The sequence below is a fragment of the Rhodospirillaceae bacterium genome, from assembly GCA_028819475.1.
In the GTDB taxonomy this organism is placed as follows: domain Bacteria; phylum Pseudomonadota; class Alphaproteobacteria; order Bin65; family Bin65; genus Bin65.
The window spans coordinates 1-115,343 of record JAPPLJ010000030.1 but is presented as its reverse complement, the minus strand read 5'-3'; the positions used below and the strand labels follow the sequence as shown (position 1 = coordinate 115,343).

The window sequence follows — 115,343 nt, the reverse complement described above, 5'->3', positions numbered from 1 at the left end:
TCTACGCCTTCTGCCGGGAGGTCGACGACATCGCCGACGCGGCCGCGCCGGCGGCGGAGAAGATCGGCCGGCTGCAAATCTGGCGCCGGGAGATCGACCGGGTCTATCGCGGCGATCCGCAGATCATGACCCTGCGCGCGCTGGTGCGGCCGGTGCGCCAGTTCGGCCTCGAGAAGGAGGATTTTCTCGCCGTCATCGACGGCATGGAGATGGACGCGATAGAGGACATTCGCGGGCCGAGCCTTTCGACGCTCGACACCTATTGCGACCGGGTGGCGTCGGCGGTCGGCCGGCTCTCGATCCGGGCGTTCGGCGCCGAGGGGGAGCGGGGCCGCCGGGTCGCCCATCATCTCGGCCGCGCCCTGCAGCTGACAAACATCCTGCGCGATCTGGACGAAGACGCAAGGCGCGGCCGGCTTTACCTGCCCGCCGAACTGATCGCCGCGCAGGGACTGGAGTCGCGCGATCCCTATACGGTGCTCGGCCATTCGGCCCTGCCGGCGATCTGCGCCGAGGTCGCGCGCATGGCCAAGCAGCACTACCGGATGGCGCTGCAACACATGCGCCGAAGCCGGCGCGGTCCGATGCGGCCGGCGCGGATGATGATGATGGGCTACCGCGCAATTCTCGCCGCGCTGGAGCGGCGCGGCTGGCAGCGCTATGCCGAGCCGGTATCGCTGTCCCGGCCGCGCAAACTCTGGATCGCCGTGCGCTACGGGCTGATCTGAGCCGGATGACGTCCGATACCGCCTCCCGGGCCTGGGTGATCGGCGCCGGCCTCGCCGGCCTGTCCGCCGCGGTGCGGCTCGCCGGGCTGGGCTGGTCCGTCACCGTGTTCGAAGCGGCCGGCCAGCCGGGCGGGCGCTGCCGCTCGTTCCACGATTCCGCGCTCGACCGCACGATCGACAACGGCAACCACCTGCTGCTGTCCGGCAACCGGTCGGCCATGGGGCTGCTGCGCGATACCGGGGCGCCGGACCCCCTGATCGAGGTTGCGCCCGCGCGCATTCCCTTTGTCGATCTCGGATCGGGGGCGCGCTGGACCCTGCGGCCGAACCGCGGGCCGCTGCCTTGGTGGGTCTGCGCGCCCGGCCGTCGCGTGCCGGACACCGGACTTGCGGACTATGCCGCCGCCCTGAAGCTGCGGCGGGCCAGGGACCGCACGGTCGCCGAGCTGTTCGACGGGCCGCCGGGCTCGGCGCGCCGCCGCCTCTACGAACGGTTCTGGGAGCCGATGGCGGTCGCCGTGCTCAACACCGAGGCTGCCGCCGGCGCGGCCCGGCTGCTCTGGCCGGTGATGGCGGAGATCCTGTTTCGCGGCGAGGCTGCGTTCCGCCCCTGCATCGCGCGCACCGGCCTGTCCGAAAGCTTCGCCGATCCGGCCGTGACATGGCTGGAAGCCCGCGGCGGCCGGTTCCGGCCCGGCGTCCGCATCCGTTCGGTCTCCTTCGGCGATGCCACGGTGTCCGCGCTGAACGCCGGCGGGGAGACGGTCGCGGTCGCGTCGGGCGAACCCGTCGTGAGCGCCGTGCCGCCCGCCGCCTGCGCCGCCCTGTTCCCGGAGGTCGCGACGCCGGCGGAATACCGGCCGATCGTGAACCTGCATTACGTCGTCGGGGAGGGGGTTGCGTTGCCCGGCGGGCTGCCGCTGCTGGGGCTGATCGGCGGAACGGCGCAATGGCTGTTCCTGCGCGGCGACGTGCTCTCCGTCACCATCAGCGCCGGGGTCGCCGAGGCCGCCCTGCCCCACGACCGTCTCGCCGCCACGGTGTGGGACGAAATCCGCCGGGCGACCGGCGCGGCAGGCCCCATGCCGTCCGGTCCCGTGCCGCCCTGCCGGGTCATTACCGAAAAGCGCGCCACCATCGCCCAGACGCCGGCCCAGGACCGGCTGCGGCCGGGCGCAACGACCCGCTGGCGCAACCTGTATCTCGCCGGCGACTGGACCGACACCGGCCTGCCGGCCACCATCGAAGGCGCGATCCGGTCGGGCGAGACTGCCGCAAATGCCATCGGCCGCCCGCGGGCAGCGGGATAGGCGGTTCGGCCAATTCCGGTATCTCCCGGGAGGATTTCTCTGTGAAAAGTCGCAAGCCGGATCCGACAGGCAGAACGACGCGTCCCCCCTCCCCTTGGGCGAGGGGGTCAGGGGGAGGGGTATGCGGCCTCTGTCGCGGTGCGGGGTTCCGACATCGGCGCGGCGGCAGGCGACCCCTCCCCTAGCCCCTCCCCCAAGGGGAGGGGGATTCGTTCGGTGCCTCTTCACAGAGGAATCCGGCCGCCCCTCAGGGACGGAGCCCGCTGACCAGGGCGACATAGTCCGGGTCGTCGGGCGGGATCAGGCCGTGGCGGATCAGGAAGTCGATGATGACCAGGTTGCAGTTGTCCTTGAATTCCCGGGTTTCGGCGACGATCCCGGCGACCCGTTCGATCGGCCAGAGGGCGAAACTCTCGATCTCGCCGTCGGTGTTGCGGGGCACGAAGTCCGGCGGCAACTCCAGGTCGAAACAGAATTGCACGTCGGGCTTGAGGCCTTCCGGCGCCTGCTGGACATAGGTTATCGCGCCAACCGGCCGGGCCCGCCGCGCCAGGGCTTCGGGAATGTCCGCTTCCTCGGCGCATTCCTTGACCAGGTTTTCCATGAGGCCGAGCCCGGCGGGCTGGCCGCCGGCCACCATATTGTCGAGCCGGCCCGGATAGGTCGGCTTGTCCCGGGCGCGCCGCCCGATCCACATGTGCAGCGCGCCGTCGCGCCGGGTGTAGCCGTTGAGGTGAACGCCCCAGGCGCGCAGCCCGAGAAAGGGCACGGCGGCCCGGTCGACGACGAATGCGGGCGTTTCGCCGAACCGGCGCGCCGCCGGATAAAGCTCGCCGCGCAGCCGCGCGATGGCTCCGGCCTCCGACAGGCGCGCCGCGGCCCCGGCCATGGCCTCGTTTCGCGCCGCGACCGCCCCCGGCCCGCCTGCAGCCAGACCGTCCGCAAAGGTCAGGCTGCCGTCGCCGGCCCGGACGATGGCGGCGGTGGCGGCGAGCAATGCCTCGATCCGGTCGTTGCGCACCGCGCCGAGGCGCCGGCCATCGACGGCAAACGGCGCAAAGGCCGCCGGATCGTGCCGGTTGATTTCGCGAACCCGGTCCAGGAAGCTCATGCGCGGCGCGCAGGGCTGCCGGCCTGTCGCCCGCTCATGCGGGCGCGGTCACGGTCAGGCCGATCACCAGTCCGCCGATCAGGCCGCAAACGCCGAGAACGAGGGCCGCCAGCGCGATCCGGACCGGCCATTTCCGGCCGCGCCCGGCGACCAGCGCGATCCCGGCCATGAGCACGGCAGCCAGCCCGGCCGGCAGCGGAACCATCAGGCCGGCGACGGCCATGGGAAGGGCGAACAGCGACAGGGCGATGGAGAAGGCGGCGCGCACTCCGGTCAGGCGCGTCCGGGGCTCGCGCGCCCGGGATTTGCGTGCCCGCGGGCGGGCGGCCTTCGGCGGGGGCCGCTTCTTCCCGGCGGGGCGGGCGGATCGCTTCTTTCCCGATTTTGCAGCGGCACTCATGACGCTGTCGCAGGCAGCGCATCAGTGGCGGTATTCCGGGCACTCCCGTTCCAGAATCCGATGCACCGAACGGAAGTGGTTCTCCGCCATGTCGGCCTCGTCTTCCGCGATCTGTTGCGCGGTCAGTTCGGCAACGTCCTCCGGCACCGGCCGCAGCGGTTTGCCGGTCGACAGCGCCATGACCTGGTGCATCGCCGCGCGTTCCAGGTAGTAGAGCCGGTTCCAGGCAAGCGGCACGGTCCCGCCGGTCACGATGACGCCGTGGTTGGCGAGAAACAGGGTGGAGCGGTTGCCCAGCGCCGCCGCAATGCGGTCGCCCTCCTCACGGTACCCGGCGAGACCGTTATAGGCGTCGTCGTAGCTGACATCGTTGTGGAACATGAGCGAAGTCTGGCTGAGTGGCAGCAGCGTGGGATCTTCCAGCATGGTCAATGCCGTCGCATGGGGCATGTGGGTGTGCAGAACGCATTTCGCCTGCGGCGCCGCCTTGTGCAGGCGCCAGTGGATATAGAAGGCGCTGGCTTCCGGCGGCTCGTCGCCTTCGACCAGGGCGCCGTCGTCGTCCACGAGCAGCAGGCTGGACGCGGTGACTTCCGACCAGTGCAGGCGCCGGGGATTGATCAGGAACAGGCCGTCGGAGCCGGGAACGGCGAAACTGAAATGGTTGCAGACGCCTTCGCCGAAGCCGAGCCGGTCCGCCATGCGCAAGGCGGCGGAAAGGTCCCGGCGCGCCTGCCGGATCGTTTCGCTCCGGGGATTTGTCGAAAGGTTCGCCACAGCCGGCGCCTCCCTGAATAATCTGTGAACAGTCTGTCGGGCCGATGGCGCAGGAATGTGACCGCGGCCCCCCGGCCGGTCAAGACCGTGCCGCGGCGCTCCGTTCAACGCCGCTGCAGCTAACGGATTTTGCACGCCTTCGTGAACGAAAGCGATTGGATTCGCCGGGGCCCATGCGTAGGTTTGTATGGCTTTTTCGCCACTCACCGAGAACCGACATTCCGGAGGATTCCATCATGAAAACAGTCAACGCATTGACCGTTGCCGCGGCCGTTGCCGGCGCCCTTTCCCTGGCCGCCGTGACCGCCGCGACCCCGGCCATGGCCGCCAAGACGAAGTGCTACGGCATCGCCAAGGCCGGCCAGAACGATTGCGGCAACGCCGCGGGCACGCACAGCTGCGCCGGCCAGTCCAAGGTCGACTACAGCGGTGACGACTGGAAAGGCGTCGCCTCGGCAACGGCCTGCACCGAGATGGGCGGCCAGACGAAGCCCTTCAAGGGTATGAACCCGAAGAAGAAGTCCAGCTGACGCCGGAAAGTTCGAAGGGGCGGCGCGGCCCGGCCGCGCCGCCTTTATTTTCGCCTGCGCATCATGCGCCTCTATCGTCTCCGGACGAAGGAAAACGCCTTGCCAGTTGTGCGCGGGCGTCCAGATATAAAGGGCCGACGGCGGCAGCGAATGGCGGTAGCGAATGGCGGCAGGGGACGGCATGGCCATCGAACACGGGGCCATCGAACACGGGACCGGGCTGGCTGACGCTTTCGCGCGCGATCCGGTCCCCGCCGCCGCCGGCATCGGCCTGCGCCATACCCATTACGGCGACTTCCTGAACGGCCGGCCGGCGACCGCATGGATCGAGGTTCATTCGGAAAACTATCTGTGCCCGGGCGGTCCGCGGCTGGCGACGCTCGAGGCGATCCGCCGGGACTATCCCCTGAGCTGCCACGGCGTCGGCCTGTCGCTCGGCAGTGCCGAAGGGCTTGATACCGCCCATCTTGCGCTTTTGCGGTCCCTGTTCGACCGGTTCGAGCCCGGCCTGGTTTCCGAGCATGTCTCCTGGAGCACGACCGGCGGCGACTATCTGAACGACCTGCTGCCGCTGCCCTATACCGAAGAGGCGCTGGACACCCTGGTGCGCAACATCGGCCAGGCGCAGGACGCACTCGGCCGGACCATCCTGATCGAAAATCCGTCCTCCTACGTCACCTTCGCCGAATCGGCGATCCCGGAATGGGAATTCTGCGTCGAAGCGGCGAAGCGCAGCGGCTGCGGCCTGCTGCTGGACGTCAACAACATCCATGTCAGCGCCTTCAACCACGGCTACGACGCGCTGAACTTTATCGATGCGATTCCCGGCGAGCTGGTCGGCTAAATCCATATCGCCGGCCACGCCGATACGGAGTGGGACGGCCGGCCGGTGCTGATCGACGATCACGGATCGACCGTGAAAGAGGCGGTCTGGGACCTGCTGGATACCGCGCTCGCGCGGGTCGGGCCGAAACCGGTTCTCATGGAATGGGATCTGGACCTGCCGCCGCTCGACACCCTGCTCGGCGAAGCGGCGCGGGCGCAGGCGGCGCTGGACAGGCTTGGGCCCGAGCCCCGGATTCTGGACGATGTTGCCTGACCTGCAAGCCGCCTTCCGCGCCGCAACGATCGGCCGCGACGGCGAGGCGGTGGCGGCCCTTTCCGCCGGCGGCATGCAGAACGGCCATCGCTTCGGCATTTACCGGAACAATATCTACCGGTCGCTGGCCGGCGTGCTCGAGGCCGCGTTCCCGACCGTCCGCAATCTGGTCGGCGATGAGAAATTCACCGTGCTGGCCCGGCGGTTTATCGCGGAATACCCGCCGCAACGGCCCCAGCTGTTCGCCTATGGCGGCGACTTCGCGGCCTTCCTGGCCGGCTTTGCGCCGGCGGTCGAGGAACTGCCCTTCCTGCCCGATCTCGCGCGGGTCGAGTGGGCGGTGAACGAGGCCTATTTCGAGGCCGATGCCAAAATGCTGAACGCCGGACAGCTCGCCGGACTGGCGCCGGAACGCTATGCCGGATTGCGCCTCGGGCTGCATCCGACGGTACGCCTGATCGAATCGGACTGGCCGGTCTGGGACCTGTGGGGCGCCGAGGCGCTACCGGATTCGGGGCCGGATCCCGGGCCGCCCGGAAAGCAGGAGGGCGGGCAGCGCGTGCTGGTGCGCCGGCCGGAAAGCAAGGTCGACGTGGTCATGGCGACGCACGGCGACTTCGCCTTCCTCAGCGCGCTTGCCGCCCGCGATACGCTCGGTGAAGCTGCCGCTGCCGGCGTCGCCGCCGACCCGGACTTCGATCTTTCGGCCTGCCTCGCCGGACATCTGGCGGGCGGCACATTCCATTCCCACGTCACCAGCGATGCCGGCTGATTCCGGCAGGGCATCCCGGAACACCAGTCACGCAAGGAGCCGAACCCCATGAGAATGACCGAAACCAGGGCGACGGAAGAGGGGCTGGACGGCCTGATCCAGCAGACGTTCCGCCTCTTCGAGCTGATCCCCTATTCGCTGCTCGCGCTGGGCGCGCGGTTTGCCGTCGGCCTGTTTTTCTTCCGCTCGGCGCTGACCCGGGTCGGCGAGAAGATCGACCTCGGCTTCATGAGCATCCCGCTGCCCTGGGCGATTGCGGACAATCAGGATTTCGTGTTCGCCGAGTACAAGTATTTCGGTTTCGAGATGCCGGAATGGTTCCACGCCATTTCCATGCATCCGATCGTCTGGGCCGAGAGCATCGCGCCGCTGTTCCTGATGGTCGGCCTGGCGTCGCGCTACGCGGCCTTCGTCCTGTGCGTCATGGCGCTCGTCATCGGCCTGGTCGTCTATCCGAACTTCTTTTCCAAGGAGACGCTGGCGATCGCCGTGCTCGCCGCCATTGTCTTCAAGGGCGGGCCGGGGATCATTTCGCTGGATGCGCCGCTCCGGCGGATGCGCTGGCCGAACAACTGATCCTGCGTCCCCTTCGACAGGCTCAGGGCAGGCTCTCGATACGGCGCGACGCCTAGAACACCCAGTAGCCGCCGTCGATCAGGTGGCTGTCGCCGGTGTGGAAGGCCGAGGCGTCGCTCATCAGGTAGACGGCGATGCCGCCGAAATCCTCCGGCCGGCCCCAGCGCCCGGCGGGCGTGCGGGGCAGGGCGGCCTCCGCGAACCGGTCCCAGGCGAACAGCGTCATTGCACTTCGAATACGAAAAATGGGATCTGAAAATCAGGTCCCATTTTTCGGCCTTGACAATTGCCCTCATATGTGTTTCGTTGCAGCGCCTTCGTCGGTTCGATCCGTCGAAACGACGAAGGCCCCGGCGTCGCACCGCCGGGGCCCTCCAATCTGCGGAGCATAAGGAATGCCCGCTCATCAACACGAGTAGTATACATGACTGACCTAGACCTGGCGAGGCAAAACGCACCCGTCGAGGACGAAATCTCCATTTCTCTCAGCGACATCCCAAGACGCTTGGAGGCATCCGTGACTATACCTGTCGTAATGGGCCCAACGGTCAGCAGCGGGATTCCTACCGTCGTTGGATGCATACCGGCTGGCGTCTTGGCGTGCCGCTTCAAGGTTCCGTATCGCGATTCGCTCCGCAAGACCGGGTACCAGCGCAAGCCGCAACCGGGTCGGGTGAGCAAACTGGCAAAAGACCTAAGGGCTGAAACCGTCGACATACCAACGGCGGTCTTGCTGAATGTTCGGGAACGGCACGCTGAGCATCTCATCGAAATGGCGAAAGGCGGATCAATCGAGATAGATTCTGCCGACGAATCGTTTTCGCTCTACGTCGTTGATGGTCAGCACCGCGTTCTGGCAATACGGCAGCTTTGCGAAGAAGATCTCGAAGTCTGGAAAAACTTTTCTGTACCGTTCGTCTTGATGCTCGGTGCAGACGAACATCAGGAATTGCGGCAATTCTACGTCGTAAACAGCAACGCCAAATCGGTGAAAACAGACCTAGCGTTCGACCTGTTGAAACAGCAGACCGACCACGATGGGAAGGTGATGGATCAGGCAATCCGGGATAACAAGGCTTGGCAGATCAGTGGTCAATGCCTTGTGGATGTCTTGAACAAAACTTCGCCCATCTGGAAAGACCGGATCCGCCTCGCAAACGAAGACAAGGGTGACAAGATCATACCGGCCGCGAGCTTCATCAGTTCGCTGAAACCGTTGGTGAGCAGTCACTACTTCGGGCAGCTCGGTACTGAAAATCAGGTCCGGGTACTGAATGCGTTTTGGAAAGCGGTCAAAGAAGTGTGCCCCCAGCCGTTCGAAGGGCAGTACGGCAGCGACGGCGATCTCGAATTCCGGCCGTCGGACTTCACCTTACAGAAGGGTATCGGCGTTACTGCGATGCACGAACTCTTACTCGTTGTTCTCGAACATGTACGTTCTCGGGGTGCAAGTGTGTTCGACAGTGCAGCATATGTGGACCTGCTGGCTCCGGTCTTCGAAAATGTTCATGGCGACAACACCGATGGCGAAACCGTTCAAAGCCCGGAGTTTTGGCTTGTTGCACCGAAGGGCGGCGCCGCTGGCGGTTTTTCCTCAAGCGCCGGCAAACGGGTTCTTCGGGCAATGCTCCTGCGCCATCTTCCCGATATGGAAGTCGAGTAACCGAGGTCTCGTATAGGCCTGCAATGTGCTGGTAGTCAGCATTGGCACCAAATTTGCTCCAGTTGCCCGTCGAGGCGATTGCCAACACACGCCAAGGTGATCCTCCTAGCCCGCTTCGTAGAGGCGGGTTAGGAGGCCTAGTCTGGGCGGCCTAGAACACCCAGTAGCCACCGTCGATCAGGTGGCTGTCGCCGGTGTGGAAGGCCGAGGCGTCGCTCATCAGGTAGACGGCGATGCCGCCGAAATCCTCCGGCCGGCCCCAGCGCCCGGCGGGCGTGCGGGGCAGGGCGGCCTCCGCGAACCGGTCCCAGGCGAACAGCGTCTCGGTCATGTCGGTCTCGATCCAGCCGGGCAGGATGGCGTTGGCGGTGATGCCGTAGCGCGCGAAATCGACCGCCATCGCCCGGATCATCGAGACGACGGCGCCCTTGGTTGCGCCGTAATGCTCGTTGCGCGCCGCGCCGGAGAGGGCGGCGAGGCTCGCCGTGGCGACCAGCCGGCCGCCGGGATCGCCCTCTTCCGCCCGCTCGACCATGTGCCGGGCCGCCGCGCGCAGGGTGTAGAACGCGCCGTCCAGGTTGACCCGCATCACGCGCTGCCATTCGGCGTCGTCGATCTCGAAAAAGCTGCGTTTCCGGCCGGTGACCCCGGCGTTGGCGAACGCGCCGTCGACCCGGCCGAATTCGGCGAGGGTCTCGGCGAAGGCGGCCTCGACCGCGGCGCTGTCCGAAACGTCGACCTGCTGCGAACGGACCTTGCGGCCGGGCTCCGCCAGCGTTTCGGCCGCGGCGGCGTTTTTTTCCGCGTTGGTGCCCCAGATGCAGATGTCGGCGCCCGCCTGCGCCATCGCTTCGCAGAAGCCGAGGCCGATGCCGCCGTTGCCGCCGGTGACGAGCGCAACCTTTCCGGTCAGGTCGAACGGCTTGTACATGGCGGGCGCTCCCGGCGATGAAGACCCGCCTATAAAGCCGAACCGCCCGCGCCGTTCAAGTGCCGCCCCGACCTGGCGGCATCCCGGCCTTGAGTTCCGCAAGGCGGCGGCGCGCGCCCAAGCGGCCCGCCCGGAGGTTCTGAGACGGCAATCGCCTGTCGAATTGGCCGGCGGCACGGTTTTGCCCCTGCCGGCCCGGTCGTTTATTCGGTTGACAAGCCCATCGCCGGATCGCTATATCTTCGTGCGAAACGCAAGCTGGCTTGCCTTCATTCCGAGGCCCGCGCTCCGGCGCGGGCTTTCGCGTTTCCGGGACCCATGGATTTCCAGTGACCTATATTGCGTATCTGGACGAATTCGGCCATGTCGGTCCGTACATCGATCGGACGCACCCGAAGCACAATGACAGTCCCGTTTTCGGCCTCGCCGGCTTCGTCCTGCCCCTGGACGAGGTCAGGGGCTTTGCGACATGGTTCTTCAAGCGAAAGTGCGAATTGCTCGCTTTCGAAATCGCCCGGTCCGAGGAACATCCCGCAATGTGGGAGAAGAAGGGATCGAGCCTCTACACGGTCAGGAACGTTGCAACCTACCCCGAACTCCGCAAGTTCACGAATCGCCTGCTCAACAAAATTGCAAGGCTCGGCGGGTTCGTGTTCTACGTCGGAATCGGGAAAACGGCGCCTGTCGGTATTCACAATCCGAATCTGCTCTACCGGAGGATCCTCAGCGAGGCCATAAATCGCCTCGATGACTTTTGCATCGAAGATTGCATTCCATCGAGCAATTTTGTGATGGCGCTTGACGAGCACGACCAACGCGCCGCCCTGATTACCGAAGCGTCGCGCAAAATGTTCGGAGGGGCGCAGCCGAGGCGTCACCTTATCGAACCCCCGTTTCAACTGGAAAGTCACCGATACCAGACGTTGCAGGCTGCGGACTGGATTGCCGGGCTGGTTGGCCGATTTGGCGCAGTTTGGGTCGACCCGGACGGCTTTCACGAAAATGCGGTCTTCCGGAAATTCTTCGAGGACCGGCTTCGCCGCGCCAGCCGGAGAAGCGGAATACGCACCTGAAGTCCGGCTTCCGGGAGCCTTATTTGAAACTCCCCTACGGTCTCTCCGCCCGGCCCGGTGCTCGCGACAAACGTCCACCGCAGCAAACCGGTTTCCGTGCCCGGAAAATTCAGACTGAATAGATGCCGACGAATAGCGAACCGGGCCACCGCCGGCCCTTTACAGGCGCGGCGGGCGCGGGCATGGATGGCGGACGACGAACGGGAGCGGGAAACGGTAACCATGGCGCGCGAAACCTTCACCTGGCAGGCCGAATGGGCGCACATTTCCTATGCGGAGACCAGCCAGTTCACCGAGACCTACGGTTTCGCCGGCAGCCACGGCGCGGTGAACCTGGAAGGCGTCCGCTTTCTTCCGGAAGGCCGGCCCTCGGACACGCTGCTCGTCTACATGCACCCGGCCTCGACGCTCCAACTCCTGCCCATGCCGCGGGCGATGGCGCGCCACGGCGTCCATGTCCTGTGCGCCGCCAGCCGCTATCCGAAGAACGATACGGCGCTGATCATGGAAAAGGTCGCGGCCGATCTCGGCGCCTGGGTCCGCCACGCGAAGGAGGACTGGGGCTACGACAAGGTCGTGCTGGTCGGCTGGTCCGGCGGCGGCTCGCTCTCCCTGTTCTACCAGTCCCAGGCCGAGAACCCGACGATCGTCCACACGCCGGCCGGCGACCCCTACGACCTGACCGCCGCGGGACTGATTCCCGCCGACGCGCTCATCTTCCAGGCCGCGCACCTGTCCCGCGCCGTGGTGCTGACCGACTGGATCGACCCGTCCGTGCGCGACGAAAACGATCCCGACAACCGCGACCCGGAACTGGACCTCTACGATCCCGATAACCCGAACCGGCCGCCCTACAGCGCCGACTATATCGCCCGCTTCCGCGCCGCACAGCTCGGCCGGATGCGCCGCAAGACGGCGTATGTCCGCCAGATGCTCGAAGACCTGAAGAAGCGCGGCGGCAACGAGGTCGAGCGCAGCCTGATCACCCACCGGACCATGGCGGAGCCGCGCTTCCTCGATCCAGCGCTGGACCCGAACGACCGCAAGCCGGGCGCGTGCTATCTCGGCGTGCCGGAAACGGTGAACAGCGGCCCGGTCGGCATCGGGCGCTTCTCGACCCTGCGCGCCTGGCTCAGCCAATGGTCGCCGGACGATACCAACGCCCATGGCGAGAAATGCGCGCGCACGGTCGGCGTGCCGTTGCTGGCGATCGAGAATTCGGCCGACGATGCGGTGCCGCAACCCCACACCGGCATGATCCATGCCGCCGCCGGCAGCGCGGACAAGACGATGAAGGTGATAAAGGGCGCCACCCACTACTATCTCGGCCAGAAGGACAAATTGCAGGAAGCGGCCGACACCTGCATCGACTGGCTGAACGCGAGAGGCTTCTGTGCCTGACCCGGACGGCCCGGCGGGCGGCGGCCCGCAAATCGGAGGACTGGAGGGCCGGGTCGCCATCGTCACCGGCGGCGGCCAGGGCATCGGCCGGGCGGCGGCCCATGCCTTCGCGGCCTGCGGCGCGCTGCCAGTCGTCGCCGACATAGACGGCGAAAAAGCGGCCTCGGTGGCCGGCGAGATCGGCGAAGCTGCCCTGGCTGTGCCGACCGACGTCGCCGACCCGGCCTCGGTCGAAGCGCTGGCCGAAACCGTGCTGCGCGCGCGGGGCCGGATCGACATCCTGTTCAACTGCGCCGCGATCTTCTCGACCCTGAAGATGCGCCCGTTCTGGGAGATCCCGCTCGACGAGTGGCGGCGGGTGATCGACGTCAACGTCACCGGCACGATGCTGGCGACCAGGGCGGTCGTGCCGGCGATGCGCGAAGCCGGCTGGGGGCGGGTGATTAACGTCTCCTCGGCCGCGGTCAACCGCGGGCGCGACCGATACCTGCATTATATTGCATCAAAGTCCGCTGTGATCGGCATGACACGCTCGATGGCGCGGGAATTGGGCGACTTCGGCATTGCAGTAAATTGCATACTGCCCGGCGCAACCATGACGGAAATTCCGCGCGAGACGACCACGGCCGAGGGTTTCAGGGCCTTCGCCCAGAGCCAGTGCTTCAAGCGCACGGAAACGCCGGACGACCTGATCGGCGCCATCCTGTTCCTCGCCTCGCCGCAGACCGGCTTCCTGACCGGCCAGTCGCTGACCGTCGACGGCGGCGGCTCGCACCTGTAGTCCGGCCGGATGAACATTCTGTTCGTTTGCACCGGCAACATCTGCCGCTCGCCGACCGGCGAGGCCGTGCTGCGCCGCATGGCCGAGGCTGCCGGGCTGGGCGACGCGGTGACGGTCGAGTCCTGCGGCACCCATGCCTACCATATCGGTCAGCCGCCGGATGCCCGGGCGCAAGCGGCCGGCGAGCGGCGCGGCTATGATTTCTCCGGCCAGCGCGCCCGGCAGATCGCTAGCGCCGATTTCGACCGGTTCGACCTGATCCTGGCGATGGACGGCGGCCATCTCGACCGGCTGAGGCGGGCGGCGCCGGCAGGGCGCGGCGACCGGATTCGCCGGTTTCTCGATTTCGCCCCGGGCGCCGGGCGGCGGGACGTGCCCGATCCCTACTACGGCGGCGCGGAGGATTACGAACTGGCGCTCGACCTGATCGAAGCCGGTTGCCGCGGCATCGTCGCGATGCTGCCGGAAGAAAGGCCATCGGCATGACCGGCTTCGGCGACCTCTGGAAACTGGATGCCACGGACCAGGCGGCGCTCGTCCGGCGGGGCGAGGCGAGCGCCGCCGAACTCGTCGATGCCGCCATCGCCCGGATCGAACGGCTCAATCCGGCCCTGAACGCCGTCGTCCATCCGATGTTCGAGCGGGCCCGGAAGGCCGCGGCGGCCGATCTGCCCGAGGGGCCGTTCCGCGGCGTTCCGTTTCTCCTCAAGGACCTTGCCGCGGAGTTCGCTGGCGAGCCGATGACCGAAGGATCGCGGTTCCTCGAAGGCTACGTTTCGGACGGGGACAGCGAACTGGTCGCGCGCTACCGCGCCGCCGGTCTGGTGACGCTGGGCAAGACCAACACGTCCGAGTTCGGCCTGCTGCCGACCGCGGAGCCCGAACTGTTCGGCCCGGCGCGCAACCCGTGGGACACCGGCCGCATGACCGGCGGCTCCAGCGGCGGTTCGGCGGCAGCGGTCGCGGCCGGCCTCGTGCCGGTGGCCCACGCCAACGACGGCGGCGGCTCGATCCGCATTCCGGCGTCCTGCTGCGGGCTGTTCGGCCTGAAGGCGACGCGCGGGCGCAATTCGCTGGCGCCGCATTACGGCGATATCGGCGGCGGCATTGTCCACGAACACGTCGTCAGCCGCTCGGTGCGCGACAGCGCGGCGCTGCTCGACGCCACGGCCGGCTCCGTGCCCGGCGATCCCTATGCCCCTGCGCCGCCGGCCCGGCCGTTCGCGCAGGAGGTCGGGGCCGATCCGGGCGCGCTCAGGATTGCTGTGATGACCGGCTCGATGAACGGCTGCGACGTCCATGCAGATTGCGTCGCCGCGGTCGAGGATGCGGCCCGGCTGTGCGAATCCCTCGGCCATCGCGTCGATTATGCCGAACCGGATATCGAGTGGGAGACGATCGCCCGGCTGTTCTCGAACCTGTGGACCGGCACGTTCGGCGGGGCGGTCGCCGACTGGTCGCGCCGCCTGGGCCGGGAGCCGTCGCAGGAATATTTCGAGCCCTGGACCTGGCGCATGTACGAAGTCTCGCAGAAGGTCGGCGCGGCCGACTATCTGCTCGCGGTCCAGGACGCCCAGCGCATCGCCCGCATCGTCGGCCGCTTCTTCGAGGACCGGGACATCCTGCTCACGCCGACGGTCGCTGCGCCGCCCCTGCCGGTCGGCAGCTTCGTCTGGACGGAGGAAACCCGCCGCTCCGCCCGGCAGGCCGTCGCCCGGTTCAGTTCCCACACGCCGCTGTACAACGTGACCGGCCAGCCGGCGATGAATGTCCCCCTGGTCTGGAACGACGCCGGATTGCCCGTCGGGGTGCAATTCGCCGGCCGCTACGGCGACGAGGCGACGCTGTTCCGCCTGGCGGGGCAGCTGGAAAAAGCCCGGCCCTGGAAGGATCGCTGGCCGGCAATCGCCGCCTGACCCCGGCCCTGCACCTGGAGCGCGACGAGTCGCGAAGCGGCCGAGGCGGATGCGGGGCCCGCCCGCGCCGCATGGTATAAGCGATGACCGCCGAAAAAATCCGGGCATCGAGAAGCAGGCACACATGACCGTTACGCATGAACCGCAAAGTTGCGTTCGCTGCGCGATCACCGATCTGGTGAGCCGCTACGCCCACATCATCGATCGTCGCGGGGCCGACGCGGTCGAGGAATTCGCCGCGCTCTTTGTCGAGGACGCGAGCTTCGACGTCCTGCCACGACCCGGGGGTGCGTCCTTCCCGGCGCGCGGGTCGATGGTCATTGCACGGCTCATGTTCGGCCGGCGCGATGCGGGCGATGCGGTCGCGAAACGGCGGCACCTGATGTCCAGCGTTCTCGTCGACGACCTTACGGAGTCCCGCGCGCGGGTGAGCTCGGTGCTGACGCATATGAGGCTCGATCAGCCGGTTCCGACAATCATCAATACCGGCTTCTACGACGACATCGTCGTCCGCGACGGCGACGGGCAATGGCGGTTCGAAAGCCGCTTACTCACCATGGAGTATGGTTTGGCCAAGCGCCCGCGGATCGATTCGCCCACGCCGTAAGCCGGCAGCTGTCAGACAAAGGGGCGCTGCGCTGAACCGGGGTAACAGGATCTATTCAATTTCGAAAAGAGGGGGACACCCGTGAACGATGATGCACCTTCGGCTGCCACGGTCAGCGCGGACGCATTCGTCGCCATCAGCGCCCTCGTAGCCGACTACGGCCTCGCCATAGATGCCGGCGACTTCGAGCGCTTTCGCCGAATCTGGGCCCGGGATGCCCATTTCGATGCGGAGCCCGATCTCGGAGTCGTGGAGGTCCCGCTGGTCGGGTGCGATGCCATTGTCGCGGCGTTCGAAACGATGCGCGCCAGGCCCAGGGATCGCCGCACCCGCCACTACACGATGAACCTGCGTCTCACGCCCGGCGCGCGCGGCACGGTGCACGGCCTGTCGGCGCTGCTCGCCGTTGCGATGCTCAATAGCGACGGGTCGCAGGTGGTGCACCGCACCGGGTGGTACCGGGACGTGTTCGTGCGCGAAGACGGCGCGTGGCGGCTGCAACGCCGGCTCCTGCAATACGACGTGGCCGATCCGGGAGCCCGATCGGCTGCGAGCGAGGTCCGGCCATGAACGCGATCCACTTTCGCCTGCGTAATGAGACGGCGGCCCCGGCGGCACACTGGCTCTTGAAATAACGCCCCTGCGAGGCTGTTTCCCGCACGCGCCCGATCCCCGGCTCTTCGGGCTGAAATCTACCGCCGGCCGAACAGCCGCTCCAGATCGTCCAGCTTCAGTTCGACATAGGTCGGCCGGCCGTGATTGCACTGGCCGCTGTGGGGCGTGGCCTCCATCTGGCGCAACAGGGCGTTCATCTCGTCGCCGTTCATCGGCCGGCCGGCGCGGATCGAGCTGTGGCAGGCGATCGTGCCGCACACCTCGTCAAGCTTTTCCTTCAGCGAAAAATCGCCGCCCAGATCGACGACCTCGTCGGCCAGGTCGCGCACCAGGCCCTGGATGTCGCCGTCGCCGAGCAGCGCCGGATATTCGCGCACGACGATGGCGCCGCCGCCGAATTTCTCGATCGCCAGCCCGAGTTCCGCCAGGTCGCCGCGGCGGGCGATCAGGGCGTTGGCCGCGTCGTCGTCCAGCTCGACGACTTCCGGGATCAACAGGCCCTGGCGCTGGACGCCGCCGTTGGCGAGCGCCTTCTTCATCTCCTCGTAGACCAGCCGTTCGTGCGCCGCGTGCTGGTCCACGATCACGATTCCGTCGGCGGTCTGGGATACGATGTAGGTCCGGTGAACCTGGGCCCGGGCCGCTCCCAGGGGATTGTCGAAACCCGTGTCGTCGACGTCCGGCGCCTCGACCGGCTGCGCCGATGGCGCCGAGACGCCGTCAAACGCGTCCGTTGCGGGCCGTTGCGCGGCGTCGGGGCCCTGCCACTCGGTCGTCGCTTCGGCCATGCCGTCGTAGGCCGGCCGATGGCCGTTGAACGAATGCCCGGAAGCATGGGACGGCGCCGCGCCGCTCGACGGCCGGAACGAGCCGAGCGCGGCGTCCGAAACCGTCGACGACGCACGATGCCCGGCCTCGGCCAGCGCATGGCGCAGGGCGCTGACGATCAGCCCGCGGACCGTTCCGGCATCCCGGAACCGGACTTCGGTCTTGGCCGGATGGACGTTCACGTCCACTTCGGCCGGCGGAATATCGAGAAACAGGGCAACAAGCGGATGGCGGTCGCGGGCCAGGAAATCGCGATAGGCGCCGCGCACGGCCCCGGTCATCAGGCGGTCCTTTACCGGCCGGCCGTTGACGAAGAGATACTGGTGCCGCGCGGTTCCGCGATGCAGCGTCGGCACGCCGATATGGCCGGTCAGCCGCAAACCGTCGCGCATGGCGTCGACGCGCACCGCATTGTCGGCAAAATCCTTGCCCAGGATCGCCGAGAGCCGCGCCAGCCGGACATCGAACATGTCCCCGGTGTTGACCGGTAGCGCAAGCAGGGGGCGTTCGCCGTCGCCGCGCAGGCTGAAACCGATTTCCGGATGGGCCATCGCCAGGCGGTTGATGGTGTCGCAAACCGCCTGCTGCTCGCTGCGCTCGCTCTTGAGGAACTTGAGCCGAGCCGGCGTGGCGTAGAACAGGTCGAACACCTCGACCTTGGTGCCGCCCGGCATCGGCGCCGGTCCGGGAATGCCGCGCAGGCCGCCGTGAACGTGGATCGACCAGCCCGAATCGGTGTCCGCCTCCCGGGTCGCGATCTTGAGCCGGCTGACCGCGCCGATCGAAGGCAGCGCCTCGCCGCGGAAGCCGAGGGTCGAAATGTTGACGAGGTCGTCGCCCGGCAGCTTGCTGGTGGCGTGCCGCTCCACGGCAAGCGACAGGGCCTTGCGCCCCATGCCGCAGCCGTCGTCGGTCACGGCGATATAGCTCCGGCCGCCGTTGCGCACGACCGCATCGATCCTGCGCGCACCGGCGTCGATCGCGTTCTCGACCAGTTCCTTGACGACGGCCGCAGGGCGCTCGATCACCTCGCCCGCAGCGATCCGGTTAACAACATCTGGTGGAAGGAGACGAATCATTCACCAAATAATGTAGATCAATTCTCTCCGGAATTCGAGAGAAAATCGCGCACCATCGCCTTTGCCGCGTCCACGGCAGGTTGGGTATAGGGGTCCACCCCCAGCATGTATCCGGCGAGCGCCGTCTCCAGCATGAAATGCATCGCCAGGGCGCCGACGCTCTGCGCATCGACGCGTGTCCTCGCCAGCCGGATCCGCCGCACCGGGCGGCCGTTCTTGGCCAGAGTCCGGGATGTTGCGCGCGCTGCGGCCTGCATGAGTTCGCCGAGGGTCCGGCCGTCCATCCAGTCGAGGCCGGGGTCGTTGGGGCGCAGCGGCGGCGTATCGGCGGGCGGCAGGTCGATGAGCGTGTAGACGCCGGTCGGCGGGCCGTCGAGCCAGAACTGGAGCTGGCTGTGCTGGTCGACCATGCCGAGCGCCGGATAGGGCATGCTGCCGCAGCCCTGCTTGCCCAGGCTCTCCGCCCAGAGCTGTGCGTACCAGAGGGAAAAGTCCGCCAGCCGGTCGGCGTAGGGCATCAGGATGCTGGCGGTCGCGCCCCGCCCGCGCATCAGCGCAACCTGCATCGCCGCGCCCAGGGCCGGCGGGCAGGCCGCCGCCGCGTCCGCCGTCAACGCCTGTTCCGCAACCGCGCGCGCACCGGCACGGACCGCCCGGCCGTCGACGCCGTTGATGGCGGCCGGCAGCAGCCCGACATTGGCGAGAATGGACATGCGGCCGACCACGTCCGCTTCGTGGTCCACAATCCCGATGCCGTGCCGCAGGGCGAGCCGGCGCAGCGGCGACTCATCCGGTCCGGTAACGACAAGAAACCGCTTCGCGGCCTCGGCCGGGCCCAGCGCCTCCGCTGCCTCGGCCCAGAACAACGCGAAGACCGCCAGGGTCTCGGCGGTGGCGCCCGATTTCGAGACGGCGAGGAAGGCGCTGTCGGCAATTTCGGCTCTGCCTACCCGGCCCACGGTGTCCGGATCGGCATTTTCGATGAACGTCGACCGGCCGGCCCATGCGGTCGCGCACAAGGTCCTTGCGCCGAGCGACGATCCGCCCGCGCCGATCATGAAAATCCGGGATGTCCCGCCAGCCAGCGTCTGCGCCGCCGTTTCGATCCCGGGCAGGTCGTCGTCGCGAAATGCGTGGCGCATCAGCGGCGCGCCGGCCGCGTGCTCGTCGCGCAGCCGTAGCAAGGCGCGCCAGGCCTCGTTGCACGCGGCGTCGAAGGCGGCTTGCGACAGGCCGCCGGCGCCGGACGGCGCCGCAAGGATTCCGGAAATATCCTGCGAATAGAGGGGCGTCATCGGGATCGGCCGGCCCAGGTCGGCGCCGGCGGAAAACGGCCGGCCCCGCAGCGTTCAATGGTCGATTGTCACCTGCCAATGCTTACAGGCCGGCGGGCTTGCCGACAATGAAGAAGGTCAGCCGGTCGGGTTTCAGCAGGCTTTTCGCCACCCGCCGGACATCCGCCAAGGTGACCTTTTCGATATAGCCGTTCCGCCTGGCGAAATAATCCCGCTCCAGGCCCTCGAACTGCAGACCGACCAGCATGTCCGCGATCCGCGAAGAACTCGAAAAACGCAGCGGATAGCTGCCGGTGAGGTATTTCCTGGCGGCAGCCAGTTCTTCGGCGGTCGGCCCGGTTTCAGCGATTCGGGCCCATTGCTCCCGGATGATCGCGACCGATTCGGCCACCCGCGCATTCTCGGTCGCCACCGCGCCGAGCAGCAGGGACGTGCGCCGCATCGGCCAGAGATAGGAATAGACGGAATAGGCCAGGCCGCGTTTTTCGCGGATCTGCAGATACAGGCGCGAAGTGAAGCCGCCGCCGCCGAGGATATGGTTCAGGACATACGCCGCATAGTAATCGGGATGCCGGCGCGGCAGGCCCGGCTGGCCGAACATCGCCACGCTTTGCGGCGTATCGAACCGCTTGACGACAAGTCCGCCTTCGAGCTTCGGCGCGGCGGCCGGCACCGGGCGCGATTTCCGTTTTGCCGGCAGGCCGCCGAACGCCTTGTCGAGCAACACCGCGAGTTGGGCGGGGGTCACGTCGCCGACGACGCCGACAAACAGGTTGTCCCGGGTGAAATTATCGGCGACGAAGCGCTCCAGGTCGGCCCGGGCGATCGCGCCCAGGCTCTTTGTCGTGCCGGAAACCGGGCGTCCGTAGGGATGGTCCGGAAAGGCCGACGACCAGAAGGCGCGCCGCGCCAGGTAACGGGGCCGGCGGCTGTCGCGCAGATAGCCCGACAGCAGGCCGGCCCGCATCCGCTCGACCGCGTCGGCGTCGAAGCGCGGCCGGGTGAGCGCCAGCCCGATCATTTCGAACGCCGCGTCGTTGTTGCGGCTGAGCGTCCTGAGCGCGCCGTGGAACTGGTCGCGGCCGACCTCGAAGTCGAGCCGGATCGAGAGGTTTTCGAGCTTTTTCTGGAAGGCCAGGGCATCCATCGGCCCGGCGCCTTCGTCCAGCAGGATCGACGTCAGTTCCGCCAGTCCCTCCTTGCCGGCCGGATCGAACGAACCGCCAGCGCGAAACCCGAAGCTCATCGACAGGATCGGGTTGCTGTGATCCTCGACCAGCCAGGCGACGATGCCCGACCGGCTGACGACCTTGCGCACCTCGACGGCGGCCGATGCGGCGGAAACCGCGAACAGGGCGAGCGCGCCGAGAACAAGTGCGCCGAGAACGAACCCGGGGGCCGGTCCGGCGCTGCGCCGACGGGCGCTCATTGCCTCTGCTCCCCGGCCTTGTCCGCTTCGGCGGGCTCGTCCGGCAGCAACAGGGCGGTGACCGACTTGCGCCGTTGCAGGACGTGGCGCGCCGCGGCGTTGACCTGGTCGACCGTTACCGCGCCGATCCGCGCCGGCCATTCCTCGACGTCCCGCACCGTCCGGCCGATCGTCAGCGACGTTGCGATGGCGTTGGCGCCGGTCCGAAGGCTGTCGCGGGCAAAGATCGCCATGTCCTGCAATTGCCGCTTCGCCGCCTCGACCTCCTCTTTCGGCACGCCCTTTTTCAGGATCGTCGCCAATTCGTCGTCGACCGCCTCTTCCAGCCGGCCGATGCCGACACCCGGCCGCGGCGACGCAAACAGGTAGAAGCTGGACGGTCCGCGCCGGCTCGCGCCATAGCCGCTGCCGGCGGCGGTGGCCAGCTTCCGGCGCACCACCAGGCTCTGGTAAAGCAGGCTGGTAGAGGACGAGCCGAGCAGCCGCGCCAGCACCTGAAGGGCGTAGGCGTGCTCCGCGCCGCTGCTGTTGTAACCGGGCGCATGGTACATCCGGCTGAACGAAGGCCGGCGCACGCGGCGGTCGCGATAGATCACCCGGCGTTCGGCGCGCTGCGGCGGCTCCAGCAGGCGCCGGTGCGGCGGCGCCTTCAGCCGCGGCACGGGACCGTAGTATTTCTTCGCCAGGCGGCGCACCTCAGCGGGGTCGACATCGCCGGCGACGACAAGGACCGCGTTATCGGGGCCGTAAAACCGCCGGTAAAAGTCCAGCGCATCCTGCCGCGACAGCTGCGCCATCTCGTGCATCCAGCCGATGATCGGGCGGCCGTAGCCATGGTTGAGGAAAAGGGCGCGGCGCGCCTGCTCCCACAGGATCGTGGAGGGGCTCGCCTCGATACGCGAGCGCCGTTCCTCCAGGATGACGCGCCGTTCCTGGACGATGTTGTCTTCCGTGAGCACGAGGTTCGCCATGCGGTCCGCCTCGATCTCCATCATCCGGGGCAGGCGGTCCCTGGCGACGAACTGGTAGTAGCCGGTGTAGTCCCAGCTGGTGAAGGCGTTTTCCCGGCCGCCATTGGCGGCGACGATCCTGGAAAATTCCCCGGATTTCAGCGTTTTTGTGCCCTTGAACAGCAGGTGTTCGACAAAATGCGCGATGCCTGACTTGCCGGCCGGTTCGTCGATGGCGCCGGCCCGGTACCAGACCATATGGAGGGCGACCGGCGCCCGCCGGTTGACGATGACGACCCCGCGAAGCCCGTTCTTCAGGGTGAAGGTCTGCGCGTTGAACAAGCCCTGGCGTTGGGGCTCGGCCGCAACGGCCGGAACGCCGGCTGCCATCGACCCGCCCATCAGCATCAGGGCGGCAAGGGCCGGCCCCGCAAGCGCCGCGCGGCGCACAATTCGTCGACCGATCAAGGACTTCTCCTGCCTTGGCTGACGGGCCCGGCGGCAGGGAAAACCGCCCGCCCAACGCTTTGGGGGCGTTTCATGGCCGCAACTTGTGGCCGGGATGTGGCAATATGATCGACCGGGGCGCGGTCCGCCGCCCCGGGCGCCGCGCAGACCGCAACTGCGGCAGGAAATCCGGGCTAGCTTTTCTTCTTCGAAGGTTTGAGGAGTTCCTTTTCGCCTTTGCTCGGGTCGCCTTCTTTGACGATCTCCTTGCCGCGGGTCTCGACCCGGTCCTCGCGGACGATCCTGCGGTTCGTGTTCAGCGTCCGGCCCTCGGTCGTTTCGCCGGTTGTACCGGTCTTGAGGTCGATCTTCTTCGGATCGCCGACCTTTTCCGGAGCCTTGCCGGCGCCGGCTTTCGGCGCGTCTCCGGGTTTGCGGGTATCGCCGCCCGCGGCCTTGCCGGCTGTCGGCCGTTGCCCGTAACCCGGCGGGATCGCGAGCTTGTCCGTCTTGCCGCCGCCCTTGGTCGCCGACTGGTCGAGTTCCTTCGCGATCGGATTGACGCCGCTGAAGGCCTCGCCAAGGGTTTCGCAGCCGCCCAGCGCCAGCATCGCACCCAGGGCGACCGCGATCCCGAAAGGCCGCCGGACAGGGCGCTCGTGTCTCGTCATCGCCTTCGCCTCTCCATCGTTCCGCGAAAATTCCGGAGGACCGATTCGTCACGCTATGTAGCGTCATTCCGGCTGCCGAACAAGGAACCGACCAGTAATACCGCCACGCCGCAGGTGATCGCCGCGTCGGCCACGTTGAACGCCGCGAAATGCCAGCCGCGGACATGGAAATCGAGGAAATCCACCACGGCGCCGAGGCGCACCCGGTCCACCGCATTGCCGATCGCGCCGCCGGCGAGCAGGGCGATCGCCAGCGTCATCCACCGGCCGCGCTCCGTGCGCAGCCAGAGCAGAAGACCGGCCACGATGACGAGGCTCAGACCGACGAGCAGCCAGGGCTGCCAATCGGATTCGCGGTTGAACAGCCCGAAGCTGATGCCCCGGTTCCAGACCAGGACGATGTTGAGGAACGAGGTGACCTCGATCGCCGGCCGGGCGGCGCTGAGGGCGCCGAGAACCCAGACCTTGGTGATCTGGTCGAGCGCCAGGATCAGGGCGCCGAGGCCGGCGACGAAGCCGTATCGCCGGACGGCCATATCCGCCCTTCAGCGCAGGGCCCGGACCCGATGGGCCCGGACCGCATCGGCACAGCGGCCGCAGGTATCCGGCACGTCCGGATCGGCGCCGACATCCGGCAGTTTCTTCCAGCACCGGGCGCATTTCGGATGTTCGGCCGGTGCCGGCGTCACGGCGACGCCGGCGATTTCCGGCATGGCGAACGCGCCCTGCGGATCGGCGCTCGGCGTGAGCGTGGCGGCAGACGTGATCGCGATCTCGGCAAGGTCGACGCCGTTCATCGCCTCGACAAAATCGGGCGTCGCTTCGACCGCCGGGGCGGCGTCCAGACTCGAGCCGATCCGCTTGGCCGCCCGCTCTTCCTCCAGCGCGCCGGTCACGACACGCCTCAAGGCGCGGATCTTCGACCATTTCGCCGCCAGGGCGTCGTCGCGCCAGTCTGCCGGAATGTCCGGGAAGGTGCGCAGATGAACGCTGCCGGCATTGTCGCCGTGCCGGGCCGCCCAGGCCTCTTCCGCGGTGAAGCAGATCACCGGCGCAAGCCAGGCGGTCAGGCAGTCGAACAGAATGTCCAGCACCGTCCGCGCCGCCCGCCGCCGCTGCGAATCCGGCCGGTCGCAATAGAGCGCATCCTTGCGGATATCGAGATAGAAGGCCGACAATTCGGTGGCGCAGAAATGGTGCAGGGCGGCGTAGAAGCCGTGGAACTCGAAGTCGTCGCACGCCTTGCGCAATTCGCCGTCCAGCGCGTGCAGCCGGTGCAGCACCCAGCGCTCAAGCTCCGGCAAGTCCGCCGGCGCGACTTTCTCCTCCTCCGAGAAGCCGGCGACGTTGCCGAGGATAAAGCGCAGCGTGTTGCGCAGGCGGCGGTAGGTGTCGGCCTGCTGTTTGACGATCTCCGGCCCGATGCGCAGGTCTTCGGAATAGTCCGAGGCGACGACCCACAGGCGCAGGATATCGGCGCCGTACCGGTCGCAAATCTCCTGGGGCGCCGTCACGTTGCCCAGGGACTTGGACATCTTGCGGCCGTCCTCGTCCGTCACGAAACCGTGGGTCAGCACGGCCTCGTAAGGGGCCCGGCCGCGGGTGCCGCAGGATTCCAGAAGCGAGGAATGGAACCAGCCGCGATGCTGGTCCGAGCCTTCCAGATAGAGCGAGGCCGGCCAGACCAGTTCGTCCGGCTCCTGCTCCAGGCAGAAGGCGTGGGTGCAGCCGCTCTCGAACCACACGTCGAGAATGTCGTCAACCTTCTGCCACGGACCGTCCCGGTACGCGCCGCCCAGGAAGCGCTCGCGCGCGCCGTCCCGGAACCAGGCGTCGGAACTCTCTTCGCGGAAGGCTTCGATAATGCGCGCGTTAACCGCCGGGTCGTTCAGCACCTCGCCGGTCGCCGGGTCGGCGAACACGGCGATCGGCACGCCCCAGGCCCGCTGTCGCGAGATCACCCAGTCCGGCCGCTGCTCGATCATGGCGTACAGGCGGTTGCGCCCCGCCGCCGGCACGAAGCGGGTCGCGTCGATGGCGCCGAGCGCCACCTTGCGCAGGCCTTCCGCCTCACCGTCGCCCATGCCGATGAACCATTGCGGCGTGTTGCGGAAGATGACCGGCTTCTTCGAGCGCCAGGAATGGGGATACTGGTGCGTCAGGCGGCCCCGGGCGATCAGGGCATCGGCCGCGGCGAGGGCGGCGATCACCGCCTTGTTGGCGCCGCCTTTCTTCCCCTTGTCGGTAATGACGAATTCGCCGGTGAAGCCGGGCGCATCTTCGGTGAACGCCCCGTCCGCGCCGACGGTGAAGGGGATGGCGGTGTCGATGCCCCGGGCCCCGATCCCGGCTTCCTCGGCCGTCCAGATATCGAAGTCCTCGCGGCCGTGTCCGGGTGCGGTGTGGACGAAGCCGGTGCCGGCGTCGTCGGTAACGTGCTCGCCGGCAAGCAGCGGCACGTCGAACCCGTAGCCGCCGAGGCCGGCCGCGCGCAGCGGATGGGCGCAGGTCGCCGCCGCCAGATCCTCCGCGCCGACCGCCCGCCGCTTCTCGAAACTTTCGACCCGCGCCGCGCCCATGACGTCGGCGGCGAGGGCGTCGGCCAGAATCAGCCGGTCGCCGGCCTTCGCCCAGTTGCCGTCCGGCGCCGCGGTGACTTCGTAAACGCCGTAGGGCAGGCGGCCGGAATAGCAGACCGCCCGGTTGCCGGGGATCGTCCACGGCGTCGTCGTCCAGATGGCAACCGAGGCGCCGACGAGATCGCCGGGCCCGCCGACGACCGGAAATTTCGCCCAGATCGTGTCGGACTCGTGGTCGAGATATTCGACCTCCGCCTCGGCGAGCGCCGTGCCCTCGACGACCGACCACATGACGGGTTTCGAGCCGCGATAGAGCTTGCCGCCGGCGGCGAACTTCATCAGCTCGGCCGCGATCAGCGCCTCGGAGTCGAACGTCATCGTCAGGTAGGGATCGTCCCAGCGGCCGATCACGCCGAGGCGCTTGAACTCCTGGCGCTGGACCTCGATCCAGTGTTCGGCGAACTCGCGGCATTCGCGCCGGAAATCGTTGATCGGGACGGCGCCGCGGTCCCGGCCCTTGGCGCGGTACTGCTCCTCGATCTTCCATTCGATCGGCAGGCCGTGGCAGTCCCAGCCCGGAACGTAGTTGGCGTCCTTGCCCAGCATCTGCTGGGTCCGGTTGATCAGGTCCTTGAGGATCTTGTTGAGCCCGGTGCCGATATGGATGTTGCCGTTGGCGTAGGGCGGCCCGTCGTGCAGGATGAATTTCTCGCGGCCCGTGCTGATCCGGCGCAACTGGCCGTAGAGATCCTCCTCTTCCCAGCGCTTCTGGATTTCCGGCTCCTTCTTCGGCAGGCCGGCGCGCATGGGAAAGTCGGTTTGCGGCAGGAAAATCGTGTCTCGGTAGTCGACGGTCATCGAAAGGGTCCGGGAAAGGGCCGGGCCTGTTGCGCCCGGTGTGAAACTGGAACGGCGAAAGTGCCCGGCGTGTTAGCGCCCCGCCGGGAGGGCGGCGATAATTCGGCGCGCCGCCGCCGCATCCTTCGCGATCTGCGCTTTCAAGGCGTCCAGTCCATCGAATTTCCGTTCGGGCCTGACATAATCCACGAAACGCACCCTGGCGAGCCGGCCGTAGATATCCCGGTCGAAGTCGAAGATGTTGACTTCGAGCAGGAGCTTGTCGTCGCCGATCGTGGGTCGTTTGCCCAGATTGGCGACGGCGGGCAGCCAGACCGGCGCACCGCCGCCCGGTTCGTCGAGCGCGATCAGAACCGCGTAGACCCCGTACCGGGGGCGCAGGTAATCGCTGATATCCAGGTTCGCGGTCGGGAAGCCGATGGTCCGGCCGCGCCGGTCGCCGGGCAGGACATGGCCCTCGATCTCCCAGGACCGGCCGAGCAGGGCGGCTGCAGTCGCCGGGTCGCCGTCGCGCAGCGCCTGCCTGATCCGGGTCGAGGAATAGCTGCCGCCGGTTTCGTCGTCGACGGCGGGGACGACGGTGAGGCCGAAACGGCCGGCATCGCTGTAGCCTTGCAGGGTCGCGACCGAACCGCCCCGGCCCTTGCCGAAGACGAAATCGTAGCCGACGACGAGGCGGCGGATTTGCAGGCCCGCAATCAGGATTTCCTCAACGAAGGCTTCGGCGGTTCGGCCGGCCATCGCTTCGTCGAACGGCAGCACGTAAAGCAGGTCGATCCCGAGCGCTTCGAGCTGGCGCACCTTGGAGCGCAGCGGCGTCAGCCGGAACGGCGGCTGCTCCGGCCGGAACCAGGAGCGCGGATGGGGCTCGAAGGTCAGCACGCCGGCCGGCGCGCCCGCGCTCCGGGCGGCCTCGACCGCGGCGCCGATTACCGCGCGGTGGCCCTCATGCACCCCGTCGAAATTGCCGACCGCGACGACCGCGCCGGCCGCCTCGTCCTGGATTTCCCGCCATGTCCGGATCAGCCGCATTGCGCGGCGGGTCAGCCGTCGCGCGACGGCACCTTGACCATCGCTTCCCCTTCGATCACCGGCTCGCCGTTCACCATGCAGATCGTATCGAGAATGGCCCGGCACTTCTCGTCGTTGAGCTCGCGGACGGTGAGCCGCGTGTTCACGGTATCGCCGGCGCGCACCGGCGCCATGAAGCGGAGCGACTGGCCCAGATAGATGGCGCCGGGCCCCGGCAGCTTGTTGGCGATGACCGCCGAGATGAAACCGGCGGACAGCATGCCGTGGGCGATACGCCCTTCGAACATCCCCTCGCCGCCGAACTGCTCCGACAGATGCAGCGGGTTGATGTCGCCCGAAACCGCGGAAAAATTGGCGATATCCGCTTCGGTGACCGTGCGCGAATAGACCGCGGTCATGCCGATCTCGAGATCCTCGAAATAATATCCGTGGAGTTCGGCGCTGGTTACGGGCGCATAGGCCGGGCCGCGATCTTCGGATCGCTGGTCGAGGGGCATCGGTTGTCCTCCGAAAGACGGTGAAACGGGGCGCGCGCGAAGCTATGGGCGGGCCGGAACCCCAACAATGCGACCGAAGGTATCCGGCCCCCGCGACGCCGCCGGGACGCCGGCGGGACGCCGGCGACAGACACCCCTGAAATCTCCGAAGCGCCCCGAACCGGCGCGCGTCTACTCCGCGGCTTCCCGGATCGCGGCCCTGCGCCGTTCGGCCGGATCGCGGAACAGGCGCATCAGTTCGGCCTCGCGCTCCGCGGCGCAGGCCATGCCGGCTTCCTTGATGTGGCCGTAGCCGCGGATGTCCTCCGGGATATTGGCGATCTGCACCGCCAGATCGTGGGTTTCGGCGTCAAGCCCGTCGATCAGTTCGCGGACGGTCGTTTCGTAATCGGCGATCAGCCTGCGCTCCGCCTTGCGCTCCGCCGTCCGGCCGAACGGGTCGAACGGCCCGCCGCGCAGGCCCTTGAATTTCGCCAGCACGGCGAAGGCGGTGAAGATCCACGGGCCGTATTCGCGTTTTTCGAGATGGCCGGTCTCGGGATCGCGCCGGGCCAGCAGCGGCGGCGCGAGATGGACCGTCATGCGGTGGTTGCCGTCCTCGAAGGCCTGGGCGGCCCGGCGGCGGAAATCGCCGTCCGAATAGAGCCGGGCGACCTCATACTCGTCCTTGTAGGCCATCAGCTTGTGGAAGTTCCGCGCCACGGCGAGCGCCAGGCCCGACCGGCCCTTTGCCTTGTCCCGCTCCGCCGCTTCGGCCGCCCGCACCAGGCTTTCGTACCGGTCGGCCCAGGCGGCGTTCTGGTAGGCCGTCAGGTCCTTGCACCGGAGCGCGACGATCTCGTCCACCGTCTCGGCCCGTTTCGGTTTGAATTCGAGCGGCGCGGCCGGAAACGCGATCCTGCGCACGGCTTCGAGGTCGACCGCAGCGCGCCGGCCCCAGTCGAGCGCCCGCTTGTTGGCCGTCACGGCGACGCCGTTCAGTTCGATCGCTTCGAGGATCGAGGCTTCCTGCAATGGCACCATGCCCTTCTGCAGGGCATAGCCAAGCATGAACATGTTGGTCGCGATCGAATCGCCCATCAGGCGGGTGGCGATGGCGGTCGCTTCGAGCGCCTCGAACCTTCCTTCGCCCACCGTCTGCCCGACGATATCCAGCAGGGCCTGGCTCGGGAATTGCAGGTCCTTGTCGCGGATGAAGCCGGCGGTCATCGTCTCCTGGGTGTTGACGATGGCGCGGGTCTTGTCCCCGCCCATCTTGGCGAGCGCAGCATTGCTCGACGTCACCACGAGGTCGCAGCCGATCACCGCATCCGCCTCGCCGGCCGCGATCCGGACCGCGTGAATGTCCTCCGGCCGCTCGGCGATGCGGATATGGCTCATCACCGCGCCGTTCTTCTGCGCGACGCCGGTATGGTCGAGGGTCGTGACGCCCTTGCCCTCGATATGGGCGGCCATGGAGATCAGGGCGCCGACGGTGATGACGCCGGTGCCGCCGATACCGGTCACCAGGATGCCGTAGGGCTCGCTACAGTCCGGAACGGCCGGCTCGGGGATCGCCTCGTCCGGCAGGTCGGCCGGGCGCACGGTTGCCGCGGCCCGCCGCGGCGCCGCGCCATGCACGGTCACGAAGCTCGGGCAGAAGCCCTTGATGCAGGAGAAATCCTTGTTGCAGTTCGACTGGTCGATCTTGCGCTTGCGGCCGAATTCGGTCTCGACCGGCGTGACCGACATGCAGTTCGACTGGACCGAGCAGTCGCCGCAGCCTTCGCACACCCGCTCGTTGATGAAGACCCGCTTCGGCGGATCGTAGAATTCGCCGCGCTTGCGGCGGCGGCGTTTCTCGGCGGCGCAGGTCTGGTCGTAGATCAGCACCGATACGCCCTTCCATTCGCGCAGGTCGCGCTGCACCCGGTCGAGATCGTCGCGGTGGTGGAAGGTGACGCCCGGCGCGAAATGCATCGACGTCGGGTACTTGTCCGGCTCGTCGGAGACGATAACGACCTTCTTCGCGCCCTCGGCATAGACCTGGAGCGAGATGTCGGCCACCGTCGGCTGGCCTTCCACGGGCTGTCCGCCGGTCATCGCCACGGCGTCGTTGTAGAGAATCTTGTAGGTGATGTTGACGCCGGCCGCGACGCAGGCCCGGATCGCGAGCAGGCCGCTGTGATAGTAGGTGCCGTCGCCAAGGTTGGCGAAGATGTGCCCGGCGTTGGAGAAGGCGGCCTGGCCGATCCACGGCGTGCCTTCGCCGCCCATCTGGGTGAAGGTCGCGGTGTTGCGGTCCATCCATTGCGACATGAAATGGCAGCCGATGCCGGACACCGCCCGGCTGCCTTCCGGCACCCGGGTCGAGCTGTTGTGCGGGCAGCCGGAGCAGAAATAGGGCGTCCGGTCGAAGCTCACCGGTTTGGCGGCCAGCGCCTTTTCCTTGCGGTCGAGGAATTCGAGGCGGCTCCGGATGCTCTCGTCGTCGTGGAACTTGAGAATCCGCTCGCCGATCGCCCTTGAAATCGTGGCGGGGGACAGGTCGCTCGACGCCGGGAGCAGCCAGTCGCCCTTCTCGTCGAACTTGCCGATGACGCGCGGCCGGGTCGCCGCGTCCCAGTTGTACAGCTGCTCCTTCAGCTGGTTCTCGACCAGCGCGCGCTTCTCCTCGACGACGACGATCTCTTCGAGTCCCCGGGCGAATTCCCGTACGCCGTCCTTCTCCAGCGGCCAGATCATGCCGACCTTGTAGAGCCGGATGCCGATCGCGGCGGCCTTCGCCTCGTCGACGCCCAGATCCTGCAACGCCTGGCGCACGTCGAGATAGGACTTGCCGCACGTCGCGATGCCGAGGCGCGGCCGCGGGCTGTCGATCGTCACCCGGTCGATCCGGTTGGTCCGGGCGAAGGCGAGCGCGGCATAGGCCTTGTGCCGGAGCAGCCGGTCTTCCTGTTCGTGGATGCCGTCGGGCCAGCGGATGTTCAGGCCGCCGGGCGGCGGGGTGTAGGCGTTCGGCGTGTCGATCCGGACGCGGTCCGGCGAGACGGAGACGGATGCGGCGCTCTCGACCACTTCGGCGACCGTCTTGAAACCGACCCAGGCGCCGGTATAGCGCGACATCGCCCAGCCGATCAGGCCGTAGTCCAGCATCTCCTGGACGTTGGCCGGATACAGGACCGGCACCATGGCGGCGATGAACATATGGTCCGACTGGTGGGGCAGGGTGGAGGAGCTGGCGCCGTGGTCGTCGCCGGCGCAGATCAGGACGCCGCCATGTTCCGACGAGCCCGCCGCGTTGCCGTGCTTCAGCACATCGCCGCAGCGGTCGACGCCGGGGCCCTTGCCGTACCACATGGCGAAGACGCCATCCTTGGCGGCGTCGGGGAACAGCGGCAATTGCTGGCTGCCCCAGACCGCCGTCATCGCCAGGTCTTCGTTGACGCCCGGCTCGAACTTGATGTGGTGGCGTTCGAGATATTTCTGCGCGCGCCACAGGTTCATGTCCAGGACGCCCAGCGGCGAGCCGCGATAGCCGCTGATGAAGCCGCCGGTGTCCAGGCCCGCCGCGAGGTCGCGCTGGCGCTGCATCATGGGCAGCCGGACCAGCGCCTGGATGCCGGTCAGGAAAACCCGGCCTTCCTCCAGCTCGTACTTGTCTTCGAGAGTAACTTTTCGCTGCGGCGTGGCGGCCATGGGTTCGAGAATTCCGTTTCGGGCAAATCCGGTGTGCGCCCGTAACCTAAGTGTATCGGCGCGGGACGCCAAGCGCGGCTTTGGCATGGGCCGCATTCGGCGCAGCCCGCCGCCGGCCGGTGCCGGTCCGCGGCGGCGCCGGCCACGTTTACAGCTTTATGACGGCTTGTTAGAACCGCCCCATCGCGTGCGGGTTGCCCGAAGGCTGTCTTCCCGGCCGGCTCGAACGAAGGGCGGGTTCGACCCGGAATGTACAACCCGGAAAGAACGATTCTCTCCGGGGCGTGGCGGGGAATTTCATGAAACTGATCGCCGGCAACAGCAACCGGCCGCTCGCCGAAGCGGTCTCCGCCTATCTCAACGTGCCGCTGACGCAGGCCAATGTGCGCCGGTTCTCCGACATGGAGGTGTTCGTCGAGATCGAGGAAAACATCCGCGGCGAGGATGTCTTCGTCATCCAGTCGACGTCGTTCCCGGCCAACGACAACCTGATGGAACTGCTGGTGATGCTGGACGCGCTGCGCCGCGCGTCGGCGCGCCGGGTCACGGCCGCGGTGCCTTACTACGGCTACGCCCGGCAGGACCGCAAGACCGGCCCGCGAACGCCGATATCGGCAAAGCTGGTCTCAAACCTGATCACCACGGCCGGCGCCAACCGGCTGCTCACCATCGATCTCCACGCCGGGCAGATCCAGGGCTTCTTCGACATTCCGGTCGATAACCTGTTCGCCGCGCCGGTCTTCACCGCCGATATCGACCGGGAATACGGCAAGGACAACGGGGCCAGCGAGGCGGTGATCGTGTCGCCGGATGTCGGCGGCGTGCTGCGCGCCCGGGGCATCGCGCGCCGGATCGGCGCCGACCTCGCCATCATCGACAAGCGGCGCGAGCGGGCCGGCGTCTCGGCGGTGATGAACATCATCGGCGACGTCAAGGGCCGGGTCTGCATCCTGGTCGACGACATCGTCGATTCCGCCGGGACCCTGTGCAACGCGTCCGACGCCCTGATGAATGCCGGCGCCGAATCGGTGGCGGCCTACGTCACCCACGGCGTCCTTTCGGGCGGCGCGGTCGGCCGGATCGCCGGATCGCCGATCGGCGAGATGGTGATCACCGACTCGATCCAGGCAACCGAGGCCGTCCGCGTCTCCGACAAGCTCCGGCCGCTCAGCATTGCGCCGCTGATCGGCGAGGCCATCCGGCGGATCAGCGAGGAGACCAGCGTCAGCAGCCTGTTCAACTGAGGCGGCCTTGTCCGCGACGGGCATCGCCGGCAATCCGCCGCGGCCACCTGTCGCTTGATTGCGGCATCCGCCCGGACCCATATCGCGGCGTCCGCGCGCGGCACCCCAAAAAGGCCCGAGGGGAGGTCGGACGGGCGGGTTCCATCGAATATCGGGACGAATTCTGGAGACGATCGATGAGCGACTACGCTGTGCTCGAAGCCGCGGCGCGCGACCGGGCCGGCAAGGGGGCCGCCCGGGCGATCCGCCGCGAAGGCCGCTTGCCGGGCGTCATCTACGGCGGCGGCCGGGATATCGTGCTGCTGACGATGGACCCCCGGGTCCTGCACGCCCGGATGCGCAAGACGGGATTCTTCGCAACCCAGTTCCATGTCGATGTGGCCGGGGAAAAGCACCGGGTCCTGCCGAAAGAGGTGCAGTTCCACCCGGTCACGGACGATCCGATCCATGTCGATTTCCTGCGCGTGACCGACCGGACGCGGGTGACGGTCGAGATACCGGTCCGCTTCGTCAACGAAGAGGCCGCGCCGGGCCTGGAGGTCGGCGGCGTGTTGAGCGTCGTGCGTCACACCGTCGAAGTGGCGACCGCCGCCGGCAACATTCCGGAGGAGATCGTCGTCGATCTCAGCGGAATGGAAATCGGCGATTCGGTCAGGATCGGAAACATCACCCTGCCGGAAGGCGTGCGGCCGACGATCGCCGACCGCGATTTCATGATCGCCTCCATCGCCGCGCCGATGCAGATCGTCGAGGACGAAGAAGAAGACGAGGAAGACGACGAAATGGACGTCCCGACCGTCGCCGAGGACGAGGCGTCGCAGCAGGACGACGAGGACGGCCCGGCCGAATCCTGATCCTGCACCGCTGCGAAGTTCCGGCGCGGCGGGCCACACCGTAGGGCGCAGCCATGTTGCTCCTGGTCGGACTGGGCAATCCCGGGCCGAAATTCGCCGGCCACCGCCATAATTTCGGCTTCATGGCGCTGGACGAAATCGTGCGGTGCTACGGCTTCGGTCCCTGGCGCGGCCGCTTCGCCGGCGCCGCCGCGGACGGCGAGGTCGCCGGCACACGCATTCTGGCGCTCAAGCCGATGACGCGGATGAACCTGTCGGGCCGCTCGGTCGGCGCGGCGGTGCGTTTTCACAAGCTCGATCCGGCCGATGTCGCCGTTCTCTACGACGAACTCGATCTCGTGCCCGGCAAGATACGGGTCAAGACCGGCGGCGGCCACGGCGGCCACAACGGCATTCGCGATATCGCGGCGCGCATCGGTCCCGACTTTCGCCGGGTCCGGCTCGGCATCGGCCATCCGGGCGACAGCGACCGGGTCACGGGCTATGTCCTGCACGATTTCACCAAGGCGGAGCGCAGGACCGCCGGCGCGCTGATCGATGCGGTTGCCGAAGCCCTGCCCCTGCTGGTCGGTGGCGACGACAACCGCTTCATGACGAAGGTCAGCCAGACCATGAACCCGCCGCCCCCGAAACCGGACCCGAAGCCGCCGCCGAAACCGCCTCCGAAAACGAACGACCCGCCAGTGTCCGAAGGCTCCGCAGCGCCGCCTGCCGCCGAGGGGGATGCCGGATAGATGGGGTTCCGCTGCGGCATCGTCGGGCTGCCGAATGTCGGCAAGTCCACCCTGTTCAACGCCCTGACGGCGACGGCGGCCGCCGAGGCGTCCAACTATCCGTTCTGCACCATCGAGCCGAATATCGGCCGCGTCGCAGTGCCCGACGACCGGCCGGCGGCGATCGCGGCGCTGACCGGCTCCGCCGCCGCCGTCCCGGCGCAGCTGGAATTCGTCGATATCGCCGGGCTGGTGCGCGGGGCGAGCAGGGGCGAAGGACTGGGCAACCGGTTTCTCGCCAACATCCGCGAGGTCGACGCCATCGCCCATGTCGTGCGCTGCTTCGATAGCGGCGCCGTGCACCATGTCGAAGGGGCGGTCGATCCGGTGCGCGATATCGAGACCGTCGAAACCGAACTGATGCTGGCCGATCTGGAAAGCCTGGAAGGCCGTGCGGAGAACGCCCGGCGGCGCGTCACCGGCGGCGACAAGGACGCCCGGGAACGGCTGAAGGCGATGGAGCCGGCGCTGGCCGCGCTCGAGGCCGGGCGTCCGGCGCGACAGGCGGATGTCCCGGCCGGCTCGGAAAAGGCGTTTCGCGACCTGCAGCTGCTCACCGCCAAGCCGGTCCTCTACATCGCCAATGTCGACGAGGAATCGGCGGCGACCGGCAACGGCCATTCCCGGCAGGTCGAGGACTTTGCCGCCGCCAGCGGGGCGGCCTCGGTGGTCATCGCCGCGGATATCGAGGCGGAACTGGCGCAACTGGAGGACGCAGCCGAGCGCCAGGCGTTTCTCGAATCGCTGGGACTAGGCGAGCCCGGTCTCGACCGGGTGATTCGCGCCGGATACGATCTGCTCGGACTGATCACCTTCTTCTCGACCGGGCCGAAGGAAACCCGCGCCTGGACGGTGCCGCGCGGCGCCACGGCGTACGAGGCGGCCGGCGAGATCCACTCGGATTTCCAGCGCGGTTTCATCCGGGCGGAAACGGTCTCTTCGGAGGTTTTCCTCGAATCCGGCGGCGAACAGGCGGCCCGGGAGGCCGGAAAAATGCGCAGCGAAGGCCGGGACTATCCGGTCAGGGACGGCGATATCATGCTTTTTCGCTTCAACGTGTAGTGGGATTGCAATTTCACTTGACGCGAAGCACCAGTTGCCTATCTGTTTCCGTTGAAAGCCCGGGTGTGCTCGGGCTCGCTTGCGATCCGGCGGGGAGTTGCGGCTCCCCGCCATTTTATGTCGGACATGACCAAACGGGTCTGCATCTTCGTAGATGGCGAGAACTTACGCCACGTGATCGGCGACCTGTTTACGCGTGCGCAATTCGATCCACGGGATTATTTGCCGGAACAGGCGGACTGGACCGGTTTTTTCGACGATCTGGTTTATCGGGCGACCGGCGGCAACGGCGAACGAATTCGCGCATATTGGTATGTCGTCCAGCAGGTCGATCCGTTTCCTGTATCCGCCTTGGCGACTGGTCGAATTCCGAGACGGCAGGTCAACCTGGCACTCGGTAACCGGCTGATGTGCGACAGCCTTGGTATCGAATCGTTGGCGGATCTGGCTGCCAAAGCGGACGAGATCAGAGCTTTTCTCAATCGCGGAGCGGATACCATCCGGGCGCGGTTCGAATCGTTTCTCCGGGCTCAAGACAGAATTTCAGCGGCGCATCGATCCGTCGAATTCCGGCGATCCGGCTCGATCGGATACAATGTTCTCTCGGCCCGCTTCGGCGAAGAAAAGACCGTCGACGTCAACCTCGCCGTCGACATGAACATGCTAAGAGACATTTACGACGTCGCCGTGATCCTCTCCGGCGATCAGGACTATTTGCCCGCAGTTTCCGCTATCAAGAACTTCGGAAAGATCGTTATCAATGTTGCGTTTCTGACACGCGGCGGAAGTCTGTTACCAGGCGGCGCGCGGCGCCTGAATCAGGCGACTGATTGGAGTATGTCCGTTTCCTACGAGGATGTGCGCCGCCACCTCGGCCTGCCGTCGCTTGAAGAGGCGGAAGCCCGAGAACATTAGATTGGCTGGAGGACGGTATCGATGGGCGAATGGATTGCGGTAACCGCAGAAGACGGCCACGAGTGCCGGGCCTGGCTTGCGAGGCCGGAGGGCGCGGCGAAGGGCATCGTCGTCGTCATGCAGGAGATTTTCGGCGTCAACGACCATATCCGGCGGGATACCGACAAGTTCGCCGGCCACGGCTATGTCGCGATCGCGCCGGCGGTCTTCGACCGGGTCGAGAACGGCGTCGAACTGGGCTACGACGAGGACGGATTTGCCAGGGGCCGCAGCGTCGTCGGCGAACTGGGCTGGGACGGGCCGCTGCTCGATGTCCGGGCCGCGGCGGATACGGCCGCCTCGGCAACCGGATGCGGCGGCCCGGCGTTCGGCGTCGGCTATTGCTGGGGCGGCACGCTCGCCTGGCTGGCGGCGACGCGCCTCGCGATTCCGTCGGTCGGCTACTATGGCGGGCGTACCGCCGGGCTGGTGGACGAACAACCGCAGGCGCCGGTCATGCTGCATTTCGGGGCCAGGGACCATGCGATCCCGATGGCCGATGTCGACACGATCCGCGAGGCCCACAGGGGCGTGCCGGTCCATGTCTACGATGCCGGTCACGGCTTCAATTGCGACGCCCGGAAGGATTACGACCCGGCCGCCGCCGGCCAGGCGCTGCGGCGCACACTGGCTTTCTTCGAATCGCTGACCTGAGGGGTCGCCGCGGCGCGCGCGGTCAGAGTGCGCAGAACTCCAGGCTCACGCCGTTGGCCTGCGATCCCGTGACGGCGACGGTCTGGTCGTCCTTGCGCGTGTATCCGATGCCGCCGGCCTCCAGGGCCCTGACCGTCTCCGCCGGATCGGTCACCGAAAGCGCCATGCCGGCGACGAACGGCGGCCGCCATTTCCGCCGCCTGAGTTCCGGCAGGGCGTCCCCGGCGGCGGCCTCGGTCAGGAAGCGCAATTCGGTCGGGCCGACCTTTACGCTGAATTCCTGCCCGCCGATCTCGGTCACGGCATCCCGGCCCAGAAACTTCTTCCAGCCGGCCTGGGCCGCGCCGGTGCTCCGGACCACGACGGTCATCGAGTCGATGCCGGTGACGCCGTTGGGGTGGTCCGTCCATTCCGGCCGCCAGACCAGATCGCGGGTCAGATGCTGGCAGACGAAGGACGAGACGCCCGGCGTGGCCCCGTTGAGGTAAACCAGCTTGAAGGCCGGTTCGACCTCGCCCTCGGGAAGTTCGAGCAGGCGCGACAGGTCGGCAGGGCCCTTGTAGCCGATGGCGGCGGCTTCGAGGGCCGCGCTGACCGCCTCCGCTTCTTCCGCCGAAAAGGCCAGGCCCATCAGCCCTTCGCGGAGCTTGAGAAACCGGTCCAGCTTGTTGGTGAATTTCTCCGGATCGACGATGCCGAGCAGCTCGACATAGTCGGTCTCGAACATGATGCAGTAGTTCGCCGTGCCCCAGCCCCTGTGCCGGCCCCGCGGGGTTATCGTGAAGCCGAGCTTCGCCCATTTCCGCCGCGCCGCTTCCAGCTTGCGGACGCCGACGATGGCGTGGTCGATTCCGGTGATCGGAACGGGCATGAGACTCCGGATATCTGGCCTGACGGGGTTCGAGTGCCCGAAGGTTAGACGCCGGAACGGGGCGAATCTTTGTGGCACCCGGCCCCTGCGACACCATGCCGGATTTTGCGAAGGCTAGCGGCGCGCGGAGGCCGGATTCTGGCCGTAAGTCGCGAATTTCCCAAGGATTCTCTGCATTTCCGCGTCGTCCAGTTCAACCGGCTCGCCGATTTCGAGCGCCTTGAGATACATGGCAGCCAGCGATTCGACCTCCACGGCGAGCGCCAGCGCCGCATTGAGCGTGTAGCCGCACGCAATCAGGCCGTGGTTGGCGAGCAGGCAGGCCCGCCGGTCCTCGAGGGCGCGGAGCGCGTTGGCCGACAGTTCGGCGGTGCCGAAGGTGGCGTAGGGCGCGCAGCGGATATCCCGCCCGCCGGCCGCGGCGACCATGTAATGGAAGGCGGGGATGCCCCTGCCGTGGCAGGCAAGCGCCGTCGCATGGACAGCGTGGGTGTGGACGATGGCGTTGAGGTCCGGCCGAACGCGCAGGATATCGCAATGGAAGCGCCACTCGCTCGACGGCAGCCAGTCGCCTTTGTAACGGCCTTCTGTGTCCATCCACACAATCTGGCCAGGCGTCAACGAATCGTAAGGAATGCCGGTCGGCGTGATCAGCAGCCCCTCGCCGGCCCGCACGCTGACATTGCCGGAGGTGCCCCGGTTGATGCCGAGCGGCTCCAGCTGCCGCGCCGCCGCGATGACCGCCTTGCGCAGCTTCAGATGGCGTGGCGGGGCGCTAGTCAAGGGGCCGCCTCAGCGGCTGAGGACGCGCCCGGCCACCGCATCCAGCCTGGCGGCCATTGCCGGGTCGCGCGCGTCGGGCGCCGTGATGACGGCGTGTTCGAGCGCCGTGTGACAGCCCTCCGGGCAGGCGCGGGTGCGCCCGGCCAGCCGCTGCGCCGCGTCCCTGACCAGCGCCCGGCCCTTGTCGGCATTGGCCAGAAGCACGCCGATGACATTCTCGACCGAGACGGCATCGTGGTCCGGGTGCCAGCAGTCGTAGTCCGTCACCATCGCGACGGTGGCGTAGCAGAGCTCGGCTTCCCGGGCGAGCTTGGCTTCGGGCATGTTGGTCATGCCGATGACCGAACAGCCCCACGAGCGGTAGAGGTTCGATTCGGCCAGCGTGGAGAACTGCGGTCCCTCCATCGCCAGGTAGGTGCCGCCGGCGCTGAACGGAATGTCCAGCGCCGCGCAGGACTCGGCAAGAACGCCGCTCAGCCGGTTGCACACCGGATGCGCAAAGGCGACATGGGCCACAAGACCCTCGCCGAAGAAGCTCTTGTCCCGGCCGAAGGTGCGGTCGATGAACTGATCCGGGAGCACGAAGGTGCCGGGCGCGAGCTCCTCCCGGAACGAGCCGCAGGCGCTGACTGAAAGAATCTCGGTCGCGCCGGCGCGTTTCATCGCGTCGATGTTGGCGCGATAGTTTATCGAGGTCGGCGAGTGGACATGGCCGCGCCCGTGCCGGGGCAGGAAGACCATGCGGATCCCGCCCAGCCGTCCGAACAGCAGCTGGTCCGAGGGCGCGCCGAACGGGCTTTCCACGGTCGCCCAGCGGCAGTCCTCCAGCCCGTCGATCTCGTAGATCCCGCTGCCGCCGATCACGCCGATCACGGGCGGCCGGTCCGGCGAGTGAATGTCGGTCGGCATCGAACGGATCAGCCTCGCGCCAGTTTCAGGAGCTTGACCGACGTATCGGCAAGCGCGGCGGGATCGACGATCCTGCCACTCTCCATCAGCATCCGGGCCGGGCGCATCTCGCGGCCGTTGTTGACGGTGTTCACCGCGACGATCCTGCCGCCCGCCATGTAGAAGACGGTGAACCGGCTGTCATCCGGATCGCCGCGCCAGAGAAGACCGTCCCAGCTTTCCGGCGCGCCGGTCATCTGCAGGTTGACATCGTGCTGGTCGGACCAGACCCACAGCGAGTCCTCATAGGCCTCGTCCGCGCCGCACAGGTTGCGCGCCACGGCCGCCGCCTGGTCCTGGGCGTTCTGGTAGCTCTCCAGCCGCAGGCGCCGGCCGGCGAAGGCGTTGGGCTGGTTGGCGACGTCGCCGGCGGCCCAGATGTCCGGATGCGAGGTCCGGCCCCGGTCGTCCACGACGATGCCGTTGTCGACCGCCAGCCCCGCGGTTTGGGCAATCTCGATATTGGGCAGGATGCCGATGCCGATGACGACGACCGTCGCCGGAACGACGCTGCCGTCGCCCAGCCGGACGCCGGTTGCGGCGCGGTTTCCTTCGATCGCGGCGACCGATACGCCGAGCCGGAGGTCGACGCCGCGCGCCCGGTGCATCCCCGCGAACCAGTCCGACACTTCCGGCGCCACGCTGCGGCCCATCGGCCGGTCGGCCGCTTCGAGCACGGTGACCCCGGCGCCCCGCTTCGCGGCGCTGCCAGCGATTTCGAGGCCGATGAAGCCGCCGCCGATCACCGCGACTTCGGTTCCCGCTGCGATCTGCGCCCGGATCGCTTCGCTGTCTTCGATCGTGCGCAGGTAGAAAACGCCGTCGAGATCGGCGCCCGGCACCGGCAGCCTGCGGACCCGCGCGCCGGTCGTCAGCATCAGCCGGTCGAAGCCGATGGTTTGCCCCTCGGCCAGTCCGACGGTCTTCGCCGCCGCGTCGATCGAGGCCGCGGCATTGCCGGCGATCAGCTCGATCCGGTTCTCGGCGTACCAGGCCGCGTCGTGCAGCCGGACCTTCTCCAGGCCGGCGTCGGTGACGATCAGCTCCTTGGAGAGCGGCGGCCGCTCGTAGGGGAGGTGCGGCTCCTCGCCGATCAGCAGGACGCGGCCTTCGAACCCGTATTGCCGCATGGCCTGGGCCGCACGCCCGCCGGCATGGCCCGCTCCGACGATGACATGGGTCCGGTCTGCGTCCATCTGCTGCGGATTCCTCGATATGAGGGGCCGGCGCGACCGCGCCCCGAAGACTGCTGTGACGGCTGCGGAAGCCTCCCCGAACCGCGCCGCCTTGCCAAGCCCCATGCGGCGGCCCGTGGCGATAAGGCTCCGGCGCCCCGCCGCCGGATCCAGACCCCGGTTCGCCCTTCGGCCGGGGTCACAAATCGTTGGCTGGAGAGGAAATCGCTGCCGCGACCCGGACCGGGCCTGAACAGGAAACATCAGCAGTTTCTTCTTGATAATTACATAACGATATGTTTATATCAATCTGTCAGCAATTGTTCAGGGCCGGGTCAGGCCGGCCCGCTATCCGGGGAGCTATCGGGACGTGGACCAGTTGCTTCTGGGCCTGAAGGCGGCGGCGGAGGGAACGCGCCTGCGCATCCTTTCGCTGTGCGCGCATGTCGAACTCACGGTGTCGGATCTGGTGCGCGTGCTGGGGCAGTCGCAGCCCCGGGTCTCGCGCCATCTGAGGCTGCTGGTCGAGGCCGGTCTCCTGGAGCGGCACCAGGAGGGCAATTGGGCGTGGTACCGCCTGGCTGAAACGAGCAGCGGCGCGCGCAACGCCGAGTTGGCGCGGCAGCTGATCGATCTGATCCCGGAAAGCGACGAGATCCAGGCGCTCGACCTGGTCCGGCTCGAAGAAATCAAGGCCGAGCGGGCGCGCATCGCCGCCGACTACTTCCGGGCCAACGCCGCGAGCTGGTCGGAGGTCCGCGCCCTTCACGTCGACCCGGCGCAGGTCGATGCCGCCCTGCGCCAGGTCGTGCTGCGCCAGCCGGTCCATAACCTGCTCGATATCGGCACGGGCACCGGCCGGGTGCTGGAACTGGTCGCACAGGAAGTGACCAGCGCCATCGGCATCGACCTCAGCCGCGAGATGCTGGCGGTCGCGCGGCACAATCTGGACAAGGACGGGCTGCGCCACTGCCAGGTCCGCCACGCCGACATGTACCAGCTGCCCTTCGGGCAGGAGCGTTTCGATGCCGTAACGCTGCACATGGTGCTGCATTATTCCGAACGGCCGGCCCAGGTGCTCGCCGAGGCCGCGCGGGTGCTGAAGCCCGGCGGCCGGGTGGTCGTGGTCGATTTCGCGCCCCACGGCATGACGGCGCTGCTCGACCAGCATGCCCATCGCTGGGCGGGTTTCGAGGACAGCGATATCCGGCGCTGGTTCCGCGCCGCCAGCCTGTCGCCGGAGGAGCCCGTGCTGCTGGACGGCGATCCGCTGACGGTCGCCATCTGGTCCGCCGCCCGCCCTGCCAACGATGCGGCGCCCGAACCGGAGGCGGATGCCGAGGGGAGGGCGGTTTCGTGAATCCGCCGCTCAAGCTGAGCTTCGAATTCTTCCCGCCGGCCACGGAACGGGACGAGGCCGCGCTGTGGCGCACCGTCGAGGCCCTGGCGCCGTTCGGACCGCGTTTCGTTTCGGTCACCTACGGCGCCGGCGGCTCGACCCGCGCCCGGACCGACCGGATCGTGCGCGCCATCAGGCGGGATACCGGCCTCGAGCCGGCGGCGCATCTGACCTGCGTCGGCGCGGTGCGCGAAGACGTCGACGCCATCGCAAAAGGATGGTGGGAGGCGGGCATCCGCCATCTCGTCGCCCTGCGCGGCGACCCGCCGAGGGACGCGGTCCGGTATGCGCCGCATCCGGGCGGCTATGAGAATGCCGCCGCCCTGGTCGCCGGCCTGCGCCGAGTCGCGGATTTCGACATTGCGGTGGCGGCCTATCCGGAATGCCATCCGGACTCGACATCGCCGGAGGCCGATCTCGACAATCTCAAGCGCAAGCTTGACGCCGGCGCAGCCTGTGCGATCACCCAGTTCTTCTTTGAGCCGGCGACCTTCCTGCGCTTCCGGGACCGGGCGCGTGCGGCCGGCATCGAAGCGCCGATCGTACCGGGCATCCTGCCAATCACAAATTTTGCCCGGGCGGTCCGTTTTGCCGGGGCCTGCGGCGCGACGGTCCCGGCCTGGCTCGCGGAGCTTTACCGCGGCCTGGACGACGATCCCGAGACCCGGTCGATGGTCGCGGCGGCGCAGGCGACGGAATTGTGCCAGCGGCTCCAGGCCGAAGGCATCGAAGCGTTTCATTTCTACACCCTGAACCGGCCGGCGCTGACGGCGGCGATCTGCCGGCGTCTGAGCGTTCGTGCCCCGCTGGAAGAGGCCGCCTGACCGTGAAGCGCAAGACCGACACGTCCTTCCGCCCTGCCGCCGCCGCGCTGGAGGCGCTCGCCGCCGAACGCATCCTGGTCATGGACAGCGCCATGGGTACGATGATCCAGGCGGCGGGGCCGACGGAAGAAGATTTCCGGGGCGACGCCTTCGCGCGCCACGACCGGCCCCTGCAGGGCGACAACGATCTCCTGAACCTGACGCGGCCGGACATCGTGCGCGGCATTCACGACGCCAACCTGGCGGCCGGCGCCGATATCCTGAAGGCCAACACCTTCAACGCGAACGCCATTTCACAGGCCGACTACGGCCTGGCCTATCACGCGGCGGAGATCGCCCGCGCCGGCACCCGGATCGCGCGGGACGCAGCGGACGCGGCGAGCGCGGCGGATCCGGCGCGCCGGGTTTTTGTCGCCGGCGTGCTCGGCCCGACCAACCGGACGGCCTCCATCTCGCCGGACGTCAACGATCCGGGCTACCGCAACGTGACCTTCGACGAACTGGTCGCGATCTACCGCGAGAATGCCGATGCGGTCGTCGCCGGCGGCGCCGATATCGTCCTGGTCGAGACGGTCTTCGACACGCTCAACGCCAAGGCCGCCCTGTTCGCCGTCGAGGATTCCTTCGAGGCGCTCGGATTCCGTTTGCCGGTCATCGTTTCGGGCACGATCACCGACCGCTCCGGACGCACCCTGTCGGGGCAGACCGTGGAAGCCTTCTGGACGTCGGTCCAGCATATCCGGCCGTTTGCCATCGGCCTGAACTGCGCCCTCGGCGCCGAGCAGCTGGCGCCTTTCATCGCGGACCTGTCGAGCGTCGCTGCGGCGCGGATCAGTGTCCATCCCAACGCCGGCCTCCCGAACGCCTTCGGCGGCTACGACGAGACGCCGGAACAGACCGCCGCTTTCCTCGGCGCCTGGGCGCGGGACGGGCTGGTCAACATCGTCGGCGGCTGCTGCGGCACCACGCCCGCGCATATCGCGGCGATCCGGGCGGCGGTCGAGGGCGTCGCGCCGCGCTGCGTCCCGGACGCGCCGGCCAGCCTGACGCTCTCGGGTCTCGAGCCCTTCCACCTCGCCGCCTGACCGGCGCAGTCGGCTACCGATGACGGAGAAGGCGAACAGCGCGCCCGAACCGGTCCCGGCATTGGCCCCGGCGATGAACGCCGCCCAGCGCTTCGTCATGGTCGGCGAGCGCACCAACGTCACCGGCTCGGCGAAGTTCCGCAAATTGATCGTGGCCGGCGACTTCGAGGCGGCACTCGACATCGCCCGGGAGCAGGTCGAGAACGGCGCCCGGATCGTCGACGTCAACATGGACGAGGCGATGCTGGATTCCGGGGCGGCGATGGTCCGGTTCCTCAACCTGATCGCCGCGGAGCCGGATATCTGCCGCGTGCCCATCATGATCGACTCGTCGAAATGGTCGGTCATCGAGGCGGGGCTGAAATGCGTCCAGGGCAAGGCGATCGTCAATTCGATCAGCCTCAAGGAAGGCGAGGCGCCGTTCCTGGAGCAGGCGCGGCGCATCCGGCGCTACGGCGCGGCCATGGTCGTCATGGCGTTCGACGAGACGGGGCAGGCGGATACCGTCGAGCGCAAGGCCGACATCTGCGCGCGCGCCTACCGGCTGCTGACCGGGCAGGCCAGGGTTCCGCCCCAGGACATCATCTTCGACCCCAACATTTTCGCCGTCGCCACCGGGATCGAGGAGCATGACGGCTACGGCATCGCCTTCATCGAGGCGACGCGGCGGATCAAGGCGGCTCTGCCGGGCAGCCACGTCTCGGGCGGCCTGTCGAACCTGTCCTTCTCCTTCCGCGGCAACGAGCCGGTGCGCCGGGCGATGCACTCGGTGTTCCTGTATCACGCGATACCCGCCGGCCTCGACATGGCGATCGTCAACGCGGGCCAGCTCGACGTGTATGACGAGATCGCGCCGGACCTGCGCGAGCGTGTCGAGGATGTCGTGCTGAACCGCCGGCCGGACGCGACCGACCGGCTGCTGGAGATCGCCGAGGACTATCGCGGCGGCGCGGTCCAGCGCGCGAGGGACGAGGGCTGGCGCGACGCTTCGGTCGAGGACCGGCTGAGCCACGCCCTGGTCCACGGCATCGCCGACCATGCCGAGGAAGACGCCGAGGAGGCGCGCCTGAAGCTCGGCAGGCCGCTGGCGGTCATCGAGGGGCCGCTGATGGACGGCATGTCGATCGTCGGCGACCTGTTCGGCGCCGGCAAGATGTTCCTGCCCCAGGTCGTCAAGAGCGCGCGCGTGATGAAGAAGGCGGTGGCGTGGCTGGAGCCCTTCATGGAGGCGGAGAAGAGCCGGAAAACGGCCGCCGCCGGCCGGATCGTGACCGCGACCGTGAAGGGCGATGTTCACGATATCGGCAAGAATATCGTCGGCGTCGTCCTGCGCTGCAACGGGTACGAAGTGATCGACCTCGGCGTGATGGCGCCGGCCGAGCTGATCCTCGACACGGCCGAACGGGAAGGCGCGGACCTGATCGGCCTGAGCGGCCTGATCACGCCCAGCCTGGAGGAGATGTGCCGGGTCGGCGCCGCGATGGACCGGCGGGGCATGACCGTTCCCCTGCTGATCGGCGGCGCCACGACCAGCCGGATGCACACGGCGGTGAAGATCGAACCGTCCTACAGCGGGCCGGTGGTGCATGTCACCGATGCGTCGCGGGCGGTCGGGGTGGCCGGGGCGCTGATGTCGCCGAAACGAACGGACGGTTTCGTCGCCGAGACCCGCTCCGCCTACGCGGCGCTGCGCGAGAGCCACGCCGGCGGCCGGCGCGACGGCGTGCAGACCGATCTCGCCTCCGCGCGCGCCAACGGGTTTCGTCCCGACTGGTCGGGCTATACGCCGCCGCGGCCGGCGCAGGCCGGCCCGGTCGTGCTGGATAACGTCGCCATTGCGGACCTGGCGCCGCGCATCGACTGGACGCCCTTCTTCCGCACCTGGGAGCTGGCCGGCGCCTTCCCGCGCATTCTCGACGATCCGGCGGTCGGCGATGCGGCCCGCGCGCTCCATGCCGACGCGCTCGCCATGCTGGAAATGATGGCTGTGGAAGGCTGGACCTGTCCGAAAGGAGTCGCGGCCTTCTGGCCGGCGGCCCGGATCGGCGACGATATCGAGCTGTACCGGAGCGAGGACCGGCGCGACGTCCGCGACACGCTGCGTATGCTGCGCCAGCAGACCGCCCGGACCAACCGGCCGAATTACAGCCTGGCCGATTTCGTGGCGCCGAAGGAGAGCGGCGTGCCGGACTGGGTCGGCGGCTTCTGCGTCACGGCCGGGCAGGGGATCGAGGAGGCCGCCGCGGATTTCGAGCGGCAGAACGACGATTACGGCGCGATCATGGTCAAGGCGCTGGGCGACCGGCTGGCCGAGGCCTTCGCCGAATGGCTGCATGAGAAGGTGCGCAAGGACTATTGGGGCTATGCGGGCGACGAAAACCTGAGCAATGCCGACCTGATCGCCGAGCGCTACCGCGGCATCCGTCCGGCGCCGGGCTATCCGGCCTGCCCGGAGCATACCGAGAAGCGCCGTCTGTTCGCCCTGCTCGACGCCGAACGCCACACCGGCGTCCGCCTGACCGAGAGCTGCGCCATGACGCCGGCCTCGGCGGTCAGCGGCTGGTATTTCAGCCATCCGGAGGCGCGCTATTTCGGCGTCGGCAAGGTCGGCCGCGACCAGGTGGAGGATTATGCCGCCCGCAAGGGCTGGACCGTCGGAGAGGCCGAACGCTGGCTGGCGCCGAACCTGGGCTACGAAACCGTCAGGCGGGCGGCGTAGGCGCGTGCGCCGCTGTTGCCGCCGCCATGAAGATGGCGGGGGATTCCATCCGCTTTGTGCCGCTCTGGGCGGGCCGGGCGCCGGAAAACGGCCGGATTTTGAACAAATGTTCAATTTCAGGCTGCCCAAGTCATTGAAATAGCTCTGTTTTTTGAAATTAAACAGACCGATCATTCTTATATGTTTTTTTGCGCCCGTCGGCCCTAACCCCTTGGAATCGTTGGAAACACGCCTCTCGGAAGTGCGCAAAATCACTCTAGCTAGGAAATTTTCCAGCCTCCCGGCCGGGTAGGAGCGCCGGTCGACACCGGGGGCGGCGTCCTTCGAGACGGGCGTTTCGAGACGGCCCTTCGGGCCTCCTCAGGATGAAGCTGATATTATTGGCCAATATGCCTCTTCATCCTGAGGAGGGGCTGAGGAGCAGTGCGCAGCACTGCGTCTCGAAGCCCCGTCTCGAAGGACGGGATGTCGGCCGGCCGCGGCAGGCGCATTTCGGGCGTTGACAAGGCCGATATAGGGCGCGGGAACTGCCGTGTCAAGGAATATTGTCTAAAAAAAGGAAATATTTTTTGAAGACCGTGACCGGCCCGCGCCCTCCGTGCCGATGCCCTGGCGATGCTGGAGGAAGATGGCGGCGGAAGGCGGGAGCCAGGCGAGAGGCGCGGCGGCGTTCCAGCCCGCGGCGCGGCGCTCTTCCGGCCCCCCTTGAAGGGCGCTTCAGCCGCCCGCCGCCAGATAGTCTTCGACCAGCGCGAATTTCCGGATCTTGCCCGATCCGGTGAGCGGGAAGCCCTCGACCTTCTGCCAGACCGTCGGCGTCTTCTGGGGCGAGATCCGGGCGCGGCAATGGCGGTGCAATTCCTCCGGATCGAATTCCCGGCCCGGCTCCAGGCGGACGAAGCAGGCGACGATCTCGCCCCATTTCTCATCGGGCAGGCCGACCACGGCGACCTCGGCGACGTCGGGATGCTCGATCAGCGTGTTCTCGATCTCGGCCGGGAACAGGTTCTCGCCGCCCCGGATGATCATCTCCTTCACCCGGCCGGTGATGCGCAGGTAGCCCTGGCGGTCCAGGGTTCCGAGATCGCCGGTGTGCAGCCAGCTCTCGGCGTCGATGGCTTCGGCGGTCGCCGACGGATTGTCGTGGTAGCCGATCATCACGCAATAGCCGCGCACACAAATCTCGCCGACCTCGCCGACCGGCAGCACCCGGTTCTCCCCGTCGACGCTGCGGATCGAGACCTCGGTCTGCGGCATCGGCAGGCCCGCCGTGTTGCAGACGATGTCGAGAGGCTCGCCGGCATGGTGCTGGGTAATCAGCGGCGCCGATTCGGTCTGGCCGAAGACGGTCTGGAAGCTGCAGCCGAAGCGTTCGACGCATTTGCGCACCAGTTCGGGCGCGACCATCGAACCGCCGGAGACCGCGATCTCCACCGACGACAGATCGTATGGCTGCTGGTCCGGGGGCTGCCGGTCCAGGCACTCCAGCATGGCGACCAGCATGGTCGGCACGCCGAGGGCCGCAGTCACCCGTTCGCGTTCGATCAGGCGCAGGACGGCGGCCGGATCGAACTGCTTGACGAGGAACACCGGGCAGCCGGCCTGGAGCGCGCCCAGGGTGATCATGCCGCAGCCGCTGGTGTGAAACATCGGCATGAAATTCGCCCACACCGAGTCCGGCCGGGTGTCGGTGCGCCGGGCGAAGAAGCGCGCATTGTTGGTCAGCGCCCGGTGCGACAGCACGGCCCCCTTGGGGAAACCGGTGGTGCCGGAGGTGTACTGGATCTGCGCCGCATCGCCGGGAGCGACTTCCGGCAGCGCCGCCGGCCGGTCGCCGGTGCGGAACAGGGCGTCCGGATCGTCCAGATCGACGATCTCGCGCACCGCGTCGAGCCCGCCGGCTGCGGCGGCGCCGATCTCCGCCATGGGATTGCCGCGAAAGCTCGCCACCGAAAACAGGGCCGACGCGCCGGATTGCTCGAGGACGTAGCGCAGTTCGTCTTTCTGGTAGGAGGGGTTGGCCGTCACCAGGACGAGGCCGGCCAGGCCGCAGGCGAACTCCATCAGCACCCATTCCGGCACGTTCGGCGCCCAGACCACCAGCCGCTCGCCCGGCGCGTAGCGCGACGCCAGCGCCGCCGCCAGGCGTTCGCTGTCGGCCAGCAGTTCGGCGAAGGTCCACTGCCGCTTGCGCTCGACCGACGGGGGATCGATCTCGACCAGTGCGGTGGCGTCGCCGCGCTGACTGGCCGCCTCGCGCAGGATGCCGCCGACCGTCGTCTCCAGCACGACATCGTCGGTCTGGGCGGGAATGTAGGATTCGGTGAGGTCGAAGCGGTACATGATCGAAAGTTCCGGCGGTCTTGCGATGTCCGGCTTATCGGCCGGCAATGTAGCGGAAGCCGAGCCGGGTGTCGCGAAATTGCTGTAGTGTCGGCCGTGGCACCGGAGCATCAGCAACGGCCAGAAATTCACGACGATTCGATGAAGCGACAGTCACCTACGTTGCCAAGAATCCGATTAGCGCCACGCAAGCCGCAAGGATGATAACCATACCGAAGCTGACGGATTTTTGTTCCTCACTGGAATGCTCGGGCCGAAGCGTTACCTGATTGCCTTTAATTTTGACAAAACGGGACAAGACAGCGACGCGCCGCGCGTTTACAGCCGCCGAGCCGAACGCTGGCAAATGGTCCAGCTTCAAATCCTTTTTGACAGCGACCGCATCTTCGTAGCCCTGCATTCCCAGTTCTTGCGCAACTTGGTACATGCTGACGCGATCAACGCCGAAGAGTTCGCTGAATACCGGTTGCAGGCTGACGGAAAGTAGACTGCGGGGCAAAAACACCCCGTGGCGGTTCAATTCCGAATTCAAGAATTCGAGTACGAACTCCGCCTTGAATGCAACGAGAATGGAATCACCGATCACTTCAACAATTGCCTTGGCGTCCTCTTCGCCGAGTGGATCATAACCCTTGAGGAACTTTGCGCCCAATCGATGGCGATGGTAGGCCTCGTCAGAAACGGAGCGCCCAGGATCGAAATACGAGTGATTGTAGATAGCGCTCCTGCCGCGCCATTTGACGAACGCGATTTCGACGATCCGGTCAGACTGCGAGTCGAGTCCGGTGGTTGAGATGGCAATACAGGTGTGACGTTTCGAAAGTCTCATTCTCGCTCGATATCTGCAAAGACGGAAAACCTGTCTAGTATGGCTTTCCGGGAAACTCCATTTCGTACAGCCCGTCCTTGGGTCACCGGTTCACCAGAGCGACTCCCAGTACAGCCACCGCCATGCCGGCGAGCGCGAGCGGCCCCAGGGTTTCGCCGAACAGCATCCAGGCGAACAGGGCGGTGACCGGCGGCACGAGGTAGAACAGGCTGGCGACCCGGCTCGCCGCGCCGCGCCGGATCAGCACCATGAGCAGCCAGACCGTGACGACCGACAGCATGACGGTGAGCCAGAACAGGGCGAAGAGGAATTCCGGCGCGCCGAAATCGACGCGCCAGCTTTCGGTCAGCGCCGCAGCGGGTACGATGACCGCGGCGGCGGCGATATACTGGTAGACCCCGCCGGACGCCGGATGCACGTCGGCGCAGTAGCGCTTCTGGTAGATGGTGCTCGCGGTAATGCCGAGCAGGGCCAGCCCCGAAAAAGCGTAGCCGGTCAGGCTTCCCTCGGCCTCGAGCCCGCCGTCGAGGCCCATCTTGCGCCACAGGACCATGGCGACGCCGACGAGCCCGAGCAGCAGGCCGAGCCATTGAACCGGCCGGACCCGCTCGCCGAGCGCCGCGCCGACCGCAGTCGCGGTCAGCACGGGTTGAAGGCACACGATCAGCGCCACGACGGCGACCGGCACGCTTTCGGCCATCGCGACGAACGCCCCGCCCAGATAGAGCCCGTGCAGCAGGATGCCGACGACCATGCTGTGCCCGGCCTCGGCGCGCGTCGGCCAGGCCGCCCGCATCGCAAGCGCCACGCCGATCATCAGCGGCACCACGAGGGCGAAGCGGACCGACAGGAAGCTCATCGGTTCGGCATAGGGCAGCCCGAACTTCGTGAAGATGAAGCCGGTCGACCACAGCGGCACGAAAGCCAGCGGCAGCAGGATATCGACGGCGGCGGGTCTGTCGGAAATGGCGGCGCGCTCCTCGGGTCGGCGTCCTTCGAGACGGGGCTTCGAGAGGCGATCCTGACGGATCGCTCCTCAGCCCCTCCCCAGGATGAAGCTGTATGGGTGAAGCAAACACAACCCTTCATCCTGAGGAGGCGAAGGCGAACGCCCGAGCCGTCTCGAAGGACGCCCTTGACACCTCCCTATACATGCAGGATATTTGCAAATGCAAATACCGCGTTGCAGCCGGGAGCGACGGTCATGGAATTCGGCTATTTCACGCTCAGCGACAACCACTATCCGGACAATCCGCGCACGCCGAACGATTTTGTGCTCGACATCCGCGAACAGGCGATCCTGGCCGACCGGCTGGGCTATCACTCGGTCTGGATCGGCGAGCATCATTTCGATTCCCTCGGCGTCAATTCGCGCCCGGACCTGCTGCTCGCCAGCATCATCCCGGAAACGCAGCACGTCCGCCTGGCGCCGGCCGTCGCCGTGCTGCCGCTGCACCATCCGGTCCATGTCGCGGAGACCTGGGCGACGCTGGACCTGCTGTCCGGCGGCCGGGTCGATTTCGCCGCCGGGCGCGGTTACGACCAGCGGGAATACGCGCCCTTCGGCGCCGACTTCATGAAATCGGCGGAATATTTCGAAGACGCCATCGAGATCATCCTCAAGGCCTGGGGCGACGGGCCGTGGTCGCACAAGAGCCAGTTCCACGACATCCCGGAAATGGAGATCACGCCCAAACCGGTGCAGAACCCGATCCCGTTCTACACGGCCTCCTTCTCCAACACCTCGCTGGAGATCGCGGCGCGCCACGGCACCAACGTCATCTGGGCGCCGTTCGCCGCCGGCATGATGTATGGCGGGCTCGACAAGGCCGCCGAGGCCTACCGCGAGACCTGCGCGCGCGCCGGCACCGAGCCGGGCCGCAAGATGTGCAGCTATTTCATCTATATCGACGAGAACGACAGCTACGGTCGCAGCAGCCAGATGGACTATTTCAAACACTGCGCCCTGCCGGCCTTCACCGGCGACCCGGCCAAGGCGCCGCCGACCATGCATTATTTCCGCAAGATCGTCGACATCCTGGAGAACATGCAGGGCGAAGACCTGACCGACAAATCCATCCTGCTCGGCCCGCCGCAGAAGGCGATCGACAAGCTGAAAGAGGTCGAGGAAGCCGGGATCGACGAGGTGATCCTCTATTTCAACGTCGGCAAAAAGGACAAGGCGATCGTCGAGGAACAGATGCACCTGTTCATGGACGAGGTCGCGCCCCACTTCGACGGCAAGCACAACGCCCGCCGGGCCCAGCGCAAAGCGGCGTGACCGCCGTGTCCTTCGACCTCACCGCCTACCTCCCCTACCTGATCAACCGCACGGGCGTCGAACTGGCGGCGGCCTTTTCGCGCGAGATCGCGCCGCACGGAGTCACCCTGCAGATGTGGCGGGTCCTTGCCGCGCTCCATCACCGCGACGGCCTGCGGATCAGCGATCTGGCGGACCTGACCTCGATCGACATCTCCACCCTGTCCCGGCTGGTCGGCAAGATGGAGAGCCGGGGCATGGTGAACCGCCGGCGGGAACCGGATGCGGATGCGCGGGTCGTCGCCGTCGCCCTGACGCCGGTCGGCCGGGCGACCGTCCGGGCCATCGTGCCGGTCGCCCGGCGCTACGAAACGGTCGCACTGGCCGGTTTCACGGCAGAAGAAGCCGCCGCGCTCAAGCGGATGCTGGTCCGGGTCTACGACAATCTGGGCGGCGACGCGCTCGACTCCGCCGCCTGACGGCCGACGCAGGAACCCGGGACGCCCTAACCGTGGGCCGCCTCGAAGCCTTCGAGGAAGGAGAAGACGTTTTTTCCCAGGTCCGGCACATGGTATCCGCCTTCCTGGATCAGCGCCGTCGGAACTTTCAGCTCGCCGATCGCCCGGGCGATGCGGCTGAAGCCGGGCGTGGTCAGGCAGATGCCGCGCAGCGGGTCCTTCTCGTAGCCGTCCACGCCGAGCGCGACGAACAGTATGTCCGGCCCCCAGGCGGCAATGCGGTTCAACGCCGAGTCGAGCGCGGAAAGATAGGCGTTGTCCCCGGTCTCCGGCGGCAGCGGCAGGTTGAGGTGACAGCCGGTGCCGTCGCCGGCGCCGCGCTCATCGGCATGGCCGGCGAAGAAGGGGTAATAGTCCGCCGGATCGCAATGCAGCGAAACGGTCAGCACGTCAGGCCGGCGATAGAAGATTCCCTGGGTACCGTTGCCGGCATGGACGTCGACGTCGAGGATCGCCGGCCGCCTGCCGCAGCGCACAGCGTATTGGGCGGCAATCGCGATGTTGTTCAGGAAGCAGAATCCGCCGGCCATGTCGGCGTAGGCGTGATGCCCCGGCGGGCGGCACAGGGCGTAGGCGGCCGGCGCCCCGTCGAGCACCAGCTTCGCGGCGTGGAGCGCCGTATTCGCGCTGCCGCAGGCCGCCTCCCAGGTGCCCGGCCCGACCGGGCTGGAAAGATCGGTCGTATGGAACCCGACCTGGCCGAGCAGGCTCGCCGGACGTCCGGCCATGTGCCGGCCGGGATGGATGTTCGGCACGACCTCGTCGCCGGACTGGCCTTCCGCCTTCCATCTCCCGTATACGCCCGAAAGGAAATCGAGGTATTCCGCCGTATGGACGTCCGCCCGCGGGCCGGGGCCGAAGTCGTCCGGGGCGACGGTTTCGCCGCCCTGCGCCTCCAGGGCGCGCACGATGGCCTCGGCCCGCGACGGCATTTCCGGATGGGAATGGAACCCGCCGGCCTTGAAATAGAGCTGCGGATCGTGGCGGGCGTGGCCGGGATGGAACACGATGGGCAGCATGGGCGGATGCCGGTGCGGTCGGGACACGCCAACGCCTAGCCGACCCGGCGCCGGCTTGCAACGCCGTCCTTCGAGACGGGGCTTCGAGACGCGGTTCTGCGAACCGCTCCTCAGCCCCTCCTCAGGATGAAGCTGCAAATTTGGCCAGACCCCAAGCCCTTCATCCTGAGGAGGGCGTTGAGGAGGCGCTCTAGCGCCGTCTCGAAACGCCCGTCTCGAAGGACGGCATTGCATTCGCACCGTACGCTGCACAATTCCCCTACCTCTCGCGGCTGGAAAGCCCCGGACAGCGGCCCGAGCGAGGACGCATGAAACGAATCGACTGGTATTTCGACTATATCTCGCCCTACGCCTATCTGCAGTCGCAGCGGCTGGGCGAGTTCGCCGGAATCGCGGAAATTCGCCCGGTGCCGGTGCTGTTCGCCGGGCTCCTGAACGCGACCGGCAACCTGGGCCCGGCCGAGATTCCGGCCAAGCGGCTGTGGACCTACCGTTTCTGCCAGTTCACGGCCGGCCGCCTCGGCGTGCCCTTCCGGATGCCGCCGGCCCATCCGTTCAACCCGCTGCGCATCCTGCGCCTGTCCATCGCGCTCGACGGCGATCTCGCCGCCATCGACGCCATCTTCCGCTTCGTCTGGGCCGACGGCCGCGAGCCGAACGCGGAATGGCCGGCGCTGACCGAAGCGCTGGGCGCGGCCGACGCCGATGCCCTGATCGCGCAGGAGCCGGTCAAGGCCGCGCTGAAAGAAAACACGGACGCGGCGGTCGCCGCCGGCATTTTCGGCGTGCCGACCCTGGCGATCGACGGCCAATTCTTCTGGGGCGTCGACGGCACCGATTTCGCCCACGCCTATCTGGCCGATCCGGCCATCCTCGGGACCGACGCCATGAAGCGGCTGGAAACCCTGCCGGCCGCGGCCGAGCGGCGGCGCTGACCGCGGCCGGACCCGGTGCCGGAGCGCCCGCACCTCGCCTGCATCGTCGCCGACCTGCGGCTCGCCCGGATCGCGCTGCACGAGGCCGCGGCCGCGGGCGCGACGCTGGAGTTGTGGAGCCCGCCGGACGGTGCCCGCAGCCTGGGTGTCGGCTACTGGGCGGCCCTCGACCGCGCGGTCGCAAAGGCCGCGGAACCCGGCCGGGCCGCGACGGTGCTCGATTGCGGCGCCGCGCCGGGTTTCGCCCTGTCCGCCTTTCGGGAGGGCCTGCGCAACGTGCACGTCGCCGTCCGGGCCGACGTCCGGGAGAAACTGGCGTCGATCGCAGAACGGTGCGGCGGGGCGCTGCATCCCGGCCCGCCACCGGAACTCGACCTGCGCGACCGGCTGGATCCGGCAGCCTCCTGCCGGTTTGCCTTGCAAAACCGGGGCGGCCGAACCGGGGCCGCCGACGCCGACAACCGAAGTTGAAGGGCGCCGTCGAAGACGCCCGTTGAAACCGCCCGCAGCCTTGTCTAAGCACAGCGGGGAGAAGGAGGGGCCCGCGGCGCGCCGGCCCGTCGGAACGAGCCGAAGGGGATAGCCGAGCCATGAAGATGACGTCCACGGTGCGCCGGATCCTGAAGAACTACGAGAGCGACTGTCCGGGCACCAAGGGCCAGCTGGCCCGCATCCTGATGACCGGCCGTCTGACCGGCACCGGCAGGGCCGTCATCCTGCCGGTCGACCAGGGCTTCGAGCACGGCCCGGCGCGCAGCTTCGCGCCGAACCCGGAAGGCTACGATCCGCACTACCATTACCGGCTGGCGATCGATGCCGGGCTGAACGCCTTCGCCGCGCCGCTCGGCCTGCTGGAAGCGGGCGCGGATACGTTCGCCGGGCAGATTCCGACCATCCTCAAGGTCAACAGCTCGAACAGCCACGCCCGGGACAAGGACCAGGCGATCACCGGCGGGGTGGAGGACGCCCTGCGCCTCGGCTGTTCCGCCATCGGCTTCACCATCTATCCGGCCTCGGACAGCCAGTTCGAGATGATGGAGGAAATCCGCGAGCTGGCGGCGGAGGCGAAATCGGTCGGCCTCGCCGTCGTCATCTGGTCCTATCCGCGCGGCGGCGGCCTGTCGAAGGACGGCGAGACCGCGATCGACGTCTGCGCCTATGCGGCCCACATGGCCGCGCTGCTCGGCGCCCACATCATCAAGGTCAAGCCGCCGACCGCGCATATCGAACAGGACGAGGCGCGCAAGCTCTACGAGGCGCAGGGCATCGACATTTCGAGCCTGTCCGCCCGCGTCGCCCATGTCATGCAGAGCGCCTTCGGCGGCCGCCGGCTGGTCGTCTTCTCCGGCGGCGCGGCCAAGGGCGACGATGCGATCCTGGACGAAATCCGCGCACTGCGCGACGGCGGCGCGTCGGGCTCGATCATCGGCCGCAACAGCTTCCAGCGCCCGCGCGACGACGCCCTCGCCCTGCTCGACAAGGCGGTCAGGATCTACAAGGGGCAGCTCTAGGCGCCGGCCGCGCTGCCGGATGAACGAGCGATGGTCGATCCTGCCGATCCCGGCTGCCAGCTTTATCTGATTACACCTCCGGCGCTGGAGCCGGCGGCGTTTGCGGAGACGCTGAAAGCGGCGCTCGATGCCGGGCCGGCCGCCTGCCTCCAGCTTCGCCTCAAGGATGCGCCGGACGATGCCGTGCGCCGGGCGGCCGAAATCCTGATGCCGGTCTGTCACCGCCACGACATTGCCTTCATCGTCAACGACCGGCCGGATCTGGCGCGCGAGATCGGCGCCGACGGCGTTCATGTCGGGCAGGACGACGCCGCCTATGCCGAAGCGCGCGCCCTGGTCGGCGCGGAAGCGACCGTCGGCGTGACCTGCCACAACTCGCTGCATCTGGCGATGGAGGCGGCCGAGGCCGGCGCGGACTATGTCGCCTTCGGCGCCTTTTTCCCGACCCGGACCAAAGATCCGAAATCGCAGGCGACGCTGGAAACGCTGGAAGGATGGTCTGCGGCAACGGTCGTGCCCTGCGGCGCCATCGGCGGCATCACCGTGGAGAATTGCCGCCCGCTGATCCGCGCCGGCGCCGATTTTCTCGCCGTCGTCGGCGGCGTCTGGGACCATCCGGAAGGCCCGGCCGCCGCCGTCCGGGCGTTCGCCGGGATTCTGGAGGCACGCGGCGCCGCCTGATGGGACGTCCTTCGAGACGGGGCTTCGGGACGCGATCCTTGCGGATCGCTCCTCAGCCCCTCCTGAGGATGAAGCTGTATGGGTGAAGCAAACAAAACCCGTCATCCTGAGGAGGCGAAGGCGAACGCCTGAGCCGTCTCGAAGGACGAAATGCCGGGTCCGATATATTATCCTGGCCGTTTGCAAATTCTTGCACCGATTTTACGAACCGATATATTTCCGAACACGGCTGGTGACGGGACGGGCAACCGGGCAATGGCCAGACGATCTTCGCATCTTGCATCGCCCGTTCCCGAACCCGCCGGCAAACCCTTCAGGTAAGCGGGAGCGCGGCGATGCCCCAGGAATCATCAGACTCAGCCAGCCGTCCCGACAGGCCGCGGTGGCTCGGATACGCGCAGCTGGCGGCAATCCTGATCGCCATCGTTGTCGCTCTTTATTTTGCCCGCGCGCCCGACCGGGTCGAGCGCGGGGCGACGGCCGCGACGACGGCCGGGCCCGGCAAGCCTCCCGTCCGCGTCGTCCAGCCGAGTCCGAAAAAATACACCTTTACCGTCCGTGCGACGGGAACTGTGACGCTCGAACGGAAGACCAAGGTCGTTTCCGAGGTCGTCGGCCGGGTCGTCTGGGTCTCGCCGAAATTCACGAATGGCGGGTCGCTCGCGGCAAACGAGACGTTACTCAGGATCGATCCGTCCGAATTCGAAATTCGGGTCCAGGGCGCGGCAATGTCGGTCGTGGAAGCCGAGGCCAGCCTGCAAATTCAAAGGTCCCTTGCGAAGGAAGGCGCCGAGAAGTTCGCGAAGGCCAATCCGGGAACGGAGATTCCGGAACGGGTTCGCCGCGTCTCGTCGATTTCCAGGGCGGAAGCCAGGCTGGGCCGGGCGCAGGCGGCGCTGGATCTGGCGAAGCTGCAGCTGGCGCGCACAAGCATATCGCTGCCCTACGACATCCGGGTGGTGCGTTCGGATGTCGAGGTCGGCGAACTGGTGGGCCCGGCCGAAAGTGTCGGGCGCTCGTGGGTGCTCGGTGTCGTTTACCGGTCCGGCTCGGTACAGGTCCGGGCGCCGGTCGAGCCGAAGGATCTCCGGAGTTTCGCACCGATGGTCGGCCGTTCGGCCCGGCTCTCGACCTGGGCCGGAAAATACGACGGCGAAGTGGTCAGGGTGTCGTCGGTCGTCGCCCCGCGCACCCGCCTGGGGTCGATGTTCCTGAATTTCGCCAAGGATACGCCGCCGGACTCGTTGCCCGCGCCGGGCACTTTCGTGGAAATTGCGGTAACCGGGCCAACGCGCGACGGGGTCTTCGTGCTGCCTGAGACGGCGGCACGCGACCGCAACAGCGTGTGGGTGGTCAGGAAGGGCGCCCTGGCCGCGTTCACGCCCAAAACGCTCGGCCGCACGGCCGACGGCTGGATCGTCGAGCCGTTCGATGCGGGCGAGGGTGTCGTCGTGGGCGTTCTGGCCAATGCCAGGGCAGGATTGCAGGTGACGGCCAGGGCAATCCGGTCGCCGGAATAATCCGGCCTGAAGACGGACGCTGCGTGCGCAAGGCGCGCCATCGCGAGGGACTATCGTGAAAAACGGACCGATCGCATATTTCGTCGGCAATCCCGTCGCCGCCAAATTCCTGCTGATCCTGCTGATCGTCGGCGGCGTGTTTTCCGGGATTCAGCTGACCGTTCAGCACATTCCGGAAATCGATCTGCGCACGGTCAGCGTGACCGTGCGGGTGCCCGGCGCGTCGCCGAAGGAAGTCGAAGAGGACATCAACCGCCGGATCGAGGAAAGCGTGGTCGGCCTTCCCGGCGTCGCGCGGGTCGTGGGCACCGCCTCGCAGGGATTCTCCCGGTTCGACGTCGAACTCGAAACCTTCGCCGATGCCGGCGAGGTCCTGGCCGATGTCCGCAGCGCTGTCGAGAGCATCGAGAATTTTCCGCCGGCCAATGCAGAACGGCCGCGGGTGGAACTGAAGAAGCTGGCGATCGAAGTGATGACGCTTGCCGTCGCCTCGTCGACTTCGACCGAAAATGACCTGCGCCTTGCCGCGGAGAAATTGCGCGACGATCTGCTGGCGCTGCCGTCGGTCTCCCAGGTCAAGCTGCGCGGCACGCGCAACCGCGAAATCGCAATCGAGATGAACTAGGAGGAGTTGCGCCGACACAATCTGACGCTCGCCAAGGTGGCGAGAAAAGTCCGGCGCGTCTCCCGCAACGCGACCTTCGGCGAATTGCGCACCCGCGCCGGCGGCGTGGTCCTCCATGCGGTCGGAAAACGGCAGGTTGGCGAGGAATTCGGGAACATACCGCTGATTACGCGGGTCGACGGCACCATCGTGACGCTCGGCGACGTCGCCACGATCCGCGACGGCTTCGTCGACGAGGACATCCTGTCGACGGTCGACGGCAAGCCGGCGGTTTTCGTCCGGGTCGAAGCGTCCAGGGAGCAGTCGCTGCTCGAAATTTCCTCCAACATCAGGAAACGCCTCGAGACCTACAAGCCGCCGCCGGGGATCGAAATCCGGGTCTGGAACGATACGGCGGAACCGATTTTCGACGTTCTGTCGGATATCGTCCGCAACGCGGCGATCGGCGTCATCCTGGTGTTCGTGTGCCTGTTCCTCGTTTTCGACCTCCGACTCGCATTCTGGATTACCCTGGGCATTCCCCTGTCGTTCGTCGGCGCGCTGATGTTCTTCGATCTGGCGGACCTGACCCTGAACCTGGGGACATTGTTCGCGTTCTTCCTGCTGATCGGCATCGTCGTCGACGATGCGGTCGTGGTCGGCGAGAGCGTCGCTGCGGAACGCGAGCGGGGGAAAAGCGCCGTAGAGGCGGCCGTTTCGGGGGCCCGGATGGTCGCGGGCCCGATCTTCGTCGGCGTATCCACGACCGTCCTGGCATTCGTGCCGTTCCTGTTCGTTACCGAAGGCAGCCTTCAGATCGTCCAGCCATTCTTCTGGGTCGCCCTGTTCGTTCTCGCCGTATCGCTGGTCGAGGCTTTCTTCGTCCTGCCGTCGCACCTCTCGCACGAGCGGCACTGGAGCCTCTCCCCGCTGCGCGAAATCCAGGCCTCGGCGCGCGACGCGATCGACCGGATGCGGGATTCGATCGTGGCGCCGGCGGTGTCCTGGGCGGTCCGCCATGTCTGGCTGACGATCGCCTTCGGCCTGGTATTTTTCGTTGCCGCTCTTGCCCTGCTGCGGTCCGAGCAGGTTCGCGTGGTCATCCTCGACAACACGGCGAGCCGCTCGAACACGGTCCAGGCAAACCTCGAGTTGCCGGTCGGCGCGCCGTTCGAAGCCAGCGCCGCCATCGCCGAAAGATTCGTCCGGGCGGCCGAGGCGGTCGACAAAGAACTCGAAGGGACTGCCATCGATTCGATCAGCGTGATCGTCGGCAATGTCGGCGGCGTCTCCCGTTCGCGCACCGGCGAGGAGCAGCGCAACGGCAGCCATCTGGCCTCGGTCCGGCTTCATCTGCACGACCGGCCGCTGCGCCAGGCGTCGCCCGGGGAAATCGAGCGATTGTGGCGCCGGAATATCGGCAATCTGCCGGGACTGGCGAAAGTCTCGGTCCAGACCACCCTTTTCCGGATGATACCGTCCGTCGCCTATGCCCTGGTTCACGACGATCGCGAAAAACTTGAGCAGGCGGCCCGCGAGCTCAAGGCGTTCATCGGGTCCGTTCCGGGCATCTACCAGCTCTCCGACAGCCTGGTGCCGGGCAAACGGCATTTCGTCGTCCGGGTCACGCCGGCCGGCAAGGCGGCGGGGCTGACGCCGACCGGGATCGGCCGGCAGTTGCGGGCGAACTACCACGGCATCGAGGTCCAGAGGATCCAGCGCGGCCGCGACGAGATACGGGTTGTCGTCCGCTATCCGGCGGAACGGCGGCGCAGTCTGCGCGAGCTCGCCGGCGAGCGGATCCGCCGGCCCGGCGGCGGCGAGGTGCCGCTGTCCACCGTGGCCTGGATCGAGGAAAAGCGCGAGCTCGCCGCGCTCACCCGGATCGACGGCAAGAGCACGGTGCTGGTCAACGCCCACACCGAACTTACCCAGATCACTCCCATCCAGGCGCGGCGGAAGATCGACCGGGAGTTTCTGCCCGGCCTGATCGCGAAATATCCCGGCCTCGGCATATCGGATGACGCCGGCGTGCGGCAGGAGAGGCATCTGTTCGAGACGTTGAGCCTGCTCGTGCCCTTCGTGTTGATTGCGATGTATGCCCTGATGGCCGGTTTCCTGCGCAGCTACTGGAAGCCGGTGGTCGCCATGGCGGGCGTGCCGGTCGCGTTTGCCGGCGCGATATTCGGCCACTGGATTCTTGGCTGGGATGTCACGGCGTTGTCGCTGTTCGGCGTCGTCGCCGTCGCCGGCGTGATCGTCAACGACTCCCTGGTGCTGCTCGACCGCTACAATGCGATCCGGCGGGACAACGATATGCTGCCGGCCATCGCCGCCGCCTCCGCCGCGACGCGCCACCGCTTCCGCGCCGTCTTCCTGACCAGCCTGACCACGGTCCTGGGCCTCTCGCCCCTGCTCTACGCGCGCGGCGACGAACTGATCCGCTTCGTGCCGTTCGTGGTCAGCATGCTCGGCGGCCTGGTCGCCGCCGGCATCTTCACCCTGTTCATCCTGCCGACGCTCGTAATGATCGTCGACGGACGCCGCGAATGAGGCGGGCCGCGGGCCGGACGCCTCAATAGCCCAGCGGCGCAGTGGTCACTTTTTCTTGGGCGGCGGCGGTGGTGGCGGCGACGGCTTCTTCACGGTCGGCGGGAGCTTTCGGGAAAGGGCTCTCATCACGACCTGATTACCTGAACGTTTCGTCGGTGAAGGAGTGGGTTCCTTTGCCACTACATCGCCTCCTCATGTCGCTCTTCAGTCGCTATAGGCACGAATTCCATCATTGTCACCTCGGTAGCAGGAATCAAAATAGCGTCAACGCCTGTCGCGGGCACTCTCTTGTCTTCACCAATCAGCCACTCGGCATCCGCAATGCGAAAGTGCCCATCTTTCGGGTTGCTTGGCCACTCTTCAGCAAATCCAAAAAGTCTGCGCTCACCTTGCAGATGCAATACCAAGAAACATCGATCACCGTAGCGTGCGAAGGTCGAATACCATTCCGACGGATACGATGTTTCTCTCGTGAAACGCAACCGGCGCAAAATCCAGTGCATGACATCCGTATTCGAGAAAAAGGAAGCGCCCAATCCAAGCAAAATTGCAACCAGAACAGACAGTGCAGGCTCCCAACCCTTGAATGTCTGCGCACCTGCGACTGCGCTAGCAGTGGGCAGCAAGATGAACTCCGTTATCGTCTGTCCGATTACGGTGAAAATAAGCGCTAGAACGGTACGGTCGAAGGCGCTCGGTTTCGGGTGCGACGTGAGAGAATAAAAAATACCGGCCGCGACGAATCCTGGCAGGAGGTATGTCAGGGTGCCAACAACCTCGCCAGAAATCCAGCTTACGGCCATTCGATTCAACTCGTAGTGTTTTCACTTTATGTTCGCAATCGTTATACCGATTTAACGAAGTTTGTCAATCCCAGCCGATTCCGAGACGACGGCTTCAGTCATTTCCGGTACCGTTCGGACACGTCCACCGGCCGGGCGGTCAAAGCTAATCCTCGTGCATCGTAGTCTGATCGCGGTCGATTCAGGGCGACCAGGACTACGTCGGTCGGAATCCGGTATTTCCGATTAAAATCCCAGCGCGCAGCCGTCCCTTCGCGGGTCCGAGCCGGCGGAGAGCACGCCGCGCTCCCGGTCGATCAGGATGCCCTGGCCGCCGCCGTGGGGGCTCTCGGCGGGCACGACCGTGTGGCCGAGGGCGCGCAGGCCGGCAGCCGCACTCTGCGGCACGCCGCGCTCGGCGACGATGGCGCCGCCGTCGTGGAACACCCGCGGGCAGTCGATGGCCTGCTGGATGTCCATGCCGAAATCCCACAGGTTGGTGACGACATGGGTCTGGCCGACCGGCTGGAACGGGCCGCCCATCACGCCGAAGGCCAGTTCGCACCGGCCGTCGTTCAGGACCATCCCCGGGATGATCGTGTGCAGTGGCCGCTTGCGCGGGCCGACGCAGTTGGGATGGCCCGGCTCGACGACGAAGCCGGCGCCCCGGTTCTGGAACACCACCCCGGTCTCTTCCGAGGCGATGCAGCTGCCGAAGCTCCAGTAGACCGAGTTGATCAGGCTGACGCAGTTGAGATCGCGGTCGACGACGGTCAGGTAGACCGTATCCCTGTGCTCCGGCATCTCGGCCGGCGGCAGCGCGTCGATTGCCCGGTCGCGGCGGATGTGGCTGCGCAGCCCGGCGGCGAAATCGTCGGACAACAATTGCTCGACCGGCACGTTGCTGCGGCGCGGATCGCCGACGAAGGCGTTGCGCTGGGCATAGGCAAGGCGCTGGGCCTCCATCTCCAGATGCAGCCGTTCGGCGCCGACCGGGTCGAGGGCGGAGAGATCGAAACCCTCCAGGATATTGAGCATGATCTGTGCCGTGATGCCGCCGCCGTTGGGCGGGATCTCCAGCACCGTCCGGCCGCGATAGCCGGAGTCGAGCGGCGCGACCGGCTCGTGGCGCTGTCCGGCAAAATCCTCCGCCGTGTGGCAGCCGCCGGCGGCGTTGAGCGCGGCCAGCATCGCATCGAGCACCGGCCCGGCGTAGAAGCCGTCGCGCCCGCGCCCGGCGATCGCGCGCAGCGTCCGGCCGAGCGCCGGCGAATACCAGACATCGCCGGTCGCCGGCAGCGCGCCGTCCTTCAGATAGAGTGCGGAGGCGGCTTCGTTGCCGCGCAGCCCGTCGAGCCGGCCGGCCCACAGGGCGCGGGTCACCTCGCCGACGGTGAAGCCTTGCTCGGCGCAGGCGATGGCCGGCTGGAGCACCCGGTCGATGCCCAGGGCGCCGTGGGCGTCGAGGATGGCGCACCAGGCGTCGACCGCGCCCGGCACCGTCACCGATTCGACGCCGTCGGGGTCGATCTGCCCGATGCCGCGCTCGATCAGCGAGTCGACGGTGAGGCCGGCCGGGGACCAGCCGGAGCCGTTGATGCCGACGACCGGCCCGTCGCCGCCTTTCTGGTAGAGCATGAAACAATCGCCGCCGATGCTCGTGCTCATGGGTTCGACCACGCACTGCACCGCGCAGGCGGCGATCGCAGCATCGACCGCATTGCCGCCGGCGCGCAGGATGTCGATCGCGGTCAGCGTGGCAATGGTGCTGGACGTCGCCGCGGCGCCGTTGAGGCCATGGACGACGGAACGGCCGGGAAGCTGGATATCGCGCATGGCGGGACCCTGTCTGCGAATGCCGGCCCTGGAACGCCGGCCTTAGAACGGTTGTGCGGAACGCGCCCTCCGTGTAGCACGGAACAAGGAGACGGCAAGAGCGGCGGAACGGCCGTTCCCACGCCGACGGCAGAGACAGACCGGGGAAGGACGCGTCATGGATGTCAAGGCAGCGGTGGCACACGCGGCGGGCGAAGCGCTGACGATCGAAACGGTTCAACTCGACGGCCCGAAGGCGGGCGAGGTCATGGTGGAGGTCAAGGCCACCGGCATCTGCCATACCGACGAGTTCACCCTGTCCGGCGCCGATCCGGAGGGGCTCTTCCCGGCGGTTCTCGGCCATGAGGGCGCCGGCGTCGTTGTCGAGACCGGGCCGGACGTGACCGGGCTCAAGAAGGGCGATCACGTCATTCCGCTCTACACGCCGGAATGCCGGCAGTGCAAAAGCTGCCTGTCCCAGAAGACCAACCTGTGCACGGCGATCCGCGCCACCCAGGGCCAGGGCCTGATGCCCGACGGCACCAGCCGGTTCAGCATGAACGGCGAGCGGGTGTTTCACTATATGGGCACCTCGACCTTCGCCAACTACACGGTGCTGCCGGAGATTGCGCTGGCGAAGGTCCGGGAGGACGCGCCGTTCGACAAGATCTGCTACATCGGCTGCGGCGTCACCACGGGCATCGGCGCCGTCATCAACACGGCCGGAGTCGAACCGGGCTCGAACGTGGCGGTGTTCGGCCTGGGCGGCATCGGCCTGAACGTCATCCAGGGCGCGCGCATGGCCGGCGCCGACCGGATCGTCGGCATCGACATCAACCCGTCCAAGCGTCCGTTGGCCGAGCAGTTCGGCATGACCGACTTCGTCAATCCGGACGAGATCGGCGGCGATAAAGTGGTCGAGGCGGTCGTCGACATCACCGGCGGCGGCGCGGACTACAGCTTCGAGTGCATCGGCAATGTCGAGGTCATGCGCCAGGCGCTGGAATGCTGCCACCGCGGCTGGGGCGAGAGCATCATCATCGGCGTTGCCGGGGCGGGCCAGGAAATTGCCACAAGGCCGTTCCAGCTCGTCACCGGGCGGGTCTGGCGCGGCACGGCCTTCGGCGGCGCGCGCGGCCGGACCGACGTGCCGAGGATCGTCGACTGGTACATGGAGGGGAAGATCAACATCGACGATCTGATCACCCACACCATGCCGCTCGAGGACATCAACTCGGCCTTCGACCTGATGCACGCCGGCGAGAGCATCCGCAGCGTGGTGATCTACTGAGGCCGGCGCACAAGACCGGCGATGCCGGCTGAGCCGGGGGCGGGCGCCGGCAGCGGCTGGCTCGCCCGCGCCGCGCCCTATATCGCGCTGACCGCGGCGGCCGCCTGCTGGGGCGGCACCTGGACCGCGGCGCGCGGCTCCTACCAGGACGTATCGCCGGCCGTCATGGCGTTTTTCCGCTGGGCCGCCGCCGCCGCCGTCCTGCTGCCGATCTTCGGCGCTTCCATCTGGCGCTACCGGGCGGCGCTGCGCCGGGAATGGCGCACCGTTGCGCTGCTCGCCCTCGCCGGGGCGATCGTCTTCAACTACATGATCTTCCGCGGCACGCAAACGACGACCGCAATCAACGGCGCGCTGCTCAACGCCTCGGTGCCGATCTATATCGTGCTGCTGTCCTTTGCCGGCATCGGCGAACGCAACACGGCGGGGCGGATCGCCGGCATCGGCATCGCGCTCGCCGGACTGGTCGTGGTCGTGACCCACGGCAGCTGGCAGCGTCTGGCCGATCTGGAGTTCGTCGAGGGCGACCTGTGGATCGCCGGCGCCATGTTCCTCTGGGGCCTCTACACGATCGGCATCCGCGGCTGGAACAGCGCAATGCCGCCGCTCACCGGGCTTGCGGCCATGGCGGGAGTCTCGGTCCTCGGTCTGGCGCCGATGGCGGCCGCCGAGCTGGAGTTCGGCGGCCGGCTGGTCCCGACCGCCGAAGCGGTTCTCGGCATCCTCTATGTCGGCGTCATCGGGACGGCCGGCGCCTATGTATTGTGGAATTTCGGCATCCGCCGGGTCGGCGCCGCCGGCGGCAGCCTTTTCCTCTACCTGATTCCGGTGTTCGGCGCCGCCTTTGCCGTAGCCATCCTGTCCGAGGAGATCGCCTTCTACCATCTGGCCGGCACGGCGCTGATCGTCGGCGGCATCCTGATCGCCAACCGGCAAGGCAGCGCACCGGGGCCGTAGGGCGCCTCCTTCGAGACGGCTCAGGCGTTCGCCTTCGCCTCCTCAGGATGAAGGGGTGTGTTTGCTTCACCAATACAGCTTCATCCTGAGGAGAGGTTGAGGAGCGATCCGTCAGGATCGCGTCTCGAAACCTCGTCTCGAAGGACGCCTGCGGCCCGGAGCCGCTGGCATCGCGGCTGCGCCCTGTGCCATGACAGGGCGCAACGCCCTTCCACCGAAAGCCCCGACCATGTCTCTCGAAACCGTCAGCGCCAGCAAATGTTTCGGCGGCACGCAATATGTCTACGCCCACGAGGCGCGGACGACGCGGTGCCGGATGCAGTTCTCCGCCTATGTGCCGCCCCAGGCGGCGGACGGGCCGGTGCCGGTATTGACGTATCTGTCGGGCCTGACCTGCACGGAGGAGAATTTCACCGTGAAGGCGGCGGTCCAGCGCCATGCGGCAGAACACGGCCTGCTGGTCGTTGCGCCGGACACCAGCCCGCGCGGCGAGGCGGTGCCCGACGACGAGGCCTGGGATCTCGGCACCGGCGCCGGCTTCTATGTCAACGCCACCGAGGACCCCTGGGCCGGCCACTACCGGATGTACGATTATGTCGTCGAGGAACTGCCGGACGTCGTCGGCGCGAACCTGCCGGCCGACATGAGCCGCCGCGGCCTGTTCGGCCATTCGATGGGCGGCCACGGCACGCTGGTCGTCGCCCTGCGCAATCCGGACCATTACAAATCGGTTTCCGTGCTCGCGCCGATCTGCGCGCCGACCGAAACCGGTTTGGGCGAGAAGATTTTCGGCGCCTATCTGGGCCCGGACCGCGACGCTTGGCGCGAATACGATGCGACGGAACTGGTGAAGGAAGGGCACAACTGCGCGCCGATCCTGATTGACCAGGGCGACGAGGACGAGTTCTTCAAGACGGGCGCGATGAAGATCGACGCCTTTCAGGCGGCCTGCGCGGCGGCGGGCCAGCCGGTCACCCTGCGCATGCAGCAGGGCTACGACCACGGCTATTTCTTCGTCCAGACCTTCATGGGCGACCATGTCGCCTACCACGCCGGGACGCTGAACGGCTGAACGGCGCCCTTCGAGACGACCATTTCGCGACGGCGTGGAGCCTGTCCCGAGCGAAGCCGAGGGGCGCCTCCTCAATGGCCTCCTCAGGATGAAACCCTTCGAGACGGCTCAGGCGTTCGCCTTCGCCTCCTCAGGATGAAGCTGAATTTGTTGAGCCAACAAATCTCTTCATCCTGAGGGGGGCTGAGGAGCGGTCTGCAAGACCGCGTCTCGAAGCCCCGTCTCGAAGCCCCGACTCGAAGGATGGTGGGCGCGGCTGGGATTGAACCAGCGACCCCTACGATGTCAACGTAGTGCTCTCCCGCTGAGCTACGCGCCCTTTGCCCGCTGCCCCCGACCCCCAGGGAGGTGGCGGCGGATCCGGATGAAGGCGGGTATATCGCGCACTTGGCCAGGCCATGCAAGGTCCTGGCCGGATGCGCAGCGGCCAGGGATGTCGCGCCGCCCGGGGCCGGACGGCAACACGCGGCCCCTACGACGCCATCGGGCGGTGACAGGCTCCGCCGCATCGGGTAAACCCGGAGCCATCATGGAAATATCTTTCCCGCCCGCGCCGTCCGAACCGTCCGCACCGGAAGAAATTTACAAGGGAGGCTGGCTGCATTCGCCGGCCTTCGACGTGCTGGAGCCGGTGCAGCAGACCGCGGCGGCGGTCTTCGCCTCGCCGCACAGCGGATCGGACTACCCGCCGGAATTCGTCGAGGCGTCACGGCTCGACCCGCTGGCCCTGCGCAAGTCCGAGGACAGTTTCGTCGATGAGCTGTTCGCCTCCGCGCCGGCGATGGGCGCGCCCCTGCTGCGCGCCCGCTTCCCGCGCGCCTTCCTGGACGCCAACCGCGAACCCTTCGAGCTGGATCCGCGCATGTTCGCCGATCCGCTGCCGGCCTATGTCAACACGCGCTCGCCCAGGGTCGCCGCCGGGCTCGGCACCATTGCCAGGGTCGTTTCGTCCGGCGCCGACATCTACCGCCGCAAGCTGCGTTTCGACGACGCGCTGCACCGGGTCAACGCCTGTTACCGGCCCTATCATGCCGCGCTCGCCGGGTTGGTCGAGCGCACTCTGGCGCAATTCGGCTTCTGCCTGCTGATCGACTGCCATTCCATGCCGTCGGTCGGCGGTCCGGCCGATGCCGATTCCGGCCGCCGCCGGGTCGATATCGTGCTCGGCGACTGTCACGGCACGTCATGCGACCGGCGGCTGACCGAGCTTGCCCGGCGAACGCTCGGCCAGCGGGGCTATGTCGTGCGGCGCAACGTGCCCTATGCCGGCGCGTATACGACGCGCCACTACGGCGCCCCGCAACGCGGCGTCCACGCCTTGCAGATCGAGATCAACCGCGCGCTCTACATGGATGAAGCCAGCCTGCACAAGACGCCGGGCTTCGCCGCGCTGGCCGGCGACCTGGCCGCGTTGATCGGCGAGCTGACCCGGGCGCCGATGGCGGCAGCCGCCTGATCCCGGACGCGGCCGAAAGCGGCAGAGGCTTGGACCCGAAGACCGCGCCGAAGCCGCTGATCCGCGACGCCGCCGAGCGGGACATGGCGGCGGTTGCCGAAATCTATCGCGGCTATGTGCTTGACGGCCTGGCGTCTTTCGAGACCGACCCGCCGTCCGCCGGCGAAATGGACCGGCGCCGCCAGGGCATACAGCACAGCGGCCTGCCCTACTATGTCGCCGAGGTGGACGGGACGGTTGCGGGCTACGCCTATGCCGGGCGCTACCGGGCGCGCATCGCCTATCGCTACACCGTCGAGGACTCGATCTATGTGTCGCCCGACCGGAGCGGCCGCGGCGTCGGTCTCGCCCTGTTGTCCGCCCTGATCGAGCGCTGCACCGCGCTCGGCTATCGCCAGATGCTGGCCGTGATCGGCGATTCCGGCAACGCGGCGTCGATCCGGCTGCACGAAAAGGCCGGTTTCCGGAATGTCGGCCTGCTGCCTTCGGTCGGTTTCAAGCTCGGCCGGTGGGTCGACGCGGTGTTGATGCAGCGCCCGCTGGGCGCGGGAGATTCCGGTCTTCCGGATGTAGAATGAGGCGCAGGAAGCGTTCGCCCGCTGCGCCGCCCGACGCGGCAATAAAATTGGGCCGTGCGGTGGCACGGCCCAAGTTTAGGGAGGAAACGCCCAAGACAATCATCGCGACATGTGCTGGCGAAGCGTTCGCCGGCACGGGCGTGTGCCGCTGTTTCTATATGCCGGCCGGGCTATGGAATTTCAACCTTATTTTGCAGTGCAAAAGAATTTTTCATCAAAAAATCCAGTATATTAGGGATTTCTTATGCCACTTTCGGCCGTCATTGCTGCAATGCAAAAAATGCATGGGTTCCGCTGGGCCGGCATGAAATGTCCCTTTCGGGCGCGGCGGCGTCCGCGATATGGTCGCCCTGTCTGTGGCCAGCCGGACACGCAGCGTGACAGAAACTTCCGCATCCTCTTCCGGCGAGCGGCCGCTCGCCTGGTTCGATCTGGAGGACGAGAACCGCCTGCGTGTCGGCGGCGTATGGCGGCTGGCCCAGGTCGGCCTCCTGTCGCGGCGGCTCGAGCGGGCGGGGCTGTCCGGCCGCGCGGTCCACGAGATCGACGCCAGCGCCCTGACGGCACTGGACAGCGCGGGCGCGCAGCTGCTGATCCGCGCCGTACCCTCGCCGGATGCCATCACCGGGGTGGACAAACGGTATCGGGGGCTGCTGCGCCGCGTGGCCGACGCCGAGACGGCCGCCACCGACCAGCCCAGGCCGCGGCGCCCCGGCGGTGCGGGCGCGCAACTGGCCCTTATCGGCTGGCGGACCGTCGGCGCCGGCATCAGGATGTGGGAACTGGTCGGTTTCTTCGGGCTGTGCATCGTTGCGATCGCCGGAGTCATTGTCCGTCCCTGGACTCTCGACGGGCGGGCGACCTTCCATCATCTCCAGGCCGCGGGCCTCAACGCGCTGCCGATCATCGGCCTGCTCGCTTTCCTGATCGGCGTCGTCGTCGCCTTCATGGGCGCGTTGCAGCTGCAAAAGTTCAGTGCCGGCATCTATACGGTCGACATGGTCGGCATCGCCATGTTGCGGGAACTGGGGGTGCTGTTCGCGGCCATCATGGTGGCCGGACGCAGCGGCAGCGCCTTTACCGCCCAGATCGGGACCATGTCGCTCAACGAGGAGGTCGACGCGATGCGGGCGATCGGCCTCGATCCCGTTGCCGTTCTGGCGACGCCGCGGATCGTGGCTCTGGTGATCGCGCTGCCCCTGCTCACCGTCTATGCCGATCTGGTCGGCCTCGCCGGCGGCGCCGTGGTGAGCCTCGCGCTGCTCGATATCGGCATTCCCCTGTTCCTGGAACGCCTGTCCAGCGCGGTCGATACAACGGCATTTCTGATCGGTATGGCCAAGGCTCCCTTCTTTGCCGCCGCCATCGCGATCATCGGCTGTTTCGAAGGCTTCAAGGTAACCGGCAGCGCGGCCAGCGTCGGCCGGCGGACGACCACCTCGGTCGTCGAAGCCATCTTCGCGGTCATCCTGATCGACGCCGCTTTCGCGATGGCCCTGTCCTGGCTGAATATATGACCCGAAAGGCGAAGAAAGCGGCAAGGCCGGAACCGGCGGTCACCGTGCGCGGGCTGGAAAACCGGTTCGGCGCCAACCTGCTTCATGACGGGCTGGACCTGGATGTCCTGCCCGGCGAAGTGCTGGGCGTCGTCGGCAGCTCCGGCAGCGGCAAGACCGTGCTGATGCGCAGCATTATCGGCCTCAACCGCCCGCGCGCCGGCGAGGTCAGCGTGCTCGGCGAGAACCTGTCGGCGTTGCAGGGCCGTCAGCGCAAGGCGCTGCTGGCCCGGATCGGCGTGCTGTTCCAGAACGGCGCCCTGTTCAGCGGCCTGACGGTGGCGGAGAATATCGCCCTGGTCCTGAAGCTCCACACCGGGCTGGCGCCGGGACCGATCGACCGGCTGGCGCGCCAGAAGATCGATATGGCCGGCCTGCCCCAGGATACGGCCGGCAAGATGCCGGCGCAGCTCTCCGGCGGCATGCGCACCCGCGCCGGCCTGGCGCGCGCGCTCGCGCTCGATCCCGAGATCGTCTTTCTGGACGAACCGACCGCCGGGCTCGACCCGATCGGCGCCGCCGATTTCGACCGCCTGATCCGGGAATTGCAGCAGAGCCTGGGCCTTACGGTTTTCATGGTGACGCACGATCTTAATTCATTGGTCGCGATTGCCGACCGAATTGCTGTATTGGTGGACAGGAAAATCCGCGTCGGACCGCTGGACGAGCTGCTGAACGATCCGCATCCTTGGATCCAGGCCTATTTCCGCGGACCGCGCGCGCGAGCGGCGCACGACGCCGCCGGCTCCGGACACTAGGGGCGGAGGCTGAGCGGGAACGGTGGAAACCAGGGCAAGTTACGTGCTTGTGGGCGCCTTCGTGCTCGGCCTGATCGCCGCCGGGGTGGTCTTCCTGTTGTGGATCAGCGGCAGCGGCGGGCGCTCCGACGGTGTCCCGATGACCGTCGAGTTCCGGCAGGACGTTACCGGTCTGAACAAGGGCGCTGTCGTGCGCTATCGCGGCATCCCTGTCGGCACGGTGCGGGACATCCGGCTCGATCCGAAGAATCCGGAATTCGTGCTCGTCGGCATTGTCGTGCGTCCGGATGCCCGGATCTATCCGGATTTCGTGGCGGCGCTCGAGCAGCAGGGCCTGACCGGAATCCCCTTCATCCAGCTCAAACGGCCGCCGCAGTCCGAGCGCCGGTCCGATGCCCGGCCGGTCGCAGCCGGCGCGATGACCGGGGCGCTTCGTGCGCGGCGCATCCCCGGGACGCCGACCAACCTGCAGCGGCTGATCGAAGAGGTGCCGCGGGCCGTCGTCGCCTTCCGGACGCTTGCCGAGCGCGCCACCGTGGCGGTCGGCCGGCTGGACGCGGCCTTCGGCGGCCCGTCGGGCAAAGGGATCGGCGAGATCGTTCAGTCGCTGGACAAGGCGGCCAGCGAGTTTGCCGCCTTTTCCGTCGAGGCCAGCGCATTCGCCCGGGACGCCCGCGCCGTCGCCGGGGACCTGCGCCCGGCCGCCAAGGAATTGACCGTTGCCATCCGCTCGGTCCGCGCGCTGGCGGACAAGGCCGCCGGGCTGACCGACAAGGCCGAGGCCGTGCTCAGCGACCGGAACAGGAAGCGGCTGGAACAGATTCTCAACAATGTGGAACAGGCCTCGAACGACGCCAGCCGTTTCGTCCGCGAGGCCGAGAAGCGCGCGAAAGAGCTGGAACCGACGCTCAAGGAACTGCCGAAGACGCTCGGCAACATCGCCGGCCTCTCCACGAGCGCCACCCGCCTGTCGGAGCGCGCGTCCGGGTTCCTCGACGACAAGAACCGGCAAAGGGTCGACCGGATTCTCGGATCGGCGGAAACGGCGGCCGAAGATGTGAAGAAAATCGCCCGGGAAACCAGGGAAGTCACCGAGAAGATCCGCCCGGCGATCGAGAAACTGGGCACCTCGCTGTCCCAGATGGCCGATACCGTGACGAAGATCGACGAGGGCGCGGAGGCCTTCTCCCGGATGAGCCGCGACATCTCCCGGCTCGTCGAGGAAAACCGCCGGCCGGTCGCCCGTTTCCTGAATGCCGGCCTTTACGATGTTTCGCAGTTCGTCGCCGACGGCCGCCGGTTGATGCGCGACCTCAACCGGCTGGTCCGGCGGATCGAGAGCGATCCGTCCGGCTTCTTCTTCGGCCAGCAGGGCGGCCTGAACCCGAGGTCCCGATGACAGCCACCCGATCCCGCCGGCGCCACCGCCCGTTTCGCAGCGGGCTGACATGCCTGTTGCCGCTGCTGCTCGTGCTGGGCGGATGCGCCTCGATCATTCCCGGCGCCGACCGCAAGCCGCCGCAGCTTTACGAACTGCGGCCGACCGGCAGTTTCGCCGGTAAGCTGCCGCGCGTCCGCGCGCAACTCCTGGTCGAAACGCCGACCGCCTCCGCGAGCCTGCGCAGCAGCCGGATCGCGATCAAGATGCAGCCGACCAAGCTGGACTATCTCGCCGATTCGGAATGGACGGATCTTGCGACCAACCTGATGCAGACGCTGCTGGTTGAATCCTTCGACAATTCGGCCCGGATTGCCGGCGTCGCCCGCCAGGGCAGCGGCCTGAGAACCGATTTTCTGCTGAAATCCGACCTGCGCGAATTTCATGCCGAAATGTACGAGGGAACGCCGGCGCGCATCCGTATCAGCCTCCATGTCCGTCTCGTGCGCTGGAACGACCGGGATATCGTCGCGTCACGAACCTTCGAGGCGGCGGAGATTCTGGTTGGCGCGAGCAACGAAGCGATCGTCACAGGCTTCGACGCGGCCGTCGGCGGCGTCCTGAAACAGGTCGTCGAGTGGTCGCTGCGCCAGATGCATCGCCAGCGCGGCCGGCTTACCGGCCGATAGTTCCCGGATTGCGGAGGGGCCCCGCCGGCCCTATTTGCCGAATGCCGTCGCCGCGTCGGACAGGTGCGGACCGGCCTCAAGCACTATGGCGATGGCCGGACAGATCCAACCGATCGCCGTCGCTTTGGCCGCCTAGAGTCCGAAATTCTCGAACTTCTTGTTGAACTTGGCGAGCTGGCCGCCGGTATCGACCAGCCGGTGCACGCCGGTCCAAGCCGGGTGGGACGTCGGATCGATGTCGAGCTTCAGGCGATCGCCCGCCGCGCCCCAGGTCGACCGGGTCTTGAATTCGGTTCCGTCCGTCATCACGACGGAGATTTCGTGATAGTCGGGATGGATGTCCTGCTTCATCGTCCGGTCTCGGCGAATGGTCGGCGGCGGCTCCGCCCGGCCGGCGGAACGGGCCTGCGCCCGGGAGCGGCGAATATGGTTGCGGGCGCAGCCTGAAGCAAGCGGCAGACCCGCGCAGGGCCGCGCGCCGGTGCGCCGCAATTTCCGGCGTGGACCGGTCAGCCGGATCGCCCTACCGCTGGGTGAGGCGGATTTCGATGCGGCGGTTCTTCTGGTAGGCTTCCTCGGTCTGTCCGGCATCGATCGGGTGGTGCGGGCCGAAGCCGGCGGCGAGCAGCCGCCCGGCCGGGATGCCCTCCGCGATCAGGAAATTCACCACGGCGATCGCCCGCCTGGCCGACAGCTCCAGGTTCGACCCGCCCCGGAAGGGCCGGGCGTCGGTGTGGCCGTCGACCCGCAGGATCCAGTCGATATCGTCGGGAATCCTGTTCGCCAGTTCCTTGAGCGTCGTCGCCAGCTTGCGCAGCTCGACCTTGCCGCCGTCCTGCAGGCCCGACAGGTTGGTGGCGAACAGCACCGATGACGGGAAAACGAAGCGGTCGCCGACGATCTTGACGTCCTCGCGCCTGCCGATCGTCTTGCGCAGCTCGCCGAAGAATTCCGACTTGTACTGCTTCAGCTCGTTGACCCGCTCTACCAGCGCCGCCTTCAGCCGCCGATCGAGATCGGTGATCTTGATCTGCTGCTGCTTGCCCTTGACCTCGGAGGCCTCGAGCGCCTCCTGGATCGACAGCAACTGTTGGCGCAGGCCGGCAATCTGACGGTTCAACAGCAGCACCTGGCGTGCCTGGGCGCCCGAAAATCTCCGCGCTTCGGCGATCCGCTTCGCGGCGGCGCTCAGTTCAGCATCCAGACCCTGGCCTTGCTCCTGTGCCGCTGCCAGACGTTTGCGCAACGCCTCGCGGTCCTTTTCGACCGCGGCAAGGCGGGCGATCAGCTGGTTCTGCCGTTCGATCAGCAAACCTGACCTTCGGCCGATGAATTCGCGATCCTGCAGCGCGGCTGCGAGGCTTGCACGCAAGGCGGCATTCCTTTCGCGCAGTTCGGCGAGTTGGCCGGCAAGCTGGGCCCGTTCCTGTTCGAGCGCCGTCTGTCTGCCGGTCAGTTCGGTGACCCGGGCCTCCGCCTGGGTCCCGCCCTGCTGCGCTTCTGCCAACTGCCCGGACAGCCGCTTGTTCTCTTCGTCGAGCTTCGCTATCCGCTTCACCAGCGTCTGTACTTTCGCGTCCAGATCCGCGCGCTCGCGGCCCAGGGCGCCGGCCTTCTTGTCCAGTTCCTTCCGCGCCGCGATCGTCTCGGCCAGCTGGCTCGCCAGTCGCTTGTTCTCGTCCTCGATCTCGGCCAGACGCCGGGTAATGGCGGCGAGCCGGCTTTCCAGCTTCAAACGCTCGACGGCCAGTTCCGCGGCCCGCGCCTCGGCCTTCGTGCCGTCTTCGGCCAACTTCCTCGCGTCCGCCTCGGCCTTCGCTATCGCGGCGGCCAGCTCTTCGGCCCGTGCTTCGGCGCCCTTGCGCGCCGCAGAGATCCCCGTCAGCTGTTGACGCAGACTGGTATTCTCAGCGTCGAGGCGCGCGATCTGGGCGGTCAGTTTCTTCTGCAAATCGGCCGCTTTGGCCGCATCCGACGCCGCCGTTTTCTCGATTTCACCGCGCGCCGCCGTTTCCGCCGCCAGCCGGGCTTCGAGATCCCGCAGGTCGGCGGACAGGGCGGCCAGCCGGTCTTTCAGCTGTACCGCCTCGCCGGAAAGTCCGGCGACCCGGGCTTCCGCGTCTTTGCGCGCGGCCGACACGGCGGTCAGACGCTCGCGCAGCTTCTTCGCCGAATCGGACAGGAGCGCAGCCTCTTCCGCCAGCTGGGATTCCAGCTTCTTCACGTCGGCAGAAAGGTTCGTCGCCCGGGATTGTGCCGAATCGCGCGCGGCGACGACCTCGCCAAGCCGCTTGCGCAGCGCCGCGTTGTCGGATTCCAGGCGCGCGACCTGCGCGGTCAGATCCTCCTCGCGCAGGCCGGCTCTGGCCGCGGCCGACGCCGACGCCACCTCGCGTTGCCGGCGCGCCACGATCTCGTCGGCCAGCCGGATTGCGAGGCGCCGGTTCTCCGCTTCCTGTTCCGCCAACCGGGCTTCTTGTTCCGCCAGCCGGGCTTCCAGGCCGGTCTTTTCCCCGCTCAGGGAGTCGACCCGTTTGCCGAGGCCGGCGGCGCGGGCATCGGCCGCCTTGCCGGACTTGAGCGCTTCGGCGAGTTGCAGCGCGAGGCGGTCGGCCTCCGCTTCCAGGCTCGCGATCCGCAGCAGCAGGCTCTTCTTGTCCTTTTCCAGCGTTTCCAGATTGACGAGCAGGCCCTGCCGGTCGGTCTGCAGCTGGCCGATCTCGCCGCGCAGCGCTTCCCGGTCCGTCTCGAGCGCCGTCAACCGGCCGCGCAGGCCGGTCAGGCTGGCTTCCAGTTCCGTCTTCTCGCCGGCCAGCCGGTCGCGCTCGCCCAGCGCCGTCTGAAGCTCCGCGGTCAGGTCGGCGATCGTCTTTTCGGCCCTGGCCGTCCGCCCTTCAGCCGCTTCGATCTTGGTCTGCCCCTCTTCCAGTTCCCTGGACAGGGTCGCGATCTGCGTCGTCAGCCGGTCGATGGTGCGGTCGCGGCCGACCAGTTCCTCGCCGAGGAAGAACTGGGCCGTCATGAAGATCATCGAGACGATGACAAAAACGATCAGCAGGCCCGACAATGCATCGACGAAGCCGGGCCAGATCTCGAAACGCCGTTGCGGCTGTTTGCGCCCTGCCATCTAACGCTCCGTTTCTTCCAGTTCCAATGCTGCCTGGACCGCCGTTTCGCTGCCGCGGGACGAGACCGTTGCGAGCGTGCGCGCCAGAATTCTGAATTCGTTGCGCAATTCCTGCATCATTTGCTGCCTCGTGGCAGCCGACTCCTGGACTGTTTGCTGCAGAACCTGGCGCTGTTCCCGGTTGAGTTCCATCAGCCGGTTGCCCACGGCGCGGAATTCCGCATTCAGCGCCTTCACCATTTCCTGCCTGCCGAAGGCCTGCTCGTCCGCCAGTCGGTCGAGGACCGGCTTCAGGGCGATCTGCGCTTCGGCCAGGTTGCGCAGCAGGGTCTGCTCCCCACGCATGTTGTCCGCGATGACGGCGAGTTCCTGCGTCAAGGCGCCGAGGTTCCGGCCCGTATCCGCCCGGTCCCTTTCGGATTCCGTCAGCGACTGCTGGATATTCTCCATAATCTCCGCAGTATGCTCAAGCAATGCCTGAAGATAGGCTTCTGCCGATTCCGGCTCGTCCTCGCCGAATTCGGTCGGCAGCGACGACAGGCGGGTGACGCCGGACAGCCAGTCTTCCAGCCCGGTGTAGAAGCGGTTCTGCGCCTGGCCGGCCTGCAGGTCCAGAAAGCCGACGATCAGCGAACCGCCGAGGCCGAACAGGGACGTGCTGAAGGCCGTCCCGGCGCCGCCGATGGAGGTCAGCAGATCCGCCTTGAACTTCTGGAAGACCGTCTTGAAATTCTCGCCGCTTTCGACCGTCAGGTTCTGGATCGCACTCGACACCGCCTCGATGGTTTCGATCAGGCCCCAGAAGGTGCCGAGCAGGCCGAGAAAGATCAGGAGCGCGATCAGGTAGCGCGATATCTCCCGGCCTTCGTCCAGCCGGGCGCCGACGCTGTCGAGGATCGAGCGCATGGTCGTGGCGGTCAGGCGCAGCTGACGGTTGCCGCGCTCGCCGATCATCGTCGCCATCGGCGCGAGCATGCGCGGCGTGCCGGCCTCGGCCGGGTCGTGGCTCTGCTGGTAGCGTCCGATCCAGCCCACGTCGCGCCACAGCCGCGCGACCAGCCACACGCAGAACACGATGCCGACCAGCAGGACGACGACGATCAGCCCGTTCAGAAAGACATTGGCCGCGAACGCGGCCACCAACCGGTCGCCGACGACGATCAGCCCGGCACAGACGACCGCCAGGAAGGCGCTCATGCGCAACAGGTAGCGCGCGGGGATGGTCAAGGGCAGTGGCTCCGCCGCTGGGGACTTCGTGGCCCGGGCGCCGCCTTCGATCGTTCCATACGGTAAGGTATGTTACAAAGGATCCGGTCGGAGCCCGGACGCTTCACTGTACCGGCCGCAGGGCTGCGCGACAATGGCGCTTCACCGCCGCATCGTGGGAAAATCTGACCTATTCGCCGGAAGTCCCGGCGCTTGCCATCGCATCGCCGACGACGCGGCGCAGATCGCCGTGCAGCGCGGTATTGCTGGCCAGCACTTCGGCGCCGCTCCAGGCCCGGTCGCGCCCGGCGACATCGGAAACCGTGCCGCCCGCTTCGCGCACCAGCAGCAGGCCGGCTGCGACGTCCCAGGTCTCCAGGTCGAACTCCCAGAATCCGTCGTAGCGGCCGGCCGCGACCCAGGCGAGGTCGAGCGACGCCGCGCCGAACCGGCGCACGCCGGCAACCGCGGGCAGGATGGCTTCCAGCGTTGCGCCGTAGGCCGGATGCTTCGGCTTGCCGCGATAGGGCAGGCCGGTCGCCAGCAGGGCGTCGGCGATAACGCTGCGCGACGAGACCCGGAGCCGGCGGTGATTGAGGAAGGCGCCGCTGCCGCGCACCGCCCAGAACAGTTCGTCGGTCAGCGGCTGGTAGACCGCGCCGGCGACGACTTGGCCCTTCTCCTCGTGGGCGATCGACACGGCGAAATGGGGCACCCCGTGGAGAAAATTGGTCGTGCCGTCGAGCGGATCGACGATCCAGCGGTCGGTGCCGGCGGTTTCCGGCGCGTCGGGGTCCTCCGCCCTGGGCAGGCTGCCGCTTTCCTCCATCGTCAGGCCGAAGCCGGGCCGGCCCTTGCGCAGTTCGTGGAACAGGATTTTTTCGGCCCGCAGGTCGGCGGCACTGACGAAATCCGAAGGGCCCTTGCGCGAGACCTGCAAGTGCTCGACCTCGCCGAAGTCGCGCACCAGGGCTCGCGCGGCCTTGCGGGCGGCCCCTTCCATAACGTTGACGATGGCGGGCTTCAGGACCATGGCAGGCGGCCTCGCGCTCTTGAACGGCAACCGGGCGGCGATCCGGCCGGCGACGGGCGGCGACGGGGTGGCGGCCGGGCGGAAACCGGAAACGGTTACTTCGCGCGCTCCATGTAGCTGCCGTCGGCGGTCGCGACAACGATCCGGGTGCCGGCCTCGATATGCGGCGGCACCATGATGCGCTCGCCATTCTCGAGGATAGCCGGCTTGTAGGACGAGGAGGCGGTCTGCCCCTTCACCACCGCGTCGGCCTCGACGACTTCCATGACGACGCTGTCGGGCAGTTCGACGCCGATCGGCGACCCTTCGTAGGACTGGACGGTGACCGTCATGCCGTCCTGCAGGAAAACCGCCGGATCGCCGATCGCCTCGCGGTTGAGCGTGATCTGCTCGTAGGTCTCCGTCTCCATGAAGGTGACGTCGTCGCCGTCGGCAAAGAGGAACTGGTACCGCGCCTCGTCAAGCCGCACCTTCTCGACGCTCTCCGAGGCCCGGAACCGCTCGTTGAGCTTGGTGCCGTCGCGGATGTCCTTCATCTCGGCCTGCAGATAGGCGCCGCCCTTGCCGGGCTGGGTGTGCTGTATCTTGGCGACCCGCCACAGGCGGCCGTTGTGCTCGATGATGTTGCCGGGGCGGATGGCGTTGCCGTTGATGCGCATGGGAGGCGTCTGTCTCGATTGCCGGTTTCGTCGTGCCGGATGCGGGCCGGGAAGCTATCACCGGCGACCGGGGGGTTCAATTCGCCCCGCCCGCCCGGCGGCGCGGCGAAGTGCTCGCGCCAAATCCGCAAGCGACGATGAGATCGGCCTCGCCGGCTTTCAGTCCAATAGCCTGGCAATACGCCTTACACATTGCACGGCGTCGCGGAATTTTGGGGTTTCCGCCTCGGTTCCGTATGACATCGCGGCGACGAAGCGCTCGTATTCGTCGCCGTACTCGGGATCGGTCGAAAGAATGTCCAGAGCTGCCGCAACCCGCGCCGCCGGTGTCGTCCCGAGGCCGCCGGACATCTGCCCTGCTCTTGCCGTATCCGAGTCCAGAGCGCGTCGCGACAGTTCGGCAAAGCGGGAATGGCCGGCGGCGTGCGCTTCGAGCGCCGCCAAATCGTGCAAATGGCGAACCAGCGTGGGGTCGTCGTTCGCGTCGCCCCGCTGCCTGCTCGACACACGCCAGGTGAGAGCGCTGAGTTTGTCGGCCGCAGTCTCCGCCGGAGCGACACAAGCGGCCAGCGGAACTTCCGCCGCCTGCTTACGCGCTGCCGCCACGAGGGAGCGCAAGGGTTGCTCCTCCGGCGGCAGTGCCGGGCGTAACAGCGTCATTTCCAGCCTGATTTCCGGGCGCAGAGCGGACGCAGGATCGAAATTCGTCGGATACCCGATTCGACACTGGAAGAAACGGCTCTCGTTGCCGACGAGAATGTCCTCATCGCGCAGTGTCCGCCCGCCTCCGGCGCGAAGCGTCTCGATCACCGCCTTGCGATAGCGCCGGCGTTCGCTGCGATCGATGCCGGCCTCGGGCATGAGGAGCTTAAAGTCGAGATCTTCGGAAAACCGCCGGATCAGGCCATATCCCTTGGACAAACTGGTGCCGCCGGAGAACACCGGTCGCAACCCGTTTTGCACAACGCCGGCGACAGCAGCGATCGCCTGCGTCGCATGCCAGTCCTTCTCCACGAATGACGGATCGACGCCGAGTTCCGTGGCGACAGCCTCAAGAAGCGCGGGGTCGGGAAATGCGCTCGAAGACGGCGAATTTGCCATCGTGACCGATTTTGCGGGAAATCCGGTCCTTGACGGCGATCATGCGGCCCGTCGGCACCTGCGCCGTTCTACCTTCGCCGTAGGCCCGCTCGAATTCCGATGGTGCGGTTTCAACATTCAGGCGCGCCAGCGCTTCGCGCGCCAGCGCGGGCAAGGGTTTGGCAGGGACAATCTTGCCGGAAAGCGGGGAGACCGTAGCGCGGGCGTAAATTCCATAACCGATTCTGACAAGCCGGCCCTTGGCGGCAAGACGGCGCAAACCGCGGCCCACCTGGTCGTACCCTCCGAGATCCTCGAAATCGCGACGCAGGAAGACATCGCCTTTCTTGCGCGCGATCCGCTCGGCAATGCGCTTCTCCAGGGTCTTGCGCTTCCTGGGTTTCATACCTGTCATCAATCGCAAAAATACGACATTTCCTTGATGCAGAAATACGACAATCCAGGCGGTTGTCAACGGCACCGCCCGGTGCGCCGGCGCCGCTACTCCGCCGGCGCCGGGAGCCGGCCCTTGATGATCTTGCGGGTCGGGGTCATCGGGAATTCGTCGACGACGACAAGCTTTTCCGGCAGCTTGTTGCGGGCGATCCGGTGTTCCATCAGGAACGCGCACAGCGCCTCCAGGTCGGGCGCGTCCGCGCCGGGGTTGAGCTGGATCCAGGCGCAGGCCTGCTCGCCCAGCACCTCGTGCGGCACCGGGGCGACGGCGGCCATCTGGACCGCCGGGTGGGCGCTCAGCAGGTTCTCGATATCCTGCGGATTGAACTTCACCCCGCCGCGGTTGATGATGTCCTTGATCCGGCCGGTGATGGCGACGAAGCCGTCCCCGTCCATGTAGCCGAGGTCGCCGGACCTGAAGAAGCGGTCGGCGGTGAAAGCCGTCTCGTTGGCCTCCTTGTTGCGCAGGTAGCCGGGGAACACCATCGGGCCCCGGATCTGGATTTCGCCCTCCTCGCCGCGCGGCCGTTCCGCGCCGGTATCGGGATCGGCGACGCGCACGGTGCTGCCGGGCGAAGCGCGGCCGGCGAAGACGGCGGATTTGCCGATGCCGTCTCCCGGCCGGGTGAACATGCCGGCCTGCAACTCGGTCATGCCCCAGAGCTGGCAGATCCGGCAGCCGGGCCAGGCCTCCTGCAGGGCGTGCAGCATGGCCGGCGGCGCGGCGCTGCCGGCGAACAGGCACATCTTCATGCTGCTGAAATCGTGCTTCCCGATCAGGCCGGCCGCCGTCATGGCCGCACCGTGGGCCGGCGCGAACCAGACCGCCGTGGGCTTCATCTTCTCGATCGATTCGGCCAGCGCCGGCGGCGTGAAGGCGGGCAGCAGCAGGTTCGCCATGCCGGTGACGAGGCCGAGATGGAACGCATAGAGCCCGTAGAGATGGGTGAACGGCGCGGCGGAGAGGATGCGGTCGTCGGCGGTCAGGCCCTTCTCCGGCGCGCTCATCCGGGCGTTCGACAGCATGTTGTGGGAATTGAGCGGCACGCCCTTGGGCGACGACGTCGTGCCGGAGGTGTAGAGCAGCAGGTGCGGGTCGGCCGCCGAAGGCTCGTGGCCGATCTCGATGTCCGGATCGGCGGCGATCAGATCGTCCAGGGAGAGCGCGCCGTCCGGCGCGTCGCCGACCGCGATGACATGCCTGAGCGTCGGCATCTGCGGCTGGAGGTCGAGCGCCGCCTGCGCCGCCGACCAGTCCTTGCCCGCGCCCATGCACACGATCGCCCGCGAGCGGCCGTGATTGATCAGGGTCTGGAGTTCGGCGTCGCGGTAGGGCATGTGGACGGTCTGGACCACGCCGCCGAACCAGGTCACCGCCAGGTTGGCGATCGCGAATTCCGGGATGTTCGGCAGCTGCACCGCGACGACGTCGCCGGGCCGCAGGCCGAGCTGCCACAGGCCCCCGGCAACCCGCTCGGCGGTGTCGCGCACCTCTTTCCAGGTGAGCGTCCGGCCGGGCAGGACGTAGGCCGGCGCGTCCGGCCGTTCGGCGGCATTGCGCTCCAGATACCGGCGCTGGGTCTCGTTGCGCCACCAGCCCTTCTCGACATAGTCGCGCGCCTGGTCCGGCGGGTAGTTCATGGCGGCGCGCAGCTCCAGCGCGTCCTCGCTGTAGCGGAAATGGTCGAGATGGGGGGTGAACCGCTCGGTGCGGAAGCGCTTGCCGCCACCCAGGTCGAGCAGCCGGACATAATGGCCCGTGCGGAAGCGCCGGCGCTCCATCAGGGTGCGGATATAGAGCACCTGGTTGCGGCTGAGGCCGATCCGCTCGGCGATCTGGGCGTCCGACAGGCCCATCGGCTCCCGGTGGCGCTCGATGGCGTCCCAGTCCTTCTCCCGGTAGGGATCGCCTTCGCGGATCTGGTGGTTGTGCGACATCCGGAGAACGATCTCCCCGAAGGTCGCCATCATCTCCTCGGTCACGCCGATCTGGCGGCGGTTCAGCCCGCGGGCCATTATCCGGCGGCCTCCGCGTCCAGCCGGTATTCGTGACGCAGGATCGGGTCGGCCTGGGGCGCCTGGGTGGCGACCGGGCAGACCCGCATGCATTCGAAGCATTGCGCCAGCAGCCCGCCCGAGCCGACGCTCATCTTGTACCAGAGCATCTTGTTGTCCGGATCGAACAGGGCGTCCTCCCGGTCGTCCTCGTCGGTCGCGCGGATGGCGTCCATGATCGCGGCCGGAACGGTCTCGTACTGCTGGGTCATCTCGGCACAGGCGGCCATGTCGTAGCGCATGACTTTCTGCTTGCCGGTCTCCTCGTCGACCTCGCCGTCGAGGCACTGGACCGGGCAGAATTTCATGCAGGGGGTGCGCTGGATCGAGCGGTACATGTTCACGCAGGACGGCGCCGGGCAGGGGTTTTCGGCGAGCGGCGCGTCAGGCTCCAGCTCCAGTTCCGTGAACACGCTGGCGAAATACATGTAGCCGTAGTCGGGATGGAGCAGGATATCGCCGGCCAGCGAACGGGCGCCGATGCCGGCCAGTTCGGCATGGACCTTCAGGCTTTGCAGCGGCACGCGCGGGCCGGCGTCCGGGTCCATGTCCGGCGGGCAGTAGATCGAGCGCAGGCCGAACTTGTTCTCGATATAGAAGGCGAGGCCGTAGGAAATCGAGTAGGCGCGCGTCTCGGTCGAGCCGAAATAGCCGAGCGCCTTGGCCGGCACGGTCCAGGCGCCTTGCGTCTGGCCGCCGACGCCAAGCGCGATCACCGACTTCACCCGCGGCATGATATCGGCCGGGCGGTAGCCGGGCGGACAGACGCGGTTGACGGCGTCCAGGTCGGCGACTCCCGCGGTCAGCGCGCCCTTCTTCAGGCAGTAGGCGAGGACGGCATCCTTGGCGGCAGCCTTGTCGATGGCGGGTCTTTTCCTGGGCATCGGATCGGCCTTGGCGGTTCAGGGCGTACGCCAGCTCGGCGCGCCGCTATTCTGGGCCTGTGCCGCCGCCTCGCGCAACAGTCGGCGCAGCATATTGCCGTTGCCCGGATTGCGGGGGATTTCATCGCAGAAGAAATAGCCCTTCGGGCGCATGAAGCCGGGCAGGTCCGAGGCCCGGGCGTGGGCATCGAGCGCGGCGGCTTCGGCATCGCCGACGATGCAGCCGACGACGATCTGGCCCCAGCGCTCGTCGGGCAGGCCGATGGCGCAGCAGTCGTCGACGCCCGGCGCGGTGTGCAGAATGGCCTCGACCTCGCCGGGATGGATGCTCTCGCCGCCGGAGCGGATCATGTCGTCGACCCGGCCGCGCAGGGTGAAATAGCCGCGTTCGTCCAGGGTCACGACGTCCCCGATGCGCACCCAGCCGTCCTGCACCTTCTCCGCCGTCGCGTCCGGCCGGCCGAGATATTCGCTGAAGATCGTGTCGGCGTCGGCGGCGACCAGCAGTTCGCCTTCCTCGCCGGGGCCGATCAGGTCGTCCGGCCCGCCGCCCAGCGCCACCACCCGCAGGCGGGTGTAGTAGCCGGGCCGCAGCGCGAGATGGTCGCCGACCGGCGCCGGGTTGTAGGCCGAGCACATGGTCTCCGTGGTGCCGTAGATGTGGCGGATCTCGGCATTCTCCCAGCACCGGTCCATGTGGGCGATCAGTTCCTCCGGAATGTTCGAGCCGCCGTAGAGCACGCGGCGCAGGGAGCGCAGCTTCTCCGGCGCATAGTTCGGCGCCCTGGTCAGCGCGTAATACAGGGTCGGCGCGGCGAAGGTGTAGGTCAGCCGTTGCCGTTCGATCAGGTCGACGGCGGCCGCCGGATCGAAGGCGCTCATCACCTGGTAGCTGCCGCCGAACGCCAGTGTCACCAGAAACACGCCGTAGAAGCCGATGGCGTGGGCGAGCGGCATGAAGCCGAGCGCCCGCGTGTGCGGCCCGTGCAGCACGCCGCCCTGGGTCGCCAGCCATAGCACGCGCGGCTCGGTGGTGCGCTGGGCCAGCACGACGCCCTTGGGCAGGCCGGTCGTGCCGGAGGTGTAGAAGATGATCGCCGGGTCTTCGCGATCGAGGTCGGGCCGCGGCGGCAGGCCGCTAATGTCGGCGCGGCAGGTTGAGAAATCTTCAGCCTGGCCGACCGCGCCGCCGGGCGCGAACAAGGGCGCCCCTCCGGGCAGCGCGGCGGCAACGGCCTTCACGGCATCGGGATCCGGCAGCACGAACGCGCCCTTCATCGCGCCGGCGGCGACCAGCCGGCCGATATCGACGGGGTTGAGGCGCGGATTGACCAGCGCCGGGACGGCGCCCAGCCGGGTGAGCGCGAGCAGGGCGAGCCCGTGTTCGAGAATGTTGGGCAGGCAGGTCGCCACCCGGTCGCCCGGCCCGATGCCGCGCGCGGCAAAGCCAGCGGCGATCGCATCCAGTTCCGCAATCAACTGGCGGTAGGTGAATTGCCGGCCGGTCCGGTCGTCCCGAATCGCCAGCGCCTCGGGCGACCGGTCCGCCTGGTTCCAGACCAGATCATAAGCGGTCGGGGCAGTCACGGCGTCACCAGCCCGGCCGGTTCTTCCACCACCAGTCCGGCTTGTAGCGCTTGCCGTAGCCCAGCGCGTTGTCGAGCCACAAAGCGATCCGCCGGAACGGCCCGCCGGCCAGCCTTTTCCAGAGCCGGAAATAGACCCGGCCCAGCGTCGTCTCCGGCAGCTTGTTGTAGGGGCAGACGCGGATGCAGATGCCGCATTCGGTGCCCTGGTTGGCCCAGAAGCGGAAGCATTTCTCGCCGTCGACATTCCACTTCCTGATGCCGACGAAGTTGGAGGCGTTATGGTAGGCGCCGTCGGGCGGGCCGTCCGGAATCGCCTTGGGCGGGCAGGCGTCCGAGCATTTGCGGCACAGGTCGCAGAATTCCTTCACGCCGAACGTCTTCGGCCTGTCGTGGACCAGCGGCAGGTCGGTGAAAATCTTGCCGAAGCGCAGGCGCGGGCCGAATTCCGGCGTGATGACCAGCCCGTGGCGGCCGTATTCGCCGAGCCCGGCCTGGATGGCGTAGGGGATGCACTGGGCCGTGTCGTTCAGCGAGGCGACGGCGTTGTAGCCCAGGTTGCGGATGAACTGGGCGAGCGACATGAGCGTCAGCCCGTCCTTGGAATAGCCGTAGCCGGCCGCGGTGCCGCCGAGCGCCGAGGGCATGGTCTGGATCACCTTGCCGGGCATTTCCGTGCCGACGACGATGCAGTGGGGCAGGCCGGCGCAGTCGGCATTCTCCTTTTCGGTGCGCGTCTTTGCGTTGAAGCGCCTGGTGTAGTGCCAGCGCAGGTCGGTGGACGTGATGCCGATCAGGTCGGCGCCGAAGATGCGCGCCGCCTGCTTCAGTTCCAGCGTCATTTCCGCCGGGTCGTCGACCGGCTCGCGGGTCGGCGCCGGCGGGGCGTAGGGCGTGAGTTCGTCGAGGAACCCGTCGTGGCGCTCGTCCTTCAGCTTGCGCTCGATCAGCAGATTGGCGCCGACCCAGGCGGCGTTGCGCATCGCGAAGTCCCTGGTGCGGTAGCCCTCGGTCTTGCGCACCCCCAGCCCGTGGGTGAACATGGACCTGAACCAGTCGAGCGCCTTCTCGGAGCGGACGGTCTCGTCCCACTGCGCCCGGGCGAAGGTGTCGTTGCACGCGTTGAAGCGCTGGAACTCCGGCTCGATCTCGAAACCGCATTCGGTGTCGTCGGGCCGGTGCAGATCGCCGTCGAACCGCGCCTCCAGCGTCGGCGGGTTGGCGGCCGACAGCGGCTCGGGCATGTTGCGGCGGGCGGGTTCGGACATGGCTCTTGGGTGCATCCGGTCTGTTACGGCGATCTCGATTCGCCGCACAGGCTTTCCGGCGGAAATCGATCAGGCGGCATCGTAGACTGTCCGGCCTTCCCGCAGAGCGGGTTTGAAGACCAGGGGGTGGGAATTCCGGTATCGTTGGACATCGCCCGGAGTTGCCACGATGACATCGATGGCAACCGGCACACCGCATAGTTCCCGGTAAATGCTGTCGTAGATGCGCTTCCGTTCGCGCCAATCCTTGCCGTAATCCTTGACGACGAGCAGGTCGACATCGCTGTGCGGGCCCATCTCGCCGCGGGCAGCGGAACCGAAAAGTACGATTTTTTCCGGCCGGCACGCCGTGACGAGCCGCTGGACAATATCGTTCAGCGTTGGCGCATCCAGCCTCCGTCCGGCATCCCGGCGCGCCGCGATTGCCGTCGTGCCGGGGGCTGTTTTCGCGTCCGCCATCTTGGTCCCTCCCGGAAACGGTGCAGGCGTTTGAAGCCATGCGGGAGCGCTCTTCGGCAATCTAAACCGGACGTCTCTCCATTGTCACGGCCTGCACTCAGCACTCCGGCCCTACGGCCAGAGCGCGTCGAGCGGGAAGCTGATCGCCTCGAACGGCGGAATCGAGACCGGGTCGTCGTTGCGCGCCGTGGCGATCAGGACCCATTCGCCGTCGCGCAGTTCGAAGGCTTCGAGGTCGCGCGCCACCGGGTCGATAAACCAGAGGTGGGCAACGCCCTCGCGGGCGTAGACCGGGCGCTTGCCGTGGCGGTCGAGATCGCGGGTCGAGGGCGAAAGCACCTCGCAGACCCAGTCCGGCGCAAGGGTGAAGAAGGCCGTATCGGGAAAGTCCGGCATCCGCTCGCGCCGCCAGCCGGCGATGTCGGGCACCAGGATGTCCTCGCCGAGATGCAGCTCCGGCTCGTCGATGATCCACCAGCCGCCGGGGCCGCCACGGCCCTTCTGGAAGGGGCTTGAGAGTTCGCCTCCCAGAGACGACGACGCGAGCGCATGCGGCGGGGCCGGCCGCGGATGGGTGTAAAGCGCCCCTTCGACGACCTCGGCAACCATATGCGCCGGCGCGTCGATCACGTCCTGGTAGGTCGCGCGGCGTGCGGATCGTTTGAGAGCGGCCTGGGAAGGGGCCATGTCGAAGGTCTCCCGATGGCGGAGCGCCGACTATACCACGGGATATCCGGAGCTGTAGACCGGCACAGACGCCGGCGTTCAGCCCGCGAGCGCCGGGCGGTCCTCCAGCACGCCGCTCCTTTCGATGACCTCGGCCATGGCGGATTCCTGGCGCGGCGCCATCAGGTGGACGCCGCGCACGCCCGGAACCTCCCGCAGCTGCTGGATCAGCTCGGCGCAGATCTTTTTGCCTTCCGCCCGCTCGTCGTCCGCGCCTTCGAGCCGCTTCAGGATCGCGTCGGGAATGGAAACGCCGAACAGGTTCTCGTCCATCCATTTCGCTTGGCGCAGCGAGGCGAGCGGCCCGATACCGACCAGGAAGGCCAGCCTTTCGGTAATGCCGAAATCGGCGAGCCGCGTGAAATAGATTTTCGCCGTCTCCAGGTCGAAACAGTATTGGGTCTGGGCGAAATCGGCGCCGGCATCGATTTTCGCGCGCAGGCTCTTCGGCTCCCAGCCGGGTTTCGGCACCATCGGCGCGTCGGCGCAGCCGATGAACAGTTTCGGCGGCCCCTTGATCTCGCGGCCGGCGTTCAGCAGCCCGTCGTCGCGCATCCGGCGGGCAAGCCGCATCAGGCCGGCAGAATCGAGATCGAACACCGGGCTGGCGTCCGGCTCCTCGCCCTTCTTCGGGTCGTCGCCGGTCAGGCACAGGATGTTGGGGATGCCGAGCGCTCCGGCGCCGAGCAGATCCCCCTGCAGGGCGATCAGGTTGCGGTCGCGCACGGTGAACTGCAGCACCGGCTGGATGCCCTGCCGCATCATCGCGCCGGCCAGCACCAGGCTGGAGACGTGGGCCTTCGCCGTCGCGCCGTCGGTGACGTTGACCGCATCGGCGACGCCTTTCAGCGGCGCCACCCGCTCGAGCAGGGGCGCCAGGTCGGTCGTCGCGGTCGGCGAGGTCTCGCAGGTCACGGCGAAGCCGCCGGCGGCCAGCACCCGTTCCAGTTTGCCGCCGGATTTCAGTCCGTTCGCCGATACCGGTCCGTTCATCGTCTTTTCCGCCATCCCTGATATTCGCCGCCTGCGGCCCGGCCGCCCTTGCCGCCGCCCGCGGTTATCGGCCATACAGCAGGATGCCCTGCGGCGGCAATCCGCCGGGGACGGGAGCGGGTGACGAGGCGAAAATGGCGCAGGCGGCAAAAATGGCGGTCACGGTCGATCCCGGACCGGAGCGCGCGGGCGAGAAACACGCCTTCCGCTTCTTCGACAACCGCGAGAAATACCTGATGTTCGTCACGACCTGCTCGGAGAAGTGGGAAGTGGCGCAGCGGGTCGGCCGGGAAATCCCGTTCCTGAAGCCGACGCCGCCGGCGCTCAACCTGTTCGACGCCGGCGTTGGCGACGGCACCGTGCTGACCCGGGTGATGCGCAACCTGCACCGGCAGTTTCCCGCCATACCCTTCTGCGTCGTCGGCAAGGAAATCAGCATGGAGGATGTGCGGCTGACCCTGGAAAAACTGCCGGACCGTTTCCAGGAGCACCCTCAGCTCGTCGTCGTCATCACCAATCTCTACTACGCCGAATCGCCCTGGCTGCGCGTCAACCGGCCGGAGACCAAACCGGCGGTCAAGCGCTGGAACATCGCGCTGGAGGGCAGCACGGCGCACGAATTCGACGAGCAGGTCCGCAATCTGGGCCCGGTCCTGGCCGAAGGCTGGCAGACGAAAACCAGCGAGAAAACCGGCAACCCGCTCTATGTCCAGCCGTCGATCCTGGTGCTTTACCGCAAGGACCGGGCCTTCGCCCTCGATGGCGTGATCCCGCCGCCGGGCGGCGCGCCGGCCGGCTACGATCTCGTGATCGCCTCGCAGCCCTACCGGGCCCGACTCAGCGCCGAAATCAAGGTGCGCAACGTGCTGGGGCCGCTGGCCCGCGCCCTGTCGCCGGGCGGGCGGATGATCGTCATTCAGTCGACCGGCAAGGATCCGGGCATGGAACTGATCAACGCCGTGTGGGAGGAGGAATTCCCCTTCGTCACCCCGCGCCGCGACTTGATCGCGGCGATGAAAGAGGCGCTGGACGGGAGCCACAACGACCTGAACTACGACGCGCTGCGCGACGATGAATCGTCGTTCCGCTATGAGTTGCACGCCCTGCCCGACGAAATCGGCGAGAGCATCGGCACCTCGACCCTTCTGGCGGCGTGGAACGCAGCAACCTATGTCGCGCAGATCGAGGACGACCGCATGGTCGACGTGCTGCGCGACGGCGACTATCTGGAGGCGGCCCGCGACGTGCTGAAGCGGTATGGCGGCCTGTGGTTCGAGGACGAGAGCTTCCTTGTGACCCGCGGCTTCGCTTGAGACCGGGCGCGCAGAGCGGGGGACTCTGCCATGGGCTTCGAACGCCTGCCCTTTATCGGCGAAGCGGAGATTGCCGCGGTCCTGCGCTGGCCGGACCTGGTCGACGCCATCGAGGCGGCGATGACCGCCTTCTCGGCCGGCCGGGTCGTCCAGCCGGTGCGCCAGATGCTCCCGGTGCCGGGCGCGGCTGCGTTCATGGGGGCGATGCCGGCGATCGGCTCCGGAATAGGAGGGGCGGCCGAAGGGGCGATGGGCGTAAAGGTCGTCACCCTGTTCCAGGGCAACGCCGGCACGGACGTTCCGACCCACCAGGCCGTCATCCTGCTGTTCGACATGGCGAACGGGTCGCCGCTCGCCGTGCTGGACGGCCGCCTGATCACCGAAATGCGCACCGCGGCCGGCACGGCGGCCATCGTGCGCAAGCTGACCTCGGAGAGCCCGAAGACTGCCGCCATTCTCGGCAACGGGATCCAGGCGCGGGCCCATGCCGAGGCGCTCCGCGCGGTCCGGAAGATCGCCGAATTGCGCCTGTGGGGGCGCAACGAAGCCCGTGCCCGGCCGGTCGCCGAGGCGCTCGGCGCTGTCTTCCATACCGAAGCCGAGGCGGCGGTGCGCGATGCCGATATCGTCGTCTGCGCGACGTCGGCGACGAAGCCGGTGCTTAGAGGCAACTGGGTCCGGGAGGGCGCGCTGGTCGCCTCGATCGGCTGGAACGGCCCCGACGGCCGGGAACTGGACGACGATGCGATGGCCCATACGGTGCTGGTCGAATCGCGCGATGCCGCGCGTGACCAGGCAGGCAATGTCCGCGGCTCGGGCTGCGCTATCTTCGCGGAGGTCGGCGAGGTCTACGCCGGAACAAAAATTGTGTCGGAAGGGGCGACCGTCATCTACGATTCGGTCGGCATCGCGATCCAGGACGTGGCGGCGGCCCGGCTGGCGTTCGATATGGCCTGTGACCGGGTCACGGCCGCGGCGCCGGAGGCCTGCGCATGAGCATCCCGCCCCTTACCCTCGGCCAGGTTTTGAGCGCGCAGGCGCGGGTGCAGCCGGACAAGCTGGCCGCGCGCGACCTTGAGCGCGCGATGACCTACCGGCAATGGAATGCGCGGGCCTGCCGGCTCGCCAACGCGCTGACCGGTCTCGGCCTCGCAAAGGGCGACCGGGTGGCGGTCCTCGCCTACAACCGCGTCGAATGGGCGGAGATTTACGCAGCCGCCGCGAAATCGGGGCTGGTCGCGGTGCCGATCAACTTCCGGCTGACCGGGCCGGAAGTGCGCTACATCGTCGAAGACAGCGGCGCATCGGCGCTGATCGTCGAAGATGCGCTGATCCCGGTCGCCGAGAGCATTCGCGACACGCTCGCCCTGGCGGAGGACCGCTTCATCGCGATCGGCCCGTCCGCCGGGTCTGCCGGATGGCGCGACTATGAGGGCCTGCTGGCTGCGGCCGCGGACAGCGAGCCCGATGCCACCGTCCTGCCCGACGATCCGTGGTGCATCATGTACACCTCGGGCACGACGGGAAATCCCAAGGGCGCAATCCGCGGCCACCGCGGCATGGCGATGCTGGCCCTGATGACCCAGGTCGAAATGGGCCTGCACCGCGGCGACGACGGGCTGCTCGTCATGCCGATGTGCCACGCCAATTCGCTCAACTTCCTCACCGCATTCATCTATTGCAACGCGACGGTCACGATCCTTTCGCGCAGGAGCTTCGATCCGGCGCTGTGCCTGCACACCTTCGCGCGGACCGGGGCCACCTTCACCTCGCTGGTGCCGACCCACTACACCATGCTGCTCGACGTTCCGGCATCCGAACGCGCCGTCGAAGGCTTCGAACTCGTCGCGAAACTGCTGGTCTCCTCCGCCCCGGCACGCGCCGACACCAAGCGCGCGGTCATGGAGATGTTCCCGAAAGCCGGTCTCTTCGAACTCTACGGCTCGACCGAGGCCGGGTGGGTCACCATGCTCCATCCGCACGAGCAGTTCGACAAGCTCGGCACCGTGGGGCGCGAGGTGATCGGTTCGGCGCCGGTCAGGCTGCTCGACGACGACGGCCGCGAGGTGCCGGACGGCGAACCCGGCGAACTCTTCTCGTGCGGGCCCTACGCCTTCGACGGCTACTGGAACCTGCCCGACAAGACCGCCGAGGCGTTTCGCGGCGATTATCTCACGGTCGGCGATGTCGCGTTGCGCGGCGCGGACGGCTACATCCGCGTCATCGACCGCAAGAAGAACCTCATCATCTCCGGCGGCGAGAACATCTATCCGACCGAGGTCGAATCCGTTCTGGGGCGCCATCCGGCGGTCCGCGACGTGGCCGTGGTCGGCCGGCCGGACCCGAAATGGGGCGAGAGCGTCCAGGCCGCGGTCGTGCGGCAGGCCGGTCACAATATCGGCGAGGCCGAACTGGTCGCCTGGGCGAAGGAGCGCCTCGCCGGCTACAAGCGGCCGCGCGAGATCGTTTTCCTCAGCCAGGAGGAGATGCCGCGCAACGCGACGGGAAAAATCCTGCACCGGACGCTGCGCGAACTGCTTGCCGCGCGATCCGGGACGCCGCCGGACGGACGGGCCCCCTGACTCCGCCCCGGTAAACTGCAAACGGAGAGCGCCGATGACCACCGCTGCGGCAGACGGCCCCGAACGCCAGGACTCCAACCGCGACGAGACCAGCGTCGCCGCCTGGATCGCCCGCGCCCTGAAAGCGCGCGGCGTGGACCGCGTCTTCGGATTGCAGGGTGGCCATATCCAGCCGATCTGGGATCGCGTGGCGCAGGCCGGCATCCGCATCGTCGACGTGCGCGACGAGCGGGCGGCGATGCACATGGCCCATGCCCACGCCGAGCTTACCGGAAGCCTCGGGGTGGCGATGGCGACGGCAGGGCCGGGCGTTACCAACACGGTCACGGCGGTCGCCAACGCTGCGCTCGCCCGCGTGCCGGTGCTGCTGATCGGCGGCTGCGCGCCGCGGGTGCAGGACAATATGGGCCCGTTGCAGGGCGTTCCGCAGACCGACATCATGCGCCCGATCACCCGCTATGCCCGCACGGCGCGGATCGCCGAACACGCCCTGCGCGAGCTGGACGAGGCCATCGCCTGCGCCGCCGGGGACACGGGCGAACCCGGCCCGGCCTATATCGAGATCCCGACCGACGTGCTGCGCCGGCCGGTCGCCCGGCACCTCGTGCTCGACGAGTGGCTCGAACCGGCGCCGCCGCGCCGCCTGCCGCCCGATCCCGACCGCGTTGCCGAGGCCGCCGCCGCGATCCGCGCCGCCCGCCGGCCGCTGGCGATTTCCGGCCGCGGCGCCCGGGGCGCGGGGGAGGCGGTGCTGCGTTTCCTCGATGCCGCCGATGCGCTCTATCTCGATACCCAGGAGAGCCGCGGCCTCGTCCCGGCGGACCACCCCTCGGCCGTCGGATCGATGCGCGGCGCGGCGATGGCCGGAGCGGATCTGGTGATCACGCTGGGGCGCAAGCTCGACTACCAGCTCGGCTTCGGCTCGCCGGCGGTGCTTCCCGAGGCCCGGTTCGTGCGGATTGCGGACAACGGCGCCGAGCTGATCGACAACCGCCGCGGCGCGCCGGAGATGCTCGCCGATGTCGGGCTCGCGCTCGACGCCATTGTCGAGGCGCTCGGCAACGACGCCGGTGTGCGCGACAGCGAATGGCTGGACGGCCTGCGCAGCAGGCACCGGGAGCGTGTCGCCCGCGGCGCCGGATCGGCGGCGGCGAAGCGTTGCGCCGACGGCAAGATCCATCCGATGGCGATCTTCGAGGCGATCCGCGAGACCGCCGATCCGGACCATATCGCCATCGCCGACGGCGGCGACCTGCTGAGCTTCGCGCGCATCGGCCTCGACTCGCGCACCTACCTGGACGCCGGCATCTTCGGCTGCCTCGGGGTCGGCGTGCCGTTCGCGGTCGCCGCGGCCCTCGCCTTTCCCGAAAGGCAGGTGATTTCGGTCAACGGCGACGGCGCCTTCGGCATCAACGCGATGGAGATCGACACCGCCGTGCGCCACGGCGCGAAGGCCGTCTTCATCGTCTCCAACAACGCCGCCTGGAACATCGAGCGCCACGACCAGGATATCAATTACGGCGGCCGCATCGTCGGCACCCTGCTCGAACACTGCGACTATGCCGCCATGGGCCGCGCGCTCGGCGCCCACGGCGAGCGGGTCGAGGACCCGGCGGACCTGGCCGGCGCCATCGCCCGGGCTCTTGAACGCGCGCCCGCCGTCGTCGACGTCGTCACCTCGCAGGACGCCGTATCCTCCGACTCGAAGAAGGGCCTCGGCTTCGTACCCGAATTCCACGCCCTGACGGTGTGGGACGAGGCGGAGCGGAAGCGGCGCGGGGAAGCGTGAAGCGCCCCCGGCAGAGCTTCAGGCAGCTTATTGCAGTTCGGCCCGGTCCTTGAGGAAGAAGCGGCTGCGGTCGGTATCCGGCAGAGCCTCCAGAAGCCTGTGCGTCTCCAGATAGCCGGTCTCGATCAGCGGCAGGCCCGCCCGGAAATCCGTCATACCGATCGAACCCAGGTCGGGTCGGATCAGGAAATCGGCCTCGACCCGGTTCTTTTCGATTCGTTCGAACGCCCCGACCATGAGTGCCTTCAGAAGAGTGTCGCGAAAGTTCGGAAACCGGTACCGGCGTCCCTTCAGCCTGAAGAACATGAGCAGACTATCCACGAATCCAAGGTTCGGGGGAAAGTCGTAGCTGGTCTCGTCCATGCTCGTGTCGGTCACGTCCACAGCGACTATGGCGCTCCCCGGAGGCAGGAGCCGGCGCATCACGTCAACCGGAAGGTTGTTCACCAGGCCCCCATCGAAGTGCAGCTCGCCGTCTTCGATGACGGGTGAAAGGATGCCGGGAATGGCCGCGCTGGAGCGGACGCTTCTCCACAGATTCCCCTGCCGCCAGGTAGTTTCCTTGTTCCGGTTCAGGTTGCAGCTCACGCAGAAGAACGGGATTTGAAGATCCTCGATGCGCCGATCGCCGAAGGTGGCCACCAGGGTGTCCGTCGGGCGCTTGTCGTTGAAAATCGACACCTGGGGCATGGTGAAGTTGCGCAGCGCCATGTGGTCTGCGTTCGCCATGGCGGCATCGTGCACCATGCGGCGGTATTCGTCATAGACCGGGTTCTCGGCGTAGCAGGCGGCGACGAACGCCCCGCTACTGGCCCCTCCGATGGCGTCTATGGGAATTCGAGCCTCCTGCAGCGCGCGCATCGCGCCGAGATGAAACCAACCTCGGGCTCCGCCGCCCGACAGCACCACGCCCACCGCTTCGCCGCGGAAAAACCGGACTAACCGGTTGTAATCCGACCGGTTGTCGAGCTCGACGTGATGGACGAGGTCGAAGGCGTCGTCCTCCAACCAGGGCCCGGCGCGCCTGGGGACACCGGGCCGCCGGACGAGCAGTAATTCCCGCCGCACATCGTAGGAGAAGACGCGCGGAAACCGCTCCTCCCATTGCCGGCGGCAGATTTCCGGGGAGGACTCTGCGTCCACCAGCCACACGACCGCATCGAAGAAGCTCTCGTAGAAGAGTTCCAGACGGGGATCCGACACCTCCGCCTCGAAGACGAGGCAGGTCAGGTCCAGGCTCAAATACTCGATAAGGTCGAGGAAGAACGACGCATCGTTGCCGAACTGCGTCACGACGTCGTTCGAGGACACCAGCCAGGATCCCGTCACCGAAGATAGCCCCTCCCCGAACCGCCCCAGGAACGCTTCGATCGTCGGAGTGCTCTCGGTTCGGACCAGCGCGATCTTCTTCAGCCGTTCATTCTTGGTGACGAAGGTCTGGATGTTCTGCGTATGGCGCCGAGCCTGAAGCCGGGCGAGGTCGAGCAGGGTGGAGGGATGCTGCCGATGGAGTGCGGCGAAGTCGTCCTTGGACAGCCGGAACAGCTTGCTGTCGGTCAGCGCCTTGATGGTCAGGTCTCTCGGGTCGCTGGAAATGAGCCCGTTCTCGCCGACCGTCTCCGCGGGACCGACGACCGCGACGACAATTTCCTCGCGCCGCTCGTTTCTGGCGACAGCGACGAGTCGTCCCTGCAACATGACATACAGAGCATCCGACGGATCGCCTTCACGAAAGAGCACCTCCCCTTTCGCAAGGTTTCTCCCGCTCATACGGGCTTCCCAGAGGGCGCGGCCCTCCTCGTCCAGAGAGGGGAACAGGTGACGCAGCCCTCTCCGGCCGACTTCCCGTAACGATTCTTCTTCCTGCGACATGCTTCACCCGTTGAGCTTCGAAGCCCGTACGGTCGAATACACGGCCGGCCTTGATGCGTTGTTCGGCTCCCCTGCGGTGGCGCCGCGCAAATCAACCTGCCACTGGTCCGCGGCTACTCGGGATGACGGCACTTCAGGGTGAACACATGACAAAGCCCCGGAGGATGCAATCTTGCCAAGCGCTTATATTCTCCAGGTTCCAACAAATTTGCCGCCCCGGATGGAACGGACCGCACCTCACACCCCCAGATAGCGGTGCTGCAAATCCTCGGCGGCGCGGAGTTCGGCGCTGTCGCCGGTCCAGACGACCTTGCCCTTCTCGATGATGTAGTGGCGGTCGGCCAGCCGGGTCAGCGCCTCGACATTCTTGTCGACCAGCAGGATCGATTCGCCGTGCGCCTTCAGCATGTCGAGGGTGCGCCAGATGTCCTGGCGGATCAGCGGCGCCAGCCCTTCGGTCGCCTCGTCGAGGATCAGCAATCTCGGGTTGGTCATCAGCGCCCGGCTGATCGCCACCATCTGCTGCTCGCCGCCGGAAAGCTGGTTACCCATGTTGCGGCGACGCTCGGCAACCCCCGGAAACAGGTCGAAGATCTTTTCCAGCGTCCAGGGATCGTCGCTGCCGTGACGGTTCTCGTGGGTCGAGATCAGGTTCTCCTCGACCGTGAGATTGGGGAAGACCTGGCGGCCCTCCGGCACCAGGCCGAGGCCGGCCCGCGCCACCCGGTAGGGCAGCCAGTTGCGGATGTCCTCGCCGTCGAAGGCGATCGTGCCGCGCCGCGCCGGCGTGAGGCCCATGATCGAGCGGATCGTGGTCGTCTTGCCCATGCCGTTGCGGCCGAGCAGGGTGACGACCTCGCCGTCGTTGACCGAGAGGCCCATGCCGAACAGGACCTGGCTCTGGCCGTAAAAGGTTTCGACGCTTTCGAGGGTCAACATCGCCCAGCCCCGTCAGTCCGCGCCCGTCAGTCTTCGCCGAGATAGGCGGCGCGGACCTCGTCGTTGCCGCGAATCTCGTCAGGCGCGCCGGTCGCGATGGCCTCGCCGTAGACCAGCACGGTAATCCGGTCGGCCAGCGCGAAGACGGCATCCATATCGTGCTCGATCAGCAGGATGGTGTGGTCGCGGGCGAAGCCGCGCAGCAGCTCGACCATGTGGGCCGATTCCTCGGCGCCCATGCCCGCCGTCGGTTCGTCGAGCAGCAGCATGGACGGCCCGGTGGCCATCGCCATGGCGATCTCGAGCTGGCGCTGCTCGCCGTGGGACAGGTCGGCGGCCAGCGTATCGGCGCGATGGCCCAGGCCCACGGTTTCGAGCGCCTGGCGCGCCGGAGCGCGCAGCGCCCGGTCGGTCTGCGCCGGCTTCCAGAATTTGAAGGAATGGTCGGCGTGGGCCTGGACGGCGAGCGCGACATTGTCCTCGGCGGTGAAGTCCAGAAAGATGCTGGTCACCTGGAACGACCGGGCCAGGCCGAGCATGGAAATCTTGTGCGCCGGCAGGCCGGCGATATCGTGGCCGTCGAAGATGATCTCGCCGCTGTCCGGCCTGATCGCGCCGCTGAGTTGCGCGATCAGGGTCGTCTTGCCGGCGCCGTTCGGGCCGATGATGGCGTGAACCTCGCCGCGCTCGACCGACAGGTTGACGTTCCGGGTCGCGTGGACCTGGCCGAAGCTCTTGGACAGGTCGCGGACTTCGAGATGCAGGCCCGGGCGAGGGGAGTCAGCCATCCGACCGGCTCCCGGTCAGCGCCGCCAGCCGTTTCAGCGGACTGGGCCAGCCGGCGTAGTCGACGCCGAGCTTCACGATCAGCGACAGCAGGACGAAGGCGAGCACGATGGTGAGCGGCGTCGCCAGCGTGATCAGGAACAGGAAGATCGCGACGGCGGCGACGAGCAGGACGAAGCCGACGGCGAAGCGCGGCATCGCCGCCCAGTTGTCCGGAATCAGCCCGAACAGGCCGCGCTTGGCGAACAGCACGAGCAGGACGAGCATCGGGCCGAACACAATCATCCAGTAGTCGCTGCCGACCAGCTCCTGCAGGAACTCCTCGATGCTCAGGAAGGCGAGTGCGCCGAACACCGGGCCGAAAATCGTGCCCATCCCGCCCATGATGACCATGATCATGATCTCGCCGGAGCGGATCCACATCATGTATTCCGGGGTCAGGAATTCCTGGTGGTTGGCGAACAGCGCGCCGGCGACGCCGCAGATCGTCCCGGCGATGACGAAGGCGGTCAGCCGGTAGCGGTAGACCGGATAGCCGAGCGCCGCCATGCGCACCGGGTTGGAATAGCTGCCGCGGATGACCATGCCGAAGCGGGAGTTCACCAGGCGGCGCAGCAGCAGCAGCGACAGCAGGAGGGCGACCAGGCAGGCATAATAGAGGGTTGCGCCGTCGCCCTCGTAGAGCAGGTCGTCGCCGATGGTGAAAAAGGCGAAGTCGCTGCGCTCGTCGACTGTCATGCCGTCGTCGCCCCCGAACGGCTCCAGGCTGATGCCCAGGAAGAACAGCATCTGGGTGAAGGCCAGCGTGATCATGATGAAATAGAGGCCGGTCGTGCGCAGCGAGATCGCGCCGATCACCAGCGCGACCAGCGCCGAGCCGACGATGGCCACGGCAAACTGGAAATAACCGCTGGCCAGGAAACCGTAGGCGCAGGCCTGGCCTTCCTCGACATCGGCGCAAAAGTCGCCGAAATAGCGGGCGGATACGGCAACGGCATAGGTGCCGAGGCCGATATAGGCGGCGTGGCCGAAACTGATCATGCCGCCGTAGCCCAGGATCAGGTCCAGGCTCGCCGCGGCGATGGCGAAGATCATCATCTTCGCCATGAAGGAGATCATGAACACGTCGTCGGCCGCGCCGGCGACGATCGGCAGCACGGCCAGGCCGATCAGGCCGAGGACCATGATGACGAAGCGCGGATCGGCGAAGGAGAATCTGATCCGCGGGTTGAGGTTGGATATGCCGTGTCCGGCCATGGTCGCGTTCTCCCGTCCCGCCTAGCCGGTGCGGGCCGGGAACAGCCCCTCCGGCTTGAAGAACAGGATCGCCGCCATCAGGATGTAGATCATCATTGAGGCGATCGCCGGGCCCGCCGTCTGGGCGAACTCCTCGTTCAGGAAGGCGCGCAGGATATCGGTCATGAAGACCCGGCCGCCGATCTCGACCAGGCCGACGATGATCGAGGCGATGAAGGCGCCGCGGATCGAGCCGATGCCGCCGATCACGATCACCACGATGGCGAGGATGAGCTTTTCCTCGCCCATGCCGCTTTCGACCGATTCGATCGGGCCGATCATGATGCCGGCGAATCCGGCCAGCGCTGCGCCGATGCCGAACACGATGGTGTAGAGCGCGATCACGTTGACGCCGAGCGCGCCGACCATGGCGCGGTTCGACGCGCCGGCGCGGATGCGCATGCCGACCCGGGTCCGGGTAATCGCGATATACAGGCCGATCGCCACCAGGATGCCGGCCAGAATCACGATCAGCCGGTAGAACGGATAGGTGAAGCCGAGCATCGGAAACGGAAAGTTGATCGATTCCGGCAGCTTGAATTCCTGGCTCTCGGCGCCGAACACGACCAGCACCATCTGGTTGAAGAACAGGATGCAGCCGAAGGTGGCGAGCACCTGGTCGAGGTGATCGCGGGTGTAGAGGGTCCGGAAGGCGAGATATTCCAGCCCGATGCCGAGCAGCAGGATGACCGGCAGCGCGACGATGGCGGCGAGCAGGAAGCTGTCGGACTGCTGGAACACCCACGCCGCCACATAGGCGCCCATCATGAACATGGAGCCGTGGGCCAGGTTCACGAAGCTCATGATGCCGAGAACCAGCGTCAGCCCGCCTGCGACCAGGAACAGGAAGATGCCGAACTGCAGCCCGTTCAGAATCGTCTCGAAGATCAGCTGGCCCATGAGCCCGGTAATTCCCTCCCGGCCGAATCCGCCGGCCGCGGCCGGCTAGGCCGGACAAAGACTGCGCCCGGCGTCCCTGCCGCCGGGCGGTCCCGTCCTTTCAGCGTGCGCGCATAAAACGGGGGCGGCGGGGCAGTGTCAAGCCGCCTGCCCGGCGCATCCTGCGCCCCGACGGGCAGGGCCGCGCCGGGCCGCATCCGGTCAGGTGGGGCCGCATCCGGTCGGGTGACGGTGCCGCGGGCGCGGAAGCGCGGCTCGTTCCACCGGCCGCTGGCCATGATATCCGCCAGCACGTCCACCGCGTCCCGGATATCGACATAGCGCGTGTAGAGCGGCCCGAGGGCCCGTTCGGCATGTTCCGCGCCGGTATCGGCCCCATTTCGAGTGTTGTCGTTTGCAGGACGGAGCTAATGCGCCGATTCGCAGTCAGGCGATGCAGAGCCGGACCGGCTAGAAGCAGACCGGCGTGGAGGGCGGCGCCCGGAGCGCATCCGGCAGGAGGCTGTGGGTCTCGATCCATCGTCGGACGTCGGCCGAGATCCAGCCCACGGCCTCCAGGAGACCCTCGTAGTCCTCCCTCAGGTCCCGGTCGAATATCGGCTCGTGATGCGCGATCCGGTTTCGAAGCTGCCGCAGGCGGTCCAGTCTCCGGTGCACCATCCGGCGGGAACGGCCCGGAAACGCCTCGAACAGCGCCGGACGCCAGAGCGTCCTTTCGTAGTCGGCCTTGCGACCGCCGTCGATATGGCCGCCGCGGCCGAGGAGCCGGACCCAGAAGCCCAGCGACATCGACGCCACGAACCGGCCCGGCTCTGCCGCTCCCCGGTTCAGCGCGGCTTCCGTAGCGTCCCGGGCGTGCCTGTCGAGGCCGGCGGCAGCGACCGTGTACCACCGGCTGCCGTAGCGCGCCGCGAGCCGGGCATGCATGGCGTTGCGCAGAGCGACCTCGAGCGCCTGCAACGGTCCATGGAAAGCGGCCCCGAGTTGTGCGTTCCGGGCATAGTGGTGCAGCGCGGTCTGGCGGTCTCCCCGGGCGAAGTCCAGGTAGGTCTGCATCCGCCCGCGGGAGAACGCTTCCTGAAGCGCCCGAAAGGTATTGACATCCGTCATCGGGTAAACCACCTCTCGACTGTAACCCCCCGGGTCCGCCTCTGCGTTTCGCATGCGCCCGGGGTTTGTTTTTTCGGAGTTAAATTTCTTCGGGACTGTGCCTCAGCAGGAATTGTCCCGGTCCGCCTGTCAACCGCATTCGCTTTCCGCGTTCACGGGAGGGGCCGGGGAGGCCGCCGGCAAAGCGGCCGGTCTGTAGGCGCCCGCCCCGCGGCGAGCGCGCCGGCCCGGTCCCGGAAAGGTCGGGCGCGCGGGACGCCTGCGTAATCCACGCGCAACGGCGGAATGTCAGGTGACGGTGCCGCGGGCGCGGAAGCGCGGCTCGTTCCACCGGCCGCTGGCCATGATATCCGCCAGCACGTCCACCGCGTCCCAGATATCGACATAGCGGGTGTAGAGCGGCGTGAAGCCGAAGCGCAGGATGTCCGGCGCGCGGAAATCGCCGATGACGTGGCCGGCGATCAGCGCCTGCATGATCGTGAAACCCTCCGGATGGGCGAAGCTGACCTGGCTGCCCCGGGTGGCGTCGCGCGGCGAAACCAGCGTGAAACCGTGCCCCGCACAGCGGGTCTCCACCAGCTCGATGAACAGGTCGCCCAGCGCCAGAGACTTGGCGCGGACCGCGGCCATATCGAGATCCGCCATCGTATCGAGGCTGGCTTCGAGGGCGGCGAGGCTCAGGACCGGCGGCGTGCCGCAAAGATTGCGGGCGATGCCCTCGGCCGGCCTGTAGGACCAGTCGAAATCGAAGGGCGCGGCGTGGCCCATCCAGCCGGAGAGCGGCGGCCGGATACGGTCCTGAAGCCGTTCCGCGATGAAGAGAAACGCCGGCGCGCCGGGGCCGCCGTTGAGATACTTGTAGCCGCAGCCGACGGCGAGGTCGGCATCGGCGCCGTTGAGATCGACCGGCACGGCGCCGGCGCTGTGCGCCAGGTCCCATAGCACGAGCGCGCCGGCGTCGTGGGCCCGCCCGGTCACCGCCGCCATATCGTGCATCCGGCCGCTGCGGTAGTCGATGTGCGTCAGCATGACGACCGCGACATCGTCCCGGATCGCGCCGTCCAGTTCCGCGTCGCTCTCGACCAGGCGCAGTTCGTGGCCGCGGCCGAGCATCCCGGTGAGGCCCTGGGCGATGTAGAGGTCGGTCGGGAAGTTGCCCTTCTCCGAGACGATGACCGTGCGGTCGGGCCGCTCGGCCAGCGCGGCGGCGAGCAGCTTGAACAGGTTGACGGACGTCGAATCGGCGCAGACGACCTCGCCCGGCCGTGCGCCGATGAAGGCGGCGAGCTTGGCGCCGCAGCGCCCCGGCATGTGGTACCAGTCGTGGGCGTTCCAGCTCTTGATCAGGTCCAGGCCCCACTGGTCCTCGATCAGCTGGCGGATGCGGTCCTTGGTGATGTGGGGCAGGGCGCCCAGCGAATTGCCGTCGAGATAGATCATGCCGTCCGGCAGGTCGAAGCGCTCGCGCATGCGCGCCAGCGGATCGCCGGCGTCGCGTTGCAGCAGGTCGTCTCGCGTCAGGGTCGTCATCGCCGTGCCCGCCTGTCGTACGTTCCGGGGAAAGCCGGGCAGGGAGCATAGCGCAGCAGCCCGCGCGCCGGTACCGCGTTAGGCTGCCCGGCTTCCGCAGCAATCGGACATGGCCTAATAAGGCGCTTCCGACCGGACCGGGGAGCGGCAACGCCGAAAATCCATGTCAGCCGGACCATCCGATCCCGCAACCGTCGGCGTTCTGCTTGCCGGCGGCCGGGCGCGCCGCATGGGCGGCGGCGACAAGTGCCTGCGTCCGCTCGCCGGCCGGCCGCTGCTCGCCCATGCGATCGAGCGGATCGCGCCGCAGGTCGGCCGTCTGGTCCTGAACGCCAACGGCGATCCGGGCCGCTTCGCCGCTTTCGGCCTGCCGGTCGCCGCCGACATCCTGCCCGGCCAGCCCGGCCCGCTTGCCGGTGTCCTGACCGGCATGGCCTGGGCCGCCGCCAACGCGCCGGAAGCGGGCTGGATCCTGACGGCTGCAACGGACGCGCCCTTCCTGCCGCCGGACCTTGCCGAACGCCTTCGCGCCGCGATCCGGCGCGACGGCGCGGACATGGCCTGTGCCGCGTCGGCCGGGCGGCATCACCCGGTGATCGGCCTGTGGCCGGTCGGCCTGCGCGACGATCTCGAATCCGCCCTGCGCGACGAGGGAATTACGAAGGTCGACCGCTGGACCGCGCGCTACAGGCTCGCGGTCGCCGATTTCGGCGCCGGCCCGCCCGACCCCTTCTTCAACGCCAACCGCCCGGAAGACCTGGAGACGGCGGAGAGGCTCCTGTCGGGCGGCTGAGACGTGCGGCGCGGGCCGCTTCCGGAACCCGTCCGGCAGGTGTCAGACCCGGCCGTGGCAGTGCTTGTACTTTTTCCCGGAACCGCAGGGGCAGGGCGCGTTGCGCGAGACCTTGCCCCAGGTCGCAGGATTGCCCGGATCGACGGTCGCCGCGGCCCTGCGGGTGCGGACCGGACGGGTGCGCGCCGGCGCGATCACGCCGCCGTTGCCGTTGGTGAATTCCGGCTCGGGTTCCAGGGCATCCAGGTCCATGCCGGCCATGCGCGCCATGTCTTCCAGCGATCCGAGCGGCGGCAGGCCGAAGGGCGCAAGGTCGTCGCCCATGCCGGGGCCGGACTGTTCCCAGGCCGCGCTCTCGTCCTGGGGCAGTAGGCTTTCCGGATCGGCATCCAGCTCGATTTCCAGATGGGAAAGCGCGCCGACCGTGGTTTCCTTGAGGCCGGCGAGCATGACCTGGAACATATCGAAGGCTTCGCGCTTGTACTCGATCAGCGGATCCTTCTGGCCGTAGGCCCGCAGGTTCACGGCCTGGCGCAGATGGTCGAGCTGAAGCAGGTGCTCTTTCCATTGCTGGTCGAGAATCTGGAGCAGGACGCTCTTTTCGGCGAGGCGCATCAACTCCGGCGAATAGGACGCGGTCTTCTCCGCCATGTGCCGGCTCACGGCCTCGAGGATGCGCTCGTAGATTTCCTGGTCGGCAATTCCTTCCTCGGCCGCCCATTCCCGGACCGGCAGGTCTAGGCCGAAGACGCCGAGCGTGCGGGTATGCAGGCCCTCGATATCCCATTGTTCGGCATAGGCGCCTTCGGGGATCGCGTCCTCGACGATCGCCTCGATCGCCTCCTCGCGGTACTCGCGGATCGTCTCCGAGACGTCGTCCGTCTTCATGATGCCGATGCGCTGGGCGTAGATCACCTTGCGCTGGTCGTTCATCACATCGTCGAACTTGAGCAGGTTCTTCCGGATCTCGAAGTTGCGTTCCTCGACCTTGTGCTGCGCCCGCTCGACCGCCTTGTTGATCCAGCCGTGGACGACCGCCTCGCCTTCCTTGAGGCCGAGGCGCTGGAGCCAGCCGTCCATGCGGTCGGAGCCGAAGATGCGCATCAGGTCGTCCTGCAGGGACAGGAAGAAGCGCGAATTGCCCGGATCGCCCTGGCGGCCGGAGCGGCCGCGCAGCTGGTTGTCGATGCGCCGGCTCTCGTGCCGCTCCGTGGCGACGACGAACAGGCCGCCGGCCGCGATCACCTTTTTCTTGCGCTCCTCGACCTGGGCGCGGATTTCGGCCTCTTTGGCATCGCGCTCCGGGCCCTCCGGAAAGTCGCCCAGCTCTTGGACGATGCGCATGTCGGCGTTGCCGCCCAGGCGGATATCGGTGCCGCGGCCGGCCATGTTGGTGGCGATGGTGATCGCCGCCGGCTCGCCGCCCTGGGCGATGATGAAAGCCTCGCGCTCGTGGTGCCGGGCGTTCAGCACCTGGTGCGGGATTTTCTTTTCCTGGAGTTTCCCGGACAGCAGTTCGGACTTCTCGATGCTGACCGTGCCGACCAGCATGGGCTGGCCGCGTTTCGAGCAGTCCTCGATCAGGTCGAGCACCGCGTTGTCGCGCTCCGCGCCGGTGCGGTAGACCTCGTCGTCCTCGTCGGTGCGGTCGACCGGCAGGTTGGTCGGCACGTCGACGACTTCCAGCTTGTAAATGTCGATGAACTCCGCCGCCTCGGTCATGGCCGTGCCGGTCATGCCCGCCAGCTTCGGATACATGCGGAAATAGTTCTGGAAGGTGATCGACGCGACGGTCTGGTTTTCCGTCTGGATCTCGACGCGCTCCTTGGCCTCGAGCGCCTGGTGCAGCCCTTCCGAATAACGCCGGCCCTCCATCATCCGGCCGGTGAACTCGTCGATGATGACGACCTTGCCGTTCTTGACGATGTAATCGGTGTCGCGCCGGAACAGGGTATGGGCGCGCAGCGCCTGGTTGGCGTGGTGGACGACGCTGACATTCTGCATTTCGTAGAGGCTGCTGCCGCTGAGCAGCCCGGCCTCGTCCAGCAGGCGCTCGAGATGTTCGTTGCCGGCGTCGGTCAGCGCGACGGTCTTCTGTTTCTCGTCGATCTCGTAATCGTCCGGCGACAGGTTCGGGATGATCTTGTCGACCGCCATATACAGTTCGGACGTGTCGTCGGTCGGGCCGGAGATGATGAGCGGGGTGCGCGCCTCGTCGATCAGGATCGAATCCACCTCGTCGACGATCGCGAAGTTGAACGGCCGCTGGACCATCTCCTCCAGGTCGAACTTCATGTTGTCCCGGAGATAGTCGAAGCCGTACTCGTTGTTGGTGCCGTAGGTGACGTCGCAGCCGTAGGCCGCGCGCCGCTCGTCGTCGCTGAGCTCCTGGGTGATGCAGCCGACGGTGAGGCCGAGGAACGTGTAGATCTGCCCCATCCACTCAGCGTCGCGCTTTGCGAGATAGTCGTTGACCGTGACGACATGGACGCCCTTGCCGGCGAGCGCGTTCAGGTAGACCGGCAGGGTTGCGACCAGCGTCTTGCCCTCGCCGGTTTTCATCTCGGCGATCATGCCGCGGTGCAGGATGGTGCCGCCGATGAGCTGCACGTCGAAATGGCGTTCGCCCAGGGTGCGGCGCGACGCTTCGCGCACCGTGGCGAACGAGTCGACCAGCAGGTCGTCCAGCGCCTCGCCGTTCTGGTGGCGCTCCCTGAGCCAGCCGGTGCGGGCCGCCAGCTGCGCGTCCGACAGCGCCTCCATCTCCGGCTCGAGCCCGTTGATCCGGTCGATCAGGGGCTGAACGCGGCTGATGTAGCGTTCGTTGGCCGAGCCGAAGAATTTCTGGGCGAGATTGCCGAACATCAAGGACTTTCCTGAAACAGCGGCCTGAAACAGCGGGCGCGTCCCGGCCGCTCCGGGAGGGGAGCAAACACGGCCTTCGAAGCGCAGGGGCTGCGTGAATTCCGGGTTAGGGACAGATAGGGGGGGCGCCCAAAGCTGTCAACGAACCGCGCCGCTCAGGCCGCTGTTACGCCTCGCCGCGCAGGATCGCCCCTGTCGTGGCCCGCGTCGCCGCCCGGTAGCCGTCCGCCGTGACGCTCAGACGGTCGCGCAGGATCGCGTGGAACGCCGGCAGCCGATGGAACGGTACCGCCGGATAGACATGGTGCTCGACATGATAGGGCATGTTCCAGGCGATAAACCGCACCAGCCGGTTGGTGAAGGTCGTGCGCGTGTTCTCCAGCATGTTCGCGACATGCGGGCAGCCGGTGTGCTCGGCCAGAAGATAGACCCGCAGGAACGGCTGGCCCAGCAGCGCGGGCAGCACCCAGAGCCACAGCAGGGCCGCACTGCCGGCGAAAATCGAAATTCCCGCCGCGGCGGCATAGACGGCAAGGAACGACCGGGCCTCCCACACTACCGGCGCGCGCGCCGCCGGCGGCACGAAGCCGTCGCGGTTGCGGCCGGCGGCGTTGACCAGCAGCGTGCGGACCTGGCTCGTCCAGTACGGGCCACCGGCAATCAGCCAGGCGAGGCCCGCCTTCGACTGCGGCAAGGGCCGGGCCAGCTCCGGATCGCGCGCCGGATCGTGGGTGTAGCGGTGATGGTCCATGTGGAAATGGTGGAACCAGACCGGCGGCAGCAGGTTGACGAGCCCGGCGCCCCAGCCCGCCGCCGCATTCAGCCAGGCGCTGCGGAACGGCGTCTTGTGCACCGCCTCGTGCTGCAGGCAGAACAGGAAGACCAGCAGGATACCGTGGGGCAGCAGCAGGATCGGCCAGCCCGGCGCCTCAAGGGCGATCAGCGTTCCGGTCAGGCCGAGCGCCGCCAGATGGCCGGCAAGATGGGCGAGGCCCTTGCGGTCGGAGCGTTGCAGGAGTTCCCGCCGCTGCTCCCGGCCCAGCCGGCCGACGGCGTCGCGATGGTCGGTCGCCCGTGGTATCGGCCCGTCTGCGTCCATCGATCCCTGCACCCTGCCGCGCTGGCCATTGAGCGCCCGCCGGTTCCGGCCTTACATTGCGCGCCCGTCGAACGCGATAGTGTAGCATGGCCGAAGCCCGATGAACCCGCCCGAATCCTGGCCCGAATCCTGGTTCGCCGCCGACTATGCCGGGGCGCGCGTCGAGTTCCGCGCCGCGGCGGAGCGGGCCGGCGCGGTCCTGGAGACCCACGTCAACCCGAACGCCCGGCAGCCCGGCGGCGGCGATCTCGCGACCGATGTCGCCCGGCTCGGTCCCGCGCCGGGCGCAACTGCGGGCGTACTGATCGTTTCGTCCGGCACCCACGGCGTCGAGGGCTTCTGCGGCTCCGGCTGCCAGGTCGGCATGCTGGAGACCGGCGCGGTCGATCTGCTGCCGGCCGATTGCGCCCTGGTCCTGGTCCACGCCATCAACCCCTATGGTTTCGCGTGGCTGCGCCGGGTGACCGAGCACAATATCGATCTCAACCGCAACAATCTGGATCATGGCGCGGGACATCCGGCGAATGAGAAATATGCCGAAATCCATGCCTGGCTGACGCCGCGCGATTGGACCGGGCCCGGGCGCGAAAGGGCCGATGCCGCCATCGCCGCCTATATCAGGGAGCACGGCATGTTCGCCTTCCAGGAGGCGGTGAGCGGCGGCCAGTACGATTTTCCCGACGGCCTGTTTTTCGGCGGCCGGGCGCTCTCCTGGTCGGCGCAGACCTGGCGGGCGATTGTCGACGCGCACTGCCGCGGCGCGCGGCGGGTCGCCCATCTGGATTTCCACACCGGTCTCGGCGACCATGGCGCCTGCGAGATCATCAGCGTCGAAAGCGCCGGCGGCGCGGGTGGCGGGCGCGCACGCCGATGGTATGGCGCCGCGGTGAAATCGCCGGAACGGAACGACAGCCTCTCCGCCGTCGTGACCGGTTCGGTGGAGAACGGTTTCGACGGCATTGCGCAGGACACCGAAGTGACCTCGGTCGCGCTGGAATACGGCACGCAGACGTTGCCCGAGGTTCTCGAGGCCCTGCGCGCCGACAACTGGCTGCATCTCTACGGCGATCCGGAGTCGGAGGAGGGCAGGGCGATCAAGCGGCAGATACGGGATGCGTTTTACGGAGACACGGCGGAATGGAAGGCCATGATCTGGGAAACTGCGGACCGGGTCGTGCGGCAGGCCGCGGCCGGACTGGCGGAATAGGCCGGCCCGTCGGCGCTTACCAGTTCGCAGGTTTCCGAATATTCGTTCCGGGGATCGGATCCGGCAGTTGCGAATGTCGTAGACCGTTAGCCCGGATGCGCCCGAAAAAAGCAGGGGCCTCCGAAGAGGCCCCGCGCCCTGCGGTCGAAACCGCAAGGGGTGTTGCCTGCAATCTGGGCTTGCCTGCCGGGAATATCAATCTCGTTCGGGTAGTGAGTTCAGTTTGAATTTCAGGTAGGGGCAGAACTCGAAGTCCCGTCCACCCCGATGTGCCTCCCCGGCCGACCGCAGGGAGAGCCGGGGTCCAGAGCCTGCCCTGAGCCTGTCGAAGGGGCCGACCCGACAGGCTTCTGCCCGTGGCTCTGGTCCCCGGATCGTCGCTCCGCTCCGTCCGGGGCGACAAGAGAGGGCTGCCGGGCGTTACGGCGCAACGGACAATTTCAGACTGACTCACTACCCTCGTTCGACCGGCTATCGCGACTGCGGGTATTTCGTGATAGTCGGAGGCGGTACCGGTTCGATCGGGGCGCTGCCGGAGAGTCGGAGGCGCCGGGCGACCGGGCAGGAAACGGCTCGAACAAGGCGCAAAATGACAACACCGACCGCCGAAGTGATCCTGCCGAGCCCGGATTTCGACGCGACGCTCGCCTTCTTCCGGGACACCCTGGGCTTCCGGCTCGACGCCATCCATCCGGCCGACGATCCCGCAATCGCCAGCCTGTCCGGCTACGGGCTCCGGCTGCGGCTGGACCGCGATGCCGAAGGCCCGCCGCCGGCGCTGCGCATCGCCAGCGCCGATCCGGCGGCGCTGCTGGATGGCGCCCGCAAGGTCACGGCCCCCAACGGCGCGACGGTGACGGTGGTCGAGGCCGATCCGCCGCTCGACCTGCCGCCGCTCGACCAGAAGCTGACAATCTGCAGGGCGGACGGCGCGAATGGCGGCTGGGGCGTCGGCCGGGCCGGGATGCTCTACCGCGACCTGATCCCGGAGCGCGAGGGCGGCCGGTTCATCGCCTCCCATATCCGCATCCCGGACGGCGGGCCGGTGCCGGACAACGTCCATTTCCACAGGATCCGCTTCCAGATGATCTACAATTACAAGGGCTGGGTGCGGCTGGTCTACGAGGACCAGGGCGAGCCGTTCGTCATGGGGCCGGGCGATTGCGTGCTCCAGCCGCCGGAAATCCGCCACCGGGTTCTGGAATGTTCGGACGGGCTGGAGGTGGTCGAGATCGGCAGTCCGGGCGAGCACATGACCCTGCTCGACCACGACCTGCCCCTGCCGACCGGGCGCCACCTGCCGGAGCGGGACTATGGCGGCCAGCGCTTCGTGCTCCACCGGGCGGAGGCCGCACCCTGGGCGCCGGCCGACATGGCCGGCTTCGAGGCGCGCGACCTCGGCATCGCGGCGGCGACCGGCGGACTGGCGGAAGTCGCGGTGCTGCGGCAGGCGGCTGACGATGTCGATACGGCCGTGCGGCACGGCGGCGAATTCCTCTTCCACTTCGTGCTGGACGGACGGCTGACCCTGACGGTCGACGGCCGCGCGCCGGACGAACTGGCGGCGGGAGACAGCTTCACGCTGCCGGCCGATATGGCCTGCCGGATCGCGTCGGCATCGGGGCCGCTCGAACTGCTCCGGATCCGGCTGCCGTAACGGCGTCCCGGCCCGGACCCGGCCCGCCGCCGGCATCCGCCCGGAAAGCGGGACGGCCCGCCTGCGGGCTTGCCATGCAGGCGCCAGGAGTGACAGGGTTCGGGAAACCCATCGGACCAGCGGAAGGGAGCCCCGCCATGTTTTCGCGCCGGCGCTTTCTGGCAACCTCGGCCGCGGCGACGCTGCTGCCCTCGGCGGCCCGCGCCGTCGGCGCGCCGATGCCGATCTTCGACGCCCATATCCATTTCAGCCACGATGCGGCAGAGCAGCATACCGTCGCGGAGGCGGTCGCCTTTATGGAGAAGGCCGGGCTGAAACGGGCGCTGATTTCGAGTTCGGGCGATGCCGGGACCCGCGCGCTCTACGCCGCCGCGCCGGATCTCGTCCTGCCCAGCCTGCGCCCCTATCGCCGGCGCGGCGAAATCGGCCGCTGGGTCGACGATCCGACGGTGATCGATTTCCTCGAGGACCGGCTCAAGCGGTTCCGCTGGGTCGCGGTCGGCGAATTCCATCTGTTCGCCGGCCAGACGGAAAAGGCCGTGCCGCGGCGCATGATCGAACTGGCGCGGCAGCACAATCTCCTGCTGCACGCCCATTCCGACGCCGGCGCCGTCGACGGGATTTTCGCCCAATGGCCGGACGCCCGGGTGTTGTGGGCCCATGCCGGGTTCGCCGGTCCGGAGATCGTCGGACCGATGCTGGAGAAGCATCCGAACCTGTGGACCGATCTGGCCTTCCGGAGCGAGCACGCCCACGGCGGACGGGTCGACGACGACTGGCGCAGCCTGTTCGCCGCCTTCCCCGACCGGGTCATGGTCGGCACCGACACCTTCACCCCGGAACGCTGGCACTATGTCGTCGAGCACGCCAACTGGACCCGGGAATGGCTGCGCGACCTGCCGCCGGACCTTGCCGAGAAGATCGCCTGGCGCAACGGCGAGGCGATGATCCGGCCGCACCTGGCGCAGCTGCGGTAACGGGCATGGCCGGGTGGCGCCTGTGCGGACCGGCGCTCGCGGCGACATTTGCGCTCGTCCTGACGGCCGGCAGCGCGGCGGCCTGCGAGCGGCCGCAGGGCTGGACCGGGGCGCAGAGGATCGCCGGAAAGACCTGGTCCGTATGGTGGCAATCCGCCCCGGCCGCCATCCCGGTCGGCGCGCATTTCTCGATCCGCTTCCGGTTGTGCGGACCGCCGGTCCGGCGGGTTCGGGTGCGCGGCTGGATGCCGGTCCACCGGCACGGCATGAACTACCGGCCCGGCGTGACTCTCAGCGGCCGGTCCGGCGCCGCGGAAGGGCTGCTGTTCCACATGCCGGGCCGCTGGCAGCTCATTCTGGATATCGCCGGCGACGCGGGAAGAGAGAAGCTGACCGCGGAAACGGTTCTGGAGTGACCTGAACGATGACCCGGTTCCAGGATCGCCGCTTCGTTACTTCCTCCCCGTCATTTCGACCGGAGCCGCCCGTAGGGCGGCGGAGCGGAGAAATCTTTCAACTCCGGTGCTCCGGCCCTTGCATCGTGGGTGAAGGATTTCTCCACTTCGCGGTTCTGCGAACCGCTCCGGTCGAAATGACGGGGCGGAATTGACGGAACGATGAGCCTCAAACCGGCGACCGCCAAATGTCTGTAATCATTAGAAAATTTGCAGTTGCATACCGTATACTATTGCTTTTGATACTATTGGCCCTGGCCTTCGCCGCACTTCCGGCCGGGGCGGGCGATTTCACGGCGGGGGAAATGCGGAAAATCCTGCGCCACGGGCCGTGGCCGCTTTCCGCCGTCCCCGATCTGAGCAATCGGGTTTCCGGCAAGCCGGCCGCCATCGCCTTCGGAAACGCGCTGTTCTTCGAAACCCGCCTGTCGCTCTCCGGCACGATCTCGTGCGCAACCTGCCACCGGCCGGACGCGGGCTGGACCGACGGCCTCGCGCGCAGCCGCGGCCACGAGGCGGTCGACCGCAACGCGCTCAGCCTGTTCAACCTGCGCTTCAACCGCTGGTTCGGCTGGGACGGTGCGCAGGATACGCTGTGGGCGCAGAATCTCCGGCCGCTGCTCGACCGGCGCGAGATGGGCGTCGGCGCGGCCGGCGCGGCCCGGCTGGTGCGCGCGGACCGGCGGCTCGCCTGCGGCTACCGGCAGGCCTTCGGCGAAGTGCCGGGCGCGGACGACGAGCGGGTCTTCGTCGATCTCGGCAAGGCGATGGCGGCGTTCCTGGAGACCCTCGTCACCGGCCGCACGCCGTTCGACGATTTCCGCGACGCGCTCGCCCGCAACGATGCCGCCGGCCGGGCCCGCTACCCGGCGGCGGCGAAGCGCGGCCTGCGCCTGTTCGTCGGCCGGGGCAACTGCGCCTTCTGCCATTTCGGCCCGGCCTTCACCAACGGCGAGTTCGCCGATGCCGGCGTGCCGCATTTCGCACTATCCCGCCGGGCCGACCCCGGCCGCTTCGGCGGCATCCGCAAATTGCGCAAGAGTCCCTACACGCTGCTCGGCCGGTTCAACGACGATCCGGCGCGTGCCACCGCCGTCAAGACCCGCCATGTCCGCCTGGCCCACAGCAACTTCGGCGAATTCCGGGTGCCGGGCCTGCGCAACGCGGCGTTCACCGCGCCCTACATGCATGCCGGCAGCCTCCGAACGCTCGCCGACGTGGTCCGGCACTATTCGACCCTCGACGAGGAACGGCTGCACGCCGGCGGGGAACGGATCCTGCGCCGGCTCGACCTGAGCGCGCAGGAACAGGCCGATCTGGTGGCGTTTCTGGAGACCCTGACGGAACGCGAGCCGGGTCCCAAAGTCGAAAGGCGTAACGGAGATTTGCAGTGCAGATAGCTGTTTTCGCGTTTGCCACCGATTGAATTATTTCCGGAATCCGCTATTCTCCCGCCATGCCGTCCTTTCTCGAATTCGAAAAGCCGATCGCCGAACTCGAAGGCAAGATCGAAGAATTGCGCCACCTGACGGACGGCGGCGCCCTCAACATTGCCGAAGAGGTCGGCCGGATGCAGGAAAAGGTGGAGCGCATGCTGCGCTCGACCTATTCGAAGCTGACGCCGTGGCAGAAGGTGCTGGTTGCGCGCCATCCGGAACGCCCGCACGCCTCGGAATATATCGGAAACCTGTTCGAGGATTACCTGCCGCTCGCCGGCGACCGCGCCTTCGCCGAGGACCGCGCCATCGTCGGCGGCCTCGCGCGCTTCGACGGCCGCTCCGTGGTCGTCATCGGCAACGAGAAGGGCCACGACACCGAATCGCGCCTGACCCACAATTTCGGCATGGCGCGGCCGGAGGGCTATCGCAAGGCGATGCGCCTGATGCGGCTGGCCGAGCGGTTCGGCCTGCCGGTCGTCACGCTGGTCGATACGTCGGGCGCCTACCCCGGCAAGGGCGCCGAGGAGCGCGGCCAGGCCGAGGCCATCGCCCGGTCGATCGAAACCTGCCTCGATCTGGAGACGCCGCTGATAGGCGTCGTGATCGGCGAGGGCGGGTCCGGCGGCGCGATCGCGCTGGCCGCGGCCAACCGGGTGCTCATGCTGGAGCACGCGGTCTATTCGGTGATCTCGCCCGAAGGCTGCGCCTCCATCCTGTGGCGCGATTCGGATGTCGCGCAGGATGCCGCCGACGCGCTCAAATTGACGGCGCAGGACCTGTTCGACCTGGAGGTGATCGACGCCATCGTGCCGGAACCGGTCGGCGGCGCGCACCGGGACAAGGACATGGTCTTCGCCAACGTGAAGGACGCCATCGCCGGGGCGCTGGACGCGCTGCTCCGGTTCGACGGCCCCGTCCTGCGCAAACAGCGCCGCGAGAAATTCCTCGCCATGGGCCAGAAGGGCTTGGGATAGGCCCCGCGCCGCTTCGTCCTTCGGGACGGAACTTCGAGACGCGTCTCTCCTCAGGATTTTTCTGCGAAAAGGGCCAGGCCGCCGCAAACCTGTCCTTCCCCCTCTTCAGAGGATTTCTCTGCGAAAGGGGATTCTCAACCTGTCC

98 protein-coding genes, 1 tRNA gene and 2 pseudogenes (1 of these 101 running past the window's edge) are annotated in these 115,343 nt (G+C 67.5%); 52 read left to right on the top strand and 49 right to left on the bottom strand.

Going from position 1 to position 115,343, the window contains the following annotated elements; genetic code table 11:
• A protein-coding gene (gene hpnD, locus OXM58_08080; GenBank protein MDE0148315.1) for a presqualene diphosphate synthase HpnD crosses the window boundary here: on the top strand, positions 1 to 728 show its 3' portion. 187 nt of this gene lie to the left of the window's left edge; 728 of the gene's 915 nt are visible here — the last part of the coding sequence; its start codon lies beyond the left edge, outside the window; its stop codon occupies positions 726 to 728.
• 5 nt (positions 729 to 733) lie between these two features.
• Positions 734 to 2,038 (top strand): hydroxysqualene dehydroxylase HpnE, encoded by a 1,305-nt coding sequence (gene hpnE / locus OXM58_08075; GenBank protein ID MDE0148314.1) that lies wholly within the window; start codon positions 734 to 736, stop codon positions 2,036 to 2,038.
• Between the two features lie 247 nt (positions 2,039 to 2,285).
• On the opposite strand, the gene OXM58_08070 is transcribed toward hpnE, so the two are convergent.
• The 3 genes from OXM58_08070 to OXM58_08060 form a co-directional block, all read right to left on the bottom strand.
• Positions 2,286 to 3,149 carry a DUF4743 domain-containing protein gene (locus tag OXM58_08070; protein MDE0148313.1) on the bottom strand — a complete coding sequence of 288 codons (864 nt, stop codon included), beginning with the start codon at positions 3,147 to 3,149 and terminating at the stop codon, positions 2,286 to 2,288.
• Between the two features lie 34 nt (positions 3,150 to 3,183).
• A complete protein-coding gene (locus OXM58_08065; GenBank protein ID MDE0148312.1) occupies positions 3,184 to 3,417 on the bottom strand; it encodes a hypothetical protein in 234 nt (77 codons plus the stop codon).
• Positions 3,418 to 3,570: 153 nt separating this feature from the next.
• A complete protein-coding gene (locus OXM58_08060; protein MDE0148311.1) occupies positions 3,571 to 4,326 on the bottom strand; it encodes an aldolase in 756 nt (251 codons plus the stop codon).
• Positions 4,327 to 4,562: 236 nt separating this feature from the next.
• On the opposite strand from OXM58_08060, the gene OXM58_08055 reads away from it, so the two are divergent.
• The 4 genes and pseudogenes from OXM58_08055 (at position 4,563) to OXM58_08040 (ending at position 7,303) form a co-directional block, all read left to right on the top strand.
• A complete protein-coding gene (locus OXM58_08055; protein ID MDE0148310.1) occupies positions 4,563 to 4,856 on the top strand; it encodes a DUF2282 domain-containing protein in 294 nt (97 codons plus the stop codon).
• A 181-nt stretch (positions 4,857 to 5,037) separates the two neighbouring features.
• Positions 5,038 to 5,955, top strand: a pseudogene (locus OXM58_08050) (DUF692 domain-containing protein).
• Positions 5,945 to 6,727, top strand: coding sequence for a DNA-binding domain-containing protein (locus OXM58_08045; GenBank protein MDE0148309.1), 783 nt, complete (start codon positions 5,945 to 5,947; stop codon positions 6,725 to 6,727). The pseudogene OXM58_08050 and the gene OXM58_08045 overlap by 11 nt, the downstream one beginning before the upstream one ends.
• A 48-nt stretch (positions 6,728 to 6,775) precedes the next feature.
• Entirely contained in the window at positions 6,776 to 7,303 is a 528-nt protein-coding gene (locus tag OXM58_08040) for a DoxX family protein (GenBank protein ID MDE0148308.1), read from the top strand.
• 52 nt (positions 7,304 to 7,355) lie between these two features.
• Here OXM58_08040 and OXM58_08035 read toward each other — a convergent pair whose 3' ends face one another.
• Positions 7,356 to 7,529, bottom strand: coding sequence for an SDR family oxidoreductase (locus OXM58_08035; protein ID MDE0148307.1), 174 nt, complete (start codon positions 7,527 to 7,529; stop codon positions 7,356 to 7,358).
• A 198-nt stretch (positions 7,530 to 7,727) separates the two neighbouring features.
• Here OXM58_08035 and OXM58_08030 point away from each other — a divergent pair, with 198 nt between their 5' ends.
• Positions 7,728 to 8,966 (top strand): DGQHR domain-containing protein, encoded by a 1,239-nt coding sequence (locus tag OXM58_08030; protein MDE0148306.1) that lies wholly within the window; start codon positions 7,728 to 7,730, stop codon positions 8,964 to 8,966.
• A 151-nt stretch (positions 8,967 to 9,117) separates the two neighbouring features.
• Here OXM58_08030 and OXM58_08025 read toward each other — a convergent pair whose 3' ends face one another.
• Positions 9,118 to 9,897, bottom strand: a complete 780-nt coding sequence (locus tag OXM58_08025) for an SDR family oxidoreductase (GenBank protein ID MDE0148305.1) — start codon at positions 9,895 to 9,897, stop codon at positions 9,118 to 9,120.
• A gap of 329 nt (positions 9,898 to 10,226) precedes the next feature.
• Between OXM58_08025 and OXM58_08020 the strand changes: the two genes are divergently transcribed.
• From OXM58_08020 to OXM58_07990, 7 genes are all read left to right on the top strand, one after another.
• Entirely contained in the window at positions 10,227 to 10,970 is a 744-nt protein-coding gene (locus OXM58_08020) for a DUF3800 domain-containing protein (protein MDE0148304.1), read from the top strand.
• Positions 10,971 to 11,156: 186 nt separating this feature from the next.
• Entirely contained in the window at positions 11,157 to 12,371 is a 1,215-nt protein-coding gene (locus OXM58_08015; protein ID MDE0148303.1) for a hypothetical protein, read from the top strand.
• A complete protein-coding gene (locus OXM58_08010) occupies positions 12,364 to 13,152 on the top strand; it encodes an SDR family NAD(P)-dependent oxidoreductase (GenBank protein MDE0148302.1) in 789 nt (262 codons plus the stop codon). Before OXM58_08015 ends, OXM58_08010 begins: the two co-directional genes overlap by 8 nt.
• 9 nt (positions 13,153 to 13,161) lie before the next feature.
• A complete protein-coding gene (locus OXM58_08005) occupies positions 13,162 to 13,638 on the top strand; it encodes a low molecular weight phosphotyrosine protein phosphatase (GenBank protein MDE0148301.1) in 477 nt (158 codons plus the stop codon).
• Positions 13,635 to 15,068, top strand: a complete 1,434-nt coding sequence (locus tag OXM58_08000) for an amidase (GenBank protein MDE0148300.1) — start codon at positions 13,635 to 13,637, stop codon at positions 15,066 to 15,068. The genes OXM58_08005 and OXM58_08000 overlap by 4 nt, the downstream gene beginning before the upstream one ends.
• Positions 15,069 to 15,192: 124 nt before the next feature.
• Positions 15,193 to 15,675, top strand: a complete 483-nt coding sequence (locus OXM58_07995; protein MDE0148299.1) for a nuclear transport factor 2 family protein — start codon at positions 15,193 to 15,195, stop codon at positions 15,673 to 15,675.
• Between the two features lie 81 nt (positions 15,676 to 15,756).
• A complete protein-coding gene (locus tag OXM58_07990; protein MDE0148298.1) occupies positions 15,757 to 16,245 on the top strand; it encodes a nuclear transport factor 2 family protein in 489 nt (162 codons plus the stop codon).
• Positions 16,246 to 16,367: 122 nt separating this feature from the next.
• On the opposite strand, the gene mutL is transcribed toward OXM58_07990, so the two are convergent.
• From mutL to OXM58_07940, 10 genes are all read right to left on the bottom strand, one after another.
• Positions 16,368 to 18,197 (bottom strand): DNA mismatch repair endonuclease MutL, encoded by a 1,830-nt coding sequence (gene mutL / locus OXM58_07985; protein ID MDE0148297.1) that lies wholly within the window; start codon positions 18,195 to 18,197, stop codon positions 16,368 to 16,370.
• Between the two features lie 17 nt (positions 18,198 to 18,214).
• Positions 18,215 to 19,492, bottom strand: a complete 1,278-nt coding sequence (locus OXM58_07980; protein ID MDE0148296.1) for a glucose-6-phosphate isomerase — start codon at positions 19,490 to 19,492, stop codon at positions 18,215 to 18,217.
• An 82-nt stretch (positions 19,493 to 19,574) separates the two neighbouring features.
• The gene (locus OXM58_07975) at positions 19,575 to 20,921 is read right to left on the bottom strand and encodes a pitrilysin family protein (protein ID MDE0148295.1); all 1,347 of its coding nucleotides are present in this window, start codon (positions 20,919 to 20,921) and stop codon (positions 19,575 to 19,577) included.
• Positions 20,918 to 22,339: a pitrilysin family protein gene (locus tag OXM58_07970; protein ID MDE0148294.1), complete on the bottom strand. Its 1,422-nt coding sequence runs from the start codon at positions 22,337 to 22,339 to the stop codon at positions 20,918 to 20,920. Before OXM58_07970 ends, OXM58_07975 begins: the two co-directional genes overlap by 4 nt.
• A 173-nt stretch (positions 22,340 to 22,512) precedes the next feature.
• Positions 22,513 to 22,989: a hypothetical protein gene (locus tag OXM58_07965; protein MDE0148293.1), complete on the bottom strand. Its 477-nt coding sequence runs from the start codon at positions 22,987 to 22,989 to the stop codon at positions 22,513 to 22,515.
• A 53-nt stretch (positions 22,990 to 23,042) separates the two neighbouring features.
• Positions 23,043 to 23,525 carry a signal peptidase II gene (lspA, locus tag OXM58_07960; protein MDE0148292.1) on the bottom strand — a complete coding sequence of 161 codons (483 nt, stop codon included), beginning with the start codon at positions 23,523 to 23,525 and terminating at the stop codon, positions 23,043 to 23,045.
• Positions 23,526 to 23,534: 9 nt separating this feature from the next.
• Positions 23,535 to 26,426 (bottom strand): isoleucine--tRNA ligase, encoded by a 2,892-nt coding sequence (gene ileS, locus OXM58_07955; GenBank protein ID MDE0148291.1) that lies wholly within the window; start codon positions 26,424 to 26,426, stop codon positions 23,535 to 23,537.
• A gap of 72 nt (positions 26,427 to 26,498) precedes the next feature.
• Complete coding sequence (locus tag OXM58_07950; protein ID MDE0148290.1) at positions 26,499 to 27,458, bottom strand: bifunctional riboflavin kinase/FAD synthetase; 960 nt, start codon at positions 27,456 to 27,458, stop codon at positions 26,499 to 26,501.
• A gap of 11 nt (positions 27,459 to 27,469) precedes the next feature.
• Positions 27,470 to 27,955 carry a MaoC family dehydratase gene (locus OXM58_07945; GenBank protein MDE0148289.1) on the bottom strand — a complete coding sequence of 162 codons (486 nt, stop codon included), beginning with the start codon at positions 27,953 to 27,955 and terminating at the stop codon, positions 27,470 to 27,472.
• 171 nt (positions 27,956 to 28,126) lie between these two features.
• Positions 28,127 to 31,633 (bottom strand): indolepyruvate ferredoxin oxidoreductase family protein, encoded by a 3,507-nt coding sequence (locus OXM58_07940; GenBank protein ID MDE0148288.1) that lies wholly within the window; start codon positions 31,631 to 31,633, stop codon positions 28,127 to 28,129.
• Between the two features lie 299 nt (positions 31,634 to 31,932).
• Here OXM58_07940 and OXM58_07935 point away from each other — a divergent pair, with 299 nt between their 5' ends.
• The 6 genes from OXM58_07935 (at position 31,933) to OXM58_07910 (ending at position 37,174) form a co-directional block, all read left to right on the top strand.
• A complete protein-coding gene (locus tag OXM58_07935; GenBank protein ID MDE0148287.1) occupies positions 31,933 to 32,877 on the top strand; it encodes a ribose-phosphate pyrophosphokinase in 945 nt (314 codons plus the stop codon).
• Positions 32,878 to 33,053: 176 nt separating this feature from the next.
• The gene (locus OXM58_07930) at positions 33,054 to 33,731 is read left to right on the top strand and encodes a 50S ribosomal protein L25/general stress protein Ctc (protein ID MDE0148286.1); all 678 of its coding nucleotides are present in this window, start codon (positions 33,054 to 33,056) and stop codon (positions 33,729 to 33,731) included.
• Between the two features lie 53 nt (positions 33,732 to 33,784).
• The gene (pth, locus tag OXM58_07925) at positions 33,785 to 34,465 is read left to right on the top strand and encodes an aminoacyl-tRNA hydrolase (GenBank protein ID MDE0148285.1); all 681 of its coding nucleotides are present in this window, start codon (positions 33,785 to 33,787) and stop codon (positions 34,463 to 34,465) included.
• Positions 34,466 to 35,566, top strand: a complete 1,101-nt coding sequence (gene ychF / locus OXM58_07920; protein MDE0148284.1) for a redox-regulated ATPase YchF — start codon at positions 34,466 to 34,468, stop codon at positions 35,564 to 35,566.
• A 117-nt stretch (positions 35,567 to 35,683) separates the two neighbouring features.
• Positions 35,684 to 36,481: an NYN domain-containing protein gene (locus OXM58_07915; protein ID MDE0148283.1), complete on the top strand. Its 798-nt coding sequence runs from the start codon at positions 35,684 to 35,686 to the stop codon at positions 36,479 to 36,481.
• Positions 36,482 to 36,502: 21 nt separating this feature from the next.
• Complete coding sequence (locus OXM58_07910; protein ID MDE0148282.1) at positions 36,503 to 37,174, top strand: dienelactone hydrolase family protein; 672 nt, start codon at positions 36,503 to 36,505, stop codon at positions 37,172 to 37,174.
• A gap of 22 nt (positions 37,175 to 37,196) precedes the next feature.
• On the opposite strand, the gene OXM58_07905 is transcribed toward OXM58_07910, so the two are convergent.
• From OXM58_07905 to OXM58_07890, 4 genes are all read right to left on the bottom strand, one after another.
• On the bottom strand, positions 37,197 to 38,045 hold the full coding sequence (locus OXM58_07905) for a VOC family protein (GenBank protein ID MDE0148281.1): 849 nt from the start codon (positions 38,043 to 38,045) through the stop codon (positions 37,197 to 37,199).
• A 114-nt stretch (positions 38,046 to 38,159) separates the two neighbouring features.
• Positions 38,160 to 38,828 carry a class II aldolase/adducin family protein gene (locus tag OXM58_07900; GenBank protein ID MDE0148280.1) on the bottom strand — a complete coding sequence of 223 codons (669 nt, stop codon included), beginning with the start codon at positions 38,826 to 38,828 and terminating at the stop codon, positions 38,160 to 38,162.
• Between the two features lie 9 nt (positions 38,829 to 38,837).
• Positions 38,838 to 39,737, bottom strand: coding sequence for an S-methyl-5'-thioadenosine phosphorylase (locus tag OXM58_07895; protein ID MDE0148279.1), 900 nt, complete (start codon positions 39,735 to 39,737; stop codon positions 38,838 to 38,840).
• An 8-nt stretch (positions 39,738 to 39,745) separates the two neighbouring features.
• A complete protein-coding gene (locus OXM58_07890; protein MDE0148278.1) occupies positions 39,746 to 40,972 on the bottom strand; it encodes an FAD-dependent oxidoreductase in 1,227 nt (408 codons plus the stop codon).
• Between the two features lie 349 nt (positions 40,973 to 41,321).
• On the opposite strand from OXM58_07890, the gene OXM58_07885 reads away from it, so the two are divergent.
• Genes OXM58_07885 through metH form a run of 4 tightly spaced genes read left to right on the top strand, consistent with a single transcriptional unit; the run spans position 41,322 to position 46,978 of the window.
• Positions 41,322 to 42,311, top strand: coding sequence for a metalloregulator ArsR/SmtB family transcription factor (locus tag OXM58_07885; protein ID MDE0148277.1), 990 nt, complete (start codon positions 41,322 to 41,324; stop codon positions 42,309 to 42,311).
• The gene (metF, locus tag OXM58_07880) at positions 42,308 to 43,174 is read left to right on the top strand and encodes a methylenetetrahydrofolate reductase [NAD(P)H] (protein ID MDE0148276.1); all 867 of its coding nucleotides are present in this window, start codon (positions 42,308 to 42,310) and stop codon (positions 43,172 to 43,174) included. Before OXM58_07885 ends, metF begins: the two co-directional genes overlap by 4 nt.
• A 2-nt stretch (positions 43,175 to 43,176) precedes the next feature.
• A complete protein-coding gene (locus tag OXM58_07875; protein ID MDE0148275.1) occupies positions 43,177 to 44,259 on the top strand; it encodes a homocysteine S-methyltransferase family protein in 1,083 nt (360 codons plus the stop codon).
• A 19-nt stretch (positions 44,260 to 44,278) separates the two neighbouring features.
• Positions 44,279 to 46,978 carry a methionine synthase gene (gene metH, locus OXM58_07870; protein MDE0148274.1) on the top strand — a complete coding sequence of 900 codons (2,700 nt, stop codon included), beginning with the start codon at positions 44,279 to 44,281 and terminating at the stop codon, positions 46,976 to 46,978.
• A gap of 717 nt (positions 46,979 to 47,695) precedes the next feature.
• Here metH and OXM58_07865 read toward each other — a convergent pair.
• The 3 genes from OXM58_07865 to OXM58_07855 form a co-directional block, all read right to left on the bottom strand.
• A complete protein-coding gene (locus OXM58_07865; protein MDE0148273.1) occupies positions 47,696 to 49,321 on the bottom strand; it encodes an AMP-binding protein in 1,626 nt (541 codons plus the stop codon).
• A gap of 157 nt (positions 49,322 to 49,478) precedes the next feature.
• Entirely contained in the window at positions 49,479 to 50,150 is a 672-nt protein-coding gene (locus OXM58_07860) for a 3'-5' exonuclease (protein MDE0148272.1), read from the bottom strand.
• An 82-nt stretch (positions 50,151 to 50,232) separates the two neighbouring features.
• Positions 50,233 to 51,117, bottom strand: a complete 885-nt coding sequence (locus OXM58_07855; protein MDE0148271.1) for a DMT family transporter — start codon at positions 51,115 to 51,117, stop codon at positions 50,233 to 50,235.
• 237 nt (positions 51,118 to 51,354) lie between these two features.
• Between OXM58_07855 and OXM58_07850 the strand changes: the two genes are divergently transcribed.
• Both OXM58_07850 and OXM58_07845 read left to right on the top strand, forming a co-directional pair.
• On the top strand, positions 51,355 to 52,431 hold the full coding sequence (locus OXM58_07850; protein ID MDE0148270.1) for an LLM class flavin-dependent oxidoreductase: 1,077 nt from the start codon (positions 51,355 to 51,357) through the stop codon (positions 52,429 to 52,431).
• Positions 52,428 to 52,889, top strand: a complete 462-nt coding sequence (locus tag OXM58_07845; GenBank protein MDE0148269.1) for a MarR family transcriptional regulator — start codon at positions 52,428 to 52,430, stop codon at positions 52,887 to 52,889. The genes OXM58_07850 and OXM58_07845 overlap by 4 nt, the downstream gene beginning before the upstream one ends.
• A 26-nt stretch (positions 52,890 to 52,915) precedes the next feature.
• On the opposite strand, the gene OXM58_07840 is transcribed toward OXM58_07845, so the two are convergent.
• A complete protein-coding gene (locus tag OXM58_07840) occupies positions 52,916 to 53,947 on the bottom strand; it encodes a histone deacetylase family protein (protein ID MDE0148268.1) in 1,032 nt (343 codons plus the stop codon).
• 308 nt (positions 53,948 to 54,255) lie between these two features.
• On the opposite strand from OXM58_07840, the gene OXM58_07835 reads away from it, so the two are divergent.
• From OXM58_07835 to OXM58_07810, 6 genes and pseudogenes are all read left to right on the top strand, one after another.
• On the top strand, positions 54,256 to 54,882 hold the full coding sequence (locus tag OXM58_07835; GenBank protein MDE0148267.1) for a DsbA family protein: 627 nt from the start codon (positions 54,256 to 54,258) through the stop codon (positions 54,880 to 54,882).
• Between the two features lie 15 nt (positions 54,883 to 54,897).
• Positions 54,898 to 55,353: a hypothetical protein gene (locus OXM58_07830; GenBank protein ID MDE0148266.1), complete on the top strand. Its 456-nt coding sequence runs from the start codon at positions 54,898 to 54,900 to the stop codon at positions 55,351 to 55,353.
• Positions 55,354 to 55,472: 119 nt separating this feature from the next.
• Positions 55,473 to 56,393 carry a class I fructose-bisphosphate aldolase gene (locus OXM58_07825; GenBank protein ID MDE0148265.1) on the top strand — a complete coding sequence of 307 codons (921 nt, stop codon included), beginning with the start codon at positions 55,473 to 55,475 and terminating at the stop codon, positions 56,391 to 56,393.
• 30 nt (positions 56,394 to 56,423) lie between these two features.
• Positions 56,424 to 57,074, top strand: a complete 651-nt coding sequence (thiE, locus tag OXM58_07820; GenBank protein ID MDE0148264.1) for a thiamine phosphate synthase — start codon at positions 56,424 to 56,426, stop codon at positions 57,072 to 57,074.
• Positions 57,075 to 57,409: 335 nt separating this feature from the next.
• The gene (locus OXM58_07815; protein ID MDE0148263.1) at positions 57,410 to 58,594 is read left to right on the top strand and encodes a hypothetical protein; all 1,185 of its coding nucleotides are present in this window, start codon (positions 57,410 to 57,412) and stop codon (positions 58,592 to 58,594) included.
• A 55-nt stretch (positions 58,595 to 58,649) separates the two neighbouring features.
• Positions 58,650 to 61,751: pseudogene (locus OXM58_07810) on the top strand (efflux RND transporter permease subunit).
• Positions 61,752 to 61,930: 179 nt separating this feature from the next.
• Here OXM58_07810 and OXM58_07805 read toward each other — a convergent pair.
• Entirely contained in the window at positions 61,931 to 62,554 is a 624-nt protein-coding gene (locus OXM58_07805) for a DUF6338 family protein (GenBank protein ID MDE0148262.1), read from the bottom strand.
• A 225-nt stretch (positions 62,555 to 62,779) separates the two neighbouring features.
• Positions 62,780 to 64,369 (bottom strand): gamma-glutamyltransferase family protein, encoded by a 1,590-nt coding sequence (locus tag OXM58_07800; protein ID MDE0148261.1) that lies wholly within the window; start codon positions 64,367 to 64,369, stop codon positions 62,780 to 62,782.
• 157 nt (positions 64,370 to 64,526) lie between these two features.
• On the opposite strand from OXM58_07800, the gene OXM58_07795 reads away from it, so the two are divergent.
• The 3 genes from OXM58_07795 to fghA all read left to right on the top strand — a co-directional run bounded on the left by OXM58_07795 (position 64,527) and on the right by fghA (position 67,668).
• Positions 64,527 to 65,639, top strand: coding sequence for an S-(hydroxymethyl)glutathione dehydrogenase/class III alcohol dehydrogenase (locus tag OXM58_07795; protein ID MDE0148260.1), 1,113 nt, complete (start codon positions 64,527 to 64,529; stop codon positions 65,637 to 65,639).
• A gap of 21 nt (positions 65,640 to 65,660) precedes the next feature.
• A complete protein-coding gene (locus OXM58_07790; GenBank protein MDE0148259.1) occupies positions 65,661 to 66,596 on the top strand; it encodes a DMT family transporter in 936 nt (311 codons plus the stop codon).
• A 229-nt stretch (positions 66,597 to 66,825) separates the two neighbouring features.
• Positions 66,826 to 67,668: an S-formylglutathione hydrolase gene (gene fghA / locus OXM58_07785; GenBank protein ID MDE0148258.1), complete on the top strand. Its 843-nt coding sequence runs from the start codon at positions 66,826 to 66,828 to the stop codon at positions 67,666 to 67,668.
• A 244-nt stretch (positions 67,669 to 67,912) separates the two neighbouring features.
• Here fghA and OXM58_07780 read toward each other — a convergent pair.
• A tRNA-Val gene (locus OXM58_07780) sits at positions 67,913 to 67,987 on the bottom strand.
• A gap of 210 nt (positions 67,988 to 68,197) precedes the next feature.
• Here OXM58_07780 and OXM58_07775 point away from each other — a divergent pair.
• The 6 genes from OXM58_07775 (at position 68,198) to OXM58_07750 (ending at position 74,083) form a co-directional block, all read left to right on the top strand.
• On the top strand, positions 68,198 to 69,124 hold the full coding sequence (locus OXM58_07775; protein MDE0148257.1) for an N-formylglutamate amidohydrolase: 927 nt from the start codon (positions 68,198 to 68,200) through the stop codon (positions 69,122 to 69,124).
• Between the two features lie 29 nt (positions 69,125 to 69,153).
• The gene (locus OXM58_07770) at positions 69,154 to 69,702 is read left to right on the top strand and encodes a GNAT family N-acetyltransferase (GenBank protein MDE0148256.1); all 549 of its coding nucleotides are present in this window, start codon (positions 69,154 to 69,156) and stop codon (positions 69,700 to 69,702) included.
• Positions 69,703 to 70,079: 377 nt separating this feature from the next.
• Positions 70,080 to 71,219, top strand: a complete 1,140-nt coding sequence (locus OXM58_07765) for an ABC transporter permease (protein ID MDE0148255.1) — start codon at positions 70,080 to 70,082, stop codon at positions 71,217 to 71,219.
• On the top strand, positions 71,216 to 72,016 hold the full coding sequence (locus tag OXM58_07760; GenBank protein MDE0148254.1) for an ATP-binding cassette domain-containing protein: 801 nt from the start codon (positions 71,216 to 71,218) through the stop codon (positions 72,014 to 72,016). The genes OXM58_07765 and OXM58_07760 overlap by 4 nt, the downstream gene beginning before the upstream one ends.
• 22 nt (positions 72,017 to 72,038) lie before the next feature.
• A complete protein-coding gene (locus OXM58_07755) occupies positions 72,039 to 73,415 on the top strand; it encodes an MlaD family protein (protein MDE0148253.1) in 1,377 nt (458 codons plus the stop codon).
• Positions 73,412 to 74,083, top strand: a complete 672-nt coding sequence (locus tag OXM58_07750) for an ABC-type transport auxiliary lipoprotein family protein (GenBank protein MDE0148252.1) — start codon at positions 73,412 to 73,414, stop codon at positions 74,081 to 74,083. The genes OXM58_07755 and OXM58_07750 overlap by 4 nt, the downstream gene beginning before the upstream one ends.
• A gap of 132 nt (positions 74,084 to 74,215) precedes the next feature.
• Here the strand turns inward: OXM58_07750 and rpmE are convergent, their stop codons facing one another.
• The 14 genes from rpmE to OXM58_07680 form a co-directional block, all read right to left on the bottom strand.
• Positions 74,216 to 74,434: a 50S ribosomal protein L31 gene (gene rpmE, locus OXM58_07745; protein MDE0148251.1), complete on the bottom strand. Its 219-nt coding sequence runs from the start codon at positions 74,432 to 74,434 to the stop codon at positions 74,216 to 74,218.
• Between the two features lie 172 nt (positions 74,435 to 74,606).
• A complete protein-coding gene (locus OXM58_07740) occupies positions 74,607 to 77,210 on the bottom strand; it encodes an OmpA family protein (protein ID MDE0148250.1) in 2,604 nt (867 codons plus the stop codon).
• Positions 77,211 to 78,437 carry a flagellar motor protein MotA gene (locus tag OXM58_07735; protein ID MDE0148249.1) on the bottom strand — a complete coding sequence of 409 codons (1,227 nt, stop codon included), beginning with the start codon at positions 78,435 to 78,437 and terminating at the stop codon, positions 77,211 to 77,213.
• 169 nt (positions 78,438 to 78,606) lie between these two features.
• On the bottom strand, positions 78,607 to 79,449 hold the full coding sequence (locus OXM58_07730; protein MDE0148248.1) for an inositol monophosphatase family protein: 843 nt from the start codon (positions 79,447 to 79,449) through the stop codon (positions 78,607 to 78,609).
• A 95-nt stretch (positions 79,450 to 79,544) separates the two neighbouring features.
• Positions 79,545 to 80,108: an elongation factor P gene (gene efp / locus OXM58_07725; GenBank protein MDE0148247.1), complete on the bottom strand. Its 564-nt coding sequence runs from the start codon at positions 80,106 to 80,108 to the stop codon at positions 79,545 to 79,547.
• A 159-nt stretch (positions 80,109 to 80,267) separates the two neighbouring features.
• Positions 80,268 to 81,209, bottom strand: a complete 942-nt coding sequence (locus OXM58_07720; GenBank protein ID MDE0148246.1) for a nucleotidyl transferase AbiEii/AbiGii toxin family protein — start codon at positions 81,207 to 81,209, stop codon at positions 80,268 to 80,270.
• Positions 81,160 to 81,663 (bottom strand): DUF6088 family protein, encoded by a 504-nt coding sequence (locus OXM58_07715; protein ID MDE0148245.1) that lies wholly within the window; start codon positions 81,661 to 81,663, stop codon positions 81,160 to 81,162. Before OXM58_07715 ends, OXM58_07720 begins: the two co-directional genes overlap by 50 nt.
• 26 nt (positions 81,664 to 81,689) lie before the next feature.
• On the bottom strand, positions 81,690 to 83,660 hold the full coding sequence (locus OXM58_07710; GenBank protein MDE0148244.1) for a class I adenylate-forming enzyme family protein: 1,971 nt from the start codon (positions 83,658 to 83,660) through the stop codon (positions 81,690 to 81,692).
• On the bottom strand, positions 83,660 to 84,583 hold the full coding sequence (locus OXM58_07705) for a hypothetical protein (protein ID MDE0148243.1): 924 nt from the start codon (positions 84,581 to 84,583) through the stop codon (positions 83,660 to 83,662). Before OXM58_07705 ends, OXM58_07710 begins: the two co-directional genes overlap by 1 nt.
• 18 nt (positions 84,584 to 84,601) lie before the next feature.
• Positions 84,602 to 86,170: an AMP-binding protein gene (locus OXM58_07700; protein ID MDE0148242.1), complete on the bottom strand. Its 1,569-nt coding sequence runs from the start codon at positions 86,168 to 86,170 to the stop codon at positions 84,602 to 84,604.
• 4 nt (positions 86,171 to 86,174) lie between these two features.
• Positions 86,175 to 87,437, bottom strand: coding sequence for a reductive dehalogenase (locus tag OXM58_07695; protein MDE0148241.1), 1,263 nt, complete (start codon positions 87,435 to 87,437; stop codon positions 86,175 to 86,177).
• A 69-nt stretch (positions 87,438 to 87,506) separates the two neighbouring features.
• A complete protein-coding gene (locus OXM58_07690) occupies positions 87,507 to 87,896 on the bottom strand; it encodes a nucleotidyltransferase domain-containing protein (protein MDE0148240.1) in 390 nt (129 codons plus the stop codon).
• A gap of 111 nt (positions 87,897 to 88,007) precedes the next feature.
• Positions 88,008 to 88,583 carry a Uma2 family endonuclease gene (locus OXM58_07685; GenBank protein MDE0148239.1) on the bottom strand — a complete coding sequence of 192 codons (576 nt, stop codon included), beginning with the start codon at positions 88,581 to 88,583 and terminating at the stop codon, positions 88,008 to 88,010.
• 78 nt (positions 88,584 to 88,661) lie between these two features.
• Positions 88,662 to 89,615 (bottom strand): methylenetetrahydrofolate reductase, encoded by a 954-nt coding sequence (locus OXM58_07680; GenBank protein MDE0148238.1) that lies wholly within the window; start codon positions 89,613 to 89,615, stop codon positions 88,662 to 88,664.
• 134 nt (positions 89,616 to 89,749) lie between these two features.
• On the opposite strand from OXM58_07680, the gene OXM58_07675 reads away from it, so the two are divergent.
• From OXM58_07675 to OXM58_07660, 4 genes are read left to right on the top strand one after another with little or no spacing between them, the layout of a single operon-like run.
• Entirely contained in the window at positions 89,750 to 90,928 is a 1,179-nt protein-coding gene (locus OXM58_07675; GenBank protein MDE0148237.1) for a hypothetical protein, read from the top strand.
• Between the two features lie 30 nt (positions 90,929 to 90,958).
• Entirely contained in the window at positions 90,959 to 91,924 is a 966-nt protein-coding gene (locus OXM58_07670) for an ornithine cyclodeaminase family protein (GenBank protein ID MDE0148236.1), read from the top strand.
• Positions 91,921 to 93,510, top strand: coding sequence for an AMP-binding protein (locus OXM58_07665; protein MDE0148235.1), 1,590 nt, complete (start codon positions 91,921 to 91,923; stop codon positions 93,508 to 93,510). Before OXM58_07670 ends, OXM58_07665 begins: the two co-directional genes overlap by 4 nt.
• Before the next feature lie 34 nt (positions 93,511 to 93,544).
• A complete protein-coding gene (locus OXM58_07660; GenBank protein ID MDE0148234.1) occupies positions 93,545 to 95,299 on the top strand; it encodes a thiamine pyrophosphate-binding protein in 1,755 nt (584 codons plus the stop codon).
• Between the two features lie 27 nt (positions 95,300 to 95,326).
• On the opposite strand, the gene OXM58_07655 is transcribed toward OXM58_07660, so the two are convergent.
• The 7 genes from OXM58_07655 to kynU form a co-directional block, all read right to left on the bottom strand.
• Entirely contained in the window at positions 95,327 to 97,171 is a 1,845-nt protein-coding gene (locus tag OXM58_07655) for a patatin-like phospholipase family protein (protein MDE0148233.1), read from the bottom strand.
• Positions 97,172 to 97,408: 237 nt separating this feature from the next.
• On the bottom strand, positions 97,409 to 98,110 hold the full coding sequence (locus tag OXM58_07650; protein ID MDE0148232.1) for an ABC transporter ATP-binding protein: 702 nt from the start codon (positions 98,108 to 98,110) through the stop codon (positions 97,409 to 97,411).
• Positions 98,111 to 98,136: 26 nt separating this feature from the next.
• Positions 98,137 to 98,898, bottom strand: coding sequence for an ABC transporter ATP-binding protein (locus OXM58_07645; protein MDE0148231.1), 762 nt, complete (start codon positions 98,896 to 98,898; stop codon positions 98,137 to 98,139).
• A complete protein-coding gene (locus tag OXM58_07640; protein MDE0148230.1) occupies positions 98,891 to 100,153 on the bottom strand; it encodes a branched-chain amino acid ABC transporter permease in 1,263 nt (420 codons plus the stop codon). Before OXM58_07640 ends, OXM58_07645 begins: the two co-directional genes overlap by 8 nt.
• 21 nt (positions 100,154 to 100,174) lie before the next feature.
• Complete coding sequence (locus OXM58_07635; GenBank protein ID MDE0148229.1) at positions 100,175 to 101,092, bottom strand: branched-chain amino acid ABC transporter permease; 918 nt, start codon at positions 101,090 to 101,092, stop codon at positions 100,175 to 100,177.
• Positions 101,093 to 101,542: 450 nt separating this feature from the next.
• On the bottom strand, positions 101,543 to 102,202 hold the full coding sequence (locus OXM58_07630; GenBank protein ID MDE0148228.1) for a hypothetical protein: 660 nt from the start codon (positions 102,200 to 102,202) through the stop codon (positions 101,543 to 101,545).
• A 288-nt stretch (positions 102,203 to 102,490) separates the two neighbouring features.
• Positions 102,491 to 103,732 carry a kynureninase gene (gene kynU, locus OXM58_07625; protein MDE0148227.1) on the bottom strand — a complete coding sequence of 414 codons (1,242 nt, stop codon included), beginning with the start codon at positions 103,730 to 103,732 and terminating at the stop codon, positions 102,491 to 102,493.
• 163 nt (positions 103,733 to 103,895) lie between these two features.
• Here kynU and mobA point away from each other — a divergent pair, with 163 nt between their 5' ends.
• Entirely contained in the window at positions 103,896 to 104,525 is a 630-nt protein-coding gene (gene mobA, locus OXM58_07620) for a molybdenum cofactor guanylyltransferase MobA (protein ID MDE0148226.1), read from the top strand.
• Positions 104,526 to 104,567: 42 nt separating this feature from the next.
• On the opposite strand, the gene secA is transcribed toward mobA, so the two are convergent.
• Both secA and OXM58_07610 read right to left on the bottom strand, forming a co-directional pair.
• Entirely contained in the window at positions 104,568 to 107,390 is a 2,823-nt protein-coding gene (gene secA / locus OXM58_07615) for a preprotein translocase subunit SecA (protein ID MDE0148225.1), read from the bottom strand.
• 166 nt (positions 107,391 to 107,556) lie between these two features.
• Entirely contained in the window at positions 107,557 to 108,489 is a 933-nt protein-coding gene (locus OXM58_07610; GenBank protein ID MDE0148224.1) for a fatty acid desaturase, read from the bottom strand.
• Between the two features lie 100 nt (positions 108,490 to 108,589).
• Here OXM58_07610 and OXM58_07605 point away from each other — a divergent pair, with 100 nt between their 5' ends.
• The 6 genes from OXM58_07605 to OXM58_07580 all read left to right on the top strand — a co-directional run bounded on the left by OXM58_07605 (position 108,590) and on the right by OXM58_07580 (position 115,198).
• Complete coding sequence (locus OXM58_07605; GenBank protein MDE0148223.1) at positions 108,590 to 109,696, top strand: M14 family metallopeptidase; 1,107 nt, start codon at positions 108,590 to 108,592, stop codon at positions 109,694 to 109,696.
• 589 nt (positions 109,697 to 110,285) lie between these two features.
• The gene (locus OXM58_07600; protein MDE0148222.1) at positions 110,286 to 111,353 is read left to right on the top strand and encodes a hypothetical protein; all 1,068 of its coding nucleotides are present in this window, start codon (positions 110,286 to 110,288) and stop codon (positions 111,351 to 111,353) included.
• A gap of 137 nt (positions 111,354 to 111,490) precedes the next feature.
• Entirely contained in the window at positions 111,491 to 112,330 is an 840-nt protein-coding gene (locus OXM58_07595; protein MDE0148221.1) for an amidohydrolase, read from the top strand.
• Positions 112,331 to 112,335: 5 nt separating this feature from the next.
• Positions 112,336 to 112,746, top strand: a complete 411-nt coding sequence (locus OXM58_07590; GenBank protein MDE0148220.1) for a hypothetical protein — start codon at positions 112,336 to 112,338, stop codon at positions 112,744 to 112,746.
• Positions 112,747 to 113,090: 344 nt separating this feature from the next.
• Positions 113,091 to 114,185: a hypothetical protein gene (locus OXM58_07585; protein ID MDE0148219.1), complete on the top strand. Its 1,095-nt coding sequence runs from the start codon at positions 113,091 to 113,093 to the stop codon at positions 114,183 to 114,185.
• Between the two features lie 56 nt (positions 114,186 to 114,241).
• Positions 114,242 to 115,198 carry an acetyl-CoA carboxylase carboxyltransferase subunit alpha gene (locus OXM58_07580; protein MDE0148218.1) on the top strand — a complete coding sequence of 319 codons (957 nt, stop codon included), beginning with the start codon at positions 114,242 to 114,244 and terminating at the stop codon, positions 115,196 to 115,198.
• Positions 115,199 to 115,343 lie beyond the last annotated feature (145 nt).

What these genes read in the sequence shown, in the direction of transcription:
- hpnE (MDE0148314.1), top strand. Translation starts at nt 734, where the DNA reads ATGACGTCCGATACCGCCTCCCGGGCCTGGGTGATCGGCGCCGGCCTC.
- OXM58_08070 (MDE0148313.1), bottom strand. Translation starts at nt 3,149, where the DNA reads ATGAGCTTCCTGGACCGGGTTCGCGAAATCAACCGGCACGATCCGGCG.
- OXM58_08055 (MDE0148310.1), top strand. Translation starts at nt 4,563, where the DNA reads ATGAAAACAGTCAACGCATTGACCGTTGCCGCGGCCGTTGCCGGCGCC.
- OXM58_08045 (MDE0148309.1), top strand. Translation starts at nt 5,945, where the DNA reads ATGTTGCCTGACCTGCAAGCCGCCTTCCGCGCCGCAACGATCGGCCGC.
- OXM58_08040 (MDE0148308.1), top strand. Translation starts at nt 6,776, where the DNA reads ATGAGAATGACCGAAACCAGGGCGACGGAAGAGGGGCTGGACGGCCTG.
- OXM58_08035 (MDE0148307.1), bottom strand. Translation starts at nt 7,529, where the DNA reads ATGACGCTGTTCGCCTGGGACCGGTTCGCGGAGGCCGCCCTGCCCCGC.
- OXM58_08030 (MDE0148306.1), top strand. Translation starts at nt 7,728, where the DNA reads ATGACTGACCTAGACCTGGCGAGGCAAAACGCACCCGTCGAGGACGAA.
- OXM58_08025 (MDE0148305.1), bottom strand. Translation starts at nt 9,897, where the DNA reads ATGTACAAGCCGTTCGACCTGACCGGAAAGGTTGCGCTCGTCACCGGC.
- OXM58_08015 (MDE0148303.1), top strand. Translation starts at nt 11,157, where the DNA reads ATGGCGGACGACGAACGGGAGCGGGAAACGGTAACCATGGCGCGCGAA.
- OXM58_08005 (MDE0148301.1), top strand. Translation starts at nt 13,162, where the DNA reads ATGAACATTCTGTTCGTTTGCACCGGCAACATCTGCCGCTCGCCGACC.
- OXM58_08000 (MDE0148300.1), top strand. Translation starts at nt 13,635, where the DNA reads ATGACCGGCTTCGGCGACCTCTGGAAACTGGATGCCACGGACCAGGCG.
- OXM58_07995 (MDE0148299.1), top strand. Translation starts at nt 15,193, where the DNA reads ATGACCGTTACGCATGAACCGCAAAGTTGCGTTCGCTGCGCGATCACC.
- mutL (MDE0148297.1), bottom strand. Translation starts at nt 18,197, where the DNA reads ATGATTCGTCTCCTTCCACCAGATGTTGTTAACCGGATCGCTGCGGGC.
- OXM58_07980 (MDE0148296.1), bottom strand. Translation starts at nt 19,492, where the DNA reads ATGACGCCCCTCTATTCGCAGGATATTTCCGGAATCCTTGCGGCGCCG.
- OXM58_07975 (MDE0148295.1), bottom strand. Translation starts at nt 20,921, where the DNA reads ATGAGCGCCCGTCGGCGCAGCGCCGGACCGGCCCCCGGGTTCGTTCTC.
- OXM58_07965 (MDE0148293.1), bottom strand. Translation starts at nt 22,989, where the DNA reads ATGACGAGACACGAGCGCCCTGTCCGGCGGCCTTTCGGGATCGCGGTC.
- lspA (MDE0148292.1), bottom strand. Translation starts at nt 23,525, where the DNA reads ATGGCCGTCCGGCGATACGGCTTCGTCGCCGGCCTCGGCGCCCTGATC.
- ileS (MDE0148291.1), bottom strand. Translation starts at nt 26,426, where the DNA reads ATGACCGTCGACTACCGAGACACGATTTTCCTGCCGCAAACCGACTTT.
- OXM58_07950 (MDE0148290.1), bottom strand. Translation starts at nt 27,458, where the DNA reads ATGCGGCTGATCCGGACATGGCGGGAAATCCAGGACGAGGCGGCCGGC.
- OXM58_07945 (MDE0148289.1), bottom strand. Translation starts at nt 27,955, where the DNA reads ATGCCCCTCGACCAGCGATCCGAAGATCGCGGCCCGGCCTATGCGCCC.
- OXM58_07940 (MDE0148288.1), bottom strand. Translation starts at nt 31,633, where the DNA reads ATGGCCGCCACGCCGCAGCGAAAAGTTACTCTCGAAGACAAGTACGAG.
- OXM58_07935 (MDE0148287.1), top strand. Translation starts at nt 31,933, where the DNA reads ATGAAACTGATCGCCGGCAACAGCAACCGGCCGCTCGCCGAAGCGGTC.
- OXM58_07930 (MDE0148286.1), top strand. Translation starts at nt 33,054, where the DNA reads ATGAGCGACTACGCTGTGCTCGAAGCCGCGGCGCGCGACCGGGCCGGC.
- pth (MDE0148285.1), top strand. Translation starts at nt 33,785, where the DNA reads ATGTTGCTCCTGGTCGGACTGGGCAATCCCGGGCCGAAATTCGCCGGC.
- ychF (MDE0148284.1), top strand. Translation starts at nt 34,466, where the DNA reads ATGGGGTTCCGCTGCGGCATCGTCGGGCTGCCGAATGTCGGCAAGTCC.
- OXM58_07915 (MDE0148283.1), top strand. Translation starts at nt 35,684, where the DNA reads ATGTCGGACATGACCAAACGGGTCTGCATCTTCGTAGATGGCGAGAAC.
- OXM58_07910 (MDE0148282.1), top strand. Translation starts at nt 36,503, where the DNA reads ATGGGCGAATGGATTGCGGTAACCGCAGAAGACGGCCACGAGTGCCGG.
- OXM58_07905 (MDE0148281.1), bottom strand. Translation starts at nt 38,045, where the DNA reads ATGCCCGTTCCGATCACCGGAATCGACCACGCCATCGTCGGCGTCCGC.
- OXM58_07895 (MDE0148279.1), bottom strand. Translation starts at nt 39,737, where the DNA reads ATGCCGACCGACATTCACTCGCCGGACCGGCCGCCCGTGATCGGCGTG.
- OXM58_07890 (MDE0148278.1), bottom strand. Translation starts at nt 40,972, where the DNA reads ATGGACGCAGACCGGACCCATGTCATCGTCGGAGCGGGCCATGCCGGC.
- metH (MDE0148274.1), top strand. Translation starts at nt 44,279, where the DNA reads ATGACGGAGAAGGCGAACAGCGCGCCCGAACCGGTCCCGGCATTGGCC.
- OXM58_07865 (MDE0148273.1), bottom strand. Translation starts at nt 49,321, where the DNA reads ATGTACCGCTTCGACCTCACCGAATCCTACATTCCCGCCCAGACCGAC.
- OXM58_07860 (MDE0148272.1), bottom strand. Translation starts at nt 50,150, where the DNA reads ATGAGACTTTCGAAACGTCACACCTGTATTGCCATCTCAACCACCGGA.
- OXM58_07850 (MDE0148270.1), top strand. Translation starts at nt 51,355, where the DNA reads ATGGAATTCGGCTATTTCACGCTCAGCGACAACCACTATCCGGACAAT.
- OXM58_07840 (MDE0148268.1), bottom strand. Translation starts at nt 53,947, where the DNA reads ATGCTGCCCATCGTGTTCCATCCCGGCCACGCCCGCCACGATCCGCAG.
- OXM58_07835 (MDE0148267.1), top strand. Translation starts at nt 54,256, where the DNA reads ATGAAACGAATCGACTGGTATTTCGACTATATCTCGCCCTACGCCTAT.
- OXM58_07825 (MDE0148265.1), top strand. Translation starts at nt 55,473, where the DNA reads ATGAAGATGACGTCCACGGTGCGCCGGATCCTGAAGAACTACGAGAGC.
- thiE (MDE0148264.1), top strand. Translation starts at nt 56,424, where the DNA reads ATGGTCGATCCTGCCGATCCCGGCTGCCAGCTTTATCTGATTACACCT.
- OXM58_07815 (MDE0148263.1), top strand. Translation starts at nt 57,410, where the DNA reads ATGCCCCAGGAATCATCAGACTCAGCCAGCCGTCCCGACAGGCCGCGG.
- OXM58_07805 (MDE0148262.1), bottom strand. Translation starts at nt 62,554, where the DNA reads ATGGCCGTAAGCTGGATTTCTGGCGAGGTTGTTGGCACCCTGACATAC.
- OXM58_07800 (MDE0148261.1), bottom strand. Translation starts at nt 64,369, where the DNA reads ATGCGCGATATCCAGCTTCCCGGCCGTTCCGTCGTCCATGGCCTCAAC.
- OXM58_07795 (MDE0148260.1), top strand. Translation starts at nt 64,527, where the DNA reads ATGGATGTCAAGGCAGCGGTGGCACACGCGGCGGGCGAAGCGCTGACG.
- OXM58_07790 (MDE0148259.1), top strand. Translation starts at nt 65,661, where the DNA reads ATGCCGGCTGAGCCGGGGGCGGGCGCCGGCAGCGGCTGGCTCGCCCGC.
- fghA (MDE0148258.1), top strand. Translation starts at nt 66,826, where the DNA reads ATGTCTCTCGAAACCGTCAGCGCCAGCAAATGTTTCGGCGGCACGCAA.
- OXM58_07775 (MDE0148257.1), top strand. Translation starts at nt 68,198, where the DNA reads ATGGAAATATCTTTCCCGCCCGCGCCGTCCGAACCGTCCGCACCGGAA.
- OXM58_07760 (MDE0148254.1), top strand. Translation starts at nt 71,216, where the DNA reads ATGACCCGAAAGGCGAAGAAAGCGGCAAGGCCGGAACCGGCGGTCACC.
- OXM58_07750 (MDE0148252.1), top strand. Translation starts at nt 73,412, where the DNA reads ATGACAGCCACCCGATCCCGCCGGCGCCACCGCCCGTTTCGCAGCGGG.
- rpmE (MDE0148251.1), bottom strand. Translation starts at nt 74,434, where the DNA reads ATGAAGCAGGACATCCATCCCGACTATCACGAAATCTCCGTCGTGATG.
- OXM58_07740 (MDE0148250.1), bottom strand. Translation starts at nt 77,210, where the DNA reads ATGGCAGGGCGCAAACAGCCGCAACGGCGTTTCGAGATCTGGCCCGGC.
- OXM58_07730 (MDE0148248.1), bottom strand. Translation starts at nt 79,449, where the DNA reads ATGGTCCTGAAGCCCGCCATCGTCAACGTTATGGAAGGGGCCGCCCGC.
- efp (MDE0148247.1), bottom strand. Translation starts at nt 80,108, where the DNA reads ATGCGCATCAACGGCAACGCCATCCGCCCCGGCAACATCATCGAGCAC.
- OXM58_07720 (MDE0148246.1), bottom strand. Translation starts at nt 81,209, where the DNA reads ATGGCAAATTCGCCGTCTTCGAGCGCATTTCCCGACCCCGCGCTTCTT.
- OXM58_07710 (MDE0148244.1), bottom strand. Translation starts at nt 83,660, where the DNA reads ATGGCCCGCGGGCTGAACCGCCGCCAGATCGGCGTGACCGAGGAGATG.
- OXM58_07705 (MDE0148243.1), bottom strand. Translation starts at nt 84,583, where the DNA reads ATGCCCAGGAAAAGACCCGCCATCGACAAGGCTGCCGCCAAGGATGCC.
- OXM58_07695 (MDE0148241.1), bottom strand. Translation starts at nt 87,437, where the DNA reads ATGTCCGAACCCGCCCGCCGCAACATGCCCGAGCCGCTGTCGGCCGCC.
- OXM58_07690 (MDE0148240.1), bottom strand. Translation starts at nt 87,896, where the DNA reads ATGGCGGACGCGAAAACAGCCCCCGGCACGACGGCAATCGCGGCGCGC.
- OXM58_07685 (MDE0148239.1), bottom strand. Translation starts at nt 88,583, where the DNA reads ATGGCCCCTTCCCAGGCCGCTCTCAAACGATCCGCACGCCGCGCGACC.
- OXM58_07680 (MDE0148238.1), bottom strand. Translation starts at nt 89,615, where the DNA reads ATGAACGGACCGGTATCGGCGAACGGACTGAAATCCGGCGGCAAACTG.
- OXM58_07675 (MDE0148237.1), top strand. Translation starts at nt 89,750, where the DNA reads ATGGCGCAGGCGGCAAAAATGGCGGTCACGGTCGATCCCGGACCGGAG.
- OXM58_07670 (MDE0148236.1), top strand. Translation starts at nt 90,959, where the DNA reads ATGGGCTTCGAACGCCTGCCCTTTATCGGCGAAGCGGAGATTGCCGCG.
- OXM58_07665 (MDE0148235.1), top strand. Translation starts at nt 91,921, where the DNA reads ATGAGCATCCCGCCCCTTACCCTCGGCCAGGTTTTGAGCGCGCAGGCG.
- OXM58_07660 (MDE0148234.1), top strand. Translation starts at nt 93,545, where the DNA reads ATGACCACCGCTGCGGCAGACGGCCCCGAACGCCAGGACTCCAACCGC.
- OXM58_07655 (MDE0148233.1), bottom strand. Translation starts at nt 97,171, where the DNA reads ATGTCGCAGGAAGAAGAATCGTTACGGGAAGTCGGCCGGAGAGGGCTG.
- OXM58_07650 (MDE0148232.1), bottom strand. Translation starts at nt 98,110, where the DNA reads ATGTTGACCCTCGAAAGCGTCGAAACCTTTTACGGCCAGAGCCAGGTC.
- OXM58_07645 (MDE0148231.1), bottom strand. Translation starts at nt 98,898, where the DNA reads ATGGCTGACTCCCCTCGCCCGGGCCTGCATCTCGAAGTCCGCGACCTG.
- OXM58_07640 (MDE0148230.1), bottom strand. Translation starts at nt 100,153, where the DNA reads ATGGCCGGACACGGCATATCCAACCTCAACCCGCGGATCAGATTCTCC.
- OXM58_07635 (MDE0148229.1), bottom strand. Translation starts at nt 101,092, where the DNA reads ATGGGCCAGCTGATCTTCGAGACGATTCTGAACGGGCTGCAGTTCGGC.
- OXM58_07630 (MDE0148228.1), bottom strand. Translation starts at nt 102,202, where the DNA reads ATGACGGATGTCAATACCTTTCGGGCGCTTCAGGAAGCGTTCTCCCGC.
- kynU (MDE0148227.1), bottom strand. Translation starts at nt 103,732, where the DNA reads ATGACGACCCTGACGCGAGACGACCTGCTGCAACGCGACGCCGGCGAT.
- mobA (MDE0148226.1), top strand. Translation starts at nt 103,896, where the DNA reads ATGTCAGCCGGACCATCCGATCCCGCAACCGTCGGCGTTCTGCTTGCC.
- secA (MDE0148225.1), bottom strand. Translation starts at nt 107,390, where the DNA reads ATGTTCGGCAATCTCGCCCAGAAATTCTTCGGCTCGGCCAACGAACGC.
- OXM58_07610 (MDE0148224.1), bottom strand. Translation starts at nt 108,489, where the DNA reads ATGGACGCAGACGGGCCGATACCACGGGCGACCGACCATCGCGACGCC.
- OXM58_07605 (MDE0148223.1), top strand. Translation starts at nt 108,590, where the DNA reads ATGAACCCGCCCGAATCCTGGCCCGAATCCTGGTTCGCCGCCGACTAT.
- OXM58_07600 (MDE0148222.1), top strand. Translation starts at nt 110,286, where the DNA reads ATGACAACACCGACCGCCGAAGTGATCCTGCCGAGCCCGGATTTCGAC.
- OXM58_07595 (MDE0148221.1), top strand. Translation starts at nt 111,491, where the DNA reads ATGTTTTCGCGCCGGCGCTTTCTGGCAACCTCGGCCGCGGCGACGCTG.
- OXM58_07590 (MDE0148220.1), top strand. Translation starts at nt 112,336, where the DNA reads ATGGCCGGGTGGCGCCTGTGCGGACCGGCGCTCGCGGCGACATTTGCG.
- OXM58_07585 (MDE0148219.1), top strand. Translation starts at nt 113,091, where the DNA reads ATGCGGAAAATCCTGCGCCACGGGCCGTGGCCGCTTTCCGCCGTCCCC.
- OXM58_07580 (MDE0148218.1), top strand. Translation starts at nt 114,242, where the DNA reads ATGCCGTCCTTTCTCGAATTCGAAAAGCCGATCGCCGAACTCGAAGGC.